This window comes from Pseudomonas sp. PDM30, assembly GCF_019218985.1.
Classification (GTDB): domain Bacteria; phylum Pseudomonadota; class Gammaproteobacteria; order Pseudomonadales; family Pseudomonadaceae; genus Aquipseudomonas; species Aquipseudomonas jessenii.
Genome location: NZ_JAHUWM010000011.1, coordinates 1 through 113,350 on the forward strand (window position 1 = coordinate 1; position 113,350 = coordinate 113,350).

Sequence of the window (113,350 nt, forward strand, 5' to 3'; positions counted from 1 at the left end):
ACTACAACCGCACCAGGCTCCACAGCTACAACAACTATCTGTCGCCAATAGCTATGGAGCAAAAAGCGGCATAAACACCGTAACCGGTGTCCGGGATTACTTGACCAGTTCAAGCTCGCTCCCACAGAGGGGCGGCTTACACAAAACCATTGTGGGAGCTAGCTTGCTCCCACAGGGGGGCGGTTTACACAAAACCATTGTGGGAGCGAGCTTGCTCGCGATGAGGCCAGTGACAGCACCACAAATCCCCCGGATCTACACTTTACGGGTGACGGTTGCGCACTAAACCCGCAAAATGCAACGATTCCGGCAATTATCAACGACATCGCCTGGGCGCGATGTCGATAAAGCCATCGTTTCAATCAGACTGGGCCTGCTGACTCTATGCGAATGCGCCTTATGTTACTGGGCGGCGGAAATGCCCTTGGGCAGGCGCTGATTCGCCTCGGTGCGGAGGAAGACATCGGTTTCCTCGCCCCCCGCCCGCCCGAAGACGGCTGGGATGCCGCGAGCCTGACACAACTGCTCGACGACACCCGTCCCGATGCATTGATCAACCTTGCCTACTACTTCGACTGGTTTCAGGCCGAGGCGGTGAGCGAATCGCGCCTGGCCGGCCAGGAGCGCGCGATCGAGCGTCTGGCGGAACTGTGCCAGCACCACAACATCGTCCTGCTGCAACCCTCCAGCTATCGCGTGTTCGACGGCTCCCGCGCCACCGCCTACAGCGAAAAAGATGAACCGGTGCCCCTGGGCCTGCGGGGTCAGGCGTTGTGGCGGATCGAGCAAAGCGTGCGCGCCACCTGCCCGCAACACGTGCTGCTGCGTTTCGGCTGGCTGCTGGACGACAGCCCGGACGGTGCCCTTGGCCGCTTCCTCGCCCGTGCCGAACAACCCGAAGAGCTGCTGATGGCCGACGACCGACGGGGCAATCCGACGCCGGTCGACGATGCCGCCCGCGTGATCATTTCAGTGCTCAAGCAACTCGATTGCGCCGCGCCGCTGTGGGGCACCTACCATTACGCCGGGCATGAGGCGACCACGCCGCTGGCGCTGGGGCAGGCGATTCTGACCGAAGCCCGCAGCCTGCATCCGCTGGCCATCGAAGCCCCGACCGCCCAGGCCCACGCCGCGCGTCCGGATGCCGCCGAAGAACCGCAACACGCGGTACTGGCCTGCAAAAAAATTCTGCACACCTTCGGAATCAAACCACGCGCCTGGCGTGCAGCGCTTCCCGGTCTACTGGACAGGTTCTATCGCCATGGCTGACAGCCCCGTTTTGATCACCGGTGGTGCCGGTTTCATTGGTTCACACCTGACTGACGCCCTGCTTGCCAGGGGCCATGCGGTGCGGATTCTCGATGACCTGTCCACCGGCAAGCACAGCAATCTTCCGCTGGATAATCCCAGGGTCGAACTGATCGTCGGCGACGTGGCCGATGCGGCTTTGGTTGCCCAGGCGATGGCCGGATGCAGCGCCGTGGCGCACCTGGCCGCCGTGGCTTCGGTGCAGGCCTCGGTGGACGATCCGGTGCGCACACACCAGAGCAACTTCATCGGCACGCTGAACGTCTGCGAAGCCATGCGCCAGACCGGGGTCAAACGCGTGCTGTTTGCCTCCAGTGCGGCGGTATATGGCAACAATGGCGAAGGTGAGTCGATCGACGAAGACACGCCCAAGGCGCCGTTGACGCCTTATGCGGTGGACAAGCTGGCCAGCGAGCAATACTTCGACTTCTACCATCGCCAGCATGAGCTGGAACCGGTGATTTTCCGCTTCTTCAACATCTACGGCCCACGCCAGGATCCGTCCTCGCCATACTCCGGGGTGATCAGCATTTTCAGCGAGCGTGCACTGAAGGGCTTGCCGATCACGGTGTTCGGCGATGGCGAGCAGACCCGGGATTTTGTCTACGTCGAAGACCTGGTCGACTTGCTGGTGCAGGCCATCGAAATGCCCCGGGTCGAAGTCGGTGCGGTCAACGTTGGCTGGAACCAGGCGACGACCCTCAAGCAAATGCTCGAAGCGCTCGAAGCCGTGGTCGGCAAGTTGCCACCGGTGAGCTACGGCCCGGCGCGCTCCGGTGACATTCGTCATTCCCGGGCGAACAACCGGCGCCTGTTGGAACGCTTCAGTACCACAGAGCAGACACCGATGCGTGTGGGGCTGGCGCGGTTGCTGGGGCGATAGATCTCTTCCATGCGGACATGAAAAAGGCGCCTTTTTACAGGCGCCTTTTTCACGGCCGGAATTTACTTACAGCTTGTGTAATTCCTGTGGCGAGGGGGCTCGTCGGATCGCCGCATCGCCCCGTTCGACTGCGCAGCAGTCGCCGTCATTTTTAAGTCTGCTCACCACCAAGCCTCATTCACCACCACGTGAACGTTCTTTAGAACTTGTAACCCAGACCCACCATGTAGATGAACGGGTCTACATCGACGTCAACCCGTGCCCGGGTGCCTGGTGCGATCGAGTTGTTCTCGACGGTGGCGCGGGTATCGATGTCGATGTAGCGCACCTGGGCGTTGATCATGATGTTATCGGTCAGCATGTAGTCAGCACCGACCTGCCACGCCAGACCCCAGGAGTTTTCCGCCTTGAAGTTGCTGAAGCCGGCGGACTGGGCCTGGCTGCCAACGTGTTCGTCGTAGATATAGGTGTAGTTGATGCCGCCGCCGACGTACGGCTGGAAGGCCGACTTCGGGTCCAGCGGGTAGTACACCAGGCTCAAGGTCGGTGGCAGGTGCTTGAGGGTGCCGAGTTTGCCGTTGGCCGCGCTCAGGGCCGTGCCCTTGAGTTTCACGTCATGCTCGAACGGTGTGGCCGCCAGCAGCTCGATACCCAGGTGGTTGGTGAGCATGTAGGCGAAGTTCAAGCCCAGTTGCGTGTCGCTGCTCATGGTCGCCTTGCCGCCCAGGTCGGCGTCCGCCAGCGGGCCTTGATCGACCTTGACGCTGGAGCTGTCGGCTTCCGGGTTGACGGTGATTGCACCGGCGCGAAGGAGGATGTCACCGGCTTCGAAGGCATTGGCGAGCGGGGCTGCGAGCGCAAGGGCAACCAGCGAAGCGCTGAGCATGGACTTGTTCATGGGGGCTCCAGAGGACGTTAAAAATGTTCGATGTCCAATGGTAAGCCGGCTAACTATTCGGTCTTTTGATGCAGCTCAATGAAAGTGGCAAGGACTGGAATTTGTGATGTTTCTGATGGCCTCATCGCGAGCAAGCTCGCTCCCACAGGAGGCATGTGATCCCCTGTGGGAGCGAGCTTGCTCGCGATGGCGGACTGACAGTCGACACAAAACGACCTGATTCACTCCGGCAGCTCATACAGATAAATCTTGTCCGCCTCCATCTGATACCCGGCATCCGCCAACTCGCTGGTGGACGCCTTGACCTGCAACGCGCCTTCGATCCAGTAAGGCTGATACAGCTCGTCCAGCTTCACGCCGACTTCGCTCTTGACGTGCACGATCTGGTTCGACGGCGGTGGCGGCACATGGATGCAGGCGCCGAAATACGGCACCAGCAGAAACTCCGTGGTACGGCCTTCCTCGCTCACTTCCAGCGGCACGATGTAACCCGGCAGGCGAATGTTCTGGCCGTCGAGGGTCTTGACCACCGGTGCGTTGGGCATGTCCTGCTTGGCTGCTGGCGCCGACTCTGCCGAGAGCGTGCTGCTCATCTGCGACAGATCATGCAACGGCGTCATGTTCGGCACTTCTTTCGGCGCGTCGGGCGGGATCATCTCCGACCAGGTCAGGTCTTTTGGCTGGGCCGCCCACAGGGGCAGGGCGACCAGCATCAACAGCGCAAGTACAGCGCGGGGCATTTTCAACGTCCTCATAAACGGATCGACAAGCCATCGGCCAGGGATTGGCGATAGGCGCGCCAGGCCGGCACGCTGCCCATCAGCAACGCGGCGATCAGGATGCCACCGAGCAGCGTCCATTCATACTCGCTCGGCCACGACAGCGGCAGGAACAGGCCGTAGTTGGCTTGCACATAACCTTGGGCCGCCGCGATGCACACATACAGCAACGCCACGCCGGCGATCACGCCCGACAGCGCCAGGGCAAAGGCTTCGAGTACCAACAGCGTCGCGATGTGCCAGGGGCGTGCGCCCACCGAGCGCAGGATCGCCATTTCCCGACGGCGCTCGTTGAGGCTGGTGAGAATCGCTGTGAGCATACCGATCAATCCGGTCAGCACCACAAACAGCGAGACCACGAACAAGGCTTTTTCCGCAGTGCCCATCAGACTCCACAGCTCTTGCAACGCCACGCCTGGCAGGATCGCCAGCATCGGCTCGCCACGGAATTCGTTGATTTCCCGTTGCAGGGCAAAGGTCGAAATCTTGTTGTTGAGGCCGAGCATGAACGCGGTGATCGCTTGCGGCGTGAGGTCCATATTGCGCGCCTGATCAGCCGTGATGCGGCCCTCGCCCCGGGCCGGCACGCCGTTATGCCAGTCGATGTGAATCGCTTCCATGCCACCGAGGCTGATGTGCAGCGTGCGGTCCACCGGTGTGCCGGTGCGCTTGAGAATGCCGACCACCGTGAACGGTTTGTCGTCGTGCTTGACCAGGCTGATCGCCGCCACGCCGTGGGCCAGCACCAGTTTGTCACCGAGTTTGTAGTGCAGTGCATCGGCCACTTCGGCACCGAGCACCACTTCGAACGGGTCGGTTTCGAAGGCGCGGCCATCGCTCAGTTGTAGGTGTTGCTGGCGACCGTACTGGTAATGCTCGAAGTAGGCTTCGGTGGTGCCCATCACCCGGTAGCCGCGATGGGAGTCGCCGAGGGACATCGGGATCGCCCACTTCACTTTCGGGTTGCTGGCGAAGTGTTCGAAGCTGTCCCAGCGGATGTTGTTGGTGGCGTTGCCGATGCGGAACACCGAGTACAGCAACAGGTTCACCGAGCCCGAGCGGGCGCCGACGATCAGGTCGGTGCCGCTTATTGTGCTGGCGAAACTGGCCTTGGCTTCGGTGCGCACGCGCTCCACTGCCAGCAACAGGCACACCGACAGGGCGATGGCGAACGCCGTGAGGATCGCGGTGAAACGACGGTTAGCCAGGCTGGCCATGGCTAGACGAAACAGATACATCTCAGACCTCGGACGGGGTAGCGGCGCGATTGAGTTCGGCCAGCGAGAGGTTGTGGTCGAACAGCGGCGCCAGGCTTTGGTCGTGGCTGACGAACAACAGGCTCGAGCCGGCCTCGCGGCACTCGGCGAACAGCAGGCGAATGAAGTTCTCGCGGGCGTCGTAATCGAGGGCTGAGGTCGGTTCGTCGGCGATCACCAGTTCCGGTTGACCGATCAGTGCGCGGGCGGCGGCGACCCGTTGCTGCTGGCCGATGGACAACGAATCGGCGCGGCGACCGAGGATGTTTTCATCCTTCAACCCCAGATGGGCGAGCAGTGTGGCGGCGGCTTTGTCGACGCTGCCGTGACGTTGTTTCGCTCGTTCGGCGCGCAGTTTCGAGAAGTGGCAGGGCAGTTCGACGTTTTCACGCACCGACAGAAACGGCAGCAGGTTGAACTGCTGAAAGATGTAGCCGGTGTGATCGACACGGAAGTGGTCGCGGGCGCCGGCCGAGAGTTGCGTCAGCTCCTGGCCGAGCAGGCGGATGCTGCCGCGATCAGGCTTTTGCACGCCGCCGAGCAGACCGAGCAGGGTGGTCTTGCCGCTGCCGCTGGGGCCTTTGAGGAACAGGGTTTCGCCGCGCTCCAGGCGAAACGCCGGGATGTCCAGCAGCGGCGGGTGACCGGGCCAGCTGAAGCCCAGGTCGGACAGTTCGATGAGTGCTTGGGTCATGTGAAACCGGTCTGGTTGGTGGTGAACCCTTGTAGGAGCGAGCCTGCTCGCGAAAAACCTGAGAGCACCGAGGTGAATCAGGTTGCCCGCGTTATCGTTGGCGTCCATCGCGAGCAAGCTCGCTCCTACAGTGGGTCAGAATTTAAGGGCAGCAGCCTTGGCCGTCACTTCAACCCCTTGCTGCCCGCTCGGGCCGATCAGTTGTACCTGAATTTTTTGGGTGGCCGAGAAGCGGGTGAAAATATTCGCCAGGTCCAGTGACTTCAGTGCCGCTGGCGTGGCGCAAGTGAACTGATAGTGAGCGTGGATTTCGCTGTGATCATGGTGATGTTCGTGGCCGTCTTCGTCCTTGGCGTCTTCATCGTGATCATCGTCGGCATCGGGCTTGTCGCCGAACAGCGGGCTTTCCAGTTCCTGGTTCTCCACCACGCAACCGGCGGCTTTCGGCAGGTTGAACAGGGCCAGCGGTTGTTCGAGTTGCGCGCGGGCGGCGGCGACTTTGGCTTTGTCTGCGTCGCTGGTGGCGACGTGCTCGAAACCCACCAGGTTCATCGCCGGGCTTTCCAGTTCCAACTCCAGGGTCTTGCCGTCCAGCACCGCATTCAGGCGTCCCACGCCATGTTCGTGGGCACCCAGGCTGCCATGCTCATGATCGTGTTCGTCGGCGGCATGGGCGACAGCCAGCGGCAACATGGCAAACGGCAGGGCGAGAAGCAGACGACGCATGACGAGTCTCCGAAAAGTAAAATGAAGAAAATGTTATGTAATCTTATAACGTGATTGCGGAGAGTTTGACTGTCTGCTTGGCGTTGCACAAGTCCCATGGGAGCATGCCGGGAAGAAATGTGCGGGAGCAGACCTGTGTTGCGAATTCGCGGAAGCATCGGCGACTGGCCGGTGGATTTGACCCTGGAGATGGACGACGCGGACTGGGCGCGACTAGGGGCGCAGTTGCAGGTGGAAAAAACCCCGGTCAGCGTGCCAGCGGCGAAACCGTTGAACCAGGATGATGCGCTGTGGCAGATCGCCCGGGAATTGCTGCGCAAGGCGGGGCAGCTCAGTGGCCCGGACCTGCTCGATCAACTCGAAGGCCTGACCGGCAGTGCAGCGGCGGGCAAACGGCTGCTGGTGCGCCTGCGCCACAGTTCGGACGTGAAGGTGGAAAGCGGCGGGGATACGCCGCTGTATCGCTGGTTGGTGTAGGAGTGAGCTTGCTCGCGATGGGCGTCAACGATAACGCGGGAAACCTGATTCACCTCGGTGCTCTCAGGTTTTTCGCGAGCAAGCTCGCTCCTACAGGGTCGATTTAGTACAGCGCAGCAAACAACTTGCGGCGGTACGTGCTGACCAACGGATGATCGTTGCCCAACAACTCGAACACCTGCAACAAGGTCTTGTGCGGCAAGCCTTCGCTGTAGCTGCGGTTGCGGGTGAACAACTTCAGCAATGCATCCAGCGCGGCGTCGTACTGCTGACGGGCCAGTTGCTGGATCGCCAGTTGATAGACCGCCTCATCGTCCAGCGGGTCTTTCGCCAGTCGGGCCTTCAGGTCGGCGGCATCCGGCAAGTCCCTGGCCAGACCGAGAAACTTGATCTGTGCCTTGGCGCCGGCCAGCGCGGCCTTGTGCTCATCGCTCTTGACCGCATCCAGCACGGTTTGCGCTTCGCCCAGTTCACCGCGCTCGGTCAGGCAGCGGGCGTACAGGATCAGTGCCTTGGCGTTGGTGTTATCTTCACCCAGGATCACTTTGAGCTGCGCTTCGGCATCGGCAAAACGGCTGTCGTCGAACAGCGCCTGGGCCTGTTCGAACGGATCGGCGGCGGCCGGTGGCGGCATCTGCACATGGGGTTCGAGCAGGGCACGCACGGCCGACTCCGGCTGCGCACCGGCAAAGCCATCGACAGGCTGGCCGTCCTTGAACAGCACCACGGTCGGCAGGCTGCGGATGCCAAAGCGGGCGACGATGTCTTGTTCGATGTCACAGTTGACCTTGGCCAGCAGCAACTCACCCTGATAGCTCTCGGCAATGCTCTGCAGCATCGGCATCAGCACTTTGCAAGGCGCGCACCATTCGGCCCAGAAATCCACCAGCACCGGCTTGTGGAAAGAGTTCTCGATCACCGACTGGTCGAAATCGGCAGTCGTGGCGTCGAAGATGTATGGCGTTTCCTGACTCATGGGGGATCTCGTAAAAGCGTGAATGGGGCAACTATACGACTTGGTGGGGGCGCGCCGGAAGCGGGGTGGCCGTTAGAGATGTTTCGTCTGACAGGACGTCATCGCGAGCAAGCTCGCTCCCACAGGGGATTTGTGGACGACGCGGGTCCAGTGCAGGAGCGAGCTTGCTCGCGATGCTTTTAGCTAGCGCTGCGCGTGGTACAGGCTCACATGCCGAAACTCGTGGGGCTCGGCCAGATCCGGCAGGGTCATGGCTTCGAGCATTTCGATGCGCCGGTACAACGGATGACGGAAATCCCTGACGCGTGAATCCGCCACCAGCGCCTCCCGGCCACGGCTGAGGAACTGGTCGAGCAGCGGCAGGTTGGCCCGGTCGTACAGCACATCCGCCACCAGGATCAGATCGAAGCGATCGGCCTCGGCGAAAAAGTCCGTCGAGTAATTGAGCTGTACGTTATTGAGCTCGGCATTGGCCCGACACGCGGCAATCGCCAGCGGGTCAAGGTCGCAGGCCAGTACTTCGAGCGCCCCGGCCTTCGCCGCAGCAATCCCCGCCACCCCGGAGCCGGCACCGAAATCCAGCACTCGCTTGCCTTCGACCCAATGGGGGTTTTCGGCCAGATAGCGGGCCACGGCCAGGCCGCTGGCCCAGCAGAAACTCCAGTACGGCGGTTCATGCAGGATGCGCCGGGTCTCTTCCGGGCTGAAGGCGCGGTCCATGTTGTCGCCGTCGATCAGCCACAACTTCAGGTCGGTCCGTGGTAACTCACAGGCGACCAATTGCGCATCACCGAGCAGTTCACCCAACGCCTTTTGCAGGTCGAACGGTGCACTCATGGGGCTTTGACGAATTGCAGTTGGCCCAGGGCCTGGGTGGTCGGCTGGGTAATCAGTTGCGACGGCAGGTGCAGGATCAACTGCCCGGACTGACTGGCGCGGCCTCGCAGTTCAACGCGGGCCCCGGCCGGAAAGGATTCCGGATTGAAGCGCAGGTGAAACGGCAGAACCTGGTTGTTGCCGATCAGGCTGGAGCTGGCGAGCAATTGTTGCGGTCGGTCCTTATCGTCGATCACCAGCAATGCCAGTTCGACTTCAGCGCCAGCTGGAACGCCTTGCAAGGTGCCGCTCAGTTCACGCTGATGGGCGGGCAGAGGGCCGAGTGCGGCGGCCTCCCGGGCTTTCTTCTGCGCTTGCTGCGGCACCGGGCCAGGCGTTGGCGGCTGGGGCTTGGGTGCATCGCTGCTGCAGGCCACCAGCAGGCTGAAAACACTGAGCAAAATGAGCGGACGTAACGACATTGGTGGCTCCATAACGCTGAATTCCATGGATCAAGTGATCATCCCGTCTGTATACCGCAAACCCTATGGCTTGTCTTGCCACGGGGATGCGCTACCATGGCCCTCCCTTTTTTTGTTGCCTGCCACCATGCACTGTCCCTTCTGCGGTGCCAACGACACCAAGGTCATCGACTCGCGTCTGGTCGCCGAGGGCGAACAGGTGCGCCGCCGGCGTGAATGCCTGGCCTGCGGCGAGCGTTTCACGACGTTCGAGACGGCTGAACTGGTGTTGCCGCGCCTGATCAAAACCGACGGCAGTCGCCAGCCGTTCGACGAAGAAAAACTCCGCGCCGGCATGCAGCGCGCGCTGGAAAAGCGCCCGGTGAGTGTCGAGCGCCTCGAGTCGTCGCTGGTGCACATCAAACACAAACTGCGCGCCACCGGCGAACGCGAGGTCAAATCCCTCGTGGTCGGCGAACTGGTGATGGCCGAGCTGCAGAAGCTCGACGAAGTCGCCTACATCCGCTTCGCCTCGGTGTATCGCCGCTTCCAGGACCTCAACGAGTTCCGCGAAGAGATCGATCGCCTGGCCCGTGAACCGGTGAAAGAATGACCACTTGCGCCGAACAAGCCATCCTCGACGCCCATTTCATGGCCCGTGCCCTGGAACTGGCGCGCAAGGGGCATTACACGACGCACCCCAATCCGCGGGTCGGTTGCGTGATCGTGCAGGGCGGGCAGATTGTCGGCGAAGGCTGGCACGAGCGCGCCGGCGAGCCCCACGCTGAAGTCCACGCCCTGCGCGCGGCTGGTGAGCAGGCTCGTGGCGCCACCGCTTACGTGACGCTTGAACCTTGCAGCCATCACGGCCGTACGCCGCCCTGTGCCGATGCACTGGTCAATGCCGGTGTGGCCCGCGTGGTCGCGGCGATGCAGGACCCGAACCCGGAAGTCGCCGGTCGCGGTCTGCAACGCCTGACACAGGCCGGTATCGCTACCGAAAGCGGCGTGCTGGAAGGCGAGGCGCGCAAGCTTAATCAAGGCTTTCTGAAACGCATGGAACACGGTTTGCCGTTCGTGCGGGTCAAGTTGGCCATGAGCCTCGACGGGCGAACCGCCATGGAAAGCGGCGAAAGCCAGTGGATCACCGGCCCGGCGGCGCGCTCGGCAGTGCAGCGTCTGCGCGCGCAAGCCAGTGTGGTACTGACCGGCGCCGATACGGTGCTGGCGGACAACGCACGGTTGACCGTGCGCGCCGATGAGTTGGGGCTGGATGCAGAGCAAACAGCCTTGGCCATGAGCCGTCCGCCGCTGCGGGTGTTGGTCGACGGCCGCCTGCGGGTACCGCTGGATGCACCGTTCTTCAAGGCAGGCCCGGCGCTGGTCGCCACCTGCGTGGCGGTTGAAGAGCAATATGCCAACGGTCCGGAGTGCCTGATCGTGCCGGGCTACGACGGTCAGGTCGATCTGCGTCAACTATTGGTTGAACTCGCAACCCGTGGCGTCAATGAAGTGCTGGTCGAGGCCGGCCCGCGCCTGGCAGGTGCCTTTGCCCAACTCGGTCTGGTGGACGAGTTCCAGATTTTCATTGCCGGCAAGTTCCTGGGTTCCTCGGCGCGGCCGCTGCTGGACTGGCCGCTCGTGCAAATGAAGGATGCGCCCGAGCTCAAAATCATCGAAATTCGTGCCGTTGGCGATGACTGGCGAGTCATCGCCATTCCTTTGCCAGCAGCAAGCGTATAATTTCCGGCCATCGCGCAAGCTTTGGCTTTGTTCTCGAGGAGAACCTCATGTTTACCGGCATCATCGAATCCATCGGCAGTATTCGTGCATTGACCCCAAAGGGCGGTGATGTGCGGGTTCACGTCGAAACCGGCAAGCTCGACCTGAGCGATGTCAAACTGGGCGACAGCATCGCGGTCAACGGCGTGTGCCTGACTGCCGTTGAATTGCCGGGCAATGGCTTTGCGGCGGACGTCAGTCGCGAAACCCTCGACTGCACCGCCATGAACGACCTGAAAAGCGGCAGCCCGGTCAATCTGGAAAAAGCCCTGACTCCGACCACTCGCCTCGGCGGGCATCTGGTCAGCGGTCACGTCGACGGCGTGGGCGAAGTGGTTGCCCGTACCGAAAATGCGCGCGCCGTGGAATTCCGCATCCGCGCGCCAAAGGACCTGGCCAAGTACATCGCCCATAAAGGCTCGATCACCGTCGACGGCACCAGCCTCACCGTGAACGCAGTCGATGGCGCCGAGTTCCTGCTGACCATCATTCCCCACACCCTGAGCGAAACCATAATGGCGTCGTACCAGCCAGGCCGCCGGGTGAACCTGGAAGTGGACTTGCTGGCCCGTTACCTGGAGCGTCTGCTGCTGGGCGACAAGGCCGCAGAGTCGACTGCCGGCAGCACCATTACCGAAAGCTTTCTGGCCGCCAACGGCTACCTCAAATCCTGACCCAAGGGGGTGCCTTGTGGCGCTCAATAGCATCGAAGAACTGGTTGAAGACATCCGCCAAGGCAAGATGGTCATCCTCATGGATGACGAAGACCGCGAGAACGAAGGCGACCTGATCATGGCCGCCGAGTGCTGCAAGCCCGAGCACATCAACTTCATGGCCAAGCACGCCCGTGGCCTGATCTGCATGCCGATGAGCCGCGAGCGCTGCGAACTGCTCAAGCTGCCGTTGATGGCGCCGCGCAACGGGTCCGGTTTCGGCACCAAGTTCACCGTATCGATCGAAGCGGCCACCGGCGTGACCACCGGCATTTCCGCTGCCGACCGTGCGCGCACCGTGCAGGCCGCCGCCGCCCGTGATGCCAAGGCTGAAGACATTGTCAGCCCGGGCCACATCTTCCCGCTGATGGCTCAGGCCGGCGGCACCCTGGCCCGTGCCGGCCACACCGAAGCGGCGTGCGACCTGGCGCGCATGGCCGGTTACGAGCCTAGCGGGGTGATCTGCGAAGTGATGAACGACGACGGCACCATGTCCCGTCGCGCCGAGCTGGAAGCCTTTGCCGCCGAACACGACATCAAGATCGGCACCATCGCCGATCTGATTCACTACCGGATGATCCACGAACGTACCGTTCAGCGGATTGCCGAGCAGCCACTGGACAGCGAACTGGGCCAATTCAACCTGGTGACCTATCGTGATTCCGTGGAAGGCGACGTGCACATGGCACTGACCCTGGGCAACGTGTGTGCCGAAGAGCCGACCCTGGTTCGCGTGCACAACATGGACCCGCTGCGTGACCTGCTGATGGTCAAGCAACCGGGCCGCTGGAGCCTGCGCGCCGCCATGTCCGCGGTTGCCGAGGCTGGTAGCGGCGTGGTGCTGTTGCTCGGTCACCCGCTCGATGGCGACGTGTTGCTGGCGCATATCCGCGAAACCGCCGATCACGCCGCAGTGAAAAAACCGACCACCTACAGCACTGTCGGTGCCGGTTCGCAGATCCTGCGCGACCTTGGCGTACGCAAAATGCGCCTGATGTCGGCACCGATGAAATTTAATGCGATATCCGGTTTCGATCTGGAAGTTGTAGAATACGTGCCCTCCGAATAATGACCGGTTGTTTCCGGCCTTGAATTCGCGGCAAATAAATCACTGAGGGGCGCGTAGAAGACGCGTCCCGGCTCTTTAAGAGATCTAACGAATGACCCTGAAGACCATCGAAGGTACCTTCATCGCCCCTAAAGGCCGCTACGCTCTGGTAGTGGGCCGTTTCAACAGCTTCGTCGTTGAAAGCCTGGTCAGCGGTGCAGTTGATGCCCTGGTTCGCCACGGCGTGAGCGAAAGCGACATCACCATCATCCGCGCACCTGGCGCCTTCGAAATTCCGCTGGTTGCGCAGAAAGTCGCCCAGAAAGGCGAATTCGCGGCAATCATCGCCCTGGGCGCGGTCATTCGTGGCGGCACTCCGCACTTCGAATACGTGGCTGGCGAGTGCACCAAGGGCCTGGCCCAGGTGTCCATGGAGTTCGGCGTTCCGGTCGCTTTCGGCGTCCTGACCGTTGATTCCATCGAGCAAGCCATCGAACGTTCCGGCACCAAGGCCGGCAACAAAGGTGCTGAAGCTGCCCTGTCCGCTCTGGAAATGGTCAGCCTGCTGGCGCAGTTGGAGGCCAAGTGATTAGCGACGAAAGCGATCGTTTCAACCCGCGCGATCCAAAGCCTGCGGATGCCGGCAAGCCATCGAAAAGCGCCAAGCGCCGCGAAGCCCGTCAGCTCGCGACCCAGGCCCTGTACCAATGGCACATGGCCAAGCAGTCGCTGAACGAGATCGAAGCGCAGTTCCGGGTCGATAACGATTTCAGCGATGTCGACGGCGCGTACTTCCGCGAAATCCTGCACGGGGTTCCGCAGTTCAAGACCGAAATCGACACCGCGCTCACGCCATGCCTGGACTTGACCATCGAAGAGCTGGACCCGGTTGAACTGGCTGTTCTGCGCCTGTCGACCTGGGAACTGCTCAAGCGCGTCGACGTGCCGTACCGCGTTGTGATCAACGAGGGTATCGAACTGGCCAAGGTCTTCGGTTCCACCGACGGCCACAAGTTCGTCAACGGTGTGCTCGACAAGCTGGCCCCGCGTCTGCGTGAAGCTGAAGTGAAGGCGTTCAAGCGCTGATTGGCGTTTGGACAGTGTCCTGTCTCGCCGATACGTTCGTTTTTTAGCGAGTGGCTGGTGTTGCCAGACAAGGCGCCGCGACGAGTCATAGCGTGCTATGGCGAGGAGCGGCAACGCAGTATGGCGACACCAGACGCCGCTAAAAAATGAACAGTATTGGTGAGACAGGATACCTGATGGGCGAGTTTGAGCTGATCCGCAATTTCTTCGCCGCCGCGCCTTGTGCGCAGGGCGGCGAAGGCGTTGCCCTCGGGATTGGCGATGACTGCGCCTTGCTGGCTGTTCCCTCCGGGGAGCAGATGGCGATTTCTACCGATACGTTGGTGGCCGGCGTGCATTTCGCCGATCCCTGCGATCCGTTTCTGCTCGGTCAGCGCTCGCTGGCCGTGGCCGTCAGCGACCTGGCCGCCATGGGCGCCACCCCGATTGCCTTTACCCTTGCCCTGACCTTGCCGACGGTGACCGCCGATTGGCTGCAAGCCTATGCCCGTGGTTTGAACCAGATGGCGCAAAGCTGCGGCGTGGCGCTGGTGGGCGGTGACACGACCCGTGGGCCGCTGAGCCTGACCATGACCGTGTTCGGGCACGTGCCGGCCGGTCAGGCGCTGACCCGCAGCGGTGCGCAACCGGGCGACCTGATGTGTGTCGGCGGCAACCTGGGCAATGCCGCCGGTGCCTTGCCCTTGGTGCTCGGCCAGCGCACGGCCGAAGCACGCATTGCCGAGCCGTTGCTGGCGCATTACTGGGCGCCGCAACCGCAGCTCGGTTTGGGGCAGGCGCTACGGGGCAAGGCGACTTCGGCGATGGATATCTCCGACGGCCTGCTCGCTGACTGCGGGCATATCGCGCTGGCGTCGAAGGTTGGTATCGAAGTCGAGCGGGATCGTTTGCCGCTGTCGCAGAGCCTGGTCGACTTTCTTGGCCAATCGGACGCACAGGTTGCGGCCCTGAGCGGCGGCGACGACTACGTCCTGGCCTTCACCTTACCGTCCGTCGAGTTGCCGCTATTGCTGGCCGATGGCTGGCCGATCCATGTGATTGGTCAAGTGGTGACGGGGCAGGGTGTGAAGCTGCTGGACGCCGATGGCAAAGACATCACCCCGCAAACCCGGGGTTATCAACATTTTCGGGAGTCACCGTGACAGATCATCCCAAACAGGTCCCGGCGGAATTCGTACCGCCGTCGGTCTGGCGTAATCCATGGCATTTCCTGGCGTTCGGCTTTGGCTCGGGCACCTTGCCAAAGGCGCCCGGCACTTGGGGGTCGTTGGTTGCGCTGCCCTTTATTCCGTTGTGGCAGATGCTGCCCGACTGGGGTTACTGGCTGATGCTGGGCATCACCATGCTGTTCGGCTTCTGGCTGTGCGGCAAAGTGGCCGACGATTTGCGGGTACACGATCATGAAGGCATCGTCTGGGACGAAATGGTCGGGATGTGGATCACCCTGTGGCTGGTGCCGGAAGGCTGGCAGTGGTTGCTGGCGGGTTTCCTGATGTTCCGCTTCTTCGACATTCTCAAGCCATGGCCGATTCGCTGGATTGACCGGCACGTACATGGCGGCGTCGGCATCATGCTCGATGATGTCCTGGCAGGGGTGTTCGCCTGGTTGGCGATGCAGGGACTGGTGTGGTTTTTCGCCTGACCGGGGATTTCCAGGCGTTGATCATGAGAGCTGTTTATCGGGGGAAGCGGGGGATGACTGTACGCGGATTGATGGTGATGGCGTTCGCGATGTTTTGCTCTTTTGTCCAGGCGGGAGGAGGGGGTGCTACGCCGCCGTCGGTGATTCATCTGGCCAGCGAAGAGTGGGAAGGCTACACCGCCGCTGACGGTCATGGACTGGGTTGGGACGTGCTACGGCAAGTGTTCGAGCCGGCGGGCGTCAAGGTCGACATCCGCACCGAGCCCTACGTACGTTCGCTGGGCCTGGCCGAACGTGGCGAGGTCGATGCCTGCGTCGGCTCCTATCGTGACGATTCTGAGGGTGTGCTCTATCCCCATTGGAACTTCGACACCGATCACATCTATGCCCTGGGCCTGGCCAGCAGTCCGGTACCCACCCCGCAAACCCTGGGCAATTATCGACTGGCCTGGGTTCGCGGCTACGACTACCAGGATTACTTGCCCAATGTGCGCCACTTCGACGAAGTGCAGCGGCGTACCGGCATCGAGTCGATGCTGATCCACAATCGTGCCGACTTTTACATCGATGCCCTGACCGAAGTCGATGACGTCATCAAGCGCGCCAAGGATCCGTCCCAACTGCGGCGCACCCATATCGCCGAGTTGCCGCTGTACCTGTGCTTTGCCAAAACCTCGAAGGCGCGCGCGTTAATGGCCCTGTTCGACCAGCGCATGGAGCAACTGGTGAAAAGCGGCGAGTTGAAACCGATTTTTGAACGCTGGAAACAGCCTTATCCGTTTGAAGATAATTGACCCCGATTCAAGGACTGATACTGAACCTTGTGGGAGTGTCTTCAGGGCGTATATCAAACATTTTGATAGTTATCGCCGATAATTCAGCCTAAGCGTCCTCCGGAACCTGCTGTTACAATGCCGGCTCTGCGAATCTTCAGACTTTTAGATCAGGAGCACACCGGTGCCTGTCGTTTTTGTCGCCGCTTCCAAGCTGCCAACGCCTTTTGCGCAATTCACCATGCATGGCTTTCTCGATGAAGCCACCGGCCGCGAGCACGTTGTGCTGAGCCTGGGTGAATTCGACGACGGTGCCCCGGTACTCGGCCGGTTGCACTCCGAATGCCTGACGGGCGATGCCCTGTTCAGCCAGCGTTGCGACTGCGGCTCGCAACTGGAGGCCGCCTTGCAGGCCATCGCCCGCGAAGGTCGTGGCGTATTGCTCTACCTGCGTCAGGAAGGCCGGGGCATTGGTCTGCTGAACAAGATCCGCGCCTATGAGCTGCAGGACGGTGGCGCCGACACCGTTGAAGCCAACGAGCGCCTGGGCTTTGCCGCCGACCAGCGTGACTACGCCATGTGCCTGCCGATGCTGGAGCACCTGGGCGTGAAGTCACTGCGCCTGATGACCAACAACCCGCGCAAGGTCAAAGCCTTGACCGAAATGGGTATCGTGGTCGCCGAGCGCGTGCCGCTGCACACCGGCCACAACCCGCATAACCGACTCTACCTGGCGACCAAGGCCAGCAAGCTCGATCACATGATGGGCAATGAGCATCAGGGCGAGGTAGACCGGGCGTGACCCGCGGTCAGGTGCGGCGGCGACTGTCCGTCAACTGGTGGCAATACCTGGCACTGGCCTTGTTGCCCCTGTTTGTGATCAACGCGGTGTTCGGCCAGAGCGAAGCCATTCTGCCGGTGCTGGCGATGCCGTTGTTCATCGCCGGAGTTGCCTCGATGTTTGTCAGCCTGAAGTTTTTCGGCGCCTACAAACACGCACTGATCGCCACCCAGAAAGCCCTCGATACCCCTGAAGAACCTGCTGCCTGGATCAGTCTGGCGGCCAAGCGGCGCACGGCATTCCTGGCTGCCGGGCTGCCGGCCTGGATCGCTGCCCTGGCGGTGTTCGTCGGTCTCGAAGCCGTGCCGCTGATGCTGCTGGCACTGTCGACCGCCGTGTTGTTCTACCTCTACCGTATTCCGCGTCAACTCGGTTGATGCGCGCGCTCTGGCTGGCGGTGTTGCTGCTGGCCGCCAGTGGCTCGGCCGTCGCGGTCGAACGGGTTGTCAGCCTCGCACCGTCGCTCTCTGAAATCGTCGTTGAACTGGGCTCCGCCGACCTCCTGGTCGGTGTGCTGGACGCCGGTGAGCGACCTGCCGAACTCAAGGACCTGCCCTCCGTTGGCCGCTATGGCCAGCTGGACATGGAGCGCTTGCTCAGCCTGAAGCCCGATCTGTTGCTGCTATGGCCCGGTAGTGTCGGCCCGGCCCAGCGTGACCAGCTCAAGCGACTGAATATTCCCACCTACGTCGCCGAACCCCGCAGCCTGGACCAGCTCACGGTGCAGATCGAAGCCATTGCTGCTCAGCTGGATCGGCCTGAACGCGGAATTTCATTGGCCAGCGATCTACGCCAGCGGCTGGATGAATTGCGCCAGCGCTATCGCCGGGACAAGCCGTTACGAGTGTTCTATCAGGTCTGGGATCGGCCGCTGTATACGGTTGGCGGCGAGCAGATCATCAGCGATGCGCTGGAGGCCTGCGGTGCGCAAAACGTGTTTGCCGACCTGAAGCTGCCGGCACCGCAAGTCAGTGTGGAGGCGGTGTTGCAGCGTAATCCCGAGGTGATTCTGGCCAGCGATCAGGCGCAGCTTGATGCGTGGAAAGCCTGGCCACAGGTGGCGGCGGTATCACAAGGACAATTGCGCCTGGTGACGGACAAGGGCCTTGAGCGGCCGAGTGGGCAGATGATCGAGGCAACGGCAAAGCTTTGTCATTTGATTGCGTCAGACCGCTGAGACCGAGGTGCTTTCATCGCGAGCAAGCTCGCTCCCACAGGGATCCGGTTTGATCGAAAAACCAAAACCTGTGGGAGCGAGCTTGCTCGCGATGAGGCCGGTCCACACACCTCTTATTTTGGATCAGATCTCTGGTGTCCACGTCACCCCGAACATCCACGCCCGACCTTCCTCGCGATACCCATACTGGCTACCTTGGTAGCTGTACAGGGCCCGGCTGTAACCCTTGTCCAGCAGGTTATCGACCTTCAGCTCCAGCTGGATTTCACGATTGAGCTCCCAACTGCTGCGCAACCCCAACAGGGCATAACCACCCAACGGCTGTTGATTGTTCAAGTCGTCATAGCTGCTGCTGACTGCTTGCCAGCTGGCGCCGAGGCCCAGGCGATCGAACTGTCGGTCCAGGTCCAGGCTCAAGGTGCGCCGCGCACGACGGGCCAGGGTGTGGCCCGTATCACGGTCGCGTGGGTCGATGATCGCCACGCCAAGGTTGCTCTGCCAGCCGAACAGTTCCTGCTTCAGCGCTGCTTCGAAGCCGTTGATCCGTGCCGAGGCGACGTTTTCGGGGCGTGAGTTGCTGCCGAAAATGATCGCGTCTTCAAGGTCGGTGCGATACAGCGACGTCTCCAGGCGACTGCTCTCGGTCAATTGGCTGCGCCATTGCAGCTCATAGCTCTTGGATGTTTCGGGTTTCAAATCCGGGTTGCTGAAATCCGGGTAATACAGATCATTGAACGTCGGCGCGCGGAAGCCTTCGCTATAGGTCAGCAGCACTTCGTTGTCCGGGTTCAGCGGCACGGTGAAGGTGCCGCTCCAGGTGTTCTGGCTGCCGAACTGCTGGTTATCGTCGTGACGCAGACCCAACTCCGTAGAGAAACTGTCGGCCTGAAAGCGATGCTGGATAAACACGGCGCGGTTCCAGCGGCTGTCTTCGTCGAACGCTGTGGTGCTGTTGATCCGGTCTTCGTACCAGTCTCCACCGAGCATCAGGCTATTGCGTTCATTGAGCTTCAGGTCGTTCTGCCAGTTGACCGAGTCGCGGTAAGTATTGAAAACACTGCGCTCATCGCTGAGCTTGTCGAGGGTTGTCTCGCGGTTTTCGCTGTGACCGAGTTCGATGCGGGTTTTCCATACCTCATTGATCTGTGCATCAATGTAGCTGCTGACGCTGCTCACATTGAAGTCGTTGTAGGGCTGCTGTTGATAGGACTTGTCCGTCACGTAATCGTAACGGCCGAACGGACTATCAAACTCGCTCTTGCCACGGTTATCCAGCACGTTGGCGCCGACTTCGACGTCTTCCGTCAGGGTGTGACTCAGGCTCAGGCTGAGGGATTTGTTGCGGTAGGCGTCGTGATCGCCATCACTCGGATACGACTCGTGGGTGCGATTGATTCCGGCGGTTTCATCGAGGCTGGCGCCAAGGTTGAAGCGGGTTCGCTCATCACCACCAGACAGGCCAAGGCTGCGCTCCCAAGTCTGATTACTGCCAAAACCGGTGTGCATGCGCGGTTGCAGGCCTTGTTGACCGCCGCGGCGGGTGAAGATCTGGATCACCCCGCCAATCGCATCGCTGCCGTAAATCACCGAGCGGGAGCCGCGCAGCACTTCCACGCGCTCGACCTGTTCGATATTGATGTGTTGCAGGTTGCTGTCGCCGGAGGTCGAACTGCCGATGCGTTGGCCATCCACCAGCACCAGGCTCTGGGCCGACTGGGTGCCGCGGATATAGACCCCCGGAATGCTGCCGCGCCCGCCGGACTGCGAGACTTGCACACCCGGTACCCGACGCAACAGGTCAGTGACGCTATCGGGTTGCAGGCGATCGATGTCGTCGCGGGTGAACACGGTGTTGGCGGCGCTGCTGTCATTGCGCGCTTCGACCTGGCGGTTGGCGCTGATCAACACGTCGGGCAGCTTCAGGGCCTGGTCGCGTTCGAAGGTGTCGGCCAGCAATTGACCGGCCGGCAGCAGGGTCAGCGTCAGGGCGAAGGGAGAGAGTTTCATGGGTAGTCCGTTGGTGCTTTGAGGCGAATACAGTTTTGATAGGCGCTGAAAACCACTGTGGGAGCGAGCTTGCTCGCGATAGCGGTGTATCAGTCAGCATCTGAGTCGACTGACAGTCCGCCATCGCGAGCAAGCTCGCTCCCACAGGGTTTTGCGTTTAGATGTTCAGCAGTTGCAGGCGCTCGCGGATCGAAGCCTCGATCCCGGCTTCATCCAGCCCGCACTCAGCCAGCATTTGCGCAGGCTTGGCGTGTTCGACGTAAATGTCCGGCAAGCCCAGGTGCAGCATCGACTTGAGGATGTTTTCGCGGGCGAGGAATTCGCTGACCGCGCCACCGGCGCCGCCCATGATCGCGTTTTCTTCGACAGTGACCAGTAGCTCGTGGCTGCCAGCGATTTCGCGAACCAGTTCTTCATCCAGCGGCTTGACGAAACGCATGTCGACCACGGTCGCGTCCAGCGTCTCGGCGACTTTCAGGGCTTCGGCCAGTTGCACGCCGAACACCAGCAGGGCGACTTTGCTGCCCTGGCGGCGGACTACGCCCTTGCCGATCTCGATCGGTTCGAGGTCTTTCTCGATGGTCGCGTTCGGGCCGTTGCCGCGAGGGTAACGCACCGCCGCCGGGCCTTCGTACAGGTGACCGGTGGTGAGCATCTTGCGCAGCTCGTTTTCATCGCTCGGGGTCATCACCAGCATGCCGGGGATGCAGCGCAGGAACGACAAATCGAAGCTGCCGGCGTGGGTCGGGCCGTCTTCGCCGACCAGGCCTGCGCGGTCGATGGCGAACAGCACGTCGAGGTTCTGCACGGCGACGTCATGCACCAACTGGTCGTAGCCGCGTTGCAGGAAGGTCGAGTAGATGGCCACCACGGGTTTGGCGCCTTCGCAGGCCATGCCGGCCGCGAGAGTGACGGCGTGCTGCTCGGCAATGGCCACGTCGAAGTAGCGCAGCGGGAAGCGTTCGCTGAAAGCGACCAGGTCCGAGCCTTCCTTCATCGCCGGGGTAATCCCGACCAGACGCGGATCGGCCGCCGCCATGTCGCACAGCCACTCGCCGAACACACCGGAGTACTTGGGCCCGCTGGCCTTTTTCGGCGCGGCGGCCGGGGCGTCCAGCGGTTCGAGTTTGGTGATGGCGTGGTAACCGATCGGGTCGACTTCCGCCGGGGCGAAGCCTTTGCCTTTCTTGGTGACGACGTGCAGGAACTGCGGACCTTTCAGATCGCGCATGTTGCGCAGGGTAGCGATCAGAGTCGGCAGGTCGTGGCCATCGATGGGGCCGATGTAGTTCCAGCCCAGTTCTTCGAACAGCGTGCCGGGAACCAGCATGCCTTTGGCATATTCTTCGGTCCGACGGGCGATTTCCCAGGCACCGGGCAGGCGCGACAGCACTTTTTTGCTGCCTTCGCGCATGCTCGCGTAGGTGCGGCTGGAAAGGATCTTCGCCAGGTAGTTCGACAAGCCACCGACGTTGCGCGAGATCGACATGTCGTTGTCGTTGAGGATCACCAGCATGTTGGCGTTCACTTCCGGCGCATGGTTCAGCGCCTCGAACGCCATGCCCGCGGTCAACGCGCCGTCGCCGATCACCGCGATCGCCTTGCGCTCGCTGTTTTGCAGGCGGGCGGCAATCGCCATGCCCAGCGCGGCACTGATCGAGGTGCTGGAGTGGCCGACGCCAAAGGTGTCGTACTCGCTCTCGGAGCGGCGCGGGAAGGCGGCGACGCCGTCCTTCTGGCGCAGGGTGCCCATGCGCTCGCGACGACCGGTGAGGATCTTGTGTGGATAAGCCTGATGACCCACGTCCCACACCAGCCGGTCGTCCGGGGTATCGAAGACGTAATGCAGCGCGATGGTCAGCTCGATCACGCCCAGGCCGGCACCGAAATGTCCACCGGTCTGGCCGACCGTGTAGAGCAATTCCAGGCGCAACTCATCGGCCAGGGTTTCCAGCTCGGCTTCGCCTAACCGGCGCAGGCCGTCCGGCGTGTTCGCGCGGTCGAGCAGGGGCGTGGTCGGGCGCTTGCGGGGAATCTCATGAAACGTCGTGGGCATCAGGCGAATCGTTATAGGTATAAAAGATGCGGCAGTTTACCTGATGCATCGTCCCCTGCCCACGCGTTGGTCTTTTTTGGCGGATTCGCCGTCAGCTGCGGCGATCGACGATATACCGGGCCAGATCACGCAACGGCTCGGCCGCTGCGTCAAACGGTCGCAGTGCGTGCAGGGCCTGGTCGCGCAGCTCCAGGGCATAGGCCTTGGCGGCGTCGAGGCCGAGCAGGGACGGGTAGGTCGGTTTGTCCCGGGCAATGTCGGCGCCCTGGCGTTTGCCGAGGGTTTCGGTATCGCTTTCGACGTCGAGAATGTCGTCTTGCACCTGGAATGCCAGACCGATGGCCTGTGCATAAGTCTGCAGGGACTTGAGTTCGTCTTTCTCGGCACGGCCGCTGGCCAGGGCGCCGAGTTTGACGCTGGCCTCGATCAGCGCGCCGGTCTTGTGCCGGTGCATGTACTCCAGGGCTTTCTGGTCGAGCTTCAGACCGACCGAGCCGAGGTCGATGGCCTGACCGCCAACCATGCCCGCCGGGCCTGCCGCCAACGCCAGGGCACTGACCATTTGCAGGCGAATCTCGGCGTCTGCGTTGTTCAGGCGCGGGTCGAGCAGGGCGCTGAAGGCCAGGCTCTGCAAGCCGTCACCGGCGAGGATCGCGCAGGCTTCGTCGAATTTCTTGTGGGTGGTCGGCTGGCCGCGACGCAGATCGTCATCGTCCATCGCCGGCAAATCGTCGTGTACCAGCGAGTAAGCGTGGATCAACTCCACGGCGCAGGCCGCGCCGTTGGCGTGCTCGGCCTTGCCGCCCAGCGCTTCGCAGGCGGCGTAGGCCAAGAGTGGGCGAACGCGCTTGCCGCCGTTCATCACGCTGTAGCGCATGGCTTCGTAAAGCCGCGCCAGTTCAGGGCCCGGTGCGATGAACAGGGTTTCCAGCGCGGCGTTGACGCGGGCCTGGCTGGTCGCCGAATACGCTGCAATCATTCTGGCTGATCCGCGTCGAAGGGTTCCTCGGCCAACTCGCCATCACGCTCGAGCAGCACCTGCACCTTTTGCTCGGCCTGGGCCAGCGCCGCCTGGCAATCGCGGGTCAGCCCGATGCCTTGCTCGAAAGCGGTCAGCGAGTCTTCCAGCGACAATTCACCGTTCTCCAGACGCTCCACCAGCGTTTGCAGGTCGGCGAGGGATTGTTCGAAATCCAGTGCAGCTTTTTTGCGGGCCATGGCGGCGATTTCCGGTTGACGTTAAACCGGCGCGACACTAGCAGATAGGGGGTTTATGGGCAAATGAGCGAGGTGTTTGGTGCAAGGGTTTCAGCGCTCAGGAGGCGCCTGGTCGGGATATTTGATCTGGTAGCGAGTACTGCGCCCGCCACCCGGCAGGCGTTGCAGGCATTCCTTATCCAGCAGTTCGGCCAGATGCCGGGTCGCGGTCGCTTTGGAGACTTTCGCAACGGCTTGATACTGCGCCGCACTGATCCCGCCTTCGAATCCTCGTTCCCCTCCGTCCAGCAAACGATTCAGTACTTTGGTCTGCTCGGTCGACAGCTCGGACTCCCGGTGCGCCTGCCAGAAGCGCGCTTTGCCCAGCACGGATTCGATCCGTGCCATGGCCTGCTGCAGGCTGCGCAATAGAGTTTGCAGGAACCATTCGAGCCAAACCGTAATGTCCGTGTTGGATTTCTGGCAGGTTTCCAGCGCCCGGTAATAGCCAGAACGATCCTCGAGAATACTCGCCGACATGGCATAAAAACGGATCGCCTGAGCTTCGCCTTGAGCCAATGCAAGGTCGGTGATCGTCCTAGTCAGGCGACCGTTGCCGTCGTCAAACGGGTGGAGTGTGACAAACCAGAAGTGTGCGATGCCAGCTCGAAGCAAAGGGTCGGGCCCGGACAGATTTCGGCTGGTTTCAAACCATTCGAGGAAGGCATCGAGTTGGCGCTCAAGGCCCAAGCGAGGCGGTGCTTCGAAGTGCACCGTCGGTCTATCGAGACGACCGGAAACCACTTGCATTGGATCATCGCCGCGCAAAGCACCTACACAAATGCTTTGCGCGGCCAAGCCGATTTCCTGTTCTGGAAACAGCCACTCATGCCAATCCAGCAATCGTTCAAGTGTCAGCGGCTCGGCGAAATGCTGGGTAGCATCGAGTATTAATTGCGCGAGCCCTTCACTGCGCTTGCTGATGTTGTCGCCATCATTGAGCTCCAACCCCAATCGCCGCGCCAATGAAGAACGAACTGAACCGACATTCAGCTGTTCTCCTTCAATGGCCGATGAGGTGACGATGTTTTGCAACAGTGCATCCAGCTCACTTTGCGCGCTCAGCGAACTGCCCACGGAACTGGCCATGCCCATTAGCCGACCTTGTGCTTGAACGCACTCACGTAACATGGGCGCCAGTCGTTCGGCATTCCAGGTGAACCCCGGCCAATCAGGCTGCTGCCATATCCATTGAGGTGTCATGAACTTGATGCTCTAAGTAGGGGTGAGCCGATTAGATGGGCTATTCGGCTCACATAATGAGCCGAATATGGCGCGTATTCGGCTCACCGTCCACCCGTTACCGTGATTCCCGCCGCAATTTCGGTGCCATCCGATTGTTAAAAAACACCCGAATGGCTAACCTTCGAGCCCTATACGACCCGCCATTCACGGGTCTTTCAGACGAAACGCAGTATCCACATCTGTAATGCGCTCAGGATCAGGCGCAAGGTTTCGTCATGCATGGCAGGAGGCGTCGCATGCGCTCATTTCTTTTGCTGCTGATCGGGTTGGCTATCGTGCCCGTGATTCTGGCCGCGCCGGATGCCGAGTTGTCGGAACCGGTGGGCGGCTGGCGTTACAACGGTTTGCTGGACCGTAGCGAAAACCCGCAAGTCGCCTATCCCACGCCGCCGATTGATCGGGGCGTGCAGCGCAATCGCACGATGATCGAAGGCCGGCTCAAGGCCCTCGGCACTCAGCGCGGGCCGCACACGTTGGCGGTCAACGGCAATCCGCTGAACCTCTATACCGACGAACAAGGGCGTTTCGCCCGACCCTATGCGTTTGGCGCCGGTTCCAACAGCGTCGAAGTGCGCAGCGCCGAAGGCCAGTCTCTCAAGCGTGTTCAATTCTATGAAGCCAACAACCTGCGCACCCCGGCGCGGATTCGCGTGGTGCTGGGTTGGGACGATCCGAAAGCCGAACTCGACCTGCATATTGTCACGCCCGATGGCCAGCATGCCTTCTGGGCGCATTCGGCCTTGACCAATGGCGGCGGCCTCGACCCCGACGGTGTCGATGGGCCGGGTCCGGAAATGTTCACCATGACCGCACCGCTGCGTGGCACCTATCTGGTTTACGTGAACTATTGGGGCAACTTCGGCAGCGGCGGCTATAACTTCGATGAGACCAGCAACCAGAACGAGGTGATTACCTCGCAGATCAACCTGGTGCTCAACGAAAACACCGTCGATGAAAAACGCGAGACGTTCATCGTGCCCCTGCGTGCGATCGGCGATCTGCTGCTGGTCAAGACTTTCAACTACTAAGCATCCCCGCTCCACGGATGAAATTCGGGTTTTGTGAACATGAGTGATAGCACTGTTACTCCGGCCGCTGGCGCACCCGCGGCCAAACCTCCCCTGCATTGGCCGACGCTGCTGATCGGGATATGCCTGGTCGTTGTCGTGGCCGGTGGGTTGGGGTGGTTCATGCACAAGCCCAAGGCCCCGGCCCCCGTGTTGGCCAGTGACAAACTGGGCATGAGCCGCCCGGATGGCCTATTGGAAACCCACTCCCTGAGCCAGTTGCCCAAGGACTTGCTGGCGGTGCCGTTCCTCAAGGAAACCCTGACCGAAGATTTCGTCTTCTATTACGAAACCCATGCCGATCGCTTGGGCTTGATCGGCAGCTTGCGGCGGATCATCTACGAACACGACCTGAAACTGCAGGACACCTTGATCGAGCAGTTGTTCGATCAGCCTGCCGATGTAGCGTTGTGGCGCGGGGCGGATGGGCGGCTCAAGGATTTCCTGCTGGTGATGGATCGCGGCGGGCTGGCCAAGGTGCTGGAGCCGCTGGCCAAAGTGGCGCTGGGCGACTCCCAGCTGAGCAAGGTCGCTGACGTGAAGGTCGGTACCGACGACGTGGCGCTCTATCAACTCAACTACAACGCGAGCAAGGCGCTGCTGTTCGCGTCCCATGGCGACAAACTGGTGGTGTTGTCCAATCCGGCGAAACTCTACGACCCGCAAAGTGGCGCAACGGAAGAATCGGGTAGCGTGTCGACCACGGCCATTGCTGCGCTGCTCAATGGCGACAAACTGTTTCCCGAAGCCTTCGGCCTGGCACCTCGTGAGCCGCAAGTGAAACAACGCCTGTCGGTGAATGCCAGCGTGCTGGCCATGGGTTACCAGCGTTTCATCCCTAACTTCGCCGGCCTGCGTTTTGACATGGACGACAAGGGCTGGCACAGCTTCCTGGCCATGGATGAACTGGAGAATCAGCCAGACTTCGATTTCAAACCGATCTGGCAAGCCATGCCCATGGGCGCCAGCGCTTGCGTGGCGTTGCCGCTGGCGGCCGAACAACAGACACCGCTGCTGGTGAAACTCGGTGCGCAGGAGAAGGTGGCCCAGGCATTGACCGAACACATGGCCGGCGCGGCGGGCTTGTGCTGGTATGCCGATTCGCGGTTGTACACACCCTTGCTGGTGGCCAGCCTCAACGATGATGACAGCGGCAAACTCGATGGAGATCTGGGCAGCCTGTTCGACTCGATGGTCGGTGCCTACGAGAGCAAGGTCGAGGACGGCGCCTTCCCGGTGGTGGAAAAACAGGAAGGCCAGAGCCACCAGTGGCAACGCCAGGTCAGCTCCAGTTTCGGTCCCTATGCGGCCAAAGAGGCCGAAAACCCCGACGCGATCACCGGCAAGACGTTCATGAAAGTCAGCCTGGCGCGGCATGGTTCGACGCTGCTGTTTTCCCTCGACGACAAACTTGTGGACAAGGCCCTCGGCACCCTCGACAAACGCTTCCCGCCGATGGCCGACGTGGTACCGAAAGACCTGCTGATGCCGGTCTATTTCGGCCCGGACTCCATGGCCCAACTGATGCAGCAGGAAACCCTCGACAGCCTGCCCCAGGACATGGAACCGGTGTTCTATAACGCCGCGCAAACCTGGCTGATCCCGAAGCTGCGCAAGCTCGGCGGCTACGGTAAATACGCCCTGACCTTGCCCGAAGGCAGCGAGCCAGACGGCCACTGGCAGTGGCTGCCGCTGGAGTGGAAAGCCCTGTGACGGCATTGATCCGAAGTCTCGGCCTGCTGGCGTTGTTGCTGAGCGCGGGTGCCCGCGCTGTCGAGGCACCGTCGCTCGACCCACAGCAATCCCAGGTGTTTCGTGCCTGGTTCGTGCGCATTGCCCAGGAGCAACTGAGCCAGGGCCCGAGCCCGCGCTGGTATCAACAAGACTGTGCCGGGCTGGTGCGCTTCGCCGCTAACGAAGCGCTGAAAGTCCATGACGACAAATGGCTGCGCAGCAATGGCCTGTCCAATCGTTACCTGCCGCCGGAACTGCAATTGAGCGACGCCCAGCGCGGTCTTGCCCAGCAATGGCAGCAGGGCGGCGGCAAGGTCGGGCCATACGTCAATGCGATCAAATTGATCCAGTTCAACAGCCATCTGGTCAGCCGCGATGTGTCTCAAGCGCGCCCTGGCGACCTGATGTTTTTCGACCAGGGCGACGACCAGCACCTGATGATCTGGATGGGCCGTTACATCGCCTATCACACCGGCACCAGCACCCCCACCGACAACGGCATGCGTTCGGCAAGCCTGCAGCAACTCATGACATGGAAGGACACCCGATGGATACCCGACGCAGCCAACCCCAACTTCATCGGCGTCTATCGACTGAATTTTCTTTCCCAATGACCGGTGCCCGCATGCTGCGTTTTCTGTCTTTGATGTTGGTATTGGTGCTGCCGTTCTCGGCGGTAAACGCCGAAGACTCGGTCCCGGCCAGCGGCTATGCGCCAGTGGCCGGCGAGAGTTTTTTCCTGCTGGCCGACAGCAGCTTTGCCAGCGATGAACAGGCGATGGTGCGCCTTGAAGCGCCGGGTCGCGACTATCGCCGGTTTCGCATGGAACCCTACGGCGGCGCCGATATTCGGGTGTATCGCATCGACAAGCCGCTGGACTTCCTCAAGCGCCAGAAGAACCTTCATCGGGTGGTCAGCGATGGCCAGTTCAAGGGGGAGGGGCTGTCCAATACCCTCGCGTACCTGTGGGACAACTGGTATCGCAAATCTCGTCGGGTGATGCAGCGGGCGTTTTCCTACGAGTCGCGTAAACAAGTCACCGAGGAAGTGCCGGAACTGAAGATGGGCAACGCGATGGCCGCGCCAACGCCCTACGATGCGCAGCCGCAATTTGCACTGATACCGGGTTTGCCGGTGGTCAGCCAGTTCCGTTATCCGTTGTGGCAGGCCAAGCCGATTCAGCCACCTGCCGGGGTGAACCTGGCCGGTTCTTCCAGCGAGTTCGTCAGCGTCGCGCCGGGCAACGTGTACATCCCGTTGGGCAATCTCAAGCCGGGTCTTTATCTGGTGGAAGCGCTGATCGGCAAGTACCGCGCCACCACCATGGTGTTCGTCTCCAACACCGTGGCGGTGAGCAAGATCGCCGGTGACGAATTGCTGGTGTGGGCCGCGCGCAAACACGAAGGCAGTTCGGTGCCGAAGGTCAATGTGCTGTGGACCGATGGCCTGGGCGTAATGAGCAGCGGCGCCACCGATACCGATGGCTTGCTGCGCTTGAAACACGTCAGCCCCGAGCGTTCGTTCGTGATCGGCGAAGACGAAGAGGGCGGGGTGTTCGTCTCCGAGAATTTCTACTACGACAGCGAAATCTACGACACCAAACTCTATGCCTTCACCGACCGGCCGCTGTATCGACCGGGGGATTGGGTGTCGCTGAAAATCGTCGGGCGGGAGTTCAAGAACGCGCGGGACTCGGTGCAGCCAAGCGCGGCCGACGTCAATGTGACCGTGCTGGATGCGACCGGCACGGCGCTGCAATCCCTCGATCTGAAGCTCGATTCCAAGGCTGGCACCCAGGGCCGATTCCAGTTGCCCGATAACGCTGTGGCCGGTGGCTATGAACTGCGTTTCAACTACAAGGATCAGGCTTACAGCAGCGCCTTCCGCGTGGCTGAATACATCAAGCCGCACTTCGAGATTTCGCTCAACCTGGCCAAGCAGGATTACCGCACAGGCGAACCGGTCAAGGGCAGCCTGGTGCTGCTGTACCCGGATGGAAAACCGGTGACCAATGCGAAATTGAGCCTGAGCCTGCGCGCCCAACAGCTGTCGATGGTCGACAATGAACTGCAATACCTCGGGCAATTTCCGGTGGAGCTGACCAGCACCGAATTGACCACCGACGCCAAGGGCAGCGCGTCCCTCGACTTGCCGGCAGCGGACAAGCCCAGTCGCTACATGCTCACGGTGTTTGCCAGCGACGGTGCGGCGTATCGGGTCAAGACCACCAAGGAAATCCTCATCGACCGTGGCGCGGCGAATTTCCGCTTGAGCGCGCCTCAACGCTTCAGCGCGGTGGGTGACAAGGTTGCCTTCAGCTATGCCCGCGAAGGCGAGCAGGCCGATGCCGTTACGCCAGGCAGCTATGGCTGGGTGCGTTTGGAGGACCAGAGCACCGGCGAAGGCAAGCTCGCGGCAACCGACAAAGGTTTCACCCTGGCCTTTGACCGGCCGGGCACCTACAACCTGACGCTCAAGGATGATCATGGCCGGGCGGTCGGCGCCACCGGCCATTCGGTGACCGGCGAAGGTGTCAAAGCCGTACCCGGCACCGTGGAAATCGTCCTCGACAAGCCCGAGTACATCGCAGGCGATGAAGCGCTGGCGCTGATCACTTTCCCCGAGCCAGTGAGTGATGCGCTGTTATCTCTGGAACGCGACAAGGTCGAAGCCACTGCGCTACTTTCCAAGGGCGGCGACTGGCTGACGATGGAAAAACTCAGCGATACCCAATACCGCGCGCGCATCCCGGTGAAAGACGGTTTCGCGCCGAACCTGACCTTCTCGGTGTTGTACACCAAGGGTGGCCAATACAGTTTCCAGAACGCCGGCATCAAGGTGGTAACGCCACAGATCGACGTGGCAATCGCCACCGACAAAGAAACCTACCTGCCGGGTGAAACCGTCTCGGTGGACCTGACCACCCGGTTCGCCGGCAAAGCGATTCCCGCGCACCTGACGGTCAGCGTGGTCGATGAAATGGTCTACGCCCTGCAACCGGAAGTCGCGCCGAGCATCGACCAGTTCTTCTATCACCCACTGCGCAACAACGTGCGCACCAGCGCCAGTTTATCGTTCATCAGCTATGACGTTGCCTTGCCGGGCAGCCCCGGTGCTCCGGGCAAGGCCAATCGCAGTGAGCGCGGTGTGAAGGTGCTGGAGCGGCCGCGTCGCGAAGACGTCGACACGGCGGCGTGGCAACCTGAATTGCTGACCGATGCCAACGGCAAAACCCGCTTCACCTTCAAGATGCCTGACTCCCTGACCCGCTGGCGCATCACCGCCAGGGCCATCGCCGATGGCGGTCAGGTCGGGCAGAAGAAGCAGTTCGTACGCTCGGAAAAACCGCTGTACCTGAAGTGGAGCGGGCCGACCCGATTCCGCGCCGGTGACAAACCGGACCTCGGTGTGTTCGCCTTCAGTCAGGCCGAGAAACCGGTCAAGGCCGAACTGGTGACCCGTTACGCCGGCAACGAACAGCGCGTGCCTGTAACTCTGAACAGTGGCATCAACTACATCCCGTTGCCGACCTTTGAACTGGTCAATGGCGAGTGGAGCGCCGAGCTGATGCAGGATGGCAAAACCGCTGATGCCCTGGCGGTGCGCCTGAGCGCAACCGGTGAAGGCTGGCAGGTGACTCAAACCCAGAGCCTTGATGTGGGTGAGGGCGATACGCCGCTGACGTTGCCGACAGACGCCAGTGATATCCGCCTGCGTCTGGACGACAGTCCGCAAGCGTTGTTCCGTTCTGCACTCGACGATCTGTTGAGCTACCCCTACGGTGGCGTCGAGCAGACCGCCAGCGGCCTGCTGCCATTGAGCATCGCCTACCCGACGCTGGCGGCGAATCCGCAGATCCGTGATCGCCTGCGTCTGATCATGCAAAACAGTCGCTTGCGTCTGGTACAAATGGCCGGCCCTTCGGCGAGCTTCACCTGGTGGGGCATGGATGGCGAGCCGGATGCATTCCTCACCGCCTACGCCTATTACGCCGACTGGCACGCCAGCCAGGTGCTGGAACTGAGCCTGCCGCCGGAGCATTGGCAGCGGGTGCTGGAGGTCTATGCCAAACAGGCGAAGAACACGCCGTTGTTGCAGCGGGCGCTGATCCTGTTGTTCGCCAAACAGATGCAGTTGCCGGTCAACACCTTGCTCAGTGGCTTGATGGACGACCTGGCGAAAGCGGGCGAGGGCACCGCCGCGAACCTGATGGAGAACGGCGAAGACAGCCTCGTCATGAGCGATCCGGATTCAGCCTTGGGGCTGGCGGCTGCACGCGTGCTGACGGCATCGTTGGCCAGGCAAGCGAAGGTCGCTTTACCGGACGCGTTCAATCGGCAACTGGCCGACGCGCAGCAACGTCTGGCTGTCAGTTCCCAGCCGTTTGCCGAAGCGCTGAACCTGTCGCTGCAACCCTTCGATCAGGCTCACGCCCAGGCCCTGCTGCAACGTTTGCTGCCGCAGCAATCGACCCTGGAACGTGCGTTGGCATTGACCTGGCTGCAACGCAGCATCGAGCAGGCATCGCCCACCATTGCATTGGCGCCGGGTGAGGGCTGGAAGAAGCAGTACGGGGCTTCTGGGGAGATGTATTGGACGTGGCAGGGAGCTGCGCCAGTGCCGACGGTATTGACGCTGACCGGCGCGCAAGAGCGTCCGCTGCGCGCTGCATTGAGTTACCGCAGCCAACAGCCGGCGGTCGATCCGATGGCCGTGACCATCACCCGTCGCCTGTCGCGACTGGTGCCGGGGGATGAGGCCTTCACCTTCAAACTTGAAGCTGTCGGCAACGCGCCACTGTCCAGCGACAACCTCTATCTCGATGAGGTGATCGTCACCAGCCAAGCCGCCAGACCGTTGCGTTACGGGATGCTGGAAGTGCCGCTGCCACCGGGCGCCGATGTCGAGCGCACGACCTGGGGCATCAAACTCATGGGCAAGGCCGGCACCGAGCCGACGTCGCTGGAGAAGGCGCGTTTCGAACCGGGGCAAATGGCTTACGCCATTCCGGTCGATGCCTTGAGTGGTGAATTGCGCCTGAGGCATTTGGTGCGTTTCTCGCAGAAAGGGCAGTTCAACTTGCCGCCGGTGCGTTTCACTCAGGTTTATGCGCCGCAGCATCAGGCGATGGAACAAAAGGCAGCCCTTGGCCAGGTCACGGTTCACTGACGTGCACAGGCGGCTGATTGGTTGGTTGTTGTGTTTGATCCCTGTGCTGGCAACGGCGCAGGACGAACCTTTGCGCCTGGCCTTCAAGGGCGATTTGTTGTCGCTGAGTCGAACGCAGGTGATCACCCGCGAGCCGTTGCCGCAGACGTTGCAGTCGCCACTGGGCAGTGTGTGGAAGTTGTTCGTCTACGCCTGGCTGGTGGACACCGGCGCGCGTGAGCCGGCTTATGAGTGCCGGGTCCAGTCGAAGGAAGAGGTTTATTGCTGCACGGCGGGCGGCAGGATCGAGCGTGATCAGGCGTTGGTGAAGTCATGCGGTCTGTATTTCGAACCCGCGCGGTTGGGCATCAGCGATGCCGACTGGCGAGCCTATTGGCAGACGCGGCAAGCGCCGCAATGGCTGCTGGATTTGCCTTCGTTGCAACCGGCTACCCGGGTTTCGGTGGCGGAACTGTTGAAGATGTTGGCCGTGCTGCCGGCGCAGGATCAAGCCCGGCGTGTGTTGCTCGATGTGATGCTCAATGCCGCCGATGGCCAGGTCGTCGGCGAACTCGGAAGCCGTCTTCGGGTGAAGACCTGGAGCTGGCTGGCGGATCAGGATGCAACATCGCGACAGGGTGGGTTTGCCGGTTGGACGGCGGACGGTACACCGGTCTGGGCCGGCGGGCGCGGTACCAGTCAACGGGTACTGCGTGATTACGCGCAGGCACTGTCTACCGTGATTCCTGTTGCATGGCCTGTGGATGCAGGGCAGTGCGTAGAGGTCGACCTGTTCTCTCGCTATCCACTTCGGCGCGTGCTGTCAGGGGGCACCGCAGTGACTTCCGGGGCATTGCAGGGTGACTACCGCGTCGAATTCGCCAACGGTAATGCGCTGGATATCCACAGCGACGGTGAACTGTTTCTGCTGAGCGACAAGCTCGTGGCTCGTCTGAATCGCGAAGAGTACGTTGCCCGTGTGCTCCAGCGCGAAGCCAGTACAGAACCGGTCGAAGCCGCCAAAGCCCTGGCCGTGGCCATCCGCACTTACCTGCTGCAAAACGCCACGCGCAGCGGTGACTGCCTGAGTATCGACGACAGCAGCAGTCGTCAGCGGGTCGCACCGCGTCCGGCGTCGTCCGAGTCTCGCGACATCGCCGCCTGGACCAGCGACCTGGTGCTGGCCGGCAGCACCATCACCTACCATTCCGATCAGCCTGGCCCGGACAAACTGTCCTGGCAGCAAGCCGTCGAACAGGCCCGTGCCGGCCAGCGCTACGACGCCATCCTGCTGCACGCCTACCCACGCGCCAGTCTCAGTCGCTGGGACAACCCGGTCGCGTCCTGCGAAGCGTTGCCCGCCGCACAAGAATGGCTGCAGAAACAACGGCGCGGCTGGCGCCAAAAACTTGAAAGCGAAACCGGCTACAACGAAGTCAGTACCTTCGCCGTATGCCGCCTGGCATTCGGCCGCCCCTATGTCGACCGCGAACGTCAGCGTATCTACGTGCGTGGCGCGCGGACACTGCAAGACCGCCTCGACCTGACCCACGAGTACCTGCACCTGGCCTTCGAAGCACACCCCAATGGCCAGGATGAAACCTACATCGAAGGGCTCGCCCGCCACCTCTTGCTGGAATAGACCATGAAACTCCGTTATCCACAGGTCTTGCTGTTGCTCTGTTCGCTGGTGGCGTTGCCATCGGTGATGGCGGCTGACAGCGTCAAACTCGACACCCCCGCAGGCGGCTGGCGTACCGGCGCGCCTGAGGGCGAAGGGGAAAACTTCCGGCAGACTGTCAACTACCCGGCCTCATCGGTGAATACCCCGACAGGGCAGGCCAACACGGCTCGCATCAGCGGGCAGATCAAAGCTACAGCCAAGTCCACAGAGCCCGGCCGTCTGATCGTCAACGGGGTCAGCATGCCGCTGAAAATCGACCCGGCGGGGCGCTTCGATCGCCCGTTCTCATTCCCCAACGGCAGCAACAGCGTCGAGGTTCGCAGCCCTGATGGCCAACAACGTCAGCGCACGCAATTTCTCAACAGCAGCGGCGGCGCGACCCCGGCCAAGTTGCGCGTTTTGCTGTCCTGGGACAGCGACGGCACGGACCTCGACCTGCACCTGATCACCCCCGACGGCGCGCACATCTGGTACGGCGACCGCGTCGTCCCCAACGGCGCAGCGCTCGACGTCGACGTCACCACCGGCTACGGCCCGGAAATCTTCGCCATGCCTGCGCCGATCAAGGGGCAATATCTGGTGTATGTGAACTACTTCGGCGGCGGTTACAGCAGTGATGAAGAGGGGCAGGAGGACGCGGTGCAAGCGCTGACCACAGCCCAGGTGACGGTGATTACCGAGGAAGGCACGCCGAGCGAGAAGATGGAGACGTTCCTGGTGCCGATGCGTGCGGTAGGGGAGTTGACGTTGGTGAAGGCGTTCAGCTATCCGTGAGGGGGAAGTGACAGCGCTGCTGAGACAAATGCAGGTTCTGGGCAGTTAACTTTTTTCAGGCATTAAAAAGCCGGCTTGTGGCCGGCTTCTCGGGGACTGGCTTGGATCATTTTTGGTAAACCGCGCCAGCCTTCAAAACGTACACCCGGATCTTGCGTCCGGCTGTGGGACCTGGTGAGAAAGTCATCTGCCAGGCCAGTGCATCTGAGCCGCAGGGCGGGTCGATGCACAAATGTGGGGCGCAGCATACGCAGGTTTGACGGAAATTCCCAGCGGGAAGTGCCGGGCAGAGCCTTTGGCCACCCGGGTGGGTGGCCGATGGGCGTTCCGGAGCGCTTAAAGAAAGGGCACCGTCGGCCGTCGTTTGTTCAGGGTCGACCACCAGAACACCCAGCCCAGCACCCTGATGTTCTGCTCTTCGATTTGTGCGGCCCTGAAGATTTCATCCGGGTATTCGGCGCGGTTGTGGCTGCGCAGTCGCAGGGAGTTGCCCGGTAGTCGGTGCAGGTACTTGATGCGCAGCATGCCGTCATGTTCGATGGCGTAGATCTCGCCATCGACAATTTGGGTCAGGCCACGGTCAATCGCCAGGGTCGAACCGTCTTCAATTTTCTCACCCATGCTATTGCCGCTCATCAGGGTGCAGATGGCGTCGGCGTGGTTGATTTCCAGGGAGTCGAGATGGCTGCGGGGCAGGCGGATGGATTTCTCGGGATCTTCTATGACATGGGTTTTGTTGGATCCCGGGGCGGTGACAGCTTCTTTGAGGAATGGCAGTTCGACGTCGACAGGCTCTATGACCGTGTAGACACCGCGGATGGTCTGGGCATCGAAGGTGTTGCCGGACTCGCCGAGCAGGCGCAGGTGTTGGGCGTCTTTCGAGCCTTCGCCGGTTTTCAGCCAGTCGCTGCTGACGGAGAGTTTTCTGGCGACTTCTTCCATGCAATGGGCAGGCACACCGCGGGTGTACCAGTTATGTACATTTTGCGGAGCCGTATCCAGGAATTCGGCAAATCCGGTGGTCGTGATGTTCGCTGCTTCGAGGAGCGCTTTGAAGCGTGGGCCGCTAGTGTTCTTTTTCATGAACGCGAGTCTACTGGCGGCTAACAAGGGATTGAATAAACGCCTCGTTCAAATTTTGCGGGAAATTTACGACCGGATGTAAGACGCTCTTGGGGAATTTTAAACAAGCAAAAACCATGGGAAGGCCTGTTTAAACGTAGTGTTTGGTGTGTTTGTCAGGCACCCACAAAAAACCCCGGATCATCCGGGGTTTTTCCTGCCGCTTGCAGCTAAAAGCCTGCAGCCGGGCTTAGCCTTTGTAGGCAGCAACCGACTTGGTGATCGCTTCGCGGGCGGCGTCTGCGCCGGCCCAGCCTTCGATCTTCACCCATTTGCCTTTTTCGAGATCTTTGTAGTTCGCGAAGAAGTGCTCGATCTGCTGGATCAGCAGCGCTGGCAGGTCGGTGTATTCCTTCACGTCGACGTACAGCTGGGACAGCTTGTCGTGTGGGACTGCGATGACTTTGGCATCGCCGCCGCCGTCGTCGGTCATGTTCAGGATGCCGACCGGACGGGCGCGGATTACCGAACCTGGAGCAACCGGGTAAGGGGTTACGACCAGCACGTCGAGGGGATCACCGTCGTCAGCCAGGGTGTTCGGGATGTAACCGTAGTTGGCCGGGTAGAACATTGGGGTGGCCATGAAACGGTCAACGAACAGGCAATCGCTGTCTTTGTCGATTTCGTATTTGATCGGCGCGTGGTTGGCCGGGATCTCGATCGCGACGTAGATGTCGTTCGGCAGGTCTTTGCCAGCCGGAATCTTGCTGTAGCTCATTGGGCGTTGCCCCCGTTAGTTGACCAAAAACACTTGGCCGGATTGACCAAAAAGTGGCGGCGATTATAGGCATATTCCTGTGTCGACGCCATGGACCAGAAGTCGTATGGCGCTCACTGGTGTGCCTGATAGACAGGGTCATGCGCCTGAAGTTGCTTCAACCTCGCCAGCGGATCCTGGCGATAGAACAGCTTCAACTGCTGGTACACCTGTGGATAAGCCTCGTGCAGCAAATCCGGGGCGCTGAAGAAGTATTCGCTGGTGACGGCGAAGAACTCGGCAGGATTTTCGGCGGCATACGGATCGATGGCGGTTTCGGCATCGGGATTGCGTTCCAGTTGCCGGTCGAGGTCGTCGTAGGCCTCTTGCATGACGTTGGCCCAGTCGCTGACGCGCATGTCGGCATGCAGCGGTGGCAGGCCGTTGGCGACGCCGTTGAGCATGTCGAGCTTGTGCGCCAGTTCGTGGATCACCAGGTTGTAGCCTTCCCAGCCTCCGCTGGCCATTACGCCGGGCCAGGCGAGGATGATCGGGCCTTGCTGCCAGGCTTCACCGCTGTGCTCACCGTCCCATTCGTGCTCGACACCGCTGGCATCGCGATGGCGCTGGGGGCTGAGGAAGTCGTCTGGGTAGAGGATGATTTCGTGGAAGCCCTGATACCAGTTCAGGTCGCCGAGGTGCAGCAGCGGCAATTGCGCCTGGGCGGCGAGCAGCAAGCGTTGTTCCTGATGCAGTTCGACACCGGGCAGGGCGCTCAGGTGCTTGTCTTCGAGGAACAGCACGCAGGCTTCGCGCAGCCATTGGTCTTCGGCGGCGCTGATGCCATCGAGAAAACTCAAGTGATGGCGCACCCGTTGCCACATGTCGTCGGCAATCGGGTGCTTTGCCAGGGTGCGCCGGCGACGCCAGGCGCTCAGGGACCACATCGTGTCAGCGCGATTCGGCTTTGGAGTTCGAACCGGCAAGGCGGTTACGCACCATGCCAATGATCATCGGCACCAGCGAGAGCAGGATGATGCCGACTACCAGTAGCGACAGGTTCTTCTTGATGAACGGCACGTTGCCGAAGAAGTAACCGAGCGTCACCAGGCCGCCGACCCATAGGAGGGTGCCCAGCACGCTGAACGCAAAGAAACGCGGATAAGGCATTCTCCCCACGCCGGCGACGAACGGTGCAAAAGTACGGATGATCGGCAGGAAGCGCGCCAGGGTCACGGTTTTGCCGCCGTGCTTGTCGTAGAAGTCGTGGGTTTGTTGCAGGTAGTCACGACGGAAGATCTTCGAGTCCGGATTGCTGAACAGCTTTTCACCTGCCGTTCGTCCGATGATGTAGTTGGTGCTGTCGCCCAGGATCGCCGCCAGCATCAGCAGGCCGGCGAGCAGTACCGGATCCATGCCGCCACCGGCCGCCACGGCGCCAGCGATGAACAGCAGGGAGTCGCCCGGCAGGAAGGGCATGACCACAAGGCCGGTTTCACAGAAAATCACCATGAACAGAATGGCGTAGATCCATGCCCCGTAGTTGGTTACAAGCATGTCGAGGTAGACGTCGAGATGCAGGACAATGTCGATCGGGTTGAAATCCATGGAAAGCACCTGTGGTGACGGCCCGACTCAGCAGACCTGTGCGGATGACTTCGCGTAAGACTACGGATAGGGGTAGTTTTTCTTACAAGCCGGGAATATCGGGATTATACGAGGCGAGTGGTGAAAATCGCGTCGAGATTGTAGCGGGGAATGTCATGACAGGGCTGATGTTTGATAACGAACAGGCGGGAGCGAGCCTGCTCGCGATGCCGTTACTTCGTTGGACCAGTGTAATCCAGTCGATGCCATCGCGAGCAGTATGCAGGTGATTCAGAGTTCGTCGCTGATCGGCAGCACGTAGTTCTTGAATTCGGTGTCTTCCTTGAATCCGATGGACTCGTAGGTTTTCTGCGCGACTTCGTTGTTGCTGCTGGTGGAAACACGCATGCGCACGGCATTGGTTTCCTTGGCCATTTTTTTTGCGGTGCGGATCAGGTTGTCGGCCACCAGCTGGCGGCGGGCGTCTTCGGCGACATAAATATCGTTGAGGATCCATACACGTTTGAGCGAAAGCGAGGAGAAGCTCGGGTACAGCTGGCAGAAACCCATCAGTTTGTTGCTGTCATCATCGGACAGCGCCAGGTAGATCACCGACTCCTTGCGACGCAGGCGTTTCTCGAGGAACGCCCGAGACGAGTCCGGATACGGCAGGGAACCATAAAACTCGCGATATTTGACGAACAAGGGGGTCAGCAGGTCCAGGTGTTCGAGGGTCGCTTGAATAATCCGCATGGTAGGTCTCGTCTTCAAGTGGCTGTCTTACGTCTCTGACGGCGATGGGAAACCCTTGGCGGCCGCGCAACGATCCTGCCTGAAACTGGTACGAATGTGCAATGCGCAAGCGGTTCAGGCATTCGGCGGTCCGAGCAGGAAATTTCCTTTCATGTCGCCTCCCGTGTCCGAGTCCAGTGTCTGAACCTGCGCTTCGTCCTTCAGATTGACCCCTGACAACTGCCGCCGGCAGGCTTCGCGCATCAAATACAGCAATCGGTGTGCCGCCATGCCGTAGCTCAGGCCTTCGAGCCGGACATTGGAGATGCAATTACGGTAGGCATCGGTAAGGCCGACCTTGGGATTGTAGGTGAAATATAATCCCAGGCTGTCCGGGGAGCTGAGGCCAGGGCGCTCGCCGATGAGGATCACGGTCATTTTTGCGCCAAGCAACTCACCGATCTCATCGGCGACGGCCACCCGGCCCTGTTCTACGAGTACGACTGGCGCAACAGTCCAGCTGTCGCCGGTCATTTGCTCTTCGAAGCGCGCCAGAAACGGCAGGGTATGGCGATGAACGGCCAATGCCGACAGGCCGTCGGCGACCACGATCACCAGGTCCACGCCTCCCGGATGAGCCACCGCGTAATCACGCAGGACCTGCGCCGAGGCATCACTGAGTTTTCGCCCCAGGTCGGGGCGTTGCAGGTACGTGTTGCGATCCGTCGCCGCACTGTGCAGCAAAAGGCACTCGCGATCACGTTCGGCCAACTGCGCGCTGAGGGAGGCATGGTCAAACGGCAAGTGCACCGCATCCCGCGCTTGAGCGTGGGCGTATTGGAAGTCCAGTTGTGCGCGGGTGGGAATGCTGGTGCCGGTGCGGCCCAGGGCAATTCGCGCCGGCGTCAGGCGTCGTAGCTCCAGCCAAGGGTTGTGTGGATCGAAGGGTAATTTATCCATGTCAATGCTCATCCCAGTTGCGCCAAGGCCTGCCGGAAGGCTGGCGGCAGGCTGTCGCCGAAGAGAACCCTGCCATCGGCTTGAGTGAAGATGCCCATTCTCGCCAGCCACTGTTCGAATTCCGGTGCGGGCTTCAACCCCAGGGTCTGCCGGGTGTAAAGCGCATCGTGGAACGAAGTGGTCTGGTAGTTGAGCATGATGTCGTCGGAGCCGGGGATGCCCATGATGAAGTTGATCCCGGCGACGCCCAGCAGGGTCAGCAGGGTGTCCATGTCGTCCTGGTCGGCTTCGGCGTGGTTGGTGTAGCAGATGTCGCAACCCATGGGCACACCGAGCAATTTGCCGCAGAAGTGGTCTTCGAGGCCGGCGCGGATGATCTGTTTGCCGTTGTACAGGTATTCCGGGCCGATGAAGCCGACGACGGTGTTCACCAGAAACGGTTTGAAATGCCGCGCCACGGCGTAGGCGCGGGTTTCGCAGGTTTGCTGATCGACGCCGTGATGGGCGTTGGCCGACAGGGCACTGCCCTGGCCGGTTTCGAAGTACATCAGGTTCTGGCCAAGCGTGCCGCGATTGAGGCTCAAACCTGCGTCGTAACCTTCCTGCAATATATTGAGGTTGATGCCGAAACTGGCGTTGGCCGCTTCGGTGCCGGCGATCGACTGGAACACCAGGTCCAGCGGGACGCCGCGATTGATCGCTTCGATCGACGTGGTGACATGGGTCAGCACGCACGCCTGGGTCGGGATTTCGTAGCGCTGGATGATCGCGTCGAGCATTTCCAGCATCGCGCAAATCGAGGCGATGCTGTCGGTGGCCGGGTTGATGCCGATCATGGCATCGCCGTTGCCGTGCAGCAGGCCGTCGAGAATGCTTGCGGCGATACCGGCCGGTTCGTCGGTGGGGTGGTTCGGTTGCAGGCGCGTGGACAGTCGACCGCGCAGACCCAGGGTGCCGCGGAATTTCGTGACCACACGGATTTTCTGCGCCACCAGCACCAGATCCTGCACGCGCATGATCTTCGACACGGCGGCAACCATTTCCGGGGTCAGGCCGGGGGCGAGGGCGCGCAGAACCTGCTCGTCGGCGGCATCGCTGAGCAGCCAGTCGCGAAAGCCGCCGACGGTAAGGTGGCTGACGACCGAGAAGGCTTGTTTGTCGTGGGTGTCGATGATCAGGCGGGTGACTTCATCGGACTCATAGGGAATCAACACTTCTTGCAGGAAGTGGGATAGCGGAATATCGGCCAAAGTCATCTGTGCCGCGACGCGCTCGCCGTCATTGAGGGCCGCGACACCGGCCAGAAAATCCCCGGAGCGCGCTGGGCTGGCCTTGGCCATCACATCCTTGAGGCTGTCGAAGCGATAGGTCTGGGCGCCGACGGAATGGGCATATACGGCCATGGGGGCGGAGTCCTCCTGTTCTCTAGCTAACACTGTCAATCCCTGTGGGAGCGAGCTTGCTCGCGATGACGGTTTCAAATCCAACGCATGTGTCGAATGAATATCCGCTATCGCGAGCAAGCTCGCTCCCACATGGAGCCTCTGTGCACTTTGATAAGGCAGGCACCGGCAAAAATCCCGGTGCCGGTGCATTCAGATACCTTCGAGCATAGCGTCTGCCGGTGCCTCGGAGCGTTGCTTGGCAGTCAACTGGAAGTACAGGTACCCGGCAACCATGAAGCCGAGGAAGACCAGGCCGATCAAGGTGTTGAACCAGGCCATCGCCACCAGGCACACCACCGCCAGAAACAGCGCGATCCCCGGCACGATCGGATAGCCCGGCGCGCGGAAGGTGCGCTCCAGGTTCGGTTCGGTCTTACGCAGCTTGAACAGGCTCAGCATACTGATGATGTACATCACGATGGCGCCGAATACCGACATGGTGATCATCGCAGCCGTCAGGCTCATGCCTTGCAGGTTGACCAGACCGTCGCTGTAGATCGCCGCGATGCCGATCACGCCGCCGGCCAGAATCGCCCGATGCGGCGTCTGGAAGCGCGAGAGTTTGGCCAGCCCCTTGGGCAGGTAACCGGCGCGAGCCAGGGCGAAGAACTGCCGGGAATAGCCAAGAATGATCCCGTGGAAACTTGCCACCAGACCGAACAGACCGATCCATACCAGCATGTGCATCCAGGTCGAATTATCGCCGACCACAGCTTTCATCGCCTGGGGCAGCGGATCGTTGATGTTCGACAGTTGACGCCAGTCGCCGACGCCGCCGGCCATCACCATCACGCCGATGGCCAGGAACACCAAGGTCAGAATGCCGCTGACATAGGCTCTGGGGATCGTGCGTTTCGGGTCCTTGGCTTCCTCGGCGGCCATGGCCGCGCCTTCGATGGCGAGGAAGAACCAGATCGCAAAGGGGATCGCCGCAAAAATCCCGGGAATCGAGCCCATCGTGAACTCGTTCGAACCCGACCAGCCATTGAGCACGAAGTTGCTGAAGCTGAAGCCCGGGGCGACCACGCCCATGAATACAAGCAACTCAGCGACTGCCAGCACGGTGACCACCAACTCGAAGGTGGCCGCGATGCTGACACCTAGGATATTCAGGCCCATGAACACGAAATAGGCGCCAACGGCGGCGATCTTCGGGTCCAGTTCCGGGTATTGCACATTGAGGTAGGCACCGATGGCCATGGCGATGGCCGGTGGCGCAAAGACGAATTCGATCAGGGTGGCGATGCCGGCGATCAACCCGCCTTTCTCACCAAAGGCCCGGCGGCTGTAGGCAAACGGTCCGCCAGCGTGGGGAATCGCCGTCGTCAGTTCGGTAAAACTGAAGATGAAGCAGGTGTACATCGTCGCCACCATCAACGCGGTGACGAGAAAACCCAGTGTGCCTGCGGTGCCCCAGCCGTAACTCCAGCCGAAGTACTCGCCGGAAATCACCAGGCCGACGGCAATGCCCCATAAATGCAGGGTGCCGAGTGTGGGTTTGAGCTGTGTGGAAGAAATAGTCATAAGTCCTCTCTAATTTTTATTGTTCGATCTTTTGGACTTTCGGGTGCGACGGGTTGGGTGCAATTCCTGAATGACGGGTACGCAAGGCCCGTGCCAGAGCGGCCAGCCTTTTGTGTTGTGTCATTTAAGTCGCTAGCGCGAGCAAGCTCGCTCCCACAGGGTTCTGTGTCAGGTCTCAACAGCTGGATTCACCACAAAAACCTGTGGGAGCGGGCTTGCTCGCGAAGGCGGTAGAAAGGGCGACACAGAGTTAACTGTGTCGCCCCCGGTTTTAGAAGAAGCCCAGCGGATTGATGTCGTAGCTCACCAGCAGGTTTTTGGTCTGCTGATAGTGGTCGAGCATCATCTTGTGGGTTTCACGACCGACGCCGGACTTCTTGTACCCGCCGAACGCGGCGTGCGCCGGGTACAGGTGGTAGCAGTTGGTCCACACCCGACCGGCCTTGATGGCGCGGCCCATGCGGTAGGCGCGGTTGATGTCGCGGGTCCAGAGGCCGGCGCCCAGGCCGAACTCGGTGTCGTTGGCGATGGCCAGGGCTTCGGCTTCGTCCTTGAAGGTGGTGATGCTCACCACCGGACCGAAGATTTCTTCCTGGAACACGCGCATTTTGTTGGTGCCCTTGAGCAGCGTCGGCTGGATGTAATACCCGCTCGCCAGGTTGCCCTCGAGTTTTTCGACCTTGCCGCCGGTCAGCAGCTCGGCGCCTTCGCCCTTGGCGATTTCCAGGTACGAAAGGATTTTGTCGAATTGCTGTTCGGACGCCTGGGCGCCGACCATGGTGTCGGTGTCCAGCGGGTCGCCACGTTTGATTTGCAGGACTTTTTTCATCACGACGGCCATGAACTCGTCGTAGATCGACTCTTGCACCAGCGCCCGGGAAGGGCAGGTGCAGACTTCGCCCTGGTTGAAGAATGCCAGCACCAGGCCTTCGGCGGCCTTCTCGATGAAGGATGGTTCGGCTTTCATGATGTCTTCGAAGAAGATGTTCGGCGACTTGCCACCCAGCTCCACGGTGGACGGAATGATGTTTTCGGCCGCGCATTTCATGATGTGCGAGCCGACCGGGGTCGAGCCGGTGAAGGCAATCTTGGCGATGCGTTTGCTGGTGGCCAGGGCTTCGCCGGCTTCTTTGCCGAAGCCTTGCACGATGTTCAGCACGCCCGGTGGCAGCAGGTCGCCGATCAGTTCGACCAGCACGGTGATGCCCAGCGGGGTTTGCTCGGCGGGTTTGAGCACCACGCAGTTGCCGGCGGCGAGGGCCGGGGCGAGTTTCCAGGCGGCCATCAGGATCGGGAAGTTCCACGGAATGATCTGCCCGACCACGCCCAGCGGTTCATGGATGTGATAGGCCACGGTGTTGCCGTCGATTTCGGCGGCGCTGCCTTCCTGGGCACGGATGCAACCGGCGAAGTAGCGGAAGTGGTCGGCGGCCAGAGGGATGTCGGCGTTGAGGGTTTCGCGAACGGCTTTGCCGTTGTCCCAGGATTCGGTGATCGCCAGCAGTTCGAGGTTCTGTTCGATGCGGTCGGCGATTTTCAGCAGCACCAGCGAGCGTGCCTGGGCGGACGTGGCGCCCCAGGCATCGGCCGCCGCGTGGGCAGCGTCCAGGGCCTTGTCGATGTCTTCGGCCGTGGAGCGGGGGAATTCGGCAATCGGTTGGCCATTCACTGGCGAGGTATTGGTGAAGTACTGACCTTTGACAGGCGCGACGAACTCGCCGCCGATGTAGTTACCGTATTTGGCTTTGAACGAAACGATAGCGCCTTCAGTACCGGGGTGAGCGTAACGCATGGTGGTCTCTCCTTGCTTTTGTGCTTATAGGGAGTCGCGCATGTGCGCTTGCTTTAAGCGTAGAGCAAGGGGCGGGCCAGTGCCTTGCATGTCAGGTAAATCAAGGCCTTGCGAGGTTTTTGTCGGACGGGCGGGTAGCGCCTGTGACGCTTTCGGTACAGCCTGGGTGACACTTTGTACCCTTTGTGGCACAGCTTGTGACCAACCGGTCTTGCAGGCATTGCAATGCGGGCCGGGCTGGAGGATGCTCGGCATCACCTCATGCACGGGTCGCCGAGCCCCGGGGAGAATAATAAGAAATGCACGACAACCATTTGAGTCGCCATGCCCAGCAAGTATTGACGGTGACCCAGGGCAAGACCCACCTGCACGGTCCGGGTAGCGATCCGTCCATCGCCCGTTCCTGGCTGCGCTGCCTTGAGGACTATCACCTCGATCCGGCCCTGAGCATCGCGCCGACGGTGCTGGAACATGGCCGTGTCCTGGAAAGCCGCGAGCGCTTGCAGCAAGTGCTGCACATCGCCGGCAATGAAATGACCAGCCTGCATCAACAGCTCTCCGGCGCCGGTCATGCAGTGCTGCTGACCGACGCCCGCGGCGTGATCCTCAACTGCGTCACCGCGCCCGCCGAACGCCAGATCTTCGAGCGCGCCGGCCTTTGGCTCGGGGCCGACTGGAGCGAGGCCTGCGAAGGCACTAACGGTATCGGCACCTGTCTGGTGGAGCGTCAGTCGCTGACCATCCATCAGGACGAACACTTTCGCGGCCGCCACACCGGCCTGACCTGTTCGGCGAGCCCGGTCTTCGATCCCCATGGCGAATTGCTGGCGGTGCTCGACGTGTCGTCGGCGCGGCGCGATGTGTCGCGGCAAAGCCAGTTCCACACCATGGCACTGGTCAACCTGTCGGCGAAGATGATCGAGAGCTGCTACTTCCTGCGCTGCTTCGACAACCAATGGTTGTTGCGTTTTCACTTGCAAGCCGAGTCCGTCGGTTTGTTCAGCGAAGGGCTGCTGGCGTTCGACGGGGAAGGGCGCATTTGCGCGGTCAACCAGAGTGCGCTGAACCTGCTGGGACATATTCGCGGCGGCTTGCTGGGTAAGCCGGTGGAGGCGTTTTTCGATTGCTCGCTCGATGAGTTGCTCGGTCGCGCAAGCACCAATGCCGCCGCCAGTTGGCCGTTGCGCACCCGTGATGGTCGCAAGCTGTTTGCGGTATTGCGCGGTGAGGCACGGCGGCCGCTGCCAACTCCGTTGGTGCCAGCGGCCAAGGTCGCACAAGCACCGCGCCTGTCGGGCATTTGCCTGGATGACGCGACGTTGCAGGCGGACTTCCGCAAAGCCTTGCGCGTCTACGAGCGCGACGTACCGCTGCTGATCAACGGCGAAACCGGGTCAGGCAAGGAGGCCTTTGCCAAAGCGGTGCACCACGCCAGCCAGCGGGCGGAGAAAGCCTTTGTCGCCCTCAATTGCGCGGCCATTCCCGAAAGCCTGATCGAAAGCGAGCTGTTCGGATATCGCGGCGGCAGCTTTACCGGTGCACGCAAGGAGGGTATGCGCGGCAAGTTGCAACAGGCCGATGGCGGGACCTTGTTCCTCGATGAAATCGGTGACATGCCACTGGCCTTGCAGACGCGTTTGCTGAGGGTGCTCGAAGACCGACAAGTGGTACCGATCGGCGGCGAGCCGGAATCGGTGAATGTGCGGATCATCAGTGCCACTCACCGTAAGTTGTTGGATCGTGTGCAGGACGGCAGCTTCCGTGAGGATTTGTATTACCGGCTCAACGGGCTGGAAGTCGCGTTGCCGGCCTTGCGTGATCGTAGCGACAAATCCCGGTTGCTCGATTTTTTGCTGGCCGAGGAGGCGGGCGGAGAAACCGTATTGATCGACGGGCCGGCGCGGGAGGCCTTATTGGGGTTCGCTTGGCCGGGTAACGTGCGGCAGTTGCGTAATGTGCTGCGTACGTTGGCAGCACTGTGTGAGGACGGGCGGATCGGCCTGGAGGATTTGCCGGCGATGATTCGCCAGGCGCGGCCGGTAGTGTCGACGATTGAAGAAGCTTCGGAGCATCCGCTGGAAGATGCCGAGCGGCTGGCGCTACTCACGGCGCTGGAGCAGACGCGCTGGCATATGACGCATACAGCGGAGCAGCTGGGGGTCAGTCGCAATACCCTCTATCGGAAGCTGCGCAAGCACGGTATCGCCCGGTAAACCGCGTCGCACCATTCGCGAGCAAGCCCGCTCCCACAGGGTACACGCGGTCCCTGTGGGAGAGGGCTTGCTCGCGAAGGCGCCCTCAACTCTGAAACATCAGGTGCGATTTTCCCCTCCCTAAGCTAACCTGCGACCAAGTTTTACGAGGTCGACTATGCACATTCATATTCTTGGTATCTGCGGCACTTTCATGGGGTCAATGGCGGTTCTGGCCAAAGAGCTGGGCCATCACGTGACGGGCTCCGATGCCAACGTCTATCCGCCGATGAGCACTCAGCTGGAAGCCCAGGGCATTGAATTGACCCAAGGCTACGACCCGGCGCAACTCGATCCGGCCCCTGATCTGGTGGTGATCGGCAACGCCATGTCCCGGGGCAACCCGGCTGTGGAGTACGTGCTGAACAAAGGCCTGCCCTACGTCTCCGGCCCACAATGGCTGGCCGATCACGTGCTGCAAGGTCGCTGGGTACTGGCGGTTGCCGGTACGCACGGCAAGACCACCACCAGCAGCATGTTGGCCTGGGTGCTGGAACACGCGGGCATGAGTCCGGGCTTCCTGATCGGTGGCGTGCCGCAGAATTTCTCGGTGTCGGCGCGCCTGGGTGGCACGCCGTTCTTCGTCATCGAAGCCGACGAATATGACAGCGCCTTTTTCGACAAGCGCTCCAAGTTCGTGCACTACCGCCCGCGCACGGCAATCCTGAACAATCTCGAATTCGATCACGCGGATATCTTCCCGGACCTGCCGGCCATCGAGCGGCAGTTCCATCACTTGGTGCGGACCATTCCGAGCGAAGGCCTGGTGATTCATCCGACCACCGAGCCGGCGCTGCAGCGTGTCATCGAGATGGGCTGCTGGACTCCGGTGCAGACCACGGGTGCCGGCGGCCAGTGGCAGGTCAAGTTGCTCAGCGAAGACGGCTCGGCCTTCGAAGTGATGTTTGAAGGTGTTTCCCAAGGCGTGGTCGAGTGGGACATGACCGGTCAGCACAACGTCGCCAACGCACTGGCTACCCTGGCTGCGGCGCGCCACGTCGGCGTCGTGCCGTCCATGGGCATCGCCGCGTTGAGCGCCTTCAAAAGCGTGAAGCGCCGGATGGAAAAAGTTGCGGAAGTGGGTGGCGTCACCATTTATGACGACTTCGCTCACCACCCGACCGCCATTGCCACCACGCTGGATGGCCTGCGCAAACGCATCGGCGATGCGCCGTTGATCGCGATCATCGAGCCGCGTTCCAACTCCATGAAGCTTGGCGCGCACCGCGACGGATTGCCGGAAAGCGTGGTCGATGCCGATCAGGTGATCTGGTACGCCCCGGCCAACCTCGGTTGGGACCTGGCGGCCACGGCGGCGCTGTGCACCGTGCCGTCGATTGTCAGCGACTCCCTGGAAGGCATCATCGAACGCGTGAAGAGTCAGGCGCAACCAGGCACTCACGTGGTGATCATGAGCAACGGCGGCTTCGGCGGCCTGCACGGCAAACTCGCCGAGGCGCTAAAATGAACAACGGCCCGGACCGCATCACCCTGGCGATGACCGGCGCTTCCGGTGCTCAGTACGGTTTGCGCCTGCTCGACTGCCTGGTGCGGGAAGATCGTGAAGTGCACTTCCTGATTTCCAAGGCAGCGCAATTGGTGATGGCCACCGAAACCGACGTCACGCTGCCGGCCAAGCCGCAGATGATGCAGGCGTTCCTCACCGAATACACGGGGGCTGCCGCCGGGCAGATTCGCGTGTATGGCAAGGAAGACTGGATGTCGCCGGTGGCTTCGGGCTCCGGTTCGCCGGCGGCGATGGTGGTGGTGCCGTGTTCCACCGGCACTCTGTCGGCTATTGCCACCGGTGCCTGCAACAACCTGATCGAGCGTGCCGCCGACGTGACGCTTAAAGAACGTCGGCAGTTGATCCTGGTACCCCGTGAAGCACCGTATTCGAGCATCCATCTGGAGAACATGCTCAAGTTGTCGAACATGGGCGTGACGATTCTGCCGGCATCGCCGGGCTTCTATCATCAACCGCAAACCATCGATGACCTGATCGACTTTGTCGTGGCGCGGATCCTTAACGTGCTCAATATTCCTCAGGACATGTTGCCGCGCTGGGGCGAGCATCATCTGACCAGCGATGAATAAGCTACTGGTGATGTTGCTGGCGCTGCAATTGGCCGGGTGCGCCACGGCGCGCACCCTCGATGCGGCCAAGCCGGGGGCGCCGGTGGTGTACGCCGGGACTCGCCTGGATTTGTACGCAATGAACGGTGGGTGCTGTGCGATGGACCGATTCGGCGCCGAAGCACCGACCTATCCGGGTGTTGATCTGCCGGCCAGTGCGTTGCTCGACACGCTGCTGTTGCCACTGTCGTTGCTGACGGTGATAGGGGTGAGTTTTCAGGCGACGGGTGGATTGTAGGTATAGCGCTTTTGTGGCGAGGGGGCTTGCCCCCGTTGGGCTGCGAAGCAGCCCCAAAACCGGCCATCTCCATTTTTCTGATACATCGCAAGTTCCATATTTACGACTGCTACGCAGCCGAACGGGGCGGTGCGGCGTTCCGACAAGCCCCATCGCCACAGGTTCGCGCTTTACTTGCCCAACTTCCTCAGCTCATCCGACTCGACAATTCTGATCCCGTCCTGCTCTTCCAGTGCCAGGCGCCACATCGCGCGAGCCAGTTGGCAGGCTTCGATACCATGGTATTTACCAGGGATCAGCCGAGATAACGGGCCGGCGACTTTCTCGCCCAGTCGCGGCTCGGTGCGATCACCCAGCAACAGCGAAGGGCGGCAGATGGTCAGCTGCGGCCAGTCCTGCGCACGCAGTGCGTACTCCATCTCGCCTTTGACCCGGTTGTAGAGAATCGAGGATCTGCGATCGGCTCCCAGAGCACTGATCACGATCAGGTGCCGTGCGCCCATCTCCCGTGCGCGTTTGGCAAAGGCCACGACCATGTCCAGGTCCACCGCGCGGAACGCCTGTTCCGAGCCTGCCTGTTTGATGGTGGTGCCCAGGCAACAGTAGGCGATGTCGACACGGCCGTTCAGCTGCGGCAGAAACTCCGCCGGGTCGCCGACGGGGTTTTCAAGGTGCGGGTGCTCGGCCAATGGCCTGCGTGAGGGGGCCAATACCCGTGTAATCGTCGGCTCGTTAAGCAGGCGATCAAGCAGATGTTCACCGGTCAGGCCGGTGGCTCCGGCAAGCAATACGTGCTGAGGCGTCAAGTACATAGTGTTTCTCCCTTGATACTATTCAGCTTAGTTGCTGTTTGCATCCTTGCTTTCGATGGACGCACTTTGCAGTGCTTTTCGTGCCTGCTGTTTGCGCAGGAGTTGCCAATGCGAGAGGACGGTTTTCGGTGCCCAGATCTGTGGTTCGGACGCTTCGAAACCGTCCGCCAGCTCACGTTCGGCGACGTTGGCCTTGGCCAGTTTGAAGGCTTGTTCCAGGTCATCGGTCTGGTTCAGGGCCTGGGCGAACAGGGCATCTCCGAAATAAGTGAAGTTGGCTTCCTCCGAGCAACCGAAGGACACTCGGTCGGCCCGCGAGGCCGTCATGATCAGGGTCCGCTCATCCTTGAGGGCGGGAATGAAACCGCCGGAGTAGCAGGACGAAATCACGATGATCTTGTCGCGGTTTTTCAGGGGGGCGAGAACAGCGGCCAATTCGTCGGCTGGCAGATCGGCCAATTCCATGCGTGGCTGGTCAAGCACCAGTTCGTGTTCGTTGGTGCCGTGGCTGGTCAGGTAGATGAAAATCAGGTCTTCCGGACCGCTGCGTTCGGCCAGCGTCAGGGCAGCCCGGCGCAGGTTTTCCCGGGTAGCCATCGGGCGGTCGGCGAGGTGGTCACGATGGTTCACCAGGCGGATCTGGCCAAGGGTGCGAAAACGAGTGGTGAGCATGTTGGCGACGTAGTCGGATTCGCGCAGAAACACGCTTTGCTTGCCATCACCCCCCAGGGTCAACGAATACAGCTCCACCGCCGGCGTCGAGTGTGGAACGTTGGCCAGCGCTGCGTCGAGCAGGCGGCCCTGGGCCAGCAGGCCGAGTTCCAGGGTGTCGGGCAATAATTTGCCTTCGGTGTCGCGTACGCGCTGGCCGTTGATCCAGGTGCCGCTGAGCACGGTGCCATCGGTCAACACCAATGTGCCGCGCCCTTGGTAACTGTCGTTGTCGAACTGGCCGGTGTAAAAGCTGCCGTCGGACAGGTTCAGGCGGCCCTGGCCGGAAAAACGCCAGTCATTGAACTGACCGATGTAGTGGCTGCCGTCAGTGCCGATCAACTCGCCCTTGCCGTTCAGCGAGCCTTCCTTGAACTGTCCCAGCCAGACATCGCCGTCGGCGTTTTCGTAGCGGCCCTTGCCGTGCAGTTGATTGTTCTTGAAGCTGCCGACATAGATGTCGCCGTCGGCGCTGTTGAAAGTCCCGTTGCCTTCCAGCTGACCGTCGACGAAGTGCCCGGTGAACTGATTGCCGTTGCCGTCGCCGCGCTGGCCTTCGCCATTGGGTTTGCCGTGGGCGAACTGGCCCTGATAGGAGCTGCCGTCTTCGAGTTCGAGGCGACCCAGGCCGGCGTATTGATCGGCCTTGAACTCTCCACGATAGCTCATGCCGTTTTCTTTGAGGGTACCTTCGCCGTTGCGCCGGCCGGCCTTGAAGCCGCCGCTGTAGCTGCTGGCGTTGGTGGTCAATGCCCCCTGGCCGTCGAACAGTCCCTGGTTGAACTGACCGCGATAGACTTCGCCATTGCTGCCATGCCATTCGCCCTGGCCCTGCCACTGGCCCTTGTCGAATTCGCCGGCGTACCAGCTGCCGTTCGGGTAGTCGATACGCCCCTTGCCTTGCAGCAAGCCATTGACCAGGTCACCGCGATAACGTCCGCCGTCCGGCAGGCGGGCGTCAGGAGGAAATGGCGATTCGCCGTCGCCGCAAGCGGTGAGCATCAAGGTCAAGGCAAGGAGTGCAAGTGGGCGCATAGCGGATTCCGGGCAATTAGGCGAGGGAGTATGCCGCAGCTATGTGTCCTTAATATAGGGTGAGGTTCCGCGTGAGGGCGCGAAACAGCATGAGCTGCTTCGCATCCGGCAAGGTTTATACGAAGCACAGAGACAGGGGTTCGGCGATGTACGCCGGTTTGTCCGAACCTTCGATTTCCAGGGTGGTGGTGGCCTTGAGGAGCCACTGGCCGGGTTTCTTCTCGATGACTTCGGTCAGGTCGACTTTCAGGCGCACTTTCGAATTGACCTTGACCGGCTGGATGAAGCGCACGCTGTCGAGTCCGTAGTTGACCACCATCTTCAAGCCTTCGGGCATGACGAGGATGTCTTCCATCAGTTTCGGGATCAGCGACAACGACAGGAAGCCGTGAGCGATGGTGCTGCCAAATGGCGTTTGCGCGGCCTTGACCGGGTCGACGTGGATGAACTGAAAATCCCCTGTGGCTTCGGCGAACAGGTTGATGCGGTCCTGATCGATAGTGAGCCATTCGGAACGTCCAAGTTCCTTGCCGACATAATCTTTGAGCTCCGCAACTGGAACATAGGGCATTGAGACTCTCCTTGGGTTCATCGGTTTTATAGTTTTGGCTTGCGGGGATCTGACCTCCCGGCTTACTACTTTAGATCAACATGGCCAAACGCAGCGGTCAACTGACAATGCTTTTGGCGAATGCCGGTCTATAGCGCGAGCATGCTTATAATGCCCGGCCAATGCGGGTGACGGATTTTGCGGGAGAACTTTGATGTTGTTACGGGGCCTGACGTGGCTGGTGCTGTTCCAATTGCTCGGCACTGCGCTCAATCATTTGTTCTTGCCGGTGCTGCCGGGGCCGATTGTGGGGTTGCTGCTGTTGCTGGTGTACCTCATCTGTCGCGGGCAGGTTGGCGAGCCGCTGAACCTGGCGGCCAGTAGCCTGTTGCGTTACCTGCCGCTGTTGCTGGTGCCGCCGGCTGTGGGCGTGATGGTCTACGCCGCTGACATCGCGGCGGATTTCTGGGCCATTGTCGGTGCGCTGGTATTGTCGCTGCTGCTTTCCATGGCCTTCGCCGGGGTGCTGATGCATCGTATGGTCAAGGGGCACGCTCACTCCGAGGACAGCCAATGATCTTCGACTGGCACGGCGCCTGGACGTCGGTGATTCATCATCCCCTGTTTGGTATCGGCATTACTCTTGGCGCCTATCAACTCGTCCTGGCGGCATTCGAGAAAACCCGCTGGATCTTTTTGCAGCCGGTGTTGGTCTCCATGTTGTTGGTGATCGGCGTGCTGGTGGGCTGCGGCCTGACCTATGCCGAGTACCGCAAGAGCACCGAGATTCTCAGCATCCTGCTCGGCCCGGCCACTGTCGCACTGGCGGTGCCGCTTTATCTCAACCTGCGACGGATTCGGCAGTTGTTCTGGCCGATATTTACTACGCTGGTGATAGGTGGGGTGGTGGCCACGGGGATGGGCGTGTTGCTGGGCTGGTCGTTCGGTGCCGAGCACATGATCCTGATGACCATGGCGCCGAAATCGGTGACTTCGCCTATCGCTATGTTGGTGGCCGAGCAGATCGGTGGTGTCGCGGCGCTGGCAGCGGTGTTCGTCTTGATTACGGGTGTGATCGGCGCGATTTTCGGCCCGGCGTTGTTGACCCGGCTGGGTGTGCATAGCCCGGAAGCCAGGGGTATGGCACTGGGCATGACGGCCCACGCGGTCGGCACGGCAGTGGCGATGCAGGAAAGTGAAGAGTGCGGCGCCTTCGCGGCGCTGGCGATGAGCCTGATGGGTGTGGCCACGGCGGTGCTCCTGCCGTTGGCGGTGTCGATGGTGGTGTAAGGAAATGTCTATGAGTCTGCCGCTTTTTCCGCTCAATACAGTGCTGTTTCCAGGCTGCATCCTCGACTTGCAGATCTTCGAGGCGCGCTATCTGGACATGATCGGCCGCTGCATGAAGCAGGGCGGCGGTTTCGGCGTGGTGTGCATCCTCGATGGCGAAGAAGTCGGGATCGCCCCGGCCGGCTATGCACTGGTGGGCTGCGAAGCGCTGATCACCGATTTCAAACAACAGGACAACGGCCTGCTGGGGATTCGGGTTCAGGGCGGACGGCGTTTCCATGTATTACGAACGGAAGTCCAGCGCGATCAGTTGATCGTCGCCGAGGTCGAGTGGTTGGAAGACGAACCCGAGCAACCCTTGCAGGACGAAGATGCCGACCTGGTTGCGTTGCTCAAGGCCTTGGCTGAGCACCCGATGGTCGAAGCGTTGAACATGGGCACTGAGGCGACCGGGCAACAATCACTGGCCAATCAATTGGCGTACCTGTTGCCTTTCGCGGAACTGGACAAGATCGACCTGCTGCAACTTGATGATCCGCAGCAACGACTGGATGCGATTCAGGCGTTGCTGGATGAGTTGCAGGGGGAGTTGTTTGCCTGAGTGATTTTGGCGAACTTCCGATGGCTTGGCTGTATTTATTTCTAATAACTAAAAGTGATGGTTTGTATTGAGTGTTCACACGGTGGTGATTATATTTGCTGCGTCTGCATGAGGCGGGCGTTACATATATAAGGAGCTGTTATTGTGAAGAATTTTACTGGTGCCGAGCGTGCTTTGTGGGAGTTGTGCTTTTCTCGAATTATGGTCAACTATGTTTCTGCGCAATCACCGCAGGGCGAAGTTCAGTTTGCCGCGGACTCTGCAGCCAATGCGGCCAATGCGTTGATCCTGGTGCGTCGTTCGGGCCTGAATGGTGATCGTGATAATTATGAGCAGCGGCTTTGGGATAGTTATGTAGGGGACGCTATGATCAAGTTTTCGACTGAGGTTCGTTGGAAACTTGAAGACTATGTTGTCATTGCCGGCCGCGTTGCCAAAAATGCCGATTCAGCCGTTGCGAAGTATCGCGGCACGGAAGGTTCGGAACTGCCAAGCTTTCCATTCGGAAGCTAAGTCGTAATATGGTTGTTTGGTAGTTGATGGTAAAGCGATTCCTTGAATGACGTTTTGTGGGCTGATGTTCCATTTGCGCCAAGGGATGAACGCAGGCTTCAAGAACTCCATAACACCCTGTGGGAGCGAGCTTGCCCGCGAAGAGGCTCTTTCAGTCGATACGGATATCGCCTGACTCTCCGCCTTCGCGGGCAGGCCCGCCCCCACAGGATTCGATTTACTTCAGGTCCGACTCAGTCAGCTCAACACAAAGTAATCGCGATCTTCGAGCGGGCTAGTTCGACCTGCTGCAACTCGATGATCCGCAGCAGCGACTGAGTGCGATTCAGGCGTTACTGGATGAATTGCAGGGGGAGTTGTTTGCCTGAGCAGCATTTGGCAAACATTGCACACGATTGCCAGCATTGCTGGGTACCGGTGTTTTGATTAGTTTGGGATTGCCCGTATAAAGCGGGCCACTTAAAAATATCAAAAGGATTTCAATGATGACTATTTTCACCAATGAGTGGGCGGCATGGGAAGCGGCCGCTGTAGGTTACCTGCTAAAACATGCAAGTTTTGGTCAGCCCTTCGAGGATACTGCAATTGCAGCAAGCCGGCTCGCTGATGCACTGATTCTGGAAATGCGTAAACGTCAACGTGCCTGATTGCAATTAGCTGAACGCATTCAAAAAGAACCCCGTCATATTGGTCGGGGTTCTTTTTTTATGAGAGGCCGAGATAAAACTGCACTCTTTTTAGTAGGCATACCGCAACATCGTATGGGGCAAGTGCCGCAATACGAAGAAGCCGAACAGGGCGACCAACGCCGGTAGCAGCAGCCACCAGACCTTGGGCGGCATTGCGTTCAGTGGTGCCTGACGTTGATTCAGCCAGAGGCTGGCTGCGCAGACACAGGCCGCCAGCATTGCACCTGCCAATACATCCGTCGGCCAATGTGCGCCGAGGTAAACCCTGGAGAGGGCAATCGCCAAGGCTGGAATGCAACCCAGTAGTAACCAGGTCAATCGCATCCGTGGCGGTTGTCCACGCCCGGCAAGTACGGCGAGGGTTAGAAACAGCGCAAAAGAACCCGAGGCGTGACCACTTGGCATGCTGTAACTGGTCAGTGGATCGCTCAGGACTTCCGGACGTACGCGAGCGAAGAAGTGTTTGGTCGCGGTGTTGGCCAGTGCCGTGCAGAGCAGGGTGCTGCAGGCGAAGATCGCTTGCGGCCATTGCCTGGCGATTACCAGTAGCGCTACGAGCAAAGCACTGAACACCAGCATGTTGCGGAATTCGCCGATCAGTGTGAAGACTACGGCTACTTCATCGAGCATCGGATTGCGATGCTCTTGCACCAGTGTCATCACGCCCTGATCGAGCGCGCTCAGATGCGAATAGCCGATAAACAACCCTGCCAGAATCAGAAAACTCATGCCGGTGATGAACATCGTGGCATTGCGATGCCGGCGCAGGCTACTGGTTGCGCTCAAGCCGACCATCACAGCAATGCTGCCGACAACAACTCCGGCCTGGAGCCAGAAGCCTTCGGGCAATGGCAAGCGGATTGCCGCGCCCGTGGCCCAGCCAGGCATCAGATAAGCCAACGACCAACCCGCGCCAGCCAACAGGCTGACAGCGAAGAAGCGCGGGAAAGGCATGTCGCACATTCCGGCCACCATCGGCAGCATTGGCCGCAAGGGGCCGATAAAGCGCCCAACCAGCAGGCTGGCGATGCCGTAGCGCTGGAAGTATGACTCGGCTCCGGCGATCCATTCCGGATGATGGCGCAAGCCCGGCAGGCGCCGGATGTTCTGATGGAAGTGCCGTCCCAGAAAATACGAAATGACGTCACCCAGCACCCCGGCGACGAAACCCAGCAAGAGCGTCTCACTGAGCGTCAGTGCGCCACTGCCTGCCAGTACCGCCACGGCGAACAGCAGCACCGTGCCGGGAACGATCAGCCCGGCAATCGCCAGGCATTCCACAAAGGCCACGATGAATACCGCTGCCGCCAGCCATTGCGGGTTGGCCGCCAACCATCCGGTCACGCTATCGAGCCATGGGCCCATAAAAACCACTCCATCAAATGTTCAATTTTCTACTTGTAGGCGCGAGCCTGCTCGCGATAGCGCACTTTGAGTCAACGGTGATGTTGATTGTGCTGACCTCATCGCGAGCAGGCTCGCTCCTACAGAAGATTCCTTCAGTTTCAAAATCCGGATCGGTCTCAGGACAGTACAAAATAATCGCGACCTTCGACCTGTCCCCGTCGTAGCGGGTTGCGCGTGCAATAAGCTGCGTAGGCCGCATCGACGAAGCGGTACATCAGGTGTTCATCGCGCCCGTGGGGAATGCCCAGACGCGTGGTCTGGATGATGTGGGCGGGCGTCTGCCCTACGTGTTCTACCAGCAGCACTTCATGGTCGAAGCGTTTGGCGTCCCATACCGGCACTTTCAGGCCCAGCGCCTTGCAGAGCAGGGTTTGCCCGGCACAGAGTTTTTGTGACGGGCGAGGGTGGCCCTGGGCATCGGGATTGTTCAGTAGCATCTGCGCCAGGCTGGCCGGCCCGCTCAATTGATCGACCCACGGGTAGGCGGATTTGATCAGTACCGCGTTTCCCGGCCCCTGAGCACTGAAGTTCAGTGAGTCGCCGCCCCGAGCGTAATACATATAGATGTGGCCACCATCCAGAAACAAAGCCTTACGCTTTTCTGTGTAGCCGAGGGATGCGTGGCTGCCCTTTTCCGCGCAGTAGTAGGCCTCGGTCTCGATAATTCGGGCGCTGAGCCACAGGTCGCCCACTCGATGGCGAATGACTTTGCCCAGTAAATCCCGGGCCAGAATTTGCGCGTCACGGTCGAAAAACGCGTCCGGGAGACCCGTGGGCAGGCTCGCGGCGGACGCTCGAACAGTCAGATTGGACATGATGACCGGCATTTGTCAGGGCTGAATGAGTCGTGATGATAACAATTTGCAGCTTAATCCCGGCTGAACATCGGCAATTTGCCCTCCATTTCGACCATCCGCCCGTCACCGCTGTTAGTCGGTGGGCGCGACAGCTATAATCTGTCGCTTTACTCTTTACCAAGACCTAATCAAAGACCACGCCAGACCATGACTGAGTCCGTTCTTGACTACATGACCCGCCTGGGTCGCGCTGCCCGCGAAGCTTCCCGCGTGATCGGCCGTGCCAGTACCGCGCAGAAAAACCGCGCCCTGCAGGCCGCCGCCAACGCGCTGGACGCTGCCCGCGCCGAGCTGACGGCGGCCAATGAACAGGATTTGGCTGCCGGTCGCGCCAATGGTCTTGAGCCGGCCCTGCTTGAGCGCCTGGCACTGACCCCGGCGCGTATCGACGGCATGATCGTCGGCCTGCGTCAGGTGGCAGCCCTGCCGGACCCGGTCGGCGCTATCCGTGACATGAGTTTCCGCCCGTCCGGTATTCAGGTCGGCAAGATGCGCGTGCCACTGGGCGTGATCGGAATCATCTACGAGTCGCGACCGAACGTGACCATCGATGCGGCCAGTCTGTGCCTGAAATCCGGTAACGCGACCATCTTGCGTGGCGGTTCCGAGGCCATTCATTCCAATCGCGCCATCGCCGCCTGCATTCAGCGCGGCCTGGCCGAGGCCGATCTGCCGGCCGCGGTGGTGCAAGTGGTCGAAACCACCGATCGCGCTGCCGTCGGCGCGCTGATCACCATGCCTGAATACGTTGATGTCATCGTGCCGCGCGGCGGTCGTGGCCTGATCGAGCGCGTCAGCCGTGATGCCCGTGTCCCGGTGATCAAGCACCTGGACGGCATCTGCCACGTTTACGTGAGTGAACACGCCGATCTGGCCAAGGCACAGCGCATCGCGTTCAATGCCAAGACTTACCGTTATGGCATCTGCGGTGCCATGGAAACGCTGCTGGTGGACCACACCGTTGCCAAGGATTTCCTGCCGGCGATGGCGGCACAGTTCCGCGAAAAAGGCGTCGAACTGCGCGGCTGCGAGCGTACTCGAGCAATCATCGATGCCGTGGCCGCTACCGAAGAAGACTGGAGCACCGAGTACCTGGCGGCAATTTTGTCGATCCGCGTGGTCGACGGACTGGGACAGGCCATCGAGCACATCAATCATTACGGCTCCCATCACACCGATTCGATTGTCAGCGAACATCAGGGCGACACCCGGCGTTTCGTGGCTGAAGTCGACTCCTCGTCGGTGATGATCAATACCCCGACATGCTTCGCCGATGGCTTCGAATACGGATTGGGTGCCGAGATCGGCATTTCTACTGATAAGCTGCACGCCCGCGGCCCGGTGGGCCTCGAGGGACTGACCTGCGAGAAGTACATCGTGGTCGGCGACGGGCAGTTGCGCGGACAGGAGCCGGTCTGACTTGGGCGACTTCGACCCGTCAGCCCCGGTCACCATCAGCGAGCCAGCCCCTCGCCGCATTGGTGTGCTGGGCGGAACGTTCGACCCGGTGCACATCGGCCATTTGCGCGGTGCGCTGGAAGTCGCCGAAACACTTGCGCTCGATGAGTTGCGCCTGACACCCAGTGCCAGGCCGCCCCATCGGGACAAGCCGCAGGTGTCGGCAAAAGACCGTCTGGCGATGGTCGAGTGCGCGGTGGCCGGTGTGGCGCCGTTGGTGGTGGACGCCCGCGAATTGCAGCGGGACAAACCGTCCTACACCATTGATACCCTGGAACTGATGCGCGCCGAACTGGCCGTATCCGACCAGGTTTTTCTGCTTTTGGGCTGGGACGCTTTTTGCGGCCTGCCCACTTGGCACCGCTGGGAAGAGTTGCTCCAGCATTGCCATATCCTGGTGTTGCAACGCCCGGATGCCGACAGCGAACCGCCGGATGCCTTGCGCAACCTGCTGGCAGCGCGCTCGGTGAGCGACCCGCTGGCCCTCAAAGGGCCGAGCGGACAGATTGCATTCGTCTGGCAGACACCGCTCGCGGTATCCGCCACCCAGATCCGTCAACTGCTGGCCAGCGGTAAGTCGGTACGTTTCCTGGTGCCCGACGCGGTCCTGGCCTACATCGATGCGCACGGACTCTACCGTGCGTCGAACTGAATGGGAGTGCCTCAAGGCACGTGGCAACAACGTGTATTGAAGCGCCCGAACAAACGAGCAAAACGAGTTTTATATGACGAGCAACAACGAAAGCAAAGTAAAACGCAAAGGCACATTCAAGAGTGCCCCGCTGCCGGAAAAGGTCCTCGCCGCCGAGCCGCCTAAAGGCGACGAGCTGGTCAAGATCGCCGTAGCTGCCCTTGAAGACGTCAAGGCCCAGGACGTGCTGGTGATTGATGTTCGCGACAAGCAGAGCATCACTGACTACATGATCATCGCCACCGGTACCTCCAACCGCCAGATCGGCGCGATGCTGGACAAGGTTCGCGAGGCCGTCAAAGCCCTGGGTATCAAGCCGCTGGGTGAAGAAGGCAAGGGCGACAGCGACTGGGTGCTGTTGGACATGGACGACGTGATCGTTCACATGATGACCTCCAACGCCCGTCAGTTCTACGACCTGGAGCGCCTGTGGAAAGGTGCCGAGCAGAGCCGTGCGGCCGATGGCAAGCACCACAGCCCTGAAGTTGGTCACGAGCACTTCAACAAGCTCAACAAAGACCAGGAATAAGGGACCGCTGTGCGACTGCGACTGATCGCCGTCGGTTCACGCATGCCCAAGTGGGTGGAAGAAGGCTGGCATGAATATGCCAAGCGTCTTCCGTCCGAGCTGGCGCTGGAACTGGTGGAAATTCCGCTCAATACCCGTGGCAAGAACGCCGACGTGGCCCGTTTCATCCGTCAGGAAGGCGAAGCCATGCTGGCCAAGGTCGGGCCGAACGAGCGGATTGTCACTCTCGAAGTCCATGGCAAGCCCTGGAGTACCGAGCAACTGGCGGTTGAGCTCGATCGCTGGCGGCTGGACTCGCGCACTGTCAACTTCATGGTCGGTGGCCCCGAAGGGCTGGCGCCGGAAGTCTGTGCCCGGGCTGACCAGCGCTGGTCGTTGTCGCCGCTGACCTTGCCGCACCCGCTGGTGCGGATCCTGATCGGCGAACAGATGTACCGTGCCTGGACCGTGCTGTCCGGTCACCCTTACCACAAGTAGTTCTGCCCTCATGTCCCAGCCGATCCGCATCAAGGACCACGAAAAAGACGCCCGTCTGGTGCGTGGTCGCGTCGTGTTCGGGGCCATTGCAGTGGTGGCGCTGATTGCGGTGCTGATCGCGCGTCTGTATTTCCTTCAGGTGATCCAGTACGAGTACCACTCGACCCTGTCGGAAAACAACCGCGTCCACGTGCAGCCGATTCCGCCGACTCGCGGGCTGATTTTCGACCGCAACGGCGTGGTGATTGCCGATAACCGGCCGAGTTTCAGCCTGAGCATGACCCGCGAGCGTTCCGGCGACTGGCAGCAGGTGCTCGACGTGATCGTCGAAGTGCTGGAACTGACGCCCGAGGACCGGGTGATCTTCGAGAAGCGCATGCGTCAGGGGCGCCGGCCGTTCGAGCCGGTGCCGATCCTGTTTGAGCTGAGCGAAGAGCAGATCGCCCGGATCGCCGTTAACCAGTTCCGCCTGCCGGGCGTGGAAGTGGTCGCGCAGTTGGTTCGTCACTATCCCCAGGGGGCGCACTTTGCTCACTCGGTGGGCTACATGGGGCGGATCAACGAGAAAGAGCTCAAGTCGCTGGACCCGGTCAATTACAGCGGCACCCACCACATCGGCAAAACCGGCATCGAGCGTTTCTACGAGCCTGAATTGCACGGCCAGGTGGGTTACGAGGAAGTCGAGACCAACGCCAGGGGCCGCGTACTGCGCGTTCTCAAGCGTACCGATCCGATTCCCGGCAAGGACATCGTCCTGAGCCTGGACATCAAATTGCAGGAAGCCGCCGAAGCTGCGCTCGGTGGTCGTCGTGGCGCGGTGGTAGCGCTGGACCCGAAAACCGGCGAAGTGCTGGCGATGGTCAGCCAACCGAGTTTCGACCCGAACCTGTTCGTCACCGGCATCAGCTTCAAGGCCTATTCCGAGCTGCGCGACTCCATCGACCGGCCGCTGTTCAACCGCGTGCTGCGTGGCCTGTACCCGCCGGGTTCGACCATCAAGCCCGCGGTGGCGATTGCCGGTCTGGACGCGGGCGTGGTGACGGCGTCGTCTCGAGTGTTCGACCCGGGTTACTACATGCTGCCCAACTACGATCACAAATACCGTAACTGGAATCGCACCGGTGACGGTTTCGTCGACCTCGATACGGCGATCATGCGTTCCAACGACACCTACTTCTATGACCTGGCCCACAAGCTGGGGATCGATCGGCTGTCGGCATACATGACCAAATTCGGCATCGGCCAGAAAGTCTCCCTGGACATGTTCGAAGAGTCGCCGGGGCTGATGCCGTCCCGCGAATGGAAACGTGCGACCCGCCGGCAGGCGTGGTTCCCGGGTGAAACGCTGATTCTGGGGATCGGCCAGGGCTATATGCAGTCGACCCCGTTGCAATTGGCCCAGGCCACTGCTCTGGTCGCCAACAAAGGCGTCTGGAACCGCCCACACCTGGCCAAGACCATCGAGGGCGTGAAGCCGGTGGATGAGAATCCGATGCCGGACATCATCCTGCGCGACCCCTCGGACTGGACCAGGGTCAACCACGGCATGCAGCAGGTTATGCATGGTGCCCGCGGTACGGCGCGCAAAGCCTCGATCGGCGCGCAATACCGGATCGCCGGCAAGTCGGGTACGGCCCAGGTGGTCGCGATCAAACAGGGTGAGAAGTATGACCGTTCCAAGGTTCAGGAGCGCCATCGCGACCACGCCCTGTTCGTCGGTTTCGCGCCGGCCGACGACCCGAAAATCGTGGTGTCGGTGATGGTCGAGAACGGCGAGTCCGGCTCCGGCGTCGCCGCGCCAGTGGTGCGCCAAATCATGGATGCCTGGCTCCTGGACCAGGACGGTCGGTTGAAGCCCGAATACGCCAGCCCTATCAGTGCAGAGGCTACCGCCCGTGATGAATAACTTCGATCGCATGCTCTCCAGTGAGGATGTGATGCGTCGCCGTGCGACGCTGCTGCAACGCCTGCACATCGACGGCCCGTTGCTGATCCTGCTGCTGACCCTGGCGGCCGGCAGCCTGTTTGTACTCTATTCGGCCAGTGGCAAAAGCTGGGATCTGCTGGCCAAACAAGCCACTTCTTTCGGCATCGGCCTGGTGTCGATGATCGTCATCGCCCAGTTCGAGCCGCGCTTCATGGCCCGCTGGGTCCCGGTGGGTTATGTGATCGGCGTGCTGTTGCTGGTAGTCGTCGACGTCATGGGTCACAACGCCATGGGTGCTACCCGCTGGATCAACATTCCCGGGGTGATCCGCTTCCAGCCTTCGGAGTTCATGAAGATCCTGATGCCGGCGACCATCGCCTGGTACCTGTCCAAGCGCACCTTACCGCCGCAACTCAAGCATGTGGGGGTGAGCCTGTTCCTGATCGGCTTGCCATTCATCCTGATCGTGCGTCAGCCCGACCTCGGCACTTCATTGCTGATTCTGGCGGGAGGCGCCTTCGTGCTGTTCATGGGGGGGCTGCGCTGGCGCTGGATCCTCAGCGTGCTCGCTGCCGCCGTGCCGGTGTCCGTGGCCATGTGGTATTTCGTTATGCACGATTACCAGAAGCAGCGCGTCCTCACGTTCCTCGACCCGGAAAGTGACCCGCTAGGCACCGGCTGGAACATCATCCAGTCCAAGGCCGCCATCGGCTCCGGTGGGGTGTTCGGCAAGGGCTGGTTGCTGGGCACCCAGTCGCACCTGGACTTCCTGCCGGAAAGCCATACCGACTTCATCATTGCCGTATTGGGTGAAGAGTTCGGCCTGGTGGGGATCTGCGCGCTGTTGCTGATCTACCTGCTGTTGATCGGCCGCGGCCTGGTGATTACCGCCCAGGCGCAGACATTGTTCGGCAAGTTGCTCGCGGGCAGCCTGACCATGACGTTTTTTGTTTATGTTTTCGTCAACATCGGTATGGTCAGTGGCCTGTTGCCGGTGGTGGGGGTGCCGTTGCCGTTCATTAGCTACGGAGGAACTTCGCTGGTGACGCTACTGTCAGCGTTTGGGGTTTTGATGTCGATCCATACCCATCGCAAGTGGATCGCGCAGGTTTGAATAAGGTGAAATTTTCAATGCAAGTAATGCGTGGCTGGGCGACTCGATACGCGCCATGGGTCAGCCTGGTAAGCATCCTTGGCACCATGCCGGACGCGTTGGCCGGCGACTACGAAGGCTCACCCCAGGTGGCCGAATTCGTCGGTGAAATGACCCGCGACTACGGTTTCGCCGGTGAACAATTGATGGGTGTGTTCCGTGAAGCCGAGCGCAAGCAGTCGATTCTGGACGCCATCTCCAAACCTGCCGAACGGGTCAAGCAGTGGAGCGAGTATCGCCCGATGTTCATCACCGATGCGCGCATAGCCCGGGGTGTGGATTTCTGGCGTCAGCACGAAGCGGTGCTGGCTCGTGCCGAGCAGGAATACGGCGTGCCGGCCCAGGTGATTGTCTCGATCATCGGTGTTGAAACCTTTTTCGGCCGTAATACCGGAAATTTCCGGGTGATCGATGCCTTGTCGACCCTGGGTTTCGACTATCCTCCCCGTGCCGAGTTTTTCCGCAAGGAGTTGCGTGAGTTCCTGCTATTGGCCCGCGAAGAGCAGGTCGATCCGTTGACGCTCAAAGGCTCCTACGCTGGCGCAATGGGATTGCCGCAGTTCATGCCGAGCAGTTTCCGCGCTTATGCAGTGGATTTCGACGGTGATGGCCATATCAACATCTGGACCAATCCGGATGATGCCATTGGCAGTGTTGCCAGTTACTTCAAGCGCCATGGCTGGGTCGCCGGCGAACCGGTAGTCAGCCGCGGCGACGTCCGTGGCGATCAGGTCGACGAAGGTTTGACCACCGGTATCGAACCGACGAAAACCGTCGGGGAGTTGCGAGCCCTGGGGTGGTCAAGTCATGATGCGCTGCGCGATGATATGCCGGTTACTGCTTTCCGCCTGGAAGGCGACAATGGCTCCGAGTACTGGATGGGCCTGAAGAATTTTTACGCGATCACGCGATATAACCGCAGCGTGATGTACGCCATGGCCGTACATCAACTGTCTGAGCAGCTGGTCCAAGCACGGGGCGTCAAGTAATGCGGGCATTGCCTATCAATAAACCCCTGAAGCTGATGGCATTCGCCGCGTTGGCAATGCTGGTCGCCAGTTGTTCGACCAGCCGTGCGCCGGCCCAGAAGACCAATAGCACCGCTGTGCGCACGACGCCGGGGCTGGACATCAACCGCGCCCACAAGGATGGCGCGCCATGGTGGGATGTCGATGTTTCGCGTATCCCGGACGCCACGCCGACCCTGCACACCGGCCCGTACAAGGCCGCTCCTTACTCGGTACTGGGCAAAACCTACTTTCCGCTGCAGGAGTCAAAGACCTACGTGCAGTCGGGCACGGCGTCCTGGTACGGCACCAAGTTCCACGGCCAGAACACCGCCAACGGCGAAGTCTATGACCTGTACGGCATGAGCGCTGCCCACAAGACTCTGCCACTGCCAAGTTACGTTCGGGTGACCAACCTGGACAACAACAAGTCGGTGATCCTGCGCGTCAACGACCGCGGGCCGTTCTATTCGGACCGGATCATCGACTTGTCCTACGCGGCCGCCAAGAAACTCGGTTACGCCGAAACCGGCACCGCGCGGGTCAAGGTCGAAGGCATCGATCCGCAGCAATGGTGGGCTGCCAAGGGCCGTCCGGCACCATTAATGCTCAACGAACCGAAAGTCGCGCAGAATAGCGCCCCGGTGATCACGGCTTCGGCCGGCACCGTCGAGCAATGGACGCCTCCGCCGCAGCAACACGCCGCCGCGGTGGTGCCCGTGCAGCTCGATGCAAAAAAAAACGCTTCTGTAGCAGCCTCTGGCCAGTATCTGCAGGTGGGCGCGTTCGCCAACCCGGACGCTGCAGAACTCCTGAGATCGAAGCTCAGCGGGATGGTGAGCGCTCCGGTGTTCATCAGCTCGATCGTGCGCAATCAGCAGACCCTGCATCGGGTGCGCATGGGGCCAATCGGTTCGCCGGGTGAAATCCAGCAGGTGCAGAACAGTGTGCGCCTGGCCAATCTCGGTTCGCCGAGTGTGGTCACGGAGTAATACGTAGAGCTTGATTGACGGTTCGTCTGCGGTATTGGGGGGCGAACCAGGTTGTTGACTCGTTGAAGAACAAAAGCCCGGCAAGGGTGACTGAGTGAGCAACTGAACACGCGATGACTCGTTAGAAAGTCATTTGATTAGTTTTGCCCTTGGGCAAGTTTCCATTAGCGATTTCGAGAGACGGATGAACATCACCACCTTTGCCAAACGCCTGTTCCTGCTAGTCCCGCTGCTTCTCTCACCCGCCGCGTTCGCGGTCGAGATGATGCCTTCGCCACCACAACTGGCCGCCAAGGCCTATGTGCTCATGGATGCCAGCAGCGGCAACGTGCTGGTCGAGAACAACGGTGACCAGCGTCTGCCGCCGGCCAGCCTGACCAAGCTGATGACCGCGTACATCGCGACTCTGGAAATCCGTCGTGGCCAGATCGGCGAAAACGATCCGGTGACCGTCAGCGAAAACGCCTGGCGTACCGGCGGTTCGCGGATGTTCATCAAGGTCGGCTCGCAGGTGACTGTCAGCGACCTGTTGCACGGCATCATCATCCAGTCGGGCAACGACGCCAGCGTTGCGCTCTCCGAGCACATCGCCGGTAGCGAAGACGCGTTCGCCGACATGATGAACAAAACCGTTGGCGACCTGGGCATGACCAACAGCCACTTCATGAACCCGACCGGTCTGCCGAACCCTGAGCACTACTCGTCGGCTCACGACATGGCCGTACTGGCTCGCGCGATCATCCACGAAGACCCGGCTCACTACGCGATCTACTCGCAGAAAGAGTTCTTCTGGAACGGCATCAAGCAACCGAACCGCAACCTGCTGCTGTGGCGCGACAAGACCGTCGACGGCCTGAAAACCGGTCACACCGACGAAGCCGGCTATTGCATGGTGTCTTCGGCCGTACGTGATGGCATGCGTCTGATCGCCGTGGTCTTCGGCACCAACAGCGAAGTGGCCCGTGCCGCCGAAACCCAGAAGCTGCTGACCTACGGTTTCCGTTTCTTCGAAACCCAGACCTTCTATCAGAAGGGCACCGAGCTGGCTCAGGCTCCAGTCTGGAAAGGCTCCACCAACCAGATCAAGGCTGGCCTGGCGCAAGACCTGACCATGACCCTGCCAAAAGGCCAGCTGAAAAAGCTCGCTGCCAGCATGACCATGAACCCGCAACTGATCGCGCCAATCGCCAAGGGCGACGTGATCGGTAAAGTCGAAGTGAAACTGGACGACAAGGTGGTGCACAGCGCCGATCTGATCGCTCTGGACGCTGTCGAGGAAGGTGGTATCTTCCGCCGCATGTGGGATAGCATCCGTCTATTCTTCTACGGCTTGTTCAACTGAATTTAGTGTGCACCTGCATGGCTCCGCGCTGATCTGGCGCGCAGCCATGCCCGTCGCCACGGCTTACGCTTACGAGGCCGTTACGCCATGACCGATACCGAAGTAAAGGCGCCAAAGATCGAGTTCCCTGCCAATGATTACCCGGTTAAGGTGATCAGCGACACCGGCGTGGGCAACAAGGACAGAATCATCGACATCGTCCGCAAATATGCAACGATCAACGATGAGCGTGTTGATGAGCGCCAGAGCAGCAACGGCAAATACACCACCATTCAGTTGCACATCGTGGCGACCGACCAGGACCAGCTGTACAACATCAACAGCGAACTGCGGGCAACCGGTTTCGTGCACATGGTGCTGTGATGTCCGGTGTGCTGGGCTTTCGCGAACTCGGCCAGATGGCTTACGAGCCGGTCTGGCATGCCATGCAACGCTTCACCAACGAACGCGGCAACGATGCCGCCGACGAGATCTGGCTGGTCGAACACCCTGCGGTGTTCACCCAGGGCCAGGCCGGCAAGGCCGAGCATCTGCTGCTTCCCGGTGATATTCCGGTGGTGCAGGTCGACCGTGGTGGTCAGGTGACCTACCACGGCCCCGGCCAACTGGTGGCTTATCTGCTGCTGGACGTGCGCAAGCTCGGGTTTGGCGTGCGCGATCTGGTCAGCCGGATGGAGCAATGCCTGATCGAGCTGCTGGCCAGTTACGGTGTCACCGCCGTGGCCAAGCCCGATGCGCCGGGTGTCTACGTCGACGGGGCGAAAATCGCCTCCCTGGGTCTACGGATCCGCCACGGCTGTTCCTTTCATGGCTTGGCCTTGAACGTGGACATGAACCTGGAACCGTTTCGACGGATTAATCCCTGCGGCTACGCCGGGCTGGCGATGACCCAGCTGAGCGATCACGCAGGATCGATTGAATTTGCCGAGGTAAGTGCCCGGCTGCGCGCGCAGCTCGTCAAACACCTCGACTATGCTGAGCAGACGACCCTGACGGGCGGAATCGACTGATATGACTACTGATGCAGTGCAAACCATGATCCCGACGCTTGATGTCACCGAGCGCCCGGCCCCGCGTCCCAAGGTTGAAGCCGGCGTCAAGCTGCGCGGCGCCGAAAAGGTTGCACGCATCCCGGTGAAGATCATTCCGACCACCGAACTGCCGAAGAAGCCGGACTGGATTCGCGTACGCATCCCGGTTTCGCCGGAAGTCGACCGCATCAAGGCCCTGCTGCGCAAACACAAGCTGCACAGCGTGTGCGAAGAGGCGTCCTGCCCGAACCTGGGCGAGTGCTTCTCCGGCGGCACCGCGACCTTCATGATCATGGGTGACATCTGCACCCGTCGTTGCCCGTTCTGCGACGTCGGCCACGGCCGTCCCAAGCCGCTGGACGTCAACGAGCCGGAAAGCCTGGCCATTGCCATCGCCGACCTGCGCCTGAAGTACGTGGTGATCACTTCGGTAGACCGCGACGACCTGCGTGACGGCGGTGCCCAGCACTTTGCCGACTGCATCCGCGAAATCCGCAAGCTGTCGCCGAACGTGCAGCTCGAAACCCTGGTCCCGGACTACCGTGGCCGCATGGACATCGCGCTGGAAATCACCGCCGCCGAGCCGCCGGATGTGTTCAACCACAACCTGGAAACCGTGCCACGTCTGTACAAGGCTGCCCGCCCAGGTTCGGACTATCAGTGGTCGCTGACCCTGCTGCAACGCTTCAAGCAGATGATGCCGCACATTCCGACCAAGTCCGGCCTGATGCTGGGTCTGGGCGAGACCGACGAAGAAGTCATCGAAGTCATGAAGCGCATGCGCGAGCACGACATCGACATGCTGACCCTCGGCCAGTACCTGCAACCGTCCCGCAGCCACTTGCCGGTCCAGCGCTTCGTGCACCCGGACACCTTCGCCTGGTTCGCCGAGGAAGGTTACAAGATGGGCTTCAAGAACGTCGCTTCCGGTCCATTGGTTCGCTCCTCGTACCACGCCGACGAGCAGGCGAAGCTGGTCAAGGCCGAGCTGATGTCGTCCTGATCGACTGTGAAGCATAAAACGCCCGCAAGGTTTCAAAGCCTTGCGGGCGTTTTTTTGCCTGGCCTACGATAACGGCTGCCTTTTCCTGCAACCTGCGGGGCAACGGTTCCTCTTCTGTTTGTCCCCGTTCCTGACTACTGTGTGCTGATGTTTTCACGCAGGGAGATTCACGGATGACCGCTCGACCGACCCTCACCCTTTGCCCTCATGCTCCCGTCCCGGCACTGCCGTCGGAAGGCATGATCGGCGTTATCGCACCCGCCGGTCCCGCGCCGCTGGACACCGACAAGGCGGTGCAATGGATGCGTGCCCGGGGTTATTCACTGAAAGTGTTTCCCGGGGTCTACGAAAAAAACGGCTACCTGGCCGGCAGTGACGAGGTGCGACTCGACGATCTGCATGCAGCGTTCGCCGACAGCGAGGTGGATGCGATCATCTGCCTGCGCGGTGGTTATGGCACGCCCCGGCTGCTCGACCGCATCGATTTTGATTTGCTGCGTGACAACGCCAAGCCGTTCGTCGGCTACAGCGATATCACTGCGCTGCATTTGGCGATCAGTCGTTATGCCGGCTTCGTGACCTTTCATGGTCCGTTGCTCAATGCCGACCTGCTGGGTGAGAAGCAAATACCTACCGAGTCTTCGTTCTTCAACATGCTGCGAGGGAAGGTGAGGGCGGGAACAGTGCTGGCGCATCCGGTGGCCTACCCGCTGACCACGATCGAGCCAGGCGTGGCTCACGGGCGCTTGCTCGGTGGCAATCTGGCCATGATCGCCGCGACCATGGGCACGCCCTACGAAATTGACGCCGAGGGCGTCATTCTGTTGATCGAGGATATCAACGAGCCGCTGTATCGCATCGACCGGTTGCTCACCCATCTGCGGCTGGCAGGCACGTTGCACAAGCTGCGCGGCGTGTTGGTCGGGGATGTGGCGGGGGTTGAGGTGGCGGCGCTGGACAGGTTGCTCAAGCAGATCTTCGAGCCATTGAAGATTCCGGTGCTGTCCGGGTGGCGCAGCGGCCATTGCGACCCGAACCTGACGTTACCCATGGGGGCGCTGGTCAGGCTGGATGCCGGAAACAAGGAATTGATGCTGGAGCAGGATGTGGTGGCCAGGCGCTAGATTTTTATCGCCTGTCAGTCAGTCTTCGCGGGCAAGCCCGCTCCCACAGTGTCCGCGTCGTACACAAATCATGTGAACGCCCCTGAACCTGTGGGAGCGGGCTTGCCCGCGATGCTTTTAGCGGTTACGCAGTCCTTCGAGCAACTTGTGCGTCGGATACCCATCTGCCGGCCAGCCAAACGACTGTTGGGCGCTGCGGATAGCCTTGCGGGTGTTGGCGCCGATGATCCCGTCGGCGGTGCCGGCGTCATAGTTTTGCGCGCTCAATAGGCTTTGCAGCTCGATCCGCTCGGTACGGCTCAGAGGCAGGTCATCCTTTGGCCACGTACCGCTGATCAAGCCTGCGCCATTGAAGCGTTCGGACAACAGGCTCACCCCCAGGGCATAGGACGACGAATTGTTGTACTTGAGAATCGCACGAAAGTTGTCGAGCACAAGGAACGCCGGGCCGCGGTAGCCAGCCGGCAATAGCAGTGCCGCAGACAGTTGCTCCGAGCCTGCCGGGACCTGGCCACCGTTGGGCAGCGTAACGCCCAGTTGGCGCCACTCGGCAACACTCTTGCGAATCGTGCCATCGGCCAGTACGTAGTTGAAGCCGCTCGGCAGCTGGACTTCAAAGCCCCACGGCTGACCTCTCTGCCAGCCGGAGCTTTGCAGGTAATGCGCGGTCGAGGCCAGGGCATCAGCCGAACTGCTCCAGATATCGCGACGGCCGTCGCCGTCGAAATCGACGGCGTGGGTGTTGTAGGTGGTCGGGATGAACTGGGTCTGGCCCATGGCGCCGGCCCAGGAACCGAGCATCTTTTCGGGTTCGATGTCGCCTTGTTGCAGGATTTGCAGGGCCGCGATCAATTGCGCGTGGGCGAAGCCGGGACGGCGGCCTTCGTAGGCCAGGGTCGCCAGCGAGTTGATCACCGACTTGCTGCCCTGGAACTGGCCAAAATTGCTTTCCATGCCCCACACGGCCACCAGCGCCTGACGATCAACGCCATAACGCTGCTCGATGCCTTGCAGGATGTCGGCGTACTGGTCGATCAGTGACTGGCCTTTGCGTACCCGCAGCGGCGACAACGCGCCATCGAGGTATTCCCACACCGGTTTTGCGAATTCCGGTTGGCTGCGATCGGCACGAATCACACTGGGGTCGAAGCTGACATTGGCGAAAGCGCGATCAAACAGATCGGCGCGGATACCGGCGGCCAGGGCATCCTTGCGGAAACCCGCCTGCCATTCGGCAAATGTCTGGGTAGGCTGGATGTCGAGGTTCTCACCCGTCGGAACCACCTGCGGAACAACCGCCGGGGCGGTAGCGACAGGAAGTGTCTGAAGCGGCTGAGCGTCGGCTGCGGTCGGTTTTTCCGCACAGGCGACAAGCAAAACAAGGCTGGAGGCAGCGATCAATTGGCGTAAGTGCCAACGATGGGGAAGACAAAAGGGCATGCACGGGTCCAGGGAATACGAATCAGGTACAGACCTTAACATGTTGAAGGGGGGTTCTGCTTTACGCAGCCAGAAAGTAAGACGCCTCCCAGCTGTCAGACTGGAAGGCTTCGCGGCGGTAGCTGCCTTTGCCCTTGGTGGGGCGTTCCTGGCGGCTGCGGAACAATGGCTGGGCGATGATGGATTTGGCCTTGTTGGGGCCATGCTTTGATGGCTTTTTGCTCATGATGGTGCCTCGCAAGTGAGTGGTTTTTGCGGGGCAAATCATCGGCCGAAGTTGAGGGGCTGTCTAGTCCCGGTAGCTGTCGGAAAAAGCGCCGTTCTTTGTAGGAGCGAGCTTGCTCGCGAAGCACTTGAGGGCGCTGCGTTAAATCAGAAAGTCTGCGTTATCGTTAACGACCATCGCGAGCAAGCTCGCTCCTACAGGGGGCGGTGTTATTCAGCGGGTAGGGTTAAGCGTTGCCCGGCCATCAACAACGTCAGCCGGCTCAGACTCATCCACGGCGAACCGGCCGCCTGGCCCTTGATCTGCGCGTCGATGCGCTGTGCTTCGAGCAGCAATTGCGCCCAGCGTTGCGCCGAGTAGCGTTGCAGGGCTTTGCTCATCAAGGGTTTTCGTTTGTCCCAGACCGGAGGTTTGGCCTGGCTGAAAGCCTTGTCCAGCGGCGTGCCCTGACTGTATTGCAGCGAAATATTGGCCAGCAGGCGCAACTCTCGGGCCAGGGCCCAGAGAATCACCGGCGGCTCGACGCCTTCGCCGCGCAACCCTTCGAGCATGCGCAAGGCATGGGCTGCTTCACCATTGAGAACCGCATCGGTCAGGCCAAAGACGTCGAAGCGCGCACTGTCGGCCACCGCAGCCTGCACGGTTTCAACGGTGATCTGACCCCCTTCGGCCATCAGTTTGAGCTTTTCGATTTCCTGGGCGGCGGCCAGCAAGTTGCCCTCGACCCGTGCCGCGATCAGCTCAACGGCGTCCTGGCTGGCGGAAAGCCCGGCCTGGGACAAACGTTGGCGGATCCAGCTTGGCAGTTGGGCGACATCGACCGGCCAGATCTGCACGAACTGGGTCTGTTGTCCTTCGACCAGCGCCTTGCCCCACTTGGTTTTCTGTGCGCTGCCATCGAGTTTCGGCAAGCTGATCAGCAGCACGGTGTCGTCGGCCGGGCGCGAGCAGTACTCGATCAGCGCGGCAGCGCCCTTGTCGCCGGGTTTGCCGGACGGCAGGCGCAGTTCCAGCAGGCGCTTTTCGGCGAACAGCGACATGCTGGCGCCGGCTTGCAGCAGCGTCCCCCAGTCGAAACTGGCGTCGGCGGCAAACACCTGGCGTTCATCGAATCCCTGCTGGCGGGCGGCAGTGCGAACAGCATCGGCCGCCTCCTGGCACAACAACGGGTCATCGCCGCTGATGATATAGACCGGCGCAAGGGCGCCTTGCAGGTGTTTGGCGAGTTGGGCGGGGGCGAGCTTCATAAGAGAGGGCGAACGGGGCGCGCAGGCGCCCCGTAAGTCTTACTGCTGTGGCAGTTCGACAGGCGACTGACGCGGGGTATCCGCTTCAGCCTTCTTTGCCGCTTCCAGCGCCGCGGCGTCAGCCTTGGCCCTGGCTTCGGCAGTCTGCTGCAACTGGTCCAGTTGGGTGGGGCTCAGTTGTTCCAGGCGCAGCATCATGCGTTGAACCAACTCCCGGCGGCCTTCTGTCCGGGCCGTTTCAGCTTCTTGGTCAGAGCCCACCAAGTTGTTGCCGTCGTGCATATAGATCTTCTGCACTTCAAGCTTGTCGCTCAACAGGGGCAGATCGCCGCGACCACGGATGTCGTAGCTCAACACGGTGGTGACTTGGTACTCGCCGGCACGACCGGCACCTGCGTAGGTGAGGATGCGCTGGCTTTCCTGTTCATTGGTCAGTACCAGCTTGTAAGGAGCGCCGGTATAGACCTTGACGCCGCTGCCAATCAGTACCTGACGCAACTGGGTAACGGTTGGGCCATAAGCGTTACGGGCGCTCAGGTCGAGTTCCTTGATCGCCAGTTCATTGGTGCCGGTGCCGCGCAGCTGGAAACCGCAGGCGCTCAGCAGAACCGCGAGGCCCATCACCAGCAGATTGCGTTTGATCATCTTGTTGCTCCCCTTGAAACCATGTGGGCCGATCAAGCGGCCCGAAAGGTTTTACTCGGCGCCAGGCTCACCTGGCGCCTGATCCAATTAGCTGGCGACGATATTGACCAGTTTCCCGGGCACTACGATCACTTTACGAATGGTCAGACCGTCGACGAAGCGCAGCACGTTCTCGTTGGCACGGGCGGCGGTTTCGACTTCTTCACGGCTGGCGCTGGCCGGCATTTCGATGTGGCCACGCAGCTTGCCGTTGACCTGAATCACCAGTTGCAGGCTGTCCTGTACCAACGCACTGTCATCCACCACCGGCCAACCGGCGTCGATCACAGGATCGGCGTGACCCAGTTGATTCCACAGCTCGTGGCTGATGTGCGGCGTGATCGGAGCCAGCAACAGAGTCACGGTTTCCAGGCCTTCGTGAATCAGTGCGCGATCCTGGTCGGTGGCTTGTGCGGCTTTTTCCAGTACGTTCATCAGCGTCATCACCTGAGCGATGGCGGTGTTGAACTTGTGGTTCTGGCCGACGTCCTGGCTGGCCTGCTTGATGGCCAGGTGGATCGAGCGACGAACGGCTTTCTGCTCGTCATTCAGGCTGGCGACGTCCAGTTTGCCCGGCAGGCCCTGAGTGACGTGGGCTTGAGCCAGGCGCCAGACGCGCTTGAGGAAACGGTGCGAACCTTCGACGCCGGAGTCGGACCATTCCGCGCTCATGTCAGGTGGCGAGGCGAACATCATGAACAGGCGGCAGGTGTCTGCGCCGAACTGGTCGATCATCGACTGTGGGTCGACGCCGTTGTTCTTCGACTTGGCCATCTTCTCGGTGCCACCGATTTCCACCGGCAAGCCGTCGGCTTTCAACTTGGCGCTGATGACCTTGGCCTTGCTGTCACGCTCAAGCTCGACGTCCGCCGGGTTGAACCAGGTGTAAGCCCCATTGGCTTCGCGGCGATAATAAGTCTCGGCGATCACCATGCCCTGGGTCAGCAGGTTCTTGAACGGCTCGTTGGAGCTCACCAGGCCTTCGTCGCGCATCAGCTTGTGGAAGAAGCGCGCATAGAGCAGGTGAAGAATCGCGTGTTCGATACCGCCGATGTACTGATCCACCGGCAGCCAGTGGTCGGCCGCCGATTTTTCCACCAGGCCGCCTTCAAAGTGCGGCGAGGCGTAGCGGGCGTAGTACCACGAGGACTCGACGAAGGTGTCCATGGTGTCGGTTTCACGCTTGGCAGGCTGGCCGCATTTAGGGCAGCTGCACTCGTAGAACTCGGGCATGCGCGCCAGTGGCGAACCGGCGCCATCGGGTACGACGTCTTCCGGCAGCACGACAGGCAGTTGATCTTCCGGTACCGGCACGTCACCGCAGGTGCCGCAGTGGATGATCGGGATCGGGCAGCCCCAGTAGCGCTGGCGGCTGATGCCCCAGTCGCGCAGACGGAACTGGGTACGCGAGGCGCCCAGTTCTTTCTTGATCAGCGCGACTTCGATAGCGTCGAAGGCGCCCGCGAAGTCCAGGCCGTCGAACTCGCCGGAATTGATCAGCGTGCCGTACTCGCCGTAGGCGTCTTGCCATGGCGCCGGGTTGCTGTCACCGGAGCTGGTGCGCACCACGGATTTGACCGGCAGGTTGTATTTGTGGGCGAATTCGAAATCGCGCTCGTCGTGGGCAGGAACAGCCATGACCGCGCCGTCGCCGTAATGCATCAGCACGTAGTTGGCGACCCATACCGGTAGCTTTTCACCGGTCAGTGGGTGCTCAACGAACAGGCCGGTCGGCAGGCCTTTTTTCTCTTGAGTCGCAACGTCGGCTTCCGCAACGCTGCCGCCCTTGCATTCAGCGATGAACGCTTGCAGCTCAGGGTTGTTCTGTGCGGCCAGGGTAGCCAGGTGGTGCTCGGCGGCGACGGCGACGTAGGTCGCGCCCATCAGGGTGTCCGGACGGGTGGTGAAGACTTTCAGCGCGCCCGCTTCGCCGATGGAATCGACGTTGTACGGGAACTGCACTTCCATGCCGCGGGACTTGCCGATCCAGTTGCGCTGCATGGTCTTGACCTGTTCAGGCCAGCCAGTCAGTTCGTCCAGGCTCTCCAGCAGTTCATCCGCGTAGGCGGTGATCTTGAAGTAGTACATCGGGATTTCGCGCTTTTCGATCAGCGCGCCGGAACGCCAGCCGCGACCGTCGATCACCTGTTCGTTGGCCAGGACGGTCTGGTCGACCGGGTCCCAGTTCACGGTGCCGCTTTTTTTGTAGATCACGCCTTTTTCGAACAGGCGGGTGAACAGCCATTGTTCCCAGCGGTAGTAGTCGGGCTTGCAGGTGGTCACTTCACGCGACCAGTCCACCGCCAGGCCCAGGCTGCGCAGCTGGGATTTCATGTAGGCAATGTTCTCGTAGGTCCACTTGGCGGGCGCTACGTTGTTCTTCATCGCAGCGTTTTCCGCCGGCATGCCGAAGGCGTCCCAACCCATGGGTTGCAGAACGTTCTTGCCTTGCATGCGCTGGTAGCGGGAGATCACGTCGCCGATGGTGTAGTTGCGCACGTGCCCCATGTGTAGCTTGCCGCTGGGGTAAGGGAACATCGACAGGCAGTAGTAAGTCTCCTTGCCTGGCTGTTCGCTGACTTCAAAGGACTTTTGCTCGTCCCAGAACGACTGGGCGGCGGCTTCGATTTCACGGGGCTGATATTGTTCGTGCATGGCTACTTTTGAACTGAATAGGGGTGGCCTAATCCTCTTCAATGCAACGCTGGACGCTGATCACGCCGCATTGGCGTTTTCGATGTCCAGCCGAGCTGGAAGTGGAGTTACAGGAAGCGCCGTAGCATACATGACCGCGCTCTACCGAGGGAAACCCTGATTGCTGCCGCGCGTCCCGCAAAAACCGCCGCGAGGGCCGTTGGTCGCGGCGCTCAGCCGGTTTGTTCATGGAAGCTAAGCTCTAACTGGGGAGTAGGTCTTATCTTCCAATGAGGTGAGGGATGGTTGAGTCACAGCAAAAAGCTACAAAACCGGAGCTGTACGAAAGGCTGATCGATCGTTTGGCCCTGGCCTTGGAAGCGGCAAGAACTGCTGGCCGGTTGCGCGACGTACGCCCTCTGGAACTGGAACTGCGTGGCCTGAGCTCCGCAGAGTTTGCATTGATCAAGGCGTATCTGGATCGCAGTGAGCGTGAGACGCACGGATGCTTGTCAGAGGCGATAAAGCAACTCGACGCACCACGTTCGGCCAAGATCATCTGGCTCAAGGACAAGGTTCCCGGCAGAGACGCGGTAAAGGTCCGGTCTTTGCAGTTCAAATAAGACGCAGAGCCGTGCTCAATGGTTTTTTGAAGCATAGTTCTTCTGTATTGATTGTCGCATTGCGCTAACCCACTTAGGCTTCGGGCATCTCCAGGAGATGCTCGATGCCTTTTCGTTACTTTGTAAAACAACTTCTTTTGCCCCCCGGCATTCTATTGCTGCTGCTTTTGCTTGCCTGGTGGTTGCGCCGCTCAAGGCCAAGGCTCGCCGGTGTGTGCTTTGCACTGGGGCTGGGTGGTCTTTGGCTGATGAGCCTGCCGGTGGTGGTGCAGTGGAGTGCCCGCCTGCTCGAGCGCGAGCCACCGCTGGCCCGCGACGAATGGGCAGTGCTGGGGCAGCGCGCGGACGCCATCGTCGTCCTTGGTTCCGGGCGCGAGCGCGGTGACGTGGCCTGGGGTGCCGACCAGCCCACGGGTGTAGGCCTGGAGCGCCAGCGCTTTGCCGCGCGACTGACCAAGGCTTCCGGCCTGCCGGTACTGACCAGCGGCGGCTTGCATTACGGCACTCCGCCAAGCGAAGCGCAGATGATGGCTGACTCCTTGCGCGACGATTTTGGCGTGACCGTGCGCTGGCAGGAAGGGCACAGCCGCACGACCTGGGAAAATGCGCAGTTCAGCGCCCAGGTGTTGCTGCCACAGGGCATCAAACGTGTGGTGCTCGTGACTCATGCCGGGCATATGCCACGAGCGGTCTGGAGCTTCCGCAAGGCCGGGTTTGAGGTGGTGCCGGCGCCGGTAGGGTTTCTGAGCGGCGACAATGCGCGGCCACTGGGAGGCTGGATGCCGGAGTACAAGGCGATCTGGCAGAACGGGCAGTTGATGAACGAGGCGGTGGGGCAGATCGGTTATTCGTTGTTCTATCGTTGAGCGCTAATCCCTGTGGCGAGGGAGCAAGCTCCCTCGCCACAAATGATTTCAGACAGTCTTCGCCATCCGGCTCGCAACCAGCGCCCAGCCAAACAACAACACGCAGAGAATGAGCAATGGCCACGAACGCCATTCCAGGTACGGCGTGAGGTTGTGCATCGGCACCACTTCGCCATACAGGATGCCGCGTTCGAACTGCGGGATCTGATCGGTAATCTGACCGAACGGGTTGATCAGGCCGGACACGCCGTTGTTGGTGGCGCGGATCATCCAGCGGCCGGCCTCCAGCGCACGCATCTGCGCCATCTGCAGGTGTTGCAGCGGGCCGATGGAGGTGCCGAACCAGGTGTCGTTGCTGATGGTCAGCAACAGGTCGCTGCGGGCGGCGAGGCTGGCGGCGAATTCCGGGTACACCACTTCATAACAGATGTACGGCGCGATCTGATAACCCTTGGCTTGCAGCAGCGGCTGGTCAGATGGTCCGCGGGCAAAGTCCGACATCGGCAGATCGAAGAAGGCGATCAGCCCGCGCAACACATCCTCCAGCGGAACATATTCACCAAACGGCACCAGTTTTTGCTTGAGGTAGGTGCCGTCGCCTTCGCCGACAACGGTGATGCCATTGAAGAAGCGCTTCTCGTGGCGGACCTCCATGCGGACCGGGACGCCGGTAATCAGCGCCGATTTACGCTCGGCCGCGAAGCTGCCCATCATGTTCAGGTAGCCCTCGGCGGACTCCTTGAGCACCGGGATCGCCGTTTCCGGCCAGATGAGAAGGTCGACTCGCCTGGAGCTGAAACTCATGTCGCGGTACAGCGCCAGTTGCGCGTTGAGCTGCGTCGGGTCCCACTTCATGCTTTGTTCGATGTTGCCCTGGATGGCTGCGACGCTCAGTGGCGGGCCCGACGGGCTGGTCCAGGCGTGGTGCTTGAGCGCGATGCCGGCCAGCCACGGGCCGACGAGCAGCAAAACACCGGCAACGATGAAGCCTTTGCGCCCCGTGCGAACCAGGCGCATGCCGTTGTAGATCAGCGCAGCTGTCAGGGCCAGGGTAAAGGAAATCAGCCACATCCCGCCGACAGGCGCGAGCCCGGCCAGCGGGCCATCGAGCTGGCTGTACCCGGAATATAGCCACGGGAAACCTGTCAGGAACCAGCCGCGGAAGGCTTCCTGGCCGACCCACAGCGCTGCGAAGGCCAGGGCGTCGGCCAGCGGCGCTTCATTTCGGCGAAGCCAGCGCACCCATATCCAGGCGGGCAGGGCAAAGAACCAGGCAATTGCCGCCGTGAAGAGCAGCATCAGGAAGCCGGCCAGCAATACCGACGCGCCGCCGAAGTGGTGAATGCTGTAGTAGATCCAGCTGGTGCCGGCACCGAACAGGCCGAAACCGAAACACCAGCCGCGCCCTAGTGCCTGACGTGGGCTCAGCTCGCGCAGGCCTGCATAGAACAGGCCGACGGCGAGCAGTGCCAGGGGCCAGATATCGAACGGCGCCAGGGCCAGTGTGGTGATTGCACCGGCCGCCACGGCCAGCAGGTTACCGGGCCAGCCGGGGCGGGTTGTCCAGCGCATTTCAATCCTTAGCGAGCAATGGGCGTCAGGCGAAGCAAGTGAATCCGACGGCTGTCGGCGTTCAGGATGCGGAAGCGGTACGGGCCGATTTCAGTGATTTCGTTACGTTTTGGCAAATGCCCGAACGCGCTCATCACCAGGCCGCCAACGGTGTCGAATTCGTCGTCGGAGAACTCGCTGTCGAAAAACTCGTTGAAGTTCTCGATCGGTGTCAGGGCCTTGATCAGGAAATCACCGCTGGGCAGCGGCTTGATGTAGCTGTCTTCTTCGACGTCGTGTTCGTCTTCGATGTCGCCGACGATCTGTTCCAGCACGTCTTCGATGGTCACCAGGCCTGCCACGCCACCGTACTCGTCAATGACGATGGCCATGTGGTTGTGGTTGGCGCGAAACTCGCGCAGCAGCACGTTAAGGCGCTTGGACTCCGGCACGAAGGTGGCTGGGCGCAGGAGGTCCTTGATGTTGAAGCTGTCGCCGTTCTCCCTGAGGATCAACGGCAGCAAGTCCTTGGCCAGCAACACGCCCATCACGTCATCATGGCTTTCGCCGATCACCGGGTAGCGGGAGTGGGCCGAGTCGACCACGGCAGGCAGGAACTCGCGGGGTGTCTGGGTCGCCTTGATGCTGACCATCTGCGAGCGCGGGACCATGATGTCCCGGACCTGCAAGTCAGCCACCTGGATGGCGCCTTCGACGATGGCCAGCGCTTCACTGTCCAGCAGTTTGTTCTGGTGTGCATCGCGCAGCAGCTCCAGCAGCTCCTGGCGGTTTTTCGGCTCGTGGGCAAAAGCCTGGGTGAGTTTACCCAGCCATGACTTCTGCCCGTTGCTCGATCGATCTTCGCTCATAGCGATTACTCTGAATCCTTTGTTGTTTCGGTAGGGAATGCGTCGGTTTCGTCGTCCGCGTACGGATCGGGAAAGCCCAGTTCTGCAAGCAACGTTCGTTCCAGTGCTTCCATTTCTTCGGCTTCTTCGTCATCAATATGGTCGTAACCAAGCAGATGCAAGCAGCCGTGAATCACCAGATGCGCCCAATGGGCCTTGAGCTCCTTGCCCTGTTCAGCGGCTTCGCGCTCGACCACGGCCACGCAGATCACCAGGTCGCCCAGCAGCGGGATGTCGAGGAACTCATCCGGCACGTCGGCCGGGAATGACAAGACGTTAGTTGCGTAGTCCTTTTGCCGCCAGGTGTGGTTCAGCTCGCGTCCTTCGGCTTCGTCGACCAGACGAATGGTCATCTCCGAGTCGGCGGTGCGCTGGCGCAGGGCCAGTTCGCACCACTGGCGGAACTCGGCCTCGCTGGGGGCGCAGGCTTCGGTAGCGATTTGCAGGTCAAGCTCAAGCATCGCGGCGGCTATCCTTGGCGGCGGCATCATCGGCCGCTTTGGTTTCGAAGCGCTCGTAGGCTTCGACGATGCGCTGTACCAGTGGATGGCGCACGACGTCCTTGGGCTGGAAGTGGGTGAAGCTGATCCCCGGCACATCCTTGAGCACTTCAATCACGTGGTGCAGGCCTGACTTGGTGCCGCGTGGCAGGTCGACCTGGGTGATGTCCCCGGTGATGACGGCCGTGGAGCCGAAGCCGATCCGGGTCAGGAACATCTTCATTTGCTCGACCGTGGTGTTCTGGCTTTCGTCGAGAATGATGAAGCTGTTGTTCAGCGTGCGGCCGCGCATGTAGGCCAGCGGCGCGACTTCGATCACCTGGCGCTCGATCAGCTTGGCGACGTATTCGAAACCGAGCATTTCGTAGAGCGCGTCGTAGAGCGGGCGCAGGTACGGGTCGATTTTTTGCGACAGGTCGCCGGGCAGGAAGCCGAGTTTTTCACCCGCTTCGACCGCCGGACGAACCAGCAGGATGCGGCGAATCTGCTCGCGCTCCAGTGCATCCACCGCGCAGGCGACAGCCAGGTAGGTCTTGCCGGTACCGGCCGGGCCGATGCCGAAGTTGATATCGTTACCGAGGATTTCCTTCACGTAGCGCAGCTGATTCAAGCCACGGGGGCGAATCATGCCTTTCTTGGTGCGCAGGGCCACGGACGGTTCGGCGGGGGAGTGGTTGTCCAGCTGCTCGACGGCCGATTCCTGCAGGAACAGGTGCACCATGTCCGGCGACAGCTCGGTACCCTTGGTTTCCCGGTACAGGCGGCGCAGGAGGTTTTCCGCGGAGGTGGTGTGTTTGGGTTCGCCGATCAGCTCGAACTGGTTTCCGCGATTGCGGATCTCGATGGTCAGGCGCTGTTCGATCAAGCGCAAATGCTCGTCGAATTGCCCGCACAGATTGGCGAAGCGGCGAGCTTCAAAAGGCTCGAGGATGAAACGATGTGGTTCTATGGGTGCGTTCAAGGTCGTATTTAGCCGCCCTGGGGCAATGGTGATGAGTTCAAGGATAGCGCCAGTGGCGTGGGTGCGAAAGCTCTTAAATAACCAACGTCGTACGCAGTCCCTGTGGGAGCGAGCTTGCTCGCGATGACGGCCTGACATTCAACATATGAGTTGTCTGGCCTGACGCTATCGCGAGCAAGCTCGCTCCCACAGTGGAATGCAGTGTTACTGGATCAGCGAGCCCCGCAGCGAGTGCGGCTGGGCGGCATCGATGTGCACGTCCGCGAACTGGCCGATCAGGGTCGGATTGTCGCAGCGGAAGTTGACGATACGATTATTCTCGGTCCGGCCTTGGAGCTCGCCCGGGTCCTTTTTCGAGTAATCGGTCACCAGGATTCGCTGGATCGAGCCGACCATTTGTCGGCTGATCTCGAAACCTTGCTGGTTCAAGCGATGCTGCAGGGCATTCAGGCGTTCTTTCTTCAGCTCTTCCGGAGTGTCGTCGGCCAGATCGGCGGCCGGTGTGCCCGGGCGCTGGCTGTAGACGAACGAGTAGGAAAAGTCGAAGCCGACGTCGGCAATCAGCTTCATGGTTTGCTCGAAGTCTTTCTCGGTCTCGCCGGGGAAGCCGACGATGAAGTCCGAGCTGATGCAGATTCCCGGCACGGCGGCGCGCAGTTTGCGCAGTTTGGATTTGTATTCAAGCGCGGTGTGGTTGCGTTTCATCGCCGCGAGGATGCGGTCCGAGCCCGATTGCACCGGCAAGTGCAGGTGCTTGACCAGCTCCGGCACGTCGGCGTGGGCCTGGATCAGGCTGTCGGAGAACTCCAGCGGGTGCGACGTGGTGTAGCGGATGCGGTCGATGCCATCGACCGCGGCGACCACGCGGATCAGCTCGGCCAGGTCGGCCAGGCGCCCGTCATGGGTGAGGCCGCGATAGCCGTTGACGTTCTGCCCCAGCAGTGTCACTTCCCGCACGCCGTTTTCGGCCAGGTGAATGATCTCGGCAATCACGTCGTCGAACGGCCGGCTGACCTCTTCACCGCGGGTGTAGGGCACCACGCAGAACGTGCAGTACTTGCTGCAACCTTCCATCACCGACACGTAAGCGCTCGGGCCGTCGATGCGGGGCTCGGGCAAGTGGTCGAACTTTTCGATTTCCGGGAACGAGACGTCGACTTGCGGCAGCTTGCTGATGCGCGCGGCGTCGATCATTTCCGGCAGGCGGTGCAGGGTCTGCGGGCCGAAGACAACGTCGACGTACGGTGCGCGATCGCGAATGGCCGCGCCTTCCTGGCTGGCCACGCAACCGCCGACGGCGATCACCATGTCCGGGTTGGCCAGCTTCAGTTCGCGCCAGCGGCCGAGCTGGGAGTAGACACGATCCTGGGCGCGTTCGCGGATCGAGCAGGTGTTGAGCAGGATCACGTCGGCGTCTTCAGCGCGAGCGGTGACTTCCAGGGCCTGATGTTCGCCCAGCAGATCGACCATGCGCGAGCTGTCGTACTCGTTCATCTGGCAACCGTGGGTTTCGATGTAAAGCTTCTTGGCCATGGAATAGAGTCATCACGTGATTCAAAGAACCGCGCATTATAGGGAACATGTACCCAGGTTCCTACCGCTGCGCGTCCGATGGCTATGCTATAGTTCGCGCCCTCATTTTTATCCCCCGATGTGTTTCGCCCACCATGACCAAACGTGAAGCTCCAATCTACAAGGTGATTTTCCTCAATCAGGGCCAGGTGTTCGAAATGTACGCCAAGCAGATCTATCAAAGTGATCTGTGGGGCTTTCTGGAAGTGGAAGAGTTCGTCTTTGGCGAGCGCACGCAAGTGGTCGTCGATCCGAGCGAAGAAAAGCTCAAGGCTCAGTTCGAAGGCGTAGTGCGCAGTTTTGTGCCGATGCATTCGATCGTGCGTATCGATGAAGTCGAGCGAATGGGAACACCGAAAATCAGCGAAGCCCGTGGCGCGGTCGGCAATGTCATGCCGTTTCCGATGCCGATGCCTGAGAAGTAAGGCTCAAGACCGGGTCGCCCCCAATCGCGAGCAAGCTCGCTCCCACAGTTGACCGAGTTCTCATATGGGAATGCAGTCGGATGTGGGAGCGAGCTTGCTCGCGATTGGGCCAGTCAGAACAACACGGAAGTCAGGGCAGTGGCGCGAACGGCGTACGCCCATCGGCGCTCTGCAATTCCATCAGGTATTTACGGAAGATTTGCCCGAGCACCTGGGTAGCAAGCTCCAGTTCTTCGCGGGGCATCTTTTCGGTGACTTCGTCGGCGGTGTCCAGGGCCTCTTCGGCGCCGTTGACCGCCGCCATCTTCAGCAGGATGTACGCCTGAACGTTATTGGCCGGCACGCCTTCGCCGTGGAAGAACATGGTGCCGAGTTTGAATTGTGCCTGGGCGTGGCCTTGCAGCGAGGCTTTTTCGAAATAGCTCAGGGCTTGATTGAGGTCGCGCGGCGTGTTTTTGCCTTCGTAGTAGAACTCACCCAACTCGTATTGCGCTTGCGCATCCCCTTCTTCCGACGCTTTCTGGCAGGCGGCGAGCGCCTGTTCCAGGTCTTGCGGCTGGGTATTGAGGGTGCAGCGACCCATCGCTGGGATTAACAACGAGTTGCCGCCTGCTTGTGCGTGCGCGAGCAGGGGCTGAAGAAGCAACAGGCAGCCCAGTGCAAGGGTGCGGCCGGTGCGGTTCATGGGAATCGACTTACCTCTGAAGGGCGCGCGGACCCATCGAGGGATCCAATAAGCGCGCATTATGAAATAAGCAGGGCCAACCTTACAAAGTCTTTACTCGTTTTTCTGCTGCACGGGAAATTTATCGCCCACTTTGCGGGGGATTATTAGCAGATGAGTAGGAAAAATCGTGGGAGCGTAGGCGAAAGCTGACGCTGGCAAGGGCCAGCGTCAGCATTTGAACGTTACTTCAAGGCCGCGAAGGCGCGCTCGGCGGCGTCCAGGGTCAGCTTCAGTTCAGCTTCGCCGTGGGCGATCGAAGTGAAACCGGCTTCGAATGCGCTCGGTGCCAGATACACGCCACCTTCGAGCATCAGGTGGAAGAAGCGGCCGAACAGGGCTGCGTCGCTGGCCATGACGTCATCGAAGGTGACGATGTCGTCGGCACCACTGAAGTACAGGCCGAACATGCCGCCGGCCTGGGTGGTCACGAACGGAATGCCGGCCGCATCGGCGCGCTGTTGCAGGCCGTCGAGCAGGCGAGTGGTGTAGTCGGTCAGCTCGGCGTGGAAGCCTGGGCGGCTGATCAGACGCAGGGTGGCCAGGCCGGCGGCCATCGCCAGCGGGTTACCGGACAGCGTACCGGCCTGGTACACCGGGCCCAGCGGGGCGATGCGCTGCATGATTTCGCGCTTGCCGCCGAAGCAGCCAACCGGCATGCCGCCACCGATGATCTTGCCGAAGGTGGTCAGGTCCGGCGTCACGCCGTAGTACGCCTGGGCACCGCCGAGGGCGACACGGAAACCGGTCATCACTTCGTCGAAAATCAGCACCACGCCGTGCTTGTCGCACAGGGTCCGCAGGCCTTCGAGGAAACCCGGTGCCGGCGGCACGCAGTTCATGTTGCCGGCCACTGGCTCGACGATGATGCAGGCCACGTCCTGGCCGACTTCGGCGAGCATGGTTTCTACCGCGTCGATGTCGTTGAACGGCAGGGTCAGGGTGTGTTTGGCGAATGCCGCCGGTACACCGGCCGAGCTCGGTACGCCTTGGGTCAGTGCGCCGGAACCGGCCTTGACCAGCAGGCTGTCGGAGTGACCGTGGTAGCAGCCTTCGAACTTGATGATGCTGTCGCGGCCGGTGAAGCCACGGGCCAGGCGAATGGCGCTCATGGTCGCTTCGGTGCCGGAGCTGACCATGCGCACCATTTCCATCGACGGCACGAGGGAGCAGACCAGGTCGGCCATCTGCGTTTCCATCTCGGTCGGGGCGCCGTAGGACAGGCCGTGCTCAAGCTGTTTACGCACCGCGTCCAGTACGTCCGGGTGGCTGTGGCCGAGAATCATCGGGCCCCAGGAACCGACGTAATCCACATAGCGCTTGTCGTCTTCGTCGGTGACGTAGGCGCCTTCGGCGTGCTTGAAGAACAGTGGCGTGCCGCCGACACTCTTGAACGCGCGAACCGGCGAGTTCACGCCACCGGGAATGTGTTTCTGGGCATTGGCAAACAGCGTTTCGGAACGAGACATGATCGGGCTCTCAGACTTTTAGTAATTCATTGAATGCGCGGGCGCGGCGGGTTACTTCAGCCGTGCTTTCGGCGCCAAACAGGCCATGCACCACGGCCAGCAGGTCGACACCATGGGCCACCAGCGGCGCGGCGTTTTCCAGGGTGATGCCGCCGATCGCGCAGATCGGCAGGTGCAGTTTGCTGCGTGCCTGGTCGAGCAGGTCGAGACTGCAGGTCGGGGCGCCGGGTTTGGTGTTGGAATTGAAGAAGCGGCCGAACGCGACGTAGCTGGCGCCTTCTTTGACGGCCTGTTCGGCGAGGTCGAGTTGCGCATGGCAGGTCGAACCGATGATTGCATCGCGACCCAGCAGGGCGCGGGTCGGAGACAATGGACCATCAGTTTGACCCAAGTGCACGCCGACATTCAGGCGTGCGGCCAACTCAGCGTCATCATTGATGATCAACCGGGTGTTGTAGCGTTCGCATAAATCACGCAAGGCTTCGGCTTCGCGCAGACGACGGGCTTCGTCACTGCTCTTGTCGCGGTATTGCAGCAAGGTGACGCCGCCTTCCAGCGCCGCCTCCACGTACTTGAGCAGCTTACCGTCCAGCAAATGGCTGTCGGTAATGGCGTACAGGCCACGTAGTTTCATCGGACAAGCCTCACCGCATTACAAATAGAAGTTACGAACAGAAATCCAGTGGCAAACGGCGCGGCACGAACTGGCCTTTGCCCAACTGCTCGGCATCTCGCAGGGTGCGCCACGTGTAGTTAAGCGCGGTCTGCACGGCGCTGGCGAGGTTTTCGCCCTGGGCCAGACGACCGGCCAGCGCACTGGCCAGGGTGCAACCGGAACCGTGATAACTGCCCGGCAAACGCTGGCAGGTAAAGGTTTCGCGCAGGCCGTCACGGCTGTACAGGCGATTGTGGATTTCGGTTTCGTCGCCATGGCCGCCGGTGATCAGCAGGTGTTTGACGAACGGCAGGAGTTTTTCTGCGCACTCGTCCGCGGTGCCTTCGGGCAGTTCGGCGAGGATGCGGGCTTCGGGAAGGTTGGGGGTCGCAATGATCGAAAGGGGCAGCAGGCGTTCGCGCATGGCGTAGCCGACTTCGTCCTTACCCAGGCGTCCGCCGCCACCGGCGCGCAGCACCGGGTCGCAGACCACCGGCAAGTGCGGGTGCGCCGAAAGCAGTTCGACCACGGTGTCGACCATTTCCAGGGAACCGAGCATGCCCAGTTTGACGGCGGCGACTTCGGAGTCGTTGAGCACGGCATTGGCCTGGGCCAGTACCCACTCACGGTCCAGGACGCGGAAGTCAGTGACATTGACGGTGTCTTGCACGGTCAGGGCGGTGACGGCCGGAGCCGCATGGCAACCCTGTGCGAGCAGGGCTTCGATATCTGCCTGCAAGCCGGCGCCACCACTTGGGTCGTGGCCGGAGAGACAGAGGACAACGGGGCGAGAGCTGTAGATATTCATGGTGCGCGAGCTTACCACCAAACCTGTTTTTCGGGTGTTGTGGCAGTGTGTTTGGTCGATACATTGTGGCGAGGGGGCTTGCCCCCGTTGGGCAGCGAAGCGGCCCCAGTGACCCGTCAGGTTCATCGAGTCGGCTGGTTTTACGACTGCTTCGCAGCCGAACGGGGGCAAGCCCCCTCGCCACATTGATATTCCTGTCATTGATAATCGTTCGTTGGTGTTGCTGGAACGCCCGTTCTAGAGCCTTTGTAGGAAAAATTTCTGTGGTTCTCATTGGCCATCAACGGCTATGCTAGAGTGGATCCAAACCAATAACAGGTGATACCGGTTTTACGTCTGCTCAAAAGGAATGGGGGGCTTCCTGACAGAACCGGACAGGCCACGCTGGGGCTTCAATGCGCTATTTGCTGATGTTGCTGTTGTGTTTGCCCCTCCTGGCAAACGCCGTCGAGTTCGATGAGTTCACTCAAAGCCTCCCCTTGGGCCGAACCCTGCAGGTCTATGAGGACGCAGGTGGTCAGGCGACCATCGCGGATATCCGTGCGCAAGCGGCGGCCGGCAACTTCAAACCGCACCACAAAGATACGCTTAACGCCGGGTACTCGCGTTCGGTGTTCTGGCTGAAAATCGACCTGCATTACCGTCCAGCCAATCCGGCGGCGCAAAGGACCTGGCTGCTGGAACTGGCCTATCCGCCCCTCGATCATCTCGATCTCTATTTGCCTGATGCGGCCGGCAACTATCAGTTGGTCAGGCAGACCGGCGATGCCTTGCCCTTCGCCAGCCGCGAGATTCGTCAGAACAACTATCTGTTCGACCTGACGTTCAAGCCGGACCAGGCCGAAACCGTATTCATGCGCTTGCAAAGCGAAGGCTCGATCCAGGCGCCGGTAACCTTGTGGTCGAGCACCGCCTACCTCGAAGAGCAGCCCGTGCGCCTCTACGTACTGGGGCTGATCTACGGCGTACTGCTGGGGATGCTGGTCTACAACCTGTTCATCTACCTCAGCGTGCGCGACACCAGTTACCTCTACTACATCTTTTATATCGCCTCGTTCGGCTTGTATCAGCTGTCGGTAAACGGTGCGGCCGTGCAGTATTTCTGGCCGGACAATCCGTGGTGGGCTAACGCTGCGACGCCGTTTTTCATCGGCTGTGCGGGGCTGTTCGGCAGTCAGTTCGCCCGCAGTTTCCTGCAGATGGCTACCCACAGTCGCTGGCTTGACCGCTTGTTGCTGGCGCTGGTTGCCTTCAGTGCGCTGGTGATCGGCCTGTCATTGATGACCAGCTATGCCCTGGCCTTGCGCCTGGCCACGGCCCTGGCGCTGACATTCACCGTGGTGATTTTTGCCGCCGGGATCTTTGCCTGGCTGCGGGGCCTGCGGGTGGCGCGGTATTTCATCATTGCCTGGTCGGCGTTTTTACTCGGTGGCATCGTCAATACGCTGATGGTGCTTGGATACCTGCCGAACGTGTTCCTGACCATGTATTCCAGTCAGATCGGCTCGGCCATCGAAGTGGCGTTGCTGTCCCTGGCGCTGGCCGACCGCATCAACGCCATGCGCGAGCAGCAGGCTCAAACCCTGTTCGACGCCAGCCAGAAGCTTGAAGTCCTCAACCAGCAACTGGCTCACAGTAACAAGCTCAAGGACGAGTTCCTTGCCACCCTGACCCACGAATTGCGCACGCCCATGAATGGTGTGATCGGTTCACTGGAGCTGATGCAGACGGTCGAGATGGACCCGGAACTCGAGTACTACCAGCAGACGGCTTCGGGGTCGGCGCGGGACATGATGCGCATGGTCAACGGCATCCTCACCCTCACCGAACTGCAGGCCGGCAAACTCAAGGCCTCGGCCGACACCTTCAGCTTGCGTGGCGTGGTCGAGGCACTGCGCACGCAGTTCGAGGGCAACGCATCGAGCAAGTCGCTGGACTTCAAGGTCGATGTCGCGCCAGGTGTGCCGGATCGCTTGCTCGGCGACAACGTCAAGATCGCGCAGTGCCTGGAATGCCTGCTGGATAACGCCATCAAATTCACAAAGGTCGGCGGTCTGGCGCTACGGGTGACCGGCAAGACCATCGAGCCCGACCGGCTGGCGTTGACCTTTGCGGTGATCGACACGGGCATTGGTTTCACCGATTTAGGGGAGGCCACGATGTATCAACGGTTCTTCCAGCTCGATGGCTCGATGACCCGTGAATACGGTGGCCTGGGGGTTGGCCTGGCGATTTGCCGACAGTTGGTCGAATTGCTCGGTGGGCGACTGACTCATCGCTCCGAGCCAGGGCGCGGCAGCCGGTTTCAGCTGGATGTGGAAGTCGGGTTGCCGGCGGCCGAACGTCCGGTGACGCCGTTGATGCCCCGGGATTTTCCGCGCCTGCGCTTGCCCCAGGATTGTGCCGTGCTGTTGGTGGATGACAACAGCATCAGCCAGTTGGTGATGCGCGGCATGTTGCTCAAGCTGGGCTTTCGCGTACGTACAGCCAACAGCGTCGATGTCGCGCTCGATCTGTTGCAGCGCGAAGTGTTTGACGCGGTGCTGGTCGATTGTCAGTTGCCGCTGCCGGACGGTGAGTCGGTGTGCTGCCGGATCCGCGCGTTACCCGGTTATGCCGAGCTGCCGTTGTTCATGATCGCCCTGAGCGGTGACCGTGAGCGCTGCCCGACCGGCGCAGTGATTGATCACTTGAGCAAGCCGGTGAAATTCGAAGACTTGCAGGCCGCGCTCTACCGCCGTGTGCTCTGCCCGAAGCAGGGCGAAAGCGCCGACAGTTAGGCGTATATGACACTTTGTTCGGCCGAGGGGCGGTGCTTAACTGAAGTCCCTTGGCCGACCAAAGGAGCCCTGTCATGAACCTGCATCAGTTCGCCGAAACCCACGAAGTCACCAACCAGCCACCGTCACTGGACGGCGCCAATCTGTACCGCATCGACTTGCCGTTGCAGGAATGGTCGCGGCGCTTCGGGGCCGGTTGGGCCGAATCGCGGATCGACGCCTATGGCGCGCTGGCCGGTGGCCCGTTGATGGAAGCCGGGTTCCTGGCCAATCAGAACAAGCCGGTGTTCAACAGCCATGACCGGTTTGGTCATCGCATTGATCTGGTGGAGTTTCATCCGGCCTATCATCAATTAATGCGCACGGCGGTCGAACACGGCCTGACCTCGCTGCCCTGGGCGCACCCGCAGGACGGCGCCCATGTCGCCCGCGCGTCCATGACCTATTTGCACAGCCAGGCCGAGGCCGGCAGTGGATGTCCGCTGACCATGACCTTCGCCAGCGTTCCGGCCATGCGCCTGCAACCGGACCTGGCGCAAAAGTGGCTGCCGAAAATCCTCGCCACCGAATACGACCCGCGCAATGTCGGCATGGTCCACAAGGCCGGAGTCACCATCGGCATGGCCATGACCGAGAAGCAGGGCGGTACCGACGTGCGGGCCAATACCACCAAGGCCTATCCGGTCGGCGCCAGCGGTCCGGGCCAGGCCTATGAACTTGTGGGGCACAAGTGGTTTTGCTCGGCGCCGATGTGCGACGCCTTCCTGACACTGGCGCAGACCGACAAGGGCCTGACCTGTTTCCTGTTGCCGCGCCATCGTCCGGACGACACGCGCAATCAGTTCTATATCCAGCGCCTGAAGAACAAGCTCGGCAACTGCTCCAACGCTTCCAGCGAAGTGGAGTTCCGTGGAGCACTGGCGTGGATGGTCGGTGAAGAGGGCCGTGGTGTTCCGACGATCATCGAGATGGTCGCCATGACCCGCTTCGATTGCATGGTCGGTTCCAGTTCGCTGATGCGTCAGGCGCTGACCCAGGCCAGCCATCACTGCGCTCACCGATCGGTTGGCGGCAAACTGCTCAGCGAACAGCCGTTGATGCAGAACGTACTGGCGGATCTGGCGCTTGAAAGCGAAGCGGCCCTGGCGTTGAGCCTGCGCATGGGCCGGGCGCTGGATCATCTGGATGATTCGCAGGAAGCCAAATTCGCCCGCCTGGTGACGGCGGTGGGCAAGTACTGGATCTGCAAACGGGCGCCGGCGATGATCAACGAAGCGGCCGAATGCATGGGCGGCGCGGGTTATGTCGAAGACAGCATCCTGCCGCGGCTTTACCGCGAGGCGCCGGTGAATTCGACCTGGGAAGGCTCCGGTAACGTGCAGTGCCTCGACGTGCTGCGTGCCCTGTCGAAAGAACCAGGCGTGCTCGATGCGCTGTTCAGCGAGTTGGGCGATGGCCATGGCGACAAGCGCCTGGCTGCGCACATCCATCAATTGCAGGCGGCCTTCAAGGACACCAGCGACATCCAGTACCGCGCCCGGCAACTGACTGAAGACATTGCCCTGGGGCTGCAGGCCAAGCTGTTGCTGGAAGCCGGGAATGCGGTGGTCAGTGATGCGTTTATTGCCAGTCGCCTGGATGGCGGCGGCCGAGTGTATGGCGCGTTACCTCGAGGGCTGGACGTGGAAGCGATTGTCGCGCGCTCGACTCCTCAAGGCTTCTGGTCAGCGCCGTAAACTCCTGTGGGAGCGAGCTTGCTCGCGATGACGGATCAACATTCAACAGTGATGTTGACTGATGCGCCGCTATCGCGAGCAAGCTCGCTCCCACAGTTGTTCTCTGTACACAGTCAATGCCACTGTTCCCGTGAAGCGACGATGCAGGCAAGATGAAGGTCTGCAAGTCAGAACACAGGATGCTGATCGTGACCGAAGCTTTTATTGTCGTTCAAACCGCCGAGCAAGCCGTGGATCGGCTTGCACTCTTGCACAATCGTGCAACCACCGCGTTGAGCCAGGCGCTCAAGCGCTACCTCAAGGATCGCGTCGAGCCCGATGCAGAACAGCGCTCGATGTTCCGCTATCCCGAATTGCGCCTGACCTATCACTGCCAGGGCGAAGTCCCGCAGACCACCCGTGCCTACGCCAAGGTTCAGCTGCCGGGCACCTACAGCGTCACCGTCACCCATCCCTCGGCTTTCCGTAAGTACCTGCTGGAACAGCTCGTTCCGCTGATGCACGACTTCACCGTGACCGTGGAAGTCGGTGTCAGCCAGCAGAACATCCCGTATCCGTATGTGGTCGAGCAGGGTGATGAGCTGGCGGGTTCCGGTGTCACTGCCCCCGTGCTGGCGCGGGTGTTCCCGAGTACCGACCTGTCGGCGGCGACCGACGGCATTGCCGACGGTCTGTACGATTGGGAAAACACCGATCCGCTGCCGTTGGCGCTGTTCGATGCCGCGCGAGTGGATTTCTCCCTGCGCCGACTGGTGCATTACACCGGCAGCGACTGGCGGCATGTGCAGCCGTGGATTCTGCTGACCAACTATCACCGCTACGTCGATCAGTTCATCGTCCATGGTCTGGAGCAACTGCGCAACGACCCGCGTTTCGTGCGCATGGTGCTGCCGGGCAACGTGATCATCGAAAAGAGCATGGATCACGGCGAAGCCTCGGCGATTGCCGCCGGGGTGGTCTGGCACCGCTACCAGATGCCGGCGTATCACCTGATCGCCAGCGATGGGCACGGCGTGACCCTGGTGAACATCGGTGTCGGCCCGTCCAACGCCAAGAACATCACCGACCACCTGGCCGTGCTGCGCCCGCACTGCTGGCTGATGATCGGTCACTGCGGCGGCCTGCGTCAGTCGCAGACCATTGGCGACTACGTGCTGGCCCACGCCTACATGCGTCGCGACGGAATTCTCGACCGGGTGGTGCCGCCGAACATTCCGATTCCGGCGTTGGCCGAAGTGCAGCTCGCGCTTCAGCAAGCGGCGGCCAACGTCACCGGCGAGAAGGGCGACGAACTGAAGAAACGCCTGCGTACCGGCACCGTGCTGACCTACGACGACCGTAACTGGGAGCTGCGCTGGGCGCAGGAACGGCCGCTGATCAACCTGTCCCGCGCCGTGGCGGTGGACATGGAAAGCGGCACCATTGCCGCGCAGGGTTATCGCTTGCGAGTGCCGTACGGCACGTTGCTGTGCGTCTCGGACAAGCCGCTGCACAGCGAAATCAAGTTGCCGGGCTCGGCCAACGCTTTCTATGAGCGCGCGGTCAGCCAGCACCTGAAGATCGGTATCGAGGCGGTGGATCTGTTGCGCACCGAACTCAACTCGCTGCACTCGCGCAAACTGCGCAGCTTCGACGAGCCGCCGTTCCGCTAACGGTTTGTCATGGTCATTTGGCGGTCAGGGCACTAGCATTAGCAGCCCTGACCGTTAGATGTTGTTTTGCCCATGTCGCGTCCATCTCGTCCACCTTCCCGTCGCCCCGGCGCGAAACCATCCCCATCAGCCCCGCGCCGTGTCGCCAAGGCGCCACCAGCCGAGCCGAAGCTGATCCTGTTCAACAAACCTTTCGATGTGCTGACGCAATTCAGCGACGGCGACGGGCGCGCGACCCTCAAGGATTACATCGATGTACCGGGCATCTATCCGGCCGGACGGCTGGACCGCGACAGCGAAGGCTTGTTGCTGCTGACCAACGATGGCCAGCTTCAGGCGCGGATCGCCGACCCGAAACACAAGCTGGCCAAGACCTATTGGGTGCAGGTCGAGGGCGAGCCGAACACCGAACAGTTGCAGCGCTTGCGCGACGGCGTCGAATTGAATGACGGCATGACCTTGCCCGCCGAGGCACGGCAACTGGACGAGCCTGAGCTGTGGCCACGCAATCCGCCGGTTCGCTTTCGTAAAAGCGTGCCGACCAGCTGGCTGGAGTTGGTGATTCGCGAAGGGCGCAACCGGCAGGTGCGGCGCATGACCGCTGCGGTCGGGTTGCCGACCTTGCGCCTGGTGCGAGTCAGGATCGGCGACTGGACGATCGAAGGGCTCGATCAGGGGCAGTGGAAAGAAGTTCCGGCGCGCTTATAAAGTGCCGGATTCGATCAGGCCGATGACCACACTTTTGATCACGAATGCAGCAACACCAAGGCCGAGCACGAAGAACAGAATGAACGAGCCAAAGCGCCCGGCCTTGGACTTCTTCGCCAGATCCCAGACGATGAAACCCATGAAAATGATCAGGATCGTGACCAGTCCGGTCATCATCCACTCTTCGAATACTGCAGGATCCATCGAACATCTCCAGCACAGGCGAGGCTAAAAGGGCGCGGCGAGTATACGCCGCACTGGCTTCGTGCAGTATTGACCTGCGTCGGTGTGTCGCAGTCATTCGTCACCTGTGCCGGCCCCATCGCGAGCAAGCTCGCTCCCACAGGTTTTGTATGGATCACGATACTGCGGTCAACACAAAACTTTGTGGGAGCGAGCTTGCTCGCGATGGCGTCCTCAGCTGCGCAGATGAGTCAAAGGCAGTTCGGTGCTGTTCAACACCTGATTCAACACAAAACTCGATCGCACGCTGGTCACGCCTTCAATCCGCGTCAGATGCCCCAGCAGCAGTTTCTGGTAGTGATCCATGTCCGGCACCACGACCTTGAGCTGATAGTCGGCATCCATCCCGGTCACCAGGCTGCATTCGAGCACTTGGGGCAGGGTGCGGATGGCCGCTTCGAAATTCTCGAAACGCTCCGGCGTGTGACGGTCCATGCCGATCAGCACGTAAGCGGTCAGGCTCAGGCCGAGCATCTTGCGGTCGAGCAGGGCGACCTGGCGGGAAATGTAACCGTCGTCTTCCAGTTGCTTGACCCGCCGCGAGCACGGCGAAGGCGACAGGCCGATGCGCTCGGCCAGCTCCTGGTTGGAGATGCGTGCGTCGCGCTGCAATTCCGCCAGAATACTCAGGTCGTAACGGTCGAGCTTGCTCATCAATCGGTCCTTTGTCGTAACTATTGCGGAGGATTATGTATCTAGGGTTAAAAATTGCGCAAGTGATGTTTAATTCAGCAATCTTCGCAATCCTCTGCCGACGCTCCCGGCCTATTCTTATCACCAGAATCACTGCTCGGACAAACAGTCCAGTGCGGCTCGCCGAATCAGGCCCGCCGCGGTCGCCACCCCCACCGGGGATGTGCCGGCCCCCGAGCTACACACTGTCCAGAAGACGGCGTGAGGTGAGCCGACGCCACAAGTGTCGAGCCAGGACGAAGTTCTCTAAAGGGAGGCCGACGGGTCTCCCTTTTTTCTTGCGTGGAATTTGACCCGCTGGCCTCAATAAATAAGTTGCGTGACAGATAACCTGTCGCAGAACCGGCCAGCGCTTTCCCAGTCTTAAGTACAGGCCCTTACCCGCAATGAGGTAAAGCATGAAATCGCGCATCTGGCGTTTGGCCGGTGTTGGTTTGTTGTGTGTCAGTGTCTCGGTGCAAGCGATGGCCGATGAGCCGCAAAACCGTGGCCATGATGGCGGGCAACGCGGCCAGGGTGGGCAACAGGGCGATAACCAGGGCCGTGGTGGCGGTGACCAGCCGCATCCGCACAACGACCAGCAGCAGAATCAGCCCCGGGCGCAGAACAAGGACAACCGCCAGAAAGAGCACGGCGGCCAGAATCAACGTCAGGACAATGACCAGAGGCAGAGCCGTCCAGCGCCGGATTTCAACAACCAGGTGCGCTCGCCGCCGCCACCGCCGCAGATGCCGGCCACTGACATGCCAATCCAGCCCCGGCCCGACACCGTGCGCCAGACCCAGGAGCCGCAGCGCGGTTACTACAAGGACCAGCCACGTCGCAACGATGACAAACAGCGCTGGAGTGGTTACACAGTAGCACCGTCCTATGACAATCACGGGCAGGGGCGCCCGAGTGGACGCGGCAACGGCTGGGGGCCTGGCCCCAGGTATCGTCCCGGTCAAGTGATCGACCGCTTTCCCGAGCGCGACTACCGCGTGCCTTACCGTGGCATGGATTACTTCTATTCCGGTGGCTACTGGTATCGCCCGCTGGGCCCGCGTTACGTGGTGGTGCAGCCACCGCGCGGGATTCGTGTCAGGTACCTGCCCGATTACGCCGAGCAGGTATGGATCGGCGGGGCGCTGCTGTTCCTGGCGGCCGGTTCCTATTACGCCTATCAGCAAAGCACTCAGGATTACGTCGTGGTCGAACCGCCGGTTGGCCAACCGCAACCACCCGCTGGCAACAGCGGTTATGACGTGGAGGCGTATCCAGCCAACGGGCAGTCGCCGGAGCAGGTCAGTCGGGACGGTTACGAGTGTTATCAATACGCGGTGCAGCAGAGTGGTTTCGATCCACGAACCGCCACCTACCAGCCAGACCCGTCGGTGGTGCAAGCCTACCGACAGGCCCAGGGTAACTGCCTGAGCAGTCGCGGTTATCAGGTGACTTACTGATCCCGCGCGGCTTTCACCACTTCCTGAGGGTCGGCGTGCACCAGCACTTCGGCCCGCGGGTAGGCGGTGTGAATGGCTGCGGCAGCCTGATCGCTGATGCCATGGGCAACGGATAGCGTCAGCTCCCCCGGCAGCTCCAGATGCAACTGCACAAACCACTGGTTGCCGGAGATCCGCGTGCGCAGGTCATGGGCACCCAATACGCCGGGGACGCTGCACGCCAATTCCAGCATGTGCTGGCTGACCTCCGGCGGCAGTTCTTCATCCATCAACACGGCGAAGCTCTCCCGAGCGATCTGCACCGCGCTCCACAGAATGTAGACGGCGATTCCCAGGCCGAACCAGGGGTCGACCTGATGCAGTCCAAACCCGGCCAACACCAGCGCGATCAGAATGCTGCCGTTGAGCAGCATGTCCGAGCGGTAGTGCAGGGAGTCGGCGCGCACCGCGTTGGAGCCGGTGGCCTTGACCACCCGATGTTGAAACATCAACAACGCCAGGGTCAGCACGAGGGAAAACACAATCACGCCGATACTGATCCACGGCGCGCCCACGGGCTCGGGATGCTTCAACCGATCGTAGGCCTGCAACGCGATCAGTACCGCACTGCCGCCGATGAACAACGCCTGGGCCATGCCCGCCAATGACTCGGCCTTGCCGTGCCCGTAGCGATGATCATTGTCGGCCGGGCGCAGGGCGTAATGCACCGCCAGCAGGTTGAGCAATGACGTGACGCCGTCGAGTGTCGAGTCGGTGAGCCCGGCGAGCATGCTCACCGAGCCGCTCAACCACCAGGCGATGGCTTTGGCGACGATCAGGATGCATGCAACCGCCACCGAGGCACGGGTCGCCAGCCGCAGCAGGCGGGCGTGTTCGGAGCTGGAGGTCATAGGGGCCATCGTTCCTTGAAGAGTCCTTTCGCGCGTAGGGATTTACGCGGCGGGTTGCAGGCCGAACATCGCCAGTTGCTGGGCGTTGCCTTTGCTCTGGATCAGGCGTGGATCGTCCAGCGGGAAGCTGCGACCCAGTTCGCTTTCCAGAATAGTCTGCAACTTGCGGTTATCGACTTTGCCGTCGGCGCCGATGGCTTCCTTGAGTTTTTCCGGTGCAACTTGTGCGGTCTCTCCCGGCGCGTAGTAAATCGCGCCGGTGGCGAAGTCCACGGCAAACGCAATCAGGCCGGGGATGATGTAGAACAGCAGGCCCACGGCGTCGAGCGCGGCGATGGCCGGGTCGATCTTGCCTTCGATCTGGCCACGGCGATCCGGGTAGAAGATCGAACCGCAGGCGGTCACTTGAGTCAGCAAGGTTGCGACCAGAACACCGCCAATCAGGCGAAAGGGAGCACGCATATGAAATCTCCTGGGTAATCTCGAAACGAAACGTCGTCGGTATGAATTAAGACCCTGACGAACGCCTTGCAGTTCGCCGTTATACTCGCCGCTCTGTTTGGGAGCCAGCATGATTTCTTTGCCGATCGATGAAGTTTTACCCGCCCTGCGTGAAGCCCTCGCTACACGCCACGAAGCCGTGCTCGAAGCGCCGCCCGGCGCCGGTAAAACCACCCGCGTGCCTTTGGCCTTGCTCAACGAACCGTGGCTGGCCGGGCAGACCATCCTGATGCTCGAACCCCGTCGGTTGGCCGCGCGCGCAGCGGCTGAACGGCTGGCCAGTGAGCTGGGGGAGAAGGTCGGCGAAACCGTAGGTTATCGCATTCGGCTCGACAGCAAGGTCGGTCCCAACACCCGCATTGAAGTGGTCACCGAAGGCATCCTCACCCGGCGTTTGCAGGACGACCCGGCGCTTGAGGGCGTGGGCCTGCTGATCTTCGACGAATTTCATGAACGCAGTCTCGACGCGGATCTGGCGCTGGCCCTGAGCCTCAATGGCCGGGAACTGTTCCGTGACGATCAGCCGCTGAAAATCCTCTTGATGTCCGCCACGCTCGAAGGCGAACGCTTGGCCGGGTTGCTCGACGACGCGCCGATTCTGCGCAGCGAAGGGCGCATGTTCCCGGTGGCGATGCGCTGGGGCCGACCGTTCCAGTCCGGTGAATTCATCGAGCCGCGTCTGGTGCAGACCATTCTTGAAGCCTTGAACGACGAAACCGGCAGTGTGTTGGTGTTCCTGCCGGGACAGGCGGAAATCCGACGTGTGCATCAGCAACTGGCCGATGCCTTGGGCGAAAACACTCAGGTTCTACTGTGCCCATTGCACGGTGAACTGGACCTCGCCGCGCAACGGGCAGCCATCGATCCGGCACCGGCGGGCAAGCGCAAAGTGGTGCTGGCCACCAACATCGCCGAAACCAGCCTGACCATCAATGGCGTGCGCGTGGTGATCGATGCCGGGTTGGCGCGGGTGCCGCGTTTCGACCCCGGCAGCGGCATGACCCGTCTCGACACCCAGCGCATTTCCAAGGCTAGCGCCACCCAGCGCGCGGGCCGGGCCGGGCGCCTGGAGCCGGGCGTGTGTTATCGCTTGTGGTCCCAGGATCAGCATGAGCAACTGGCGGCCTATGGCAGTGCGGAAATCCTTTCGGCGGACCTCGCCGGGCTGGCCTTGCAACTGGGGCGCTGGGGTGTGACGCCCGGACAACTGGTGTGGCTCGACGTGCCGCCTGCCGCCGCGTATGCGCAGGCCCAGGACTTGCTCGAACGCTTGGGCGCTCTGCAGGGTGACGCGCTGACCCGTCACGGTCAGGCCATGGCCGAACTGCCGGCGCATCCGCGCATCGCGCATTTGCTGTTGCGCGGCCAGGCGCTGGGACTGGCGGACATGGCCTGCGACGTCGCGGCACTGCTCGGCGAGCGCGATATCTTGCGCGGCGCCGGGGCGGACTTGCACAGCCGACTGGTATTGCTGTCTGGCGTAGAACGCGCCGCACGGGGTGCCCAGGGTGGGGTGCAGCGCGCACGGCAACTGGCGCGGCAGTATCGTGGTTACCTACGGGGCAAAGCAGCGGAGCCGGTCAGCGATCCAGATCACCCGCGCTGGCTCGGCGCATTGCTGGCGCTGGCCTATCCCGACCGGGTCGCTCAGCAACGGCGCGCCGGTGGTGCGGAATATCGCTTGGCCAACGGACGTGCCGCACTGTTCGCCGAGGCCGATAGCCTGATGAAGCAGCCGTGGCTGGTGATCGCCGATCTGGGCAGTCGCCAGGGCCAGCGTGAGGAGCGGATTTATCTGGCGACGGACTTCGATCCGGCACTCTTCGATTCAGTGCTGGCCGAGCAGGTTCGCTGCGTCGATCAACTGGATTGGGATGAACGTGAAGGCGTACTGCGGGCCGAGCGTCAGCGCAAGGTTGGTGAGCTGATCCTCAGCCGTGAACCGCTGACCGGTCTCGATGAAACCGCCCGCAGCCAGGCGCTGGTCAACCTGGTGCGGCGCAAAGGGCTGGAGCTGTTGCCGTGGACACCGGAGTTGCGTCAGTGGCAGGCGCGGGTCGCCTTGTTGCGGCAACTGGACTTGGCCAGCAAGGGCGAAAGCGAATGGCCGGATGTCAGCGACGCAGCGTTGCTCAAAAGTCTTGAACACTGGTTGATGCCTTATCTGGGCAAAGTCTCGCGACTCAGCCACTTCGCCAATCTCGACCTGTCGAGCATCGTCCACAACCTGCTGCCGTGGCCGCTGTCACAACGCTTGGACGAGCTGGCGCCCCATCATTTGAGCGTGCCGTCAGGCTCGTCGATTCGTCTGGACTACAGCGAACAGCCGCCGATTCTCGCGGTGCGCTTGCAGGAGTTGTTCGGACTGGCCGAGACCCCGCGCATCGCCGGGGGGCGGCAGGTGGTCAAACTGCATCTGTTGTCCCCGGCGCGGCGGCCGGTGCAGGTGACTCAGGACCTGGCCAACTTCTGGCGCAGCACCTACGCCGAAGTGAAGAAGGATTTGAAGGGGCGCTATCCGAAGCATTACTGGCCGGATGATCCGCTGGTGGCCGAGGCAACTGCGCGGATCAAACCCCGTAAATAACGGTTAACACCGGACTCTGTGGCGAGGGGGCTTGCCCCCGTTGGACTGCGCAGCAGGCCCTGCTTTTCAGATGAAGAGTTGGGGCCGCTGCGCGACCCAGCGGGGGCAAGCCCCCTCACCACAGAAGTTACTGCGATCTTTCGGATTTGGCGGTGAGTTGTTCGCGGCAGTAGTCCGCAAACAACTGCGCCGGTTTGGTCAATTGCCCACGCTTGAGCCATGCCGCTACCAGCCCTGAACCGGTGACGTCTTCGGCAATGTCCACGCACACCACTTTCTGCCCGTCGTAGGTGCACTCCGAATGCGGTTTGGTCACCAGGATCGAGAACCCGAACCCCTGGCCAACCATGCCCCGCACCATCTCGATCGAAGGCGAGCTGAAGGCGATGCGTGGCGTCAGGCCCAGCTCATCGAACAGGCTGACGAAGTAGGTCCGACTCGGCTGCACGTCCAGAAGAATCATTGGCTCCAGGCACAGGTCCCGCAGCGACACCTGTGCCTGCTGGGCAAAACGGTGATCGGCTGGCAGCAGCGCGTAAGGTCGTTGCGCCGGCATCAGCGGTTCGGTCTCGATGGTGCCGTCCAGATCGTGCTCGTAAAGGATCGCCAGGTCGAAAGCGCCGGAGGTCAGGCCCTGCACCAGCTCTTGTTGCTCGCCGTCGCGGATGCGGATTTCCACCCCCGGATACAACGCCGAAAATCCGGCGATCAATTGCGGCAGGTATAGCGGCGCGACGGTTTCGAAGCAGCCGATATCGATCTGCCCGGAGACCACATCGTTGTCGGCCAGGGCGTTCTGTTCGAACTCCTTGGCCATGCGCAGCAGTTCCTGGGCCTTGCGGTAGAAGCGTGCACCACTGGGGGTCAATGACACGCCCTGTGCATGGTGACGAATCAGCAGCTGCACGCCGAAGCTGTCTTCCAGACCTTTGATGGCCGTGGAGATCGAGGGCTGGGCGATGTACAGCTTGCGCGAGGCCTCGGCGACGCTGCCGCACTCGACGGTGGTGATGAAGTATTTCAGTTGACGCAGATTGTAGGCAGCCACAGCGAACCTCGGGGGGAGAACGGATCAGGCATCCTGGCAATTTGCGCGCCACCCCTATCCGCTCGGGTAGCGATTTGTTGTGGTTGAACAATAACCACATGCTGCGCCAGAAGGGAGATTGGCTACGTAGTTTTTTCTTGGCCTGCGAACACATTTTTACTGGTTTTCCACCGCTTGGGCCTGAGCGACTATCCAATACACAAGAATGTCCTCTGGAGCATCTGAACGTGTTCGAGCTTGAGTATTGGCAACGCAAGGCCGCTTCCGTGCGGTTTCCCGACCAGGCCATGATCGACGGCCAGTGCCGCCCGGCGCAGTCGGGGCAGACTTTCGCCGCGATCAACCCCGCCACCGGCCAATGCCTGGCCAACGTTGCCGCCTGCGGCGAAGAAGACGTGAACTCGGCGGTACACAATGCGCGGCAGGTTTTCGAGGCAGGCACCTGGGCTGCGCGCTCACCGACCGAACGCAAGCAAGTGCTGTTGCGCCTGGCCGATTTGATCCTCGAAAACCGTGAGGAACTGGCGCTGCTCGACTCGCTGAACATGGGCAAGCCCGTCGCGGATGCCTACAACATCGACGTGCCGGGTGCCGCGGGAGTGTTCCGCTGGTACGCCGAAAGCCTCGACAAACTCTACGATCAGGTCGCGCCGAGTGCGCAGAACGTGCTGGCAACCATTACTCGCGAAGCCTTGGGCGTGGTGGCTGCGGTGGTGCCGTGGAATTTCCCTCTGGACATGGCGGCGTGGAAACTCGCCCCAGCCCTGGCCGCCGGTAACTCGGTGATCCTCAAGCCGGCCGAACAGTCGCCGTTTTCCGCCCTGCGCCTGGCTGAGCTGGCGCTGGAAGCCGGTGTACCTGCGGGTGTGCTGAACGTGCTGCCGGGGCTCGGCGAGCAGACCGGCAAGGCCCTCGGCCTGCACCCGGACGTCGATTGCCTGGTGTTCACCGGCTCCACCGAGGTCGGCAAATATTTCATGCAGTACTCGGCGCAATCGAACCTCAAGCAGGTGTGGCTGGAGTGCGGCGGCAAGAGCGCCAACCTGGTGTTTGCCGATTGTCAGGATCTGGACCTGGCGGCCGAGAAAGCCGCGTTCGGTATCTTCTTCAATCAGGGCGAAGTCTGCTCGGCCAACTCGCGGTTGCTGGTGCAGCGCTCGATCCATGACGAGTTTGTCGAACGCCTCAAAGCCCAGGCCGAACGCTGGTTGCCGGGCGATCCACTGGACCCGTCGAGCGCCGCCGGGGCCATCGTCGACAGCCGTCAGACCGCGCGCATCATGAAGTTCATCCAGCAGGCCGAACAGCAAGGCGCGACCAGGATCTGTGGCGGTCGACAGTCGATCTTCAACGGCTCGGACAACTTCATCCAGCCGACGATTTTTACCGGCGTGACGCCGGACATGCCGCTGTTTCGCGATGAAGTATTCGGCCCGGTGCTGGCGATTATGGCATTCGACGATGAAGCCCACGCCTTGCAACTGGCCAACGACAGCGTCTACGGTCTGGCGGCCTCGCTGTGGACCGACGACCTCAACCGCGCTCACCGTGTGGCGCGACAATTGCGCGCCGGTACAGTGTCGGTCAACAGCGTCGATGCGCTGGACGTGACCGTGCCTTTTGGCGGTGGCAAGCAGTCGGGTTTCGGCCGCGATCTGTCCCTGCATTCATTCGATAAATACACCCAGTTGAAGACCACCTGGTTTCAATTGCGCTGATAACAAAACGGAGAACTGGCGATGACCACACCACGTGATACCCGCGACTACCAGGCCGCCGACGCTGCGCACCACATCCATGCGTTCGTCGATCAGAAAGCCCTCAATGACGAGGGGCCACGGGTGATGGTCCGTGGCGAGCGCCTGCACCTGTGGGACAACGATGGCCGACGTTACCTCGACGGCATGTCCGGGTTGTGGTGCACCAACCTCGGTTACGGGCGCAAGGACCTGGCCGCCGCGGCGAGCCGGCAGCTGGAACAGCTGCCGTACTACAACATGTTTTTCCACACCACCCACCCGCAGGTGATCGAGCTGTCCGAGCTGCTGTTCAGCCTGCTGCCGGCTCACTACAGCCACGCGATCTACACCAACTCCGGCTCTGAAGCCAACGAGGTGTTGATCCGCACGGTGCGTCGTTACTGGCAGGTGCTCGGCAAACCCGAGAAGAAAATCATGATCGGCCGCTGGAACGGTTACCACGGTTCGACCCTGGCCGCGACGGCGCTGGGCGGCATGAAGTTCATGCACGAAATGGGCGGCATGATTCCGGACATCGAGCACATCGACGAGCCGTACTTCTTCGCCCACGAAGGCAACCTGACCCCGGCCGAATTCGGTCTGCGCGCGGCGCAGCAACTGGAAGCGAAGATCCTCGAACTGGGGGCTGACAAGGTCGCGGGTTTTATCGCCGAACCGTTCCAGGGCGCCGGCGGCATGATCTTCCCGCCGGAAAGCTACTGGCCGGAAATCCAGCGCATCTGCCGCAAGTACGATGTGCTGCTGTGCGCCGATGAGGTGATCGGCGGCTTCGGTCGCACCGGCGAATGGTTCGCCCACGAGTACTTCGGGTTCGAGCCGGACACCCTGTCCATCGCCAAGGGCCTGACCTCGGGCTACATCCCCATGGGCGGCTTGATCCTGTCGAAGAAAATGGCCTCGGTGCTGGTGGAGCAGGGCGGTGTGTTTGCCCACGGCCTGACCTATTCCGGGCACCCGGTGGCGGCGGCGGTGGCGATTGCCAACCTCAAGGCCCTGCGCGATGAAGGCGTGGTGACGCGGGTCAAGGACGACATCGGCCCGTACCTGCAGCAGTGTCTGCGCGAAGTGTTCGGCAAGCACCCGCTGGTGGGTGACATCCAGGGCACCGGCATGGTCGCGGCGCTGCAACTGGCCGAAGACAAAACCAGCCGCAAGCGTTTTGCCAATGAGAACGACATTGCGTGGCGCTGCCGTACGATCGGTTTTGAAGAGGGCGTGATCATTCGCTCGACCTTGGGCCGGATGATCATGGCGCCGGCGTTGATTGCCAGCCGTGAAGAGATTGATGAGCTGATCAGCAAGACCCTGAAAGCGGTGGATCGTACAGCGCAGGAATACGGCTGGCTCTGACATTTGTAGCGTTCTTGCGGGCCTCTTCGCGGGCAAGCCCGCTCCCACAGGTTATGTGTAATGCCCAAATATTGTGGCTGGCACAAACCCTGTGGGAGCGAGCTTGCTCGCGATAGCTATTGCTCAAACAACACATTTCCCAAGTCTTGCTCTCACCCTGTGCATCCCCGCCCACAGCGCCCTTTCGCGGTGCGCGCTAACGAGTTTTTTCATCGTTCGCATCCACATATTTCCTCATTTTCCTAATCCCGCCCTTGGGCCAACATCGATCTCGCCAGCCCACCGAATGCTGCCCGCCGAAGGGTCCCCGAGAGACCACAGGTTGCAGCCGATTCAGGGCTCGCCGTACTGCCCATGACAAAACTAAATCAACAGCTTTGGGAGTGCTCCATGATCAAGTCCTTGCTTACCCGCGTTGCCCATCCACTGGCGGTCACCGCCATCGCCGCGACGGTCGCCACCAGCGCCCAGGCCGGCACCCTGTCCATCGGTCATACCACCTGGGTCGGCTACGGCACCCTGTACCTGGCCAAGGACCTTGGCTACTTCAAGGAAAACGGTTTGACCGTCGAATTGCCGGTGGTCGAGGAGGCGGCGATGTACATGGCCGCACAAGCCTCCGGCGAGTTGTCCGGCTCGGCGTCGACCATCGACGAGGTGCTCAAGTACCGTCCGCAATTCTGCTTCAAGGCCGTGGCCGCGCTGGACGACAGCCATGGTGGCGACGGCGTGCTGGTGGGCAAGGACGTCAAGAGCCTGCAGGAACTCAAGGGCAAGGCCGTTGCGGTCAACGAAGGTTCGACCTCGCAGTTCTGGTTGTCCTATCTGCTGAAAAAACACGGCATGAGCATGAGCGACATCACCGTGCAGAACATGACGGCTGACGACGCCGCCACCGCGTTCATCGCCGGTCGCGTACCGGCTGCCGTGACCTGGGAGCCGCACCTGTCGATGGTTCGCGACAAGAAGCAGGGCAAGGTGCTGATCGACAGCAGCAGCACACCGGGGGTGATCGTCGATGTGGTCGCACTGAACTGCAGCGTGATCGAAAAACAGCCGGAAGACGTCAAGGCCCTGGTGGCCGGTTTGTACAAAGCTGTGCAGTACACCAAGGATCATCCACAGGAAGCCTACAAAATCATGGCCAAGGGTGTCGGCGGTTACCTGGCCGATCCGAAGGAAATGGAAGCGGCCGCACAGGGCGTGCGTTTCTACGATCAGGCCATGAGCGAAAAACTGCTGGGCTCGCCGGGTAAACCGGGTGACAGCGCACCGCTGATCAAGCTGGCCAACGAGACCGCCAGCGAGCTGCAAGGCAAGCCCTACAACGTCAGCAATGACGACCTGATCGACAACCGCTTCGTCACCCCGCTCTAGGAGGCTGCATGTTCAAGCGCAATTCATGGCTGAGCCGCTGCATCACGCCCAAGACCGGATTACCGGTCTCGGTGATCTGGAGCGCGAGCGGCCTGGCCTGGGTGCTGTTGGTCGGCCTGTGGGCCGGGTTGTCCTACGGTGGCGTGGTGCCGGGCATGTTCCTGCCGACGCCGGGCGCGGTGGTCGAGGCCGCCGTGCGGTTAGGCCGCGACGGCACCCTTGGCCAACATGTGTGGGCCAGTGTCGAAGTGGTGATGGTCGGTTTCATCGTGTCGTCCCTGGTGGCGGTGCCCCTGGGCTTGTTGATGGGCAGCTTTCGCATCGTCCAGGCCTTCCTTGAGCCGCTGGTGAATTTCATTCGCTACCTGCCGGTGACCTCGTTCGTACCGCTGTTCATCCTGTGGATCGGCATCGGTCTGGAGCAGCGTGTGTCGGTGATCATTTTCGGCGTGTTCTTCCAGCAACTGGTGATGATCGCGGACGTGTCCAAAGGCATCTCCAAGGACCTGATCAACGCCTCCTACACCCTTGGCTCGAACCGTCGTGACGCGGTGCTGCATGTGATTGCCCCGGCGTCCTTGCCGGGCGTGCTCGACACCCTGCGGGTGACCATGGGCTGGGCCTGGACTTACCTGGTGGTGGCTGAACTGGTGGCCGCATCCAGTGGCCTGGGTTACCTGAGCCTCAAGGCCATGCGTGGCTTCCAGGTGGATGTGATTTTCCTCGCCATCGCGATCATCGGCCTGCTGGGCCTGGTCACCGATCAACTGTTCCGTTTCCTTCGTCTGAGGATCACCGCATGGGCTCAGTAACCGCCGCCACTCATCGTTTTGTCGCCCCCCAGGCCGCCCCGGTGAACGCGCCACGGCTGAAGGTGGACAAGGTCAGCCTGAGTTACAAGAAACCCGATGGCGGTACCTTTACCGCGTTGGAGGAAGTGTCGTTCGAAGTGCCGGACCAGCAATTTGCCGTACTGGTGGGGCCTTCCGGTTGCGGCAAGTCGAGCCTGCTGTATCTCACCGCCGGCCTGGCCGAACCGACCTCGGGTGAGATTTACGTTGGCGGCCAGCAGGTCGAAGGCCCCGGCGCGGACCGCGGCATGGTGTTCCAGAGCTACACGCTGTTCCCGTGGCTGACGGTGCGGCAGAACGTCGAGTTCGGCCTCAAGCGGCGTGGCATGCCGGCGGCGCAACGCAAGGACATCGTCGATTACTACGTGAACGAAGTGGGCCTGAGCGGCTTTGCCGACAACTACGCCAAACAGTTGTCCGGCGGGATGATGCAACGTGTCGCCATTGCCCGCGCACTGGCCAATGACCCGCAGATCCTGCTGATGGACGAACCCTTCGGGGCTCTCGACAGCCAGACGCGCCTGCAAATGCAGCAGTTGTTGCTGCGGGTGTGGGGCAACAGCAAGAAGACTGTGTTGTTCGTGACCCACGACATCGACGAGGCGATTCTGCTGGGCGACCGGGTTTATGTGATGGGTGCCAGGCCGGGGCGGATCAAGCAGATTCTGGATGTGCCGATTGAACGTCCACGCAACCTGGACATGGTCATGGAGCGCTCGTTCATCGAGATGAAGCGCGAGATCTTCGGGCTGCTGCATGACGATCTGGAAGAGGTGCATTAAACCCGATTCCAGCCCGTGCACCATCCCTGTGGGAGCGAGCTTGCTCGCGATTGCGATTTGTCATTCAGCATTGATGTCGACTGACACGACGCCATCGCGAGCAAGCTCGCTCCCACAGGTTTTGTGTCTGGTTGGGGTGAGGTGTCAGGGCGCAGCCGGTAGAAGGAAGCGCGCAATCACCGGCAGGTGATCGGAGATGCGCAATGTATCGTCCTGCCGCACCATCGCCTCCACCCGTTTGATCCGCGGGCTGTAGAACAGGTAGTCGACGGTCCGGTCCGGGCCGTTCAGTCCGGGATCGTTCGGGTAGTGGGTCAGCCAGCGCTCGCGGTCGATACCACTGGCTTCGTTGTTGGTCGGGATCATCGGGTACTTGTCCCACAGCAGGTGCAACGGGCTGTCGGCGGAGTAGGGCGCGCGTTGTGCATCGGGCAGGCGCCGATACTGGCCCAGAGGCAACAGGTTGAAATCCCCACCGATCAACCACGGCGTGCCACGGCTTTCGAGTTTGTCGAGGGCCCTGGCCACGGCGTTCACCTGGTTTTGCAAGGTGTTGTCGGCTCGATTGGCGCGCTCCAGATGGGTATTGAGCACCGCTATTTGCCCGCCATCACTCAATGGCAGGTAGCTCACCAGCAAGGCGTCTCTGGGTTTGAATTGGCGGCTGACCGGATTGCCCGAGGCGACTGGCAGTTGCAGCCGTTCGGCATGTTCGATCCGGTAACGGCTCAGGGTTGCCAGTTGCCGGCCGACACTGCCGAAGATGTGCGGATTCGGCACGAAGTCGGCCTTCCAGTCGAACGCGCTGGTGCCACACGGATACAAGTCGGCGAGCCGCTCCTGCAGCAGCTTGAACTGGTGCTGGTAATCGCTGGCCTTGGCGCCGTCGTCCAGTTCCTGCAACAGCACGATGTCCGGTTGTTCGTCGCGAATCACCCGCGCCACTTCGTCAAGGCTGAAAGCCATGTCTTCCGCTGTGGGGCGTTCGTCGGTGCCCGCGGCCAGGTCATTCCAGAATACGTAGCGCTTGCCGGCCAGGTACTGGACGTTCCAGGTCATCACCTTCAACGCCTGCCCGGGGACCAGGGAGGGGGCCTGGGCACTGCAACTGACGGGCAACAATTCTTTGGCGTCGGGGCGCCAGGTCAGGCTGTAGATCATCGCGGCGATCAGGCCGATCACGATCAGCAGGCCCGGCAGGATGTAGCGCAGTAGACGGGTCATGGCTCGGCTTATTAGCGTTACAGGATTGTTCCCGAGCATACCCGAGAGCGAGGGTCGCGCCTAAGGTCAGAGCGAGTTGTCATTTCTTTCAGGCAACGGGTTGATCAGCATGAACAGTCGGAACAGCACCACGCTGGTAAACAGCTGCAGAAAACTGTGGGCGCTGTCGATCAGCATGGATACCACCGGGTTCTGAGGTTCGGGGTACGCTGCCAGCGTCACGCCTTTGAGCAGCCACAACGGCCCCATCACACACAGAATGCACAGCAGGATGCGCAAGAAATGCCCTTGGGTCATGCGCAGGCTTTCCTTCATGGCCGCCAGTGGCGCCAGGCCGCGCAACACCAGCAGGTATTCGCCAAACGCCAGGGTCACCATCAGGTAGATACCCGGCAGGAAATACAGCGACAGGCCCAGCAGAATCAGCACGGTATTGAGCGCCGTGAGCAGGGCGAAGCGTGGCCACAGGCTCGCCGCCATCGCCAGCAGGTCGCGGTTGCGCGGCGACTCGCCGCGGCTGCGGGCGTCGAGAAACAGGATTAGCGCAGCGGTGTACAGCGGGTACACCAGCAAGCCGACTATCACGCTGATGCCGGGGAAACTGTCCGGCTCGGTGGAGTGGTCGACCACTTGTTGCAGCAGCGCCTCAAGCATCACCAGCGGCAGGCACAGCTGCACGATCTGGCCCAGATTGCGCTTGAAGAAATACAGCGAGTCACGCAGGACATCTAACGGATTCATCAGTGGGTATCGCAGGTTGGAAGCAGTGGCTCACTTTAACCGATCAAGCGCTCGTAGACGCAAACGTAAACGTTCGGTAAATGTCATTGAAACATCTTGTTTCAGCCTCCATTAAGGTCGGGCACCTTATCCTCATTGGATAAAGGCAACGATTTTCCCGGCAATCTACGAGGTCGCCATGAACAGCGAAGAACAAACCCTGATCGATGGACTGTTTTCCCGGCTGCAGCAGGCCGAAACGGACTCAGCCCCGCGCGACGCCCAGGCCGAGGCGCGGATCAAGGAACACCTGACGCGCCAGCCCGCAGCAGGTTATTTCATGACCCAGGCGATTCTGGTGCAAGAGGCGGCGGTCAAGAGCCTCGATGAACAGAACAGGCAACTGACCCAGCAAGTCCAGCAGTTGCAGGCCGAACTGCAACAGGCCAAGGCCCAGGCGACCCCGGCTCCAGCGCCGAGCAGCGGTGGCTTTTTGTCGAGCATCTTTGGCGGCAACTCTCGTGAGCCACAGCCTGCACCCACCCAGAGCTCACCACCCTCGAGCGGTGGCTGGCGCGAGCCGGGACGCTCGTCGTTCGGTTCGCAACCGCCACAGCAGAGCTTCGGCGCGCCGCCGCAGAACTTTCCCCAGCAGGGCTATGCACCACAGCAACAGGCTCCGGCAGCGACCGGCAGCAGTTTCCTCGGTGGTGCGCTGAAAACCGCCGCAGGCGTGGCGGGTGGCGTGATGCTGGCACAAGGCATCAGCAGCCTGTTCCATCACAATCAGCAACCGGAAGTCGTCGAAGTCATCAAGGAAGAGCCGGCCCAGGTCAACGACCAGGGCAACAATGGCTGGGGCGATGACCAGCGCATGGCCGGTAACGACTCCTACAGCAACGATCAGGGCGGGTTCAGCGACGCTGACTACAGCGATGACTCGTTATTCGGCGGCGACGACGATTCCTTCGTCTGATACGCCATTCGTCCGGAGCGCAACCGCGCTCCGGGCCGATTATTCGCGGAACAATCCTCAGGGCTGGCATACTGGGCGACTTTTCGGGCCTGGTGCCTGATTCAGCCCTGAGGAAAGCCGGTGAAAAAAATCGCAGTGTTCGCCGATGTCCAGAACCTCTACTACACCGTGCGTCAGGCTTATGGTTGCCACTTCAACTACGCCGCACTGTGGGCTGACATCAGCAAGCAGGGCGAGATCGTCGAAGCCTACGCCTATGCCATCGACCGTGGCGACAGCAAACAGCAGCAGTTCCAGCAGATCCTGCGCAACCTCGGTTTCACCGTGAAGCTCAAACCCTATATCCAGCGCAGCGATGGCTCAGCCAAGGGCGATTGGGACGTGGGCATCACCCTCGATATCATGGATGCCGCCGACCATGTCGATGAAATCGTCCTGGCCTCCGGCGACGGTGATTTCGACATGCTGCTCGAACGCATCATCAGCAAACACGGCGTACAAGCAGTGGCCTACGGCGTACCGGGCCTGACCGCCAACTCGCTGATACGCGCCGCCAGCCGCTACGTGCCGATCGAAGGCGCGTTGCTGCTCAAGAATTGATTTTTACGGAGTTGAACCAGGTTTGGAACGCATCGCAGTCATCGACTTTGAAACCACCGGGATCTCACCGAGCAGCAGCTGCCGGGCCACGGAAATCGCCGTGGTGATCCTTGAACAGGGGCGCATCGTCGAGCGTTACCAAAGCCTGATGAATGCCGGCGTGCGCGTCCCGGCCTTCATCGAACAACTCACCGGCATCAGCAACGCCATGCTGCGCACCGCGCCGTCGGCGGAGCAGGTGATGAACGAAGTGAATGAATTCGTCGACTGCACGCCGTTGCTCGCGCACAACGCCGCGTTCGACCAGAAGTTCTGGGACTTCGAACTGGGGCGAATCAAACGCACCCGCTTGCAGAACTTTGCCTGCTCGCTGCTGCTGGCTCGCCGCCTGATGCCCGCCGCGCCGAACCACAAACTCGGCACCCTCACCACGTTCGCCAACCTGCCCCACACCGGCAAGGCCCACCGGGCCATGGCCGACGCCGAGATGGCGGCCAACCTTACGGCACACCTGGCCGAAGAGTTGCGCCAGAAACACGGCTTGCGCGAGCTGTCCCATGACTTGCTGTGCAAGTTGCAGAAAGTGCCGGCGGCGAAGGTAAACGAACACCTCAAGCGTTATCGCGGGTTCTAGGAACATCGCAAATCCCCTCCCTGTAGGAGCGAGCTTGCTCGCGATGAACCCGAGAACAACACGGGGTGTCAGGTTCCCCGCGTTATCGTTGGCGACCATCGCGAGCAAGCTCGCTCCCACAGGGACATCATTGCCTCAGGATTTGCCATTCCCTTCAATGTGCCCCAGCGGCACCCGCTTCTCTATCGCACTCGACAACACAATCGACGTCTTGCTGAACCCGAACGTGGCGATCCGGTTGATCAACTCTTCCAGCTCCGGCATCGAACCCACGGCTGCCTGCATGATCACGCACGGGTCGCCGGTCACCCGATGGCATTCAGTCAATTGCGGGATTTTGATCAGGTCGTCGTAGGCTTTCTGGTTGCCGTGCTGGTTCAGGCGCAGTTCGATCACGCACTGGATGGGCAAGCCGAGCTTGGCCATGTCGACCTTCGCCTGATAGCCGGTGATCACGCCGCTGGCTTCAAGCTTGGCCACGCGCTCGGCCACGGCCGGGGCGGACAGGTT

Annotated in this window: 109 protein-coding genes (1 of these 109 cut by a window edge); 60 read left to right on the forward strand and 49 right to left on the reverse strand. The window is 61.1% G+C overall.

Going from position 1 to position 113,350, the window contains the following annotated elements:
* The first annotated feature begins 384 nt into the window (after window positions 1–384).
* Both KW840_RS22960 and KW840_RS22965 read left to right on the forward strand, forming a co-directional pair.
* Entirely contained in the window at window positions 385–1,269 is an 885-nt protein-coding gene (locus KW840_RS22960) for a sugar nucleotide-binding protein (RefSeq protein ID WP_008053852.1), read from the forward strand.
* Window positions 1,262–2,191 (forward strand): NAD-dependent epimerase/dehydratase family protein, encoded by a 930-nt coding sequence (locus tag KW840_RS22965; RefSeq protein ID WP_218497930.1) that lies wholly within the window; start codon window positions 1,262–1,264, stop codon window positions 2,189–2,191. Before KW840_RS22960 ends, KW840_RS22965 begins: the two co-directional genes overlap by 8 nt.
* A gap of 199 nt (window positions 2,192–2,390) precedes the next feature.
* Here KW840_RS22965 and KW840_RS22970 read toward each other — a convergent pair whose 3' ends face one another.
* From KW840_RS22970 to KW840_RS22990, 5 genes are all read right to left on the reverse strand, one after another.
* Entirely contained in the window at window positions 2,391–3,089 is a 699-nt protein-coding gene (locus KW840_RS22970) for an OmpW family protein (protein ID WP_218497931.1), read from the reverse strand.
* 221 nt (window positions 3,090–3,310) lie between these two features.
* Window positions 3,311–3,829: a DUF3299 domain-containing protein gene (locus KW840_RS22975; protein ID WP_090451674.1), complete on the reverse strand. Its 519-nt coding sequence runs from the start codon at window positions 3,827–3,829 to the stop codon at window positions 3,311–3,313.
* Between the two features lie 11 nt (window positions 3,830–3,840).
* Complete coding sequence (locus KW840_RS22980; RefSeq protein WP_102670738.1) at window positions 3,841–5,106, reverse strand: ABC transporter permease; 1,266 nt, start codon at window positions 5,104–5,106, stop codon at window positions 3,841–3,843.
* Between the two features lies 1 nt (window position 5,107).
* Entirely contained in the window at window positions 5,108–5,818 is a 711-nt protein-coding gene (locus KW840_RS22985) for an ABC transporter ATP-binding protein (RefSeq protein WP_057713120.1), read from the reverse strand.
* Window positions 5,819–5,953: 135 nt separating this feature from the next.
* Window positions 5,954–6,544, reverse strand: a complete 591-nt coding sequence (locus KW840_RS22990) for a DUF2796 domain-containing protein (RefSeq protein WP_218497932.1) — start codon at window positions 6,542–6,544, stop codon at window positions 5,954–5,956.
* 135 nt (window positions 6,545–6,679) lie between these two features.
* On the opposite strand from KW840_RS22990, the gene KW840_RS22995 reads away from it, so the two are divergent.
* Window positions 6,680–7,021, forward strand: coding sequence for a hypothetical protein (locus tag KW840_RS22995; RefSeq protein ID WP_218497933.1), 342 nt, complete (start codon window positions 6,680–6,682; stop codon window positions 7,019–7,021).
* Window positions 7,022–7,124: 103 nt separating this feature from the next.
* Here KW840_RS22995 and trxA read toward each other — a convergent pair whose 3' ends face one another.
* From trxA to KW840_RS23010, 3 genes are all read right to left on the reverse strand, one after another.
* Window positions 7,125–7,997: a thioredoxin gene (gene trxA, locus KW840_RS23000; RefSeq protein ID WP_057713123.1), complete on the reverse strand. Its 873-nt coding sequence runs from the start codon at window positions 7,995–7,997 to the stop codon at window positions 7,125–7,127.
* Window positions 7,998–8,180: 183 nt separating this feature from the next.
* The gene (locus KW840_RS23005) at window positions 8,181–8,834 is read right to left on the reverse strand and encodes a methyltransferase (RefSeq protein ID WP_218497934.1); all 654 of its coding nucleotides are present in this window, start codon (window positions 8,832–8,834) and stop codon (window positions 8,181–8,183) included.
* Window positions 8,831–9,295 carry a YbaY family lipoprotein gene (locus KW840_RS23010; RefSeq protein ID WP_057713125.1) on the reverse strand — a complete coding sequence of 155 codons (465 nt, stop codon included), beginning with the start codon at window positions 9,293–9,295 and terminating at the stop codon, window positions 8,831–8,833. The genes KW840_RS23005 and KW840_RS23010 overlap by 4 nt, the downstream gene beginning before the upstream one ends.
* Before the next feature lie 127 nt (window positions 9,296–9,422).
* Between KW840_RS23010 and nrdR the strand changes: the two genes are divergently transcribed.
* From nrdR to KW840_RS23070, 12 genes are all read left to right on the forward strand, one after another.
* Window positions 9,423–9,887: a transcriptional regulator NrdR gene (nrdR, locus tag KW840_RS23015; protein WP_003228656.1), complete on the forward strand. Its 465-nt coding sequence runs from the start codon at window positions 9,423–9,425 to the stop codon at window positions 9,885–9,887.
* Complete coding sequence (gene ribD, locus KW840_RS23020; protein ID WP_218497935.1) at window positions 9,884–11,017, forward strand: bifunctional diaminohydroxyphosphoribosylaminopyrimidine deaminase/5-amino-6-(5-phosphoribosylamino)uracil reductase RibD; 1,134 nt, start codon at window positions 9,884–9,886, stop codon at window positions 11,015–11,017. Before nrdR ends, ribD begins: the two co-directional genes overlap by 4 nt.
* Window positions 11,018–11,064: 47 nt before the next feature.
* On the forward strand, window positions 11,065–11,730 hold the full coding sequence (locus tag KW840_RS23025) for a riboflavin synthase (RefSeq protein ID WP_218497936.1): 666 nt from the start codon (window positions 11,065–11,067) through the stop codon (window positions 11,728–11,730).
* 16 nt (window positions 11,731–11,746) lie between these two features.
* Window positions 11,747–12,838 (forward strand): bifunctional 3,4-dihydroxy-2-butanone-4-phosphate synthase/GTP cyclohydrolase II, encoded by a 1,092-nt coding sequence (gene ribBA / locus KW840_RS23030; RefSeq protein WP_090451662.1) that lies wholly within the window; start codon window positions 11,747–11,749, stop codon window positions 12,836–12,838.
* A 91-nt stretch (window positions 12,839–12,929) separates the two neighbouring features.
* Window positions 12,930–13,406: a 6,7-dimethyl-8-ribityllumazine synthase gene (gene ribE, locus KW840_RS23035; RefSeq protein ID WP_003228649.1), complete on the forward strand. Its 477-nt coding sequence runs from the start codon at window positions 12,930–12,932 to the stop codon at window positions 13,404–13,406.
* On the forward strand, window positions 13,403–13,903 hold the full coding sequence (nusB, locus tag KW840_RS23040) for a transcription antitermination factor NusB (protein WP_057713127.1): 501 nt from the start codon (window positions 13,403–13,405) through the stop codon (window positions 13,901–13,903). The genes ribE and nusB overlap by 4 nt, the downstream gene beginning before the upstream one ends.
* Window positions 13,904–14,079: 176 nt before the next feature.
* Complete coding sequence (thiL, locus tag KW840_RS23045; RefSeq protein WP_218497937.1) at window positions 14,080–15,045, forward strand: thiamine-phosphate kinase; 966 nt, start codon at window positions 14,080–14,082, stop codon at window positions 15,043–15,045.
* A complete protein-coding gene (locus tag KW840_RS23050) occupies window positions 15,042–15,545 on the forward strand; it encodes a phosphatidylglycerophosphatase A (protein WP_007970166.1) in 504 nt (167 codons plus the stop codon). Before thiL ends, KW840_RS23050 begins: the two co-directional genes overlap by 4 nt.
* A gap of 53 nt (window positions 15,546–15,598) precedes the next feature.
* A complete protein-coding gene (locus KW840_RS23055) occupies window positions 15,599–16,339 on the forward strand; it encodes an ABC transporter substrate-binding protein (RefSeq protein ID WP_218497938.1) in 741 nt (246 codons plus the stop codon).
* 163 nt (window positions 16,340–16,502) lie between these two features.
* Window positions 16,503–17,120, forward strand: a complete 618-nt coding sequence (gene ribA, locus KW840_RS23060; RefSeq protein ID WP_218497939.1) for a GTP cyclohydrolase II — start codon at window positions 16,503–16,505, stop codon at window positions 17,118–17,120.
* A complete protein-coding gene (locus KW840_RS23065) occupies window positions 17,117–17,536 on the forward strand; it encodes a hypothetical protein (RefSeq protein WP_057713130.1) in 420 nt (139 codons plus the stop codon). The genes ribA and KW840_RS23065 overlap by 4 nt, the downstream gene beginning before the upstream one ends.
* Entirely contained in the window at window positions 17,536–18,336 is an 801-nt protein-coding gene (locus KW840_RS23070; RefSeq protein WP_218497940.1) for a cobalamin-binding protein, read from the forward strand. Before KW840_RS23065 ends, KW840_RS23070 begins: the two co-directional genes overlap by 1 nt.
* A 123-nt stretch (window positions 18,337–18,459) precedes the next feature.
* Here the strand turns inward: KW840_RS23070 and KW840_RS23075 are convergent, their stop codons facing one another.
* From KW840_RS23075 to KW840_RS23095, 5 genes are all read right to left on the reverse strand, one after another.
* Entirely contained in the window at window positions 18,460–20,343 is a 1,884-nt protein-coding gene (locus tag KW840_RS23075) for a TonB-dependent receptor domain-containing protein (RefSeq protein WP_218497941.1), read from the reverse strand.
* Window positions 20,344–20,500: 157 nt separating this feature from the next.
* Window positions 20,501–22,399 carry a 1-deoxy-D-xylulose-5-phosphate synthase gene (gene dxs, locus KW840_RS23080; RefSeq protein WP_218497942.1) on the reverse strand — a complete coding sequence of 633 codons (1,899 nt, stop codon included), beginning with the start codon at window positions 22,397–22,399 and terminating at the stop codon, window positions 20,501–20,503.
* Window positions 22,400–22,490: 91 nt separating this feature from the next.
* Window positions 22,491–23,378, reverse strand: coding sequence for a (2E,6E)-farnesyl diphosphate synthase (gene ispA / locus KW840_RS23085; protein ID WP_218497943.1), 888 nt, complete (start codon window positions 23,376–23,378; stop codon window positions 22,491–22,493).
* On the reverse strand, window positions 23,375–23,617 hold the full coding sequence (locus KW840_RS23090; protein WP_007894317.1) for an exodeoxyribonuclease VII small subunit: 243 nt from the start codon (window positions 23,615–23,617) through the stop codon (window positions 23,375–23,377). The genes ispA and KW840_RS23090 overlap by 4 nt, the downstream gene beginning before the upstream one ends.
* Window positions 23,618–23,707: 90 nt before the next feature.
* Window positions 23,708–24,859: a Fic family protein gene (locus KW840_RS23095; RefSeq protein WP_218497944.1), complete on the reverse strand. Its 1,152-nt coding sequence runs from the start codon at window positions 24,857–24,859 to the stop codon at window positions 23,708–23,710.
* Window positions 24,860–25,137: 278 nt separating this feature from the next.
* On the opposite strand from KW840_RS23095, the gene KW840_RS23100 reads away from it, so the two are divergent.
* The 6 genes from KW840_RS23100 to KW840_RS23125 are packed head-to-tail and all read left to right on the forward strand — an operon-like array spanning window position 25,138 to window position 35,309.
* Entirely contained in the window at window positions 25,138–25,929 is a 792-nt protein-coding gene (locus KW840_RS23100) for a YfaP family protein (protein ID WP_218497945.1), read from the forward strand.
* A gap of 39 nt (window positions 25,930–25,968) precedes the next feature.
* Window positions 25,969–27,681 carry a DUF2138 domain-containing protein gene (locus KW840_RS23105; RefSeq protein WP_218497946.1) on the forward strand — a complete coding sequence of 571 codons (1,713 nt, stop codon included), beginning with the start codon at window positions 25,969–25,971 and terminating at the stop codon, window positions 27,679–27,681.
* On the forward strand, window positions 27,678–28,316 hold the full coding sequence (locus KW840_RS23110) for a DUF1175 domain-containing protein (protein WP_057713137.1): 639 nt from the start codon (window positions 27,678–27,680) through the stop codon (window positions 28,314–28,316). Before KW840_RS23105 ends, KW840_RS23110 begins: the two co-directional genes overlap by 4 nt.
* The gene (locus KW840_RS23115) at window positions 28,313–32,872 is read left to right on the forward strand and encodes an alpha-2-macroglobulin (protein WP_218497947.1); all 4,560 of its coding nucleotides are present in this window, start codon (window positions 28,313–28,315) and stop codon (window positions 32,870–32,872) included. The genes KW840_RS23110 and KW840_RS23115 overlap by 4 nt, the downstream gene beginning before the upstream one ends.
* A gap of 1 nt (window position 32,873) precedes the next feature.
* Complete coding sequence (locus tag KW840_RS23120; protein WP_218497948.1) at window positions 32,874–34,493, forward strand: DUF2300 domain-containing protein; 1,620 nt, start codon at window positions 32,874–32,876, stop codon at window positions 34,491–34,493.
* A gap of 3 nt (window positions 34,494–34,496) precedes the next feature.
* Window positions 34,497–35,309, forward strand: a complete 813-nt coding sequence (locus KW840_RS23125) for a YfaP family protein (protein WP_218497949.1) — start codon at window positions 34,497–34,499, stop codon at window positions 35,307–35,309.
* 336 nt (window positions 35,310–35,645) lie between these two features.
* On the opposite strand, the gene KW840_RS23130 is transcribed toward KW840_RS23125, so the two are convergent.
* The 9 genes from KW840_RS23130 to KW840_RS23170 form a co-directional block, all read right to left on the reverse strand.
* Entirely contained in the window at window positions 35,646–36,392 is a 747-nt protein-coding gene (locus KW840_RS23130) for a S24 family peptidase (protein WP_218497950.1), read from the reverse strand.
* Window positions 36,393–36,621: 229 nt separating this feature from the next.
* Window positions 36,622–37,149, reverse strand: coding sequence for an inorganic diphosphatase (gene ppa / locus KW840_RS23135; protein WP_007990564.1), 528 nt, complete (start codon window positions 37,147–37,149; stop codon window positions 36,622–36,624).
* 113 nt (window positions 37,150–37,262) lie between these two features.
* Complete coding sequence (locus KW840_RS23140) at window positions 37,263–38,075, reverse strand: zinc-dependent peptidase (RefSeq protein WP_090451613.1); 813 nt, start codon at window positions 38,073–38,075, stop codon at window positions 37,263–37,265.
* Between the two features lie 4 nt (window positions 38,076–38,079).
* On the reverse strand, window positions 38,080–38,736 hold the full coding sequence (locus KW840_RS23145; protein ID WP_057713142.1) for a DedA family protein: 657 nt from the start codon (window positions 38,734–38,736) through the stop codon (window positions 38,080–38,082).
* Window positions 38,737–39,006: 270 nt separating this feature from the next.
* Window positions 39,007–39,468: an N-acetyltransferase gene (locus KW840_RS23150; protein WP_007990572.1), complete on the reverse strand. Its 462-nt coding sequence runs from the start codon at window positions 39,466–39,468 to the stop codon at window positions 39,007–39,009.
* A gap of 114 nt (window positions 39,469–39,582) precedes the next feature.
* Window positions 39,583–40,407, reverse strand: a complete 825-nt coding sequence (gene eutC / locus KW840_RS23155) for an ethanolamine ammonia-lyase subunit EutC (protein ID WP_218497951.1) — start codon at window positions 40,405–40,407, stop codon at window positions 39,583–39,585.
* Between the two features lie 8 nt (window positions 40,408–40,415).
* Window positions 40,416–41,810, reverse strand: a complete 1,395-nt coding sequence (locus KW840_RS23160; protein ID WP_218497952.1) for an ethanolamine ammonia-lyase subunit EutB — start codon at window positions 41,808–41,810, stop codon at window positions 40,416–40,418.
* A 192-nt stretch (window positions 41,811–42,002) separates the two neighbouring features.
* Complete coding sequence (gene eat, locus KW840_RS23165; RefSeq protein ID WP_057713144.1) at window positions 42,003–43,376, reverse strand: ethanolamine permease; 1,374 nt, start codon at window positions 43,374–43,376, stop codon at window positions 42,003–42,005.
* Between the two features lie 271 nt (window positions 43,377–43,647).
* Window positions 43,648–45,168 carry an aldehyde dehydrogenase family protein gene (locus KW840_RS23170; RefSeq protein WP_034148108.1) on the reverse strand — a complete coding sequence of 507 codons (1,521 nt, stop codon included), beginning with the start codon at window positions 45,166–45,168 and terminating at the stop codon, window positions 43,648–43,650.
* A 299-nt stretch (window positions 45,169–45,467) separates the two neighbouring features.
* On the opposite strand from KW840_RS23170, the gene KW840_RS23175 reads away from it, so the two are divergent.
* The 4 genes from KW840_RS23175 (at window position 45,468) to KW840_RS23190 (ending at window position 49,794) form a co-directional block, all read left to right on the forward strand.
* On the forward strand, window positions 45,468–47,381 hold the full coding sequence (locus tag KW840_RS23175) for a sigma-54-dependent Fis family transcriptional regulator (protein WP_090451607.1): 1,914 nt from the start codon (window positions 45,468–45,470) through the stop codon (window positions 47,379–47,381).
* Between the two features lie 157 nt (window positions 47,382–47,538).
* On the forward strand, window positions 47,539–48,888 hold the full coding sequence (gene mpl, locus KW840_RS23180) for a UDP-N-acetylmuramate:L-alanyl-gamma-D-glutamyl-meso-diaminopimelate ligase (protein ID WP_090451605.1): 1,350 nt from the start codon (window positions 47,539–47,541) through the stop codon (window positions 48,886–48,888).
* Window positions 48,885–49,517 carry a flavin prenyltransferase UbiX gene (gene ubiX / locus KW840_RS23185; protein ID WP_057713147.1) on the forward strand — a complete coding sequence of 211 codons (633 nt, stop codon included), beginning with the start codon at window positions 48,885–48,887 and terminating at the stop codon, window positions 49,515–49,517. The genes mpl and ubiX overlap by 4 nt, the downstream gene beginning before the upstream one ends.
* Window positions 49,510–49,794, forward strand: a complete 285-nt coding sequence (locus KW840_RS23190; protein WP_218497953.1) for a YceK/YidQ family lipoprotein — start codon at window positions 49,510–49,512, stop codon at window positions 49,792–49,794. Before ubiX ends, KW840_RS23190 begins: the two co-directional genes overlap by 8 nt.
* Window positions 49,795–49,964: 170 nt before the next feature.
* Here the strand turns inward: KW840_RS23190 and KW840_RS23195 are convergent, their stop codons facing one another.
* The 3 genes from KW840_RS23195 to KW840_RS23205 all read right to left on the reverse strand — a co-directional run bounded on the left by KW840_RS23195 (window position 49,965) and on the right by KW840_RS23205 (window position 52,923).
* On the reverse strand, window positions 49,965–50,606 hold the full coding sequence (locus tag KW840_RS23195; RefSeq protein ID WP_057713149.1) for an oxidoreductase: 642 nt from the start codon (window positions 50,604–50,606) through the stop codon (window positions 49,965–49,967).
* A 27-nt stretch (window positions 50,607–50,633) separates the two neighbouring features.
* Window positions 50,634–52,352: a C13 family peptidase gene (locus tag KW840_RS23200; protein ID WP_218497954.1), complete on the reverse strand. Its 1,719-nt coding sequence runs from the start codon at window positions 52,350–52,352 to the stop codon at window positions 50,634–50,636.
* A gap of 115 nt (window positions 52,353–52,467) precedes the next feature.
* Window positions 52,468–52,923 (reverse strand): MaoC family dehydratase, encoded by a 456-nt coding sequence (locus KW840_RS23205; RefSeq protein WP_046041672.1) that lies wholly within the window; start codon window positions 52,921–52,923, stop codon window positions 52,468–52,470.
* A gap of 193 nt (window positions 52,924–53,116) precedes the next feature.
* Between KW840_RS23205 and KW840_RS23210 the strand changes: the two genes are divergently transcribed.
* The 5 genes from KW840_RS23210 to KW840_RS23235 all read left to right on the forward strand — a co-directional run bounded on the left by KW840_RS23210 (window position 53,117) and on the right by KW840_RS23235 (window position 55,953).
* A complete protein-coding gene (locus KW840_RS23210; protein ID WP_057713152.1) occupies window positions 53,117–53,479 on the forward strand; it encodes a CidA/LrgA family protein in 363 nt (120 codons plus the stop codon).
* Window positions 53,476–54,192 carry an LrgB family protein gene (locus tag KW840_RS23215; protein WP_057713153.1) on the forward strand — a complete coding sequence of 239 codons (717 nt, stop codon included), beginning with the start codon at window positions 53,476–53,478 and terminating at the stop codon, window positions 54,190–54,192. Before KW840_RS23210 ends, KW840_RS23215 begins: the two co-directional genes overlap by 4 nt.
* A gap of 10 nt (window positions 54,193–54,202) precedes the next feature.
* Complete coding sequence (locus tag KW840_RS23220) at window positions 54,203–54,793, forward strand: LON peptidase substrate-binding domain-containing protein (RefSeq protein WP_218497955.1); 591 nt, start codon at window positions 54,203–54,205, stop codon at window positions 54,791–54,793.
* Window positions 54,794–54,937: 144 nt separating this feature from the next.
* Window positions 54,938–55,306 carry a hypothetical protein gene (locus KW840_RS23225; protein ID WP_057713154.1) on the forward strand — a complete coding sequence of 123 codons (369 nt, stop codon included), beginning with the start codon at window positions 54,938–54,940 and terminating at the stop codon, window positions 55,304–55,306.
* 485 nt (window positions 55,307–55,791) lie between these two features.
* Complete coding sequence (locus KW840_RS23235) at window positions 55,792–55,953, forward strand: hypothetical protein (RefSeq protein WP_157858919.1); 162 nt, start codon at window positions 55,792–55,794, stop codon at window positions 55,951–55,953.
* Window positions 55,954–56,043: 90 nt separating this feature from the next.
* Here the strand turns inward: KW840_RS23235 and KW840_RS23240 are convergent, their stop codons facing one another.
* Window positions 56,044–57,360, reverse strand: coding sequence for a bifunctional DedA family/phosphatase PAP2 family protein (locus KW840_RS23240; protein WP_057713155.1), 1,317 nt, complete (start codon window positions 57,358–57,360; stop codon window positions 56,044–56,046).
* A 158-nt stretch (window positions 57,361–57,518) separates the two neighbouring features.
* On the reverse strand, window positions 57,519–58,217 hold the full coding sequence (locus KW840_RS23245) for a DNA-3-methyladenine glycosylase (protein ID WP_256353605.1): 699 nt from the start codon (window positions 58,215–58,217) through the stop codon (window positions 57,519–57,521).
* 189 nt (window positions 58,218–58,406) lie between these two features.
* On the opposite strand from KW840_RS23245, the gene KW840_RS23250 reads away from it, so the two are divergent.
* The 13 genes from KW840_RS23250 to KW840_RS23310 all read left to right on the forward strand — a co-directional run bounded on the left by KW840_RS23250 (window position 58,407) and on the right by KW840_RS23310 (window position 70,993).
* Window positions 58,407–59,678, forward strand: coding sequence for a glutamate-5-semialdehyde dehydrogenase (locus KW840_RS23250; RefSeq protein WP_057713156.1), 1,272 nt, complete (start codon window positions 58,407–58,409; stop codon window positions 59,676–59,678).
* A gap of 1 nt (window position 59,679) precedes the next feature.
* Window positions 59,680–60,369 carry a nicotinate-nucleotide adenylyltransferase gene (gene nadD / locus KW840_RS23255; RefSeq protein WP_218497957.1) on the forward strand — a complete coding sequence of 230 codons (690 nt, stop codon included), beginning with the start codon at window positions 59,680–59,682 and terminating at the stop codon, window positions 60,367–60,369.
* A 73-nt stretch (window positions 60,370–60,442) separates the two neighbouring features.
* Window positions 60,443–60,937 carry a ribosome silencing factor gene (gene rsfS, locus KW840_RS23260; protein WP_007975896.1) on the forward strand — a complete coding sequence of 165 codons (495 nt, stop codon included), beginning with the start codon at window positions 60,443–60,445 and terminating at the stop codon, window positions 60,935–60,937.
* 9 nt (window positions 60,938–60,946) lie between these two features.
* Window positions 60,947–61,414 (forward strand): 23S rRNA (pseudouridine(1915)-N(3))-methyltransferase RlmH, encoded by a 468-nt coding sequence (gene rlmH, locus KW840_RS23265; RefSeq protein ID WP_008052376.1) that lies wholly within the window; start codon window positions 60,947–60,949, stop codon window positions 61,412–61,414.
* Between the two features lie 10 nt (window positions 61,415–61,424).
* Window positions 61,425–63,320, forward strand: a complete 1,896-nt coding sequence (mrdA, locus tag KW840_RS23270; protein ID WP_057713157.1) for a penicillin-binding protein 2 — start codon at window positions 61,425–61,427, stop codon at window positions 63,318–63,320.
* A 31-nt stretch (window positions 63,321–63,351) separates the two neighbouring features.
* Window positions 63,352–64,455 carry a rod shape-determining protein RodA gene (rodA, locus tag KW840_RS23275; RefSeq protein ID WP_057716556.1) on the forward strand — a complete coding sequence of 368 codons (1,104 nt, stop codon included), beginning with the start codon at window positions 63,352–63,354 and terminating at the stop codon, window positions 64,453–64,455.
* Window positions 64,456–64,472: 17 nt separating this feature from the next.
* The gene (gene mltB / locus KW840_RS23280) at window positions 64,473–65,483 is read left to right on the forward strand and encodes a lytic murein transglycosylase B (RefSeq protein WP_057713158.1); all 1,011 of its coding nucleotides are present in this window, start codon (window positions 64,473–64,475) and stop codon (window positions 65,481–65,483) included.
* Window positions 65,483–66,493 carry a septal ring lytic transglycosylase RlpA family protein gene (locus KW840_RS23285; RefSeq protein ID WP_218497958.1) on the forward strand — a complete coding sequence of 337 codons (1,011 nt, stop codon included), beginning with the start codon at window positions 65,483–65,485 and terminating at the stop codon, window positions 66,491–66,493. The genes mltB and KW840_RS23285 overlap by 1 nt, the downstream gene beginning before the upstream one ends.
* A gap of 184 nt (window positions 66,494–66,677) precedes the next feature.
* A complete protein-coding gene (locus KW840_RS23290; RefSeq protein WP_057713160.1) occupies window positions 66,678–67,835 on the forward strand; it encodes a D-alanyl-D-alanine carboxypeptidase family protein in 1,158 nt (385 codons plus the stop codon).
* An 87-nt stretch (window positions 67,836–67,922) separates the two neighbouring features.
* Entirely contained in the window at window positions 67,923–68,198 is a 276-nt protein-coding gene (locus KW840_RS23295; protein ID WP_008052383.1) for a DUF493 domain-containing protein, read from the forward strand.
* Window positions 68,198–68,845: a lipoyl(octanoyl) transferase LipB gene (gene lipB / locus KW840_RS23300; protein ID WP_046041686.1), complete on the forward strand. Its 648-nt coding sequence runs from the start codon at window positions 68,198–68,200 to the stop codon at window positions 68,843–68,845. The genes KW840_RS23295 and lipB overlap by 1 nt, the downstream gene beginning before the upstream one ends.
* Window positions 68,846–68,870: 25 nt before the next feature.
* A complete protein-coding gene (gene lipA / locus KW840_RS23305; RefSeq protein WP_162130289.1) occupies window positions 68,871–69,869 on the forward strand; it encodes a lipoyl synthase in 999 nt (332 codons plus the stop codon).
* Window positions 69,870–70,042: 173 nt separating this feature from the next.
* A complete protein-coding gene (locus KW840_RS23310; protein ID WP_057713161.1) occupies window positions 70,043–70,993 on the forward strand; it encodes an LD-carboxypeptidase in 951 nt (316 codons plus the stop codon).
* Between the two features lie 117 nt (window positions 70,994–71,110).
* On the opposite strand, the gene KW840_RS23315 is transcribed toward KW840_RS23310, so the two are convergent.
* From KW840_RS23315 to leuS, 5 genes are all read right to left on the reverse strand, one after another.
* The gene (locus tag KW840_RS23315) at window positions 71,111–72,433 is read right to left on the reverse strand and encodes a lytic murein transglycosylase (RefSeq protein ID WP_218497959.1); all 1,323 of its coding nucleotides are present in this window, start codon (window positions 72,431–72,433) and stop codon (window positions 71,111–71,113) included.
* A gap of 61 nt (window positions 72,434–72,494) precedes the next feature.
* Window positions 72,495–72,659, reverse strand: coding sequence for an alternative ribosome rescue factor ArfA (gene arfA / locus KW840_RS23320; protein ID WP_003228536.1), 165 nt, complete (start codon window positions 72,657–72,659; stop codon window positions 72,495–72,497).
* A 209-nt stretch (window positions 72,660–72,868) separates the two neighbouring features.
* Entirely contained in the window at window positions 72,869–73,906 is a 1,038-nt protein-coding gene (gene holA / locus KW840_RS23325) for a DNA polymerase III subunit delta (RefSeq protein ID WP_057713163.1), read from the reverse strand.
* Window positions 73,907–73,945: 39 nt separating this feature from the next.
* Window positions 73,946–74,551, reverse strand: coding sequence for an LPS assembly lipoprotein LptE (gene lptE, locus KW840_RS23330; RefSeq protein WP_090451707.1), 606 nt, complete (start codon window positions 74,549–74,551; stop codon window positions 73,946–73,948).
* Window positions 74,552–74,638: 87 nt separating this feature from the next.
* Window positions 74,639–77,245: a leucine--tRNA ligase gene (gene leuS, locus KW840_RS23335; protein WP_218497960.1), complete on the reverse strand. Its 2,607-nt coding sequence runs from the start codon at window positions 77,243–77,245 to the stop codon at window positions 74,639–74,641.
* Window positions 77,246–77,526: 281 nt separating this feature from the next.
* Here leuS and KW840_RS23340 point away from each other — a divergent pair, with 281 nt between their 5' ends.
* Together KW840_RS23340 and KW840_RS23345 are read left to right on the forward strand one after the other, a co-directional pair.
* On the forward strand, window positions 77,527–77,847 hold the full coding sequence (locus KW840_RS23340) for a hypothetical protein (protein WP_057713165.1): 321 nt from the start codon (window positions 77,527–77,529) through the stop codon (window positions 77,845–77,847).
* A 104-nt stretch (window positions 77,848–77,951) separates the two neighbouring features.
* The gene (locus tag KW840_RS23345) at window positions 77,952–78,713 is read left to right on the forward strand and encodes a YdcF family protein (protein ID WP_090451588.1); all 762 of its coding nucleotides are present in this window, start codon (window positions 77,952–77,954) and stop codon (window positions 78,711–78,713) included.
* A gap of 48 nt (window positions 78,714–78,761) precedes the next feature.
* On the opposite strand, the gene lnt is transcribed toward KW840_RS23345, so the two are convergent.
* From lnt to miaB, 5 genes are all read right to left on the reverse strand, one after another.
* Window positions 78,762–80,285: an apolipoprotein N-acyltransferase gene (gene lnt / locus KW840_RS23350; RefSeq protein ID WP_218497961.1), complete on the reverse strand. Its 1,524-nt coding sequence runs from the start codon at window positions 80,283–80,285 to the stop codon at window positions 78,762–78,764.
* 8 nt (window positions 80,286–80,293) lie between these two features.
* Window positions 80,294–81,133, reverse strand: coding sequence for an HlyC/CorC family transporter (locus KW840_RS23355; protein WP_046028710.1), 840 nt, complete (start codon window positions 81,131–81,133; stop codon window positions 80,294–80,296).
* A 5-nt stretch (window positions 81,134–81,138) separates the two neighbouring features.
* Complete coding sequence (gene ybeY / locus KW840_RS23360; RefSeq protein ID WP_057713168.1) at window positions 81,139–81,633, reverse strand: rRNA maturation RNase YbeY; 495 nt, start codon at window positions 81,631–81,633, stop codon at window positions 81,139–81,141.
* Window positions 81,626–82,633, reverse strand: a complete 1,008-nt coding sequence (locus KW840_RS23365) for a PhoH family protein (RefSeq protein ID WP_008022966.1) — start codon at window positions 82,631–82,633, stop codon at window positions 81,626–81,628. Before KW840_RS23365 ends, ybeY begins: the two co-directional genes overlap by 8 nt.
* A 204-nt stretch (window positions 82,634–82,837) precedes the next feature.
* Window positions 82,838–84,166, reverse strand: coding sequence for a tRNA (N6-isopentenyl adenosine(37)-C2)-methylthiotransferase MiaB (gene miaB / locus KW840_RS23370; RefSeq protein WP_015096961.1), 1,329 nt, complete (start codon window positions 84,164–84,166; stop codon window positions 82,838–82,840).
* Between the two features lie 134 nt (window positions 84,167–84,300).
* Here miaB and KW840_RS23375 point away from each other — a divergent pair, with 134 nt between their 5' ends.
* Window positions 84,301–84,630 (forward strand): DUF1820 family protein, encoded by a 330-nt coding sequence (locus tag KW840_RS23375; RefSeq protein ID WP_008052403.1) that lies wholly within the window; start codon window positions 84,301–84,303, stop codon window positions 84,628–84,630.
* 130 nt (window positions 84,631–84,760) lie between these two features.
* Here the strand turns inward: KW840_RS23375 and KW840_RS23380 are convergent, their stop codons facing one another.
* From KW840_RS23380 to KW840_RS23395, 4 genes are all read right to left on the reverse strand, one after another.
* Entirely contained in the window at window positions 84,761–85,315 is a 555-nt protein-coding gene (locus tag KW840_RS23380) for a tetratricopeptide repeat protein (RefSeq protein ID WP_057713169.1), read from the reverse strand.
* A 224-nt stretch (window positions 85,316–85,539) separates the two neighbouring features.
* Window positions 85,540–86,823, reverse strand: a complete 1,284-nt coding sequence (gene hemL, locus KW840_RS23385) for a glutamate-1-semialdehyde 2,1-aminomutase (RefSeq protein ID WP_218497962.1) — start codon at window positions 86,821–86,823, stop codon at window positions 85,540–85,542.
* Window positions 86,824–86,833: 10 nt separating this feature from the next.
* The gene (gene thiE, locus KW840_RS23390) at window positions 86,834–87,457 is read right to left on the reverse strand and encodes a thiamine phosphate synthase (RefSeq protein WP_057713170.1); all 624 of its coding nucleotides are present in this window, start codon (window positions 87,455–87,457) and stop codon (window positions 86,834–86,836) included.
* Window positions 87,458–87,488: 31 nt separating this feature from the next.
* On the reverse strand, window positions 87,489–88,286 hold the full coding sequence (locus KW840_RS23395; RefSeq protein ID WP_057713171.1) for a hydroxymethylpyrimidine/phosphomethylpyrimidine kinase: 798 nt from the start codon (window positions 88,284–88,286) through the stop codon (window positions 87,489–87,491).
* A 395-nt stretch (window positions 88,287–88,681) separates the two neighbouring features.
* Here KW840_RS23395 and KW840_RS23400 point away from each other — a divergent pair, with 395 nt between their 5' ends.
* The 4 genes from KW840_RS23400 (at window position 88,682) to KW840_RS23415 (ending at window position 95,162) form a co-directional block, all read left to right on the forward strand.
* A complete protein-coding gene (locus KW840_RS23400) occupies window positions 88,682–91,066 on the forward strand; it encodes a hybrid sensor histidine kinase/response regulator (RefSeq protein WP_218497963.1) in 2,385 nt (794 codons plus the stop codon).
* Between the two features lie 74 nt (window positions 91,067–91,140).
* Window positions 91,141–92,802 (forward strand): acyl-CoA dehydrogenase family protein, encoded by a 1,662-nt coding sequence (locus tag KW840_RS23405; RefSeq protein ID WP_218497964.1) that lies wholly within the window; start codon window positions 91,141–91,143, stop codon window positions 92,800–92,802.
* A gap of 152 nt (window positions 92,803–92,954) precedes the next feature.
* The gene (gene amn, locus KW840_RS23410; protein WP_191622263.1) at window positions 92,955–94,454 is read left to right on the forward strand and encodes an AMP nucleosidase; all 1,500 of its coding nucleotides are present in this window, start codon (window positions 92,955–92,957) and stop codon (window positions 94,452–94,454) included.
* Between the two features lie 72 nt (window positions 94,455–94,526).
* Complete coding sequence (locus KW840_RS23415; protein ID WP_102670798.1) at window positions 94,527–95,162, forward strand: pseudouridine synthase; 636 nt, start codon at window positions 94,527–94,529, stop codon at window positions 95,160–95,162.
* Here the strand turns inward: KW840_RS23415 and KW840_RS23420 are convergent.
* The gene (locus KW840_RS23420) at window positions 95,157–95,366 is read right to left on the reverse strand and encodes a DUF2788 domain-containing protein (RefSeq protein WP_008022976.1); all 210 of its coding nucleotides are present in this window, start codon (window positions 95,364–95,366) and stop codon (window positions 95,157–95,159) included. The genes KW840_RS23415 and KW840_RS23420 overlap by 6 nt on opposite strands.
* Window positions 95,367–95,579: 213 nt before the next feature.
* The gene (locus KW840_RS23425) at window positions 95,580–96,059 is read right to left on the reverse strand and encodes an Lrp/AsnC family transcriptional regulator (RefSeq protein ID WP_007937367.1); all 480 of its coding nucleotides are present in this window, start codon (window positions 96,057–96,059) and stop codon (window positions 95,580–95,582) included.
* A 437-nt stretch (window positions 96,060–96,496) separates the two neighbouring features.
* Between KW840_RS23425 and KW840_RS23430 the strand changes: the two genes are divergently transcribed.
* Complete coding sequence (locus KW840_RS23430) at window positions 96,497–97,540, forward strand: DUF6515 family protein (protein WP_218497965.1); 1,044 nt, start codon at window positions 96,497–96,499, stop codon at window positions 97,538–97,540.
* On the opposite strand, the gene KW840_RS23435 is transcribed toward KW840_RS23430, so the two are convergent.
* Window positions 97,534–98,430, reverse strand: a complete 897-nt coding sequence (locus KW840_RS23435) for a cation diffusion facilitator family transporter (protein WP_057713176.1) — start codon at window positions 98,428–98,430, stop codon at window positions 97,534–97,536. The two genes, KW840_RS23430 and KW840_RS23435, sit on opposite strands and share 7 nt — an antisense overlap.
* Before the next feature lie 42 nt (window positions 98,431–98,472).
* Window positions 98,473–98,892, reverse strand: coding sequence for a hypothetical protein (locus tag KW840_RS23440; RefSeq protein WP_057713177.1), 420 nt, complete (start codon window positions 98,890–98,892; stop codon window positions 98,473–98,475).
* 109 nt (window positions 98,893–99,001) lie between these two features.
* Between KW840_RS23440 and hrpB the strand changes: the two genes are divergently transcribed.
* Complete coding sequence (gene hrpB, locus KW840_RS23445) at window positions 99,002–101,518, forward strand: ATP-dependent helicase HrpB (protein WP_218497966.1); 2,517 nt, start codon at window positions 99,002–99,004, stop codon at window positions 101,516–101,518.
* Between the two features lie 127 nt (window positions 101,519–101,645).
* On the opposite strand, the gene KW840_RS23450 is transcribed toward hrpB, so the two are convergent.
* Window positions 101,646–102,566 (reverse strand): LysR family transcriptional regulator, encoded by a 921-nt coding sequence (locus KW840_RS23450; protein ID WP_057713179.1) that lies wholly within the window; start codon window positions 102,564–102,566, stop codon window positions 101,646–101,648.
* Window positions 102,567–102,793: 227 nt separating this feature from the next.
* Here KW840_RS23450 and KW840_RS23455 point away from each other — a divergent pair, with 227 nt between their 5' ends.
* The 5 genes from KW840_RS23455 to KW840_RS23475 all read left to right on the forward strand — a co-directional run bounded on the left by KW840_RS23455 (window position 102,794) and on the right by KW840_RS23475 (window position 108,686).
* Window positions 102,794–104,284, forward strand: a complete 1,491-nt coding sequence (locus tag KW840_RS23455) for an aldehyde dehydrogenase (protein ID WP_218497967.1) — start codon at window positions 102,794–102,796, stop codon at window positions 104,282–104,284.
* Between the two features lie 21 nt (window positions 104,285–104,305).
* Window positions 104,306–105,676 (forward strand): aspartate aminotransferase family protein, encoded by a 1,371-nt coding sequence (locus tag KW840_RS23460; protein WP_218497968.1) that lies wholly within the window; start codon window positions 104,306–104,308, stop codon window positions 105,674–105,676.
* Window positions 105,677–106,066: 390 nt separating this feature from the next.
* Complete coding sequence (locus KW840_RS23465; protein WP_057713182.1) at window positions 106,067–107,053, forward strand: ABC transporter substrate-binding protein; 987 nt, start codon at window positions 106,067–106,069, stop codon at window positions 107,051–107,053.
* Between the two features lie 8 nt (window positions 107,054–107,061).
* Window positions 107,062–107,865 (forward strand): ABC transporter permease, encoded by an 804-nt coding sequence (locus KW840_RS23470; RefSeq protein ID WP_007990681.1) that lies wholly within the window; start codon window positions 107,062–107,064, stop codon window positions 107,863–107,865.
* Entirely contained in the window at window positions 107,853–108,686 is an 834-nt protein-coding gene (locus tag KW840_RS23475; RefSeq protein WP_090451570.1) for an ABC transporter ATP-binding protein, read from the forward strand. Before KW840_RS23470 ends, KW840_RS23475 begins: the two co-directional genes overlap by 13 nt.
* Before the next feature lie 144 nt (window positions 108,687–108,830).
* Here KW840_RS23475 and KW840_RS23480 read toward each other — a convergent pair whose 3' ends face one another.
* Together KW840_RS23480 and KW840_RS23485 are read right to left on the reverse strand one after the other, a co-directional pair.
* On the reverse strand, window positions 108,831–109,910 hold the full coding sequence (locus KW840_RS23480) for an endonuclease/exonuclease/phosphatase family protein (RefSeq protein ID WP_218497969.1): 1,080 nt from the start codon (window positions 109,908–109,910) through the stop codon (window positions 108,831–108,833).
* Window positions 109,911–109,976: 66 nt separating this feature from the next.
* Window positions 109,977–110,651, reverse strand: coding sequence for a YciC family protein (locus KW840_RS23485; protein ID WP_057713185.1), 675 nt, complete (start codon window positions 110,649–110,651; stop codon window positions 109,977–109,979).
* A 178-nt stretch (window positions 110,652–110,829) separates the two neighbouring features.
* Here KW840_RS23485 and KW840_RS23490 point away from each other — a divergent pair, with 178 nt between their 5' ends.
* The 3 genes from KW840_RS23490 (at window position 110,830) to KW840_RS23500 (ending at window position 112,840) form a co-directional block, all read left to right on the forward strand.
* On the forward strand, window positions 110,830–111,606 hold the full coding sequence (locus KW840_RS23490; RefSeq protein ID WP_218497970.1) for a DUF2076 domain-containing protein: 777 nt from the start codon (window positions 110,830–110,832) through the stop codon (window positions 111,604–111,606).
* Between the two features lie 120 nt (window positions 111,607–111,726).
* Window positions 111,727–112,206 carry an NYN domain-containing protein gene (locus KW840_RS23495; protein WP_007990686.1) on the forward strand — a complete coding sequence of 160 codons (480 nt, stop codon included), beginning with the start codon at window positions 111,727–111,729 and terminating at the stop codon, window positions 112,204–112,206.
* A 22-nt stretch (window positions 112,207–112,228) separates the two neighbouring features.
* Complete coding sequence (locus KW840_RS23500; RefSeq protein ID WP_218497971.1) at window positions 112,229–112,840, forward strand: PolC-type DNA polymerase III; 612 nt, start codon at window positions 112,229–112,231, stop codon at window positions 112,838–112,840.
* Window positions 112,841–112,975: 135 nt separating this feature from the next.
* Here the strand turns inward: KW840_RS23500 and KW840_RS23505 are convergent, their stop codons facing one another.
* A protein-coding gene (locus KW840_RS23505) for an Lrp/AsnC family transcriptional regulator (RefSeq protein ID WP_057713188.1) crosses the window boundary here: on the reverse strand, window positions 112,976–113,350 show its 3' portion. Its footprint extends 81 nt past the window's final position; 375 of the gene's 456 nt are visible here — the last part of the coding sequence; its start codon lies beyond the right edge, outside the window; it ends in the stop codon at window positions 112,976–112,978.

Bases quoted from the DNA above. Each gene is read 5' to 3' on its own strand.
- ribD (WP_218497935.1), top strand. From the start codon at position 9,884: ATGACCACTTGCGCCGAACAAGCCATCCTCGACGCCCATTTCATGGCC.
- KW840_RS23250 (WP_057713156.1), top strand. From the start codon at position 58,407: ATGACTGAGTCCGTTCTTGACTACATGACCCGCCTGGGTCGCGCTGCC.
- KW840_RS23345 (WP_090451588.1), top strand. From the start codon at position 77,952: ATGCCTTTTCGTTACTTTGTAAAACAACTTCTTTTGCCCCCCGGCATT.
- KW840_RS23420 (WP_008022976.1), bottom strand. From the start codon at position 95,366: ATGGATCCTGCAGTATTCGAAGAGTGGATGATGACCGGACTGGTCACG.
- trxA (WP_057713123.1), bottom strand. From the start codon at position 7,997: ATGAGTCAGGAAACGCCATACATCTTCGACGCCACGACTGCCGATTTC.
- KW840_RS23075 (WP_218497941.1), bottom strand. From the start codon at position 20,343: ATGAAACTCTCTCCCTTCGCCCTGACGCTGACCCTGCTGCCGGCCGGT.
- KW840_RS23245 (WP_256353605.1), bottom strand. From the start codon at position 58,217: ATGTCCAATCTGACTGTTCGAGCGTCCGCCGCGAGCCTGCCCACGGGT.
- leuS (WP_218497960.1), bottom strand. From the start codon at position 77,245: ATGCACGAACAATATCAGCCCCGTGAAATCGAAGCCGCCGCCCAGTCG.
- KW840_RS23005 (WP_218497934.1), bottom strand. From the start codon at position 8,834: ATGAGTGCACCGTTCGACCTGCAAAAGGCGTTGGGTGAACTGCTCGGT.
- hemL (WP_218497962.1), bottom strand. From the start codon at position 86,823: ATGTCTCGTTCCGAAACGCTGTTTGCCAATGCCCAGAAACACATTCCC.
- KW840_RS23010 (WP_057713125.1), bottom strand. From the start codon at position 9,295: ATGTCGTTACGTCCGCTCATTTTGCTCAGTGTTTTCAGCCTGCTGGTG.
- KW840_RS23480 (WP_218497969.1), bottom strand. From the start codon at position 109,910: ATGACCCGTCTACTGCGCTACATCCTGCCGGGCCTGCTGATCGTGATC.
- KW840_RS22970 (WP_218497931.1), bottom strand. From the start codon at position 3,089: ATGAACAAGTCCATGCTCAGCGCTTCGCTGGTTGCCCTTGCGCTCGCA.
- mltB (WP_057713158.1), top strand. From the start codon at position 64,473: ATGCAAGTAATGCGTGGCTGGGCGACTCGATACGCGCCATGGGTCAGC.
- KW840_RS23025 (WP_218497936.1), top strand. From the start codon at position 11,065: ATGTTTACCGGCATCATCGAATCCATCGGCAGTATTCGTGCATTGACC.
- KW840_RS23130 (WP_218497950.1), bottom strand. From the start codon at position 36,392: ATGAAAAAGAACACTAGCGGCCCACGCTTCAAAGCGCTCCTCGAAGCA.
- KW840_RS22985 (WP_057713120.1), bottom strand. From the start codon at position 5,818: ATGACCCAAGCACTCATCGAACTGTCCGACCTGGGCTTCAGCTGGCCC.
- eat (WP_057713144.1), bottom strand. From the start codon at position 43,376: ATGACTATTTCTTCCACACAGCTCAAACCCACACTCGGCACCCTGCAT.
- KW840_RS23395 (WP_057713171.1), bottom strand. From the start codon at position 88,286: ATGAATATCTACAGCTCTCGCCCCGTTGTCCTCTGTCTCTCCGGCCAC.
- KW840_RS23125 (WP_218497949.1), top strand. From the start codon at position 34,497: ATGAAACTCCGTTATCCACAGGTCTTGCTGTTGCTCTGTTCGCTGGTG.
- lipA (WP_162130289.1), top strand. From the start codon at position 68,871: ATGATCCCGACGCTTGATGTCACCGAGCGCCCGGCCCCGCGTCCCAAG.
- KW840_RS23090 (WP_007894317.1), bottom strand. From the start codon at position 23,617: ATGGCCCGCAAAAAAGCTGCACTGGATTTCGAACAATCCCTCGCCGAC.
- rodA (WP_057716556.1), top strand. From the start codon at position 63,352: ATGCGTCGCCGTGCGACGCTGCTGCAACGCCTGCACATCGACGGCCCG.
- KW840_RS23105 (WP_218497946.1), top strand. From the start codon at position 25,969: ATGAGTGATAGCACTGTTACTCCGGCCGCTGGCGCACCCGCGGCCAAA.
- ispA (WP_218497943.1), bottom strand. From the start codon at position 23,378: ATGATTGCAGCGTATTCGGCGACCAGCCAGGCCCGCGTCAACGCCGCG.
- KW840_RS22980 (WP_102670738.1), bottom strand. From the start codon at position 5,106: ATGTATCTGTTTCGTCTAGCCATGGCCAGCCTGGCTAACCGTCGTTTC.
- KW840_RS23490 (WP_218497970.1), top strand. From the start codon at position 110,830: ATGAACAGCGAAGAACAAACCCTGATCGATGGACTGTTTTCCCGGCTG.
- KW840_RS23440 (WP_057713177.1), bottom strand. From the start codon at position 98,892: ATGCGTGCTCCCTTTCGCCTGATTGGCGGTGTTCTGGTCGCAACCTTG.
- KW840_RS23205 (WP_046041672.1), bottom strand. From the start codon at position 52,923: ATGCCCTATGTTCCAGTTGCGGAGCTCAAAGATTATGTCGGCAAGGAA.
- KW840_RS23200 (WP_218497954.1), bottom strand. From the start codon at position 52,352: ATGCGCCCACTTGCACTCCTTGCCTTGACCTTGATGCTCACCGCTTGC.
- KW840_RS23095 (WP_218497944.1), bottom strand. From the start codon at position 24,859: ATGACACCTCAATGGATATGGCAGCAGCCTGATTGGCCGGGGTTCACC.
- KW840_RS22960 (WP_008053852.1), top strand. From the start codon at position 385: ATGCGAATGCGCCTTATGTTACTGGGCGGCGGAAATGCCCTTGGGCAG.
- mpl (WP_090451605.1), top strand. From the start codon at position 47,539: ATGCACATTCATATTCTTGGTATCTGCGGCACTTTCATGGGGTCAATG.
- KW840_RS23380 (WP_057713169.1), bottom strand. From the start codon at position 85,315: ATGAACCGCACCGGCCGCACCCTTGCACTGGGCTGCCTGTTGCTTCTT.
- KW840_RS23475 (WP_090451570.1), top strand. From the start codon at position 107,853: ATGGGCTCAGTAACCGCCGCCACTCATCGTTTTGTCGCCCCCCAGGCC.
- KW840_RS23460 (WP_218497968.1), top strand. From the start codon at position 104,306: ATGACCACACCACGTGATACCCGCGACTACCAGGCCGCCGACGCTGCG.
- KW840_RS23170 (WP_034148108.1), bottom strand. From the start codon at position 45,168: ATGCGTTACGCTCACCCCGGTACTGAAGGCGCTATCGTTTCGTTCAAA.
- KW840_RS23140 (WP_090451613.1), bottom strand. From the start codon at position 38,075: ATGTGGTCCCTGAGCGCCTGGCGTCGCCGGCGCACCCTGGCAAAGCAC.
- KW840_RS23290 (WP_057713160.1), top strand. From the start codon at position 66,678: ATGAACATCACCACCTTTGCCAAACGCCTGTTCCTGCTAGTCCCGCTG.
- KW840_RS23240 (WP_057713155.1), bottom strand. From the start codon at position 57,360: ATGGGCCCATGGCTCGATAGCGTGACCGGATGGTTGGCGGCCAACCCG.
- nrdR (WP_003228656.1), top strand. From the start codon at position 9,423: ATGCACTGTCCCTTCTGCGGTGCCAACGACACCAAGGTCATCGACTCG.
- ribE (WP_003228649.1), top strand. From the start codon at position 12,930: ATGACCCTGAAGACCATCGAAGGTACCTTCATCGCCCCTAAAGGCCGC.
- KW840_RS23285 (WP_218497958.1), top strand. From the start codon at position 65,483: ATGCGGGCATTGCCTATCAATAAACCCCTGAAGCTGATGGCATTCGCC.
- KW840_RS23375 (WP_008052403.1), top strand. From the start codon at position 84,301: ATGACCAAACGTGAAGCTCCAATCTACAAGGTGATTTTCCTCAATCAG.
- KW840_RS23070 (WP_218497940.1), top strand. From the start codon at position 17,536: ATGCGCGCGCTCTGGCTGGCGGTGTTGCTGCTGGCCGCCAGTGGCTCG.
- dxs (WP_218497942.1), bottom strand. From the start codon at position 22,399: ATGCCCACGACGTTTCATGAGATTCCCCGCAAGCGCCCGACCACGCCC.
- KW840_RS23425 (WP_007937367.1), bottom strand. From the start codon at position 96,059: ATGAGCAAGCTCGACCGTTACGACCTGAGTATTCTGGCGGAATTGCAG.
- KW840_RS23150 (WP_007990572.1), bottom strand. From the start codon at position 39,468: ATGCGGATTATTCAAGCGACCCTCGAACACCTGGACCTGCTGACCCCC.
- KW840_RS23400 (WP_218497963.1), top strand. From the start codon at position 88,682: ATGCGCTATTTGCTGATGTTGCTGTTGTGTTTGCCCCTCCTGGCAAAC.
- ppa (WP_007990564.1), bottom strand. From the start codon at position 37,149: ATGAGCTACAGCAAGATTCCGGCTGGCAAAGACCTGCCGAACGACATC.
- lptE (WP_090451707.1), bottom strand. From the start codon at position 74,551: ATGATCAAACGCAATCTGCTGGTGATGGGCCTCGCGGTTCTGCTGAGC.
- thiE (WP_057713170.1), bottom strand. From the start codon at position 87,457: ATGAAACTACGTGGCCTGTACGCCATTACCGACAGCCATTTGCTGGAC.
- ybeY (WP_057713168.1), bottom strand. From the start codon at position 81,633: ATGCTTGAGCTTGACCTGCAAATCGCTACCGAAGCCTGCGCCCCCAGC.
- KW840_RS23435 (WP_057713176.1), bottom strand. From the start codon at position 98,430: ATGACCTCCAGCTCCGAACACGCCCGCCTGCTGCGGCTGGCGACCCGT.
- lipB (WP_046041686.1), top strand. From the start codon at position 68,198: ATGTCCGGTGTGCTGGGCTTTCGCGAACTCGGCCAGATGGCTTACGAG.
- KW840_RS22965 (WP_218497930.1), top strand. From the start codon at position 1,262: ATGGCTGACAGCCCCGTTTTGATCACCGGTGGTGCCGGTTTCATTGGT.
- KW840_RS23190 (WP_218497953.1), top strand. From the start codon at position 49,510: ATGAATAAGCTACTGGTGATGTTGCTGGCGCTGCAATTGGCCGGGTGC.
- miaB (WP_015096961.1), bottom strand. From the start codon at position 84,166: ATGGCCAAGAAGCTTTACATCGAAACCCACGGTTGCCAGATGAACGAG.
- KW840_RS23055 (WP_218497938.1), top strand. From the start codon at position 15,599: ATGACTGTACGCGGATTGATGGTGATGGCGTTCGCGATGTTTTGCTCT.
- KW840_RS22990 (WP_218497932.1), bottom strand. From the start codon at position 6,544: ATGCGTCGTCTGCTTCTCGCCCTGCCGTTTGCCATGTTGCCGCTGGCT.
- KW840_RS23195 (WP_057713149.1), bottom strand. From the start codon at position 50,606: ATGTACTTGACGCCTCAGCACGTATTGCTTGCCGGAGCCACCGGCCTG.
- KW840_RS23355 (WP_046028710.1), bottom strand. From the start codon at position 81,133: ATGAGCGAAGATCGATCGAGCAACGGGCAGAAGTCATGGCTGGGTAAA.
- KW840_RS23430 (WP_218497965.1), top strand. From the start codon at position 96,497: ATGAAATCGCGCATCTGGCGTTTGGCCGGTGTTGGTTTGTTGTGTGTC.
- mrdA (WP_057713157.1), top strand. From the start codon at position 61,425: ATGTCCCAGCCGATCCGCATCAAGGACCACGAAAAAGACGCCCGTCTG.
- KW840_RS23315 (WP_218497959.1), bottom strand. From the start codon at position 72,433: ATGCCCTTTTGTCTTCCCCATCGTTGGCACTTACGCCAATTGATCGCT.
- rsfS (WP_007975896.1), top strand. From the start codon at position 60,443: ATGACGAGCAACAACGAAAGCAAAGTAAAACGCAAAGGCACATTCAAG.
- KW840_RS23145 (WP_057713142.1), bottom strand. From the start codon at position 38,736: ATGGATTTCAACCCGATCGACATTGTCCTGCATCTCGACGTCTACCTC.
- KW840_RS23160 (WP_218497952.1), bottom strand. From the start codon at position 41,810: ATGGCCGTATATGCCCATTCCGTCGGCGCCCAGACCTATCGCTTCGAC.
- hrpB (WP_218497966.1), top strand. From the start codon at position 99,002: ATGATTTCTTTGCCGATCGATGAAGTTTTACCCGCCCTGCGTGAAGCC.
- ubiX (WP_057713147.1), top strand. From the start codon at position 48,885: ATGAACAACGGCCCGGACCGCATCACCCTGGCGATGACCGGCGCTTCC.
- holA (WP_057713163.1), bottom strand. From the start codon at position 73,906: ATGAAGCTCGCCCCCGCCCAACTCGCCAAACACCTGCAAGGCGCCCTT.
- KW840_RS23220 (WP_218497955.1), top strand. From the start codon at position 54,203: ATGAGTCTGCCGCTTTTTCCGCTCAATACAGTGCTGTTTCCAGGCTGC.
- KW840_RS23340 (WP_057713165.1), top strand. From the start codon at position 77,527: ATGGTTGAGTCACAGCAAAAAGCTACAAAACCGGAGCTGTACGAAAGG.
- KW840_RS23235 (WP_157858919.1), top strand. From the start codon at position 55,792: ATGACTATTTTCACCAATGAGTGGGCGGCATGGGAAGCGGCCGCTGTA.
- lnt (WP_218497961.1), bottom strand. From the start codon at position 80,285: ATGCGCTGGACAACCCGCCCCGGCTGGCCCGGTAACCTGCTGGCCGTG.
- KW840_RS23210 (WP_057713152.1), top strand. From the start codon at position 53,117: ATGTTGTTACGGGGCCTGACGTGGCTGGTGCTGTTCCAATTGCTCGGC.
- KW840_RS23215 (WP_057713153.1), top strand. From the start codon at position 53,476: ATGATCTTCGACTGGCACGGCGCCTGGACGTCGGTGATTCATCATCCC.
- KW840_RS23295 (WP_008052383.1), top strand. From the start codon at position 67,923: ATGACCGATACCGAAGTAAAGGCGCCAAAGATCGAGTTCCCTGCCAAT.
- KW840_RS23100 (WP_218497945.1), top strand. From the start codon at position 25,138: ATGCGCTCATTTCTTTTGCTGCTGATCGGGTTGGCTATCGTGCCCGTG.
- KW840_RS23310 (WP_057713161.1), top strand. From the start codon at position 70,043: ATGACCGCTCGACCGACCCTCACCCTTTGCCCTCATGCTCCCGTCCCG.
- amn (WP_191622263.1), top strand. From the start codon at position 92,955: ATGAAGGTCTGCAAGTCAGAACACAGGATGCTGATCGTGACCGAAGCT.
- KW840_RS23465 (WP_057713182.1), top strand. From the start codon at position 106,067: ATGATCAAGTCCTTGCTTACCCGCGTTGCCCATCCACTGGCGGTCACC.
- arfA (WP_003228536.1), bottom strand. From the start codon at position 72,659: ATGAGCAAAAAGCCATCAAAGCATGGCCCCAACAAGGCCAAATCCATC.
- thiL (WP_218497937.1), top strand. From the start codon at position 14,080: ATGGGCGAGTTTGAGCTGATCCGCAATTTCTTCGCCGCCGCGCCTTGT.
- KW840_RS23415 (WP_102670798.1), top strand. From the start codon at position 94,527: ATGTCGCGTCCATCTCGTCCACCTTCCCGTCGCCCCGGCGCGAAACCA.
- eutC (WP_218497951.1), bottom strand. From the start codon at position 40,407: ATGGATAAATTACCCTTCGATCCACACAACCCTTGGCTGGAGCTACGA.
- KW840_RS23470 (WP_007990681.1), top strand. From the start codon at position 107,062: ATGTTCAAGCGCAATTCATGGCTGAGCCGCTGCATCACGCCCAAGACC.
- KW840_RS23115 (WP_218497947.1), top strand. From the start codon at position 28,313: ATGACCGGTGCCCGCATGCTGCGTTTTCTGTCTTTGATGTTGGTATTG.
- KW840_RS22975 (WP_090451674.1), bottom strand. From the start codon at position 3,829: ATGCCCCGCGCTGTACTTGCGCTGTTGATGCTGGTCGCCCTGCCCCTG.
- KW840_RS23405 (WP_218497964.1), top strand. From the start codon at position 91,141: ATGAACCTGCATCAGTTCGCCGAAACCCACGAAGTCACCAACCAGCCA.
- KW840_RS23175 (WP_090451607.1), top strand. From the start codon at position 45,468: ATGCACGACAACCATTTGAGTCGCCATGCCCAGCAAGTATTGACGGTG.
- KW840_RS23485 (WP_057713185.1), bottom strand. From the start codon at position 110,651: ATGAATCCGTTAGATGTCCTGCGTGACTCGCTGTATTTCTTCAAGCGC.